Annotated in this window: 86 protein-coding genes and 1 pseudogene (1 of these 87 running past the window's edge); 42 read left to right on the forward strand and 45 right to left on the reverse strand. The window is 44.2% G+C overall.

Annotated features, from left to right (window positions below; all coding sequences use genetic code 11):
• The first annotated feature begins 30 nt into the window (after positions 1 to 30).
• From C825_RS02485 to C825_RS02500, 4 genes are all read left to right on the forward strand, one after another.
• Complete coding sequence (locus tag C825_RS02485) at positions 31 to 2,817, forward strand: glycoside hydrolase family 2 protein (RefSeq protein ID WP_010801282.1); 2,787 nt, start codon at positions 31 to 33, stop codon at positions 2,815 to 2,817.
• Positions 2,818 to 2,837: 20 nt separating this feature from the next.
• Positions 2,838 to 4,982 (forward strand): alpha-galactosidase, encoded by a 2,145-nt coding sequence (locus tag C825_RS02490; RefSeq protein ID WP_010801283.1) that lies wholly within the window; start codon positions 2,838 to 2,840, stop codon positions 4,980 to 4,982.
• Between the two features lie 15 nt (positions 4,983 to 4,997).
• Entirely contained in the window at positions 4,998 to 6,095 is a 1,098-nt protein-coding gene (locus tag C825_RS02495; RefSeq protein WP_228100162.1) for an aldose epimerase family protein, read from the forward strand.
• Between the two features lie 135 nt (positions 6,096 to 6,230).
• Complete coding sequence (locus C825_RS02500) at positions 6,231 to 7,586, forward strand: ATP-binding protein (RefSeq protein WP_010801285.1); 1,356 nt, start codon at positions 6,231 to 6,233, stop codon at positions 7,584 to 7,586.
• A gap of 28 nt (positions 7,587 to 7,614) precedes the next feature.
• Here the strand turns inward: C825_RS02500 and C825_RS02505 are convergent, their stop codons facing one another.
• Positions 7,615 to 8,784 (reverse strand): C1 family peptidase, encoded by a 1,170-nt coding sequence (locus C825_RS02505; protein ID WP_010801286.1) that lies wholly within the window; start codon positions 8,782 to 8,784, stop codon positions 7,615 to 7,617.
• Positions 8,785 to 8,815: 31 nt separating this feature from the next.
• The gene (locus C825_RS02510; protein WP_010801287.1) at positions 8,816 to 10,426 is read right to left on the reverse strand and encodes a dipeptidase; all 1,611 of its coding nucleotides are present in this window, start codon (positions 10,424 to 10,426) and stop codon (positions 8,816 to 8,818) included.
• A 106-nt stretch (positions 10,427 to 10,532) separates the two neighbouring features.
• Here C825_RS02510 and C825_RS02515 point away from each other — a divergent pair, with 106 nt between their 5' ends.
• Positions 10,533 to 12,107 (forward strand): beta-N-acetylhexosaminidase, encoded by a 1,575-nt coding sequence (locus C825_RS02515; protein WP_010801288.1) that lies wholly within the window; start codon positions 10,533 to 10,535, stop codon positions 12,105 to 12,107.
• Between the two features lie 68 nt (positions 12,108 to 12,175).
• Here C825_RS02515 and C825_RS02520 read toward each other — a convergent pair whose 3' ends face one another.
• The 5 genes from C825_RS02520 to C825_RS02540 form a co-directional block, all read right to left on the reverse strand.
• The gene (locus C825_RS02520; protein ID WP_044215015.1) at positions 12,176 to 13,957 is read right to left on the reverse strand and encodes a DEAD/DEAH box helicase; all 1,782 of its coding nucleotides are present in this window, start codon (positions 13,955 to 13,957) and stop codon (positions 12,176 to 12,178) included.
• Between the two features lie 123 nt (positions 13,958 to 14,080).
• A complete protein-coding gene (locus C825_RS02525; RefSeq protein ID WP_010801290.1) occupies positions 14,081 to 15,139 on the reverse strand; it encodes a tyrosine-protein phosphatase in 1,059 nt (352 codons plus the stop codon).
• A 76-nt stretch (positions 15,140 to 15,215) separates the two neighbouring features.
• A complete protein-coding gene (locus C825_RS02530; RefSeq protein WP_010801291.1) occupies positions 15,216 to 16,139 on the reverse strand; it encodes a carbohydrate kinase family protein in 924 nt (307 codons plus the stop codon).
• Positions 16,140 to 16,158: 19 nt separating this feature from the next.
• On the reverse strand, positions 16,159 to 16,770 hold the full coding sequence (locus C825_RS02535; RefSeq protein WP_009860606.1) for an SIS domain-containing protein: 612 nt from the start codon (positions 16,768 to 16,770) through the stop codon (positions 16,159 to 16,161).
• 58 nt (positions 16,771 to 16,828) lie between these two features.
• A complete protein-coding gene (locus C825_RS02540; RefSeq protein WP_010801292.1) occupies positions 16,829 to 17,623 on the reverse strand; it encodes a DnaJ domain-containing protein in 795 nt (264 codons plus the stop codon).
• A 523-nt stretch (positions 17,624 to 18,146) separates the two neighbouring features.
• On the opposite strand from C825_RS02540, the gene C825_RS02545 reads away from it, so the two are divergent.
• From C825_RS02545 to C825_RS02590, 10 genes are all read left to right on the forward strand, one after another.
• The gene (locus C825_RS02545; protein WP_010801293.1) at positions 18,147 to 19,835 is read left to right on the forward strand and encodes a hypothetical protein; all 1,689 of its coding nucleotides are present in this window, start codon (positions 18,147 to 18,149) and stop codon (positions 19,833 to 19,835) included.
• A gap of 200 nt (positions 19,836 to 20,035) precedes the next feature.
• Positions 20,036 to 20,410: a DUF3244 domain-containing protein gene (locus C825_RS02550; RefSeq protein WP_010801294.1), complete on the forward strand. Its 375-nt coding sequence runs from the start codon at positions 20,036 to 20,038 to the stop codon at positions 20,408 to 20,410.
• 11 nt (positions 20,411 to 20,421) lie between these two features.
• Positions 20,422 to 20,823 (forward strand): hypothetical protein, encoded by a 402-nt coding sequence (locus C825_RS02555; protein WP_010801295.1) that lies wholly within the window; start codon positions 20,422 to 20,424, stop codon positions 20,821 to 20,823.
• Between the two features lie 2 nt (positions 20,824 to 20,825).
• Positions 20,826 to 22,559 carry a BSAP5a family pore-forming toxin gene (locus tag C825_RS02560; RefSeq protein ID WP_010801296.1) on the forward strand — a complete coding sequence of 578 codons (1,734 nt, stop codon included), beginning with the start codon at positions 20,826 to 20,828 and terminating at the stop codon, positions 22,557 to 22,559.
• Positions 22,560 to 22,759: 200 nt separating this feature from the next.
• A complete protein-coding gene (locus C825_RS02565) occupies positions 22,760 to 23,347 on the forward strand; it encodes a DUF4412 domain-containing protein (protein ID WP_010801297.1) in 588 nt (195 codons plus the stop codon).
• A gap of 68 nt (positions 23,348 to 23,415) precedes the next feature.
• Positions 23,416 to 23,670, forward strand: coding sequence for a hypothetical protein (locus C825_RS02570; RefSeq protein WP_010801298.1), 255 nt, complete (start codon positions 23,416 to 23,418; stop codon positions 23,668 to 23,670).
• Complete coding sequence (locus C825_RS02575; RefSeq protein ID WP_010801299.1) at positions 23,639 to 24,097, forward strand: hypothetical protein; 459 nt, start codon at positions 23,639 to 23,641, stop codon at positions 24,095 to 24,097. Before C825_RS02570 ends, C825_RS02575 begins: the two co-directional genes overlap by 32 nt.
• Positions 24,098 to 24,346: 249 nt before the next feature.
• The gene (locus C825_RS02580) at positions 24,347 to 27,166 is read left to right on the forward strand and encodes a M16 family metallopeptidase (protein WP_044215108.1); all 2,820 of its coding nucleotides are present in this window, start codon (positions 24,347 to 24,349) and stop codon (positions 27,164 to 27,166) included.
• 137 nt (positions 27,167 to 27,303) lie between these two features.
• Positions 27,304 to 28,851, forward strand: coding sequence for a PD-(D/E)XK nuclease domain-containing ATP-binding protein (locus C825_RS02585; protein ID WP_010801301.1), 1,548 nt, complete (start codon positions 27,304 to 27,306; stop codon positions 28,849 to 28,851).
• 100 nt (positions 28,852 to 28,951) lie between these two features.
• Positions 28,952 to 30,172, forward strand: a complete 1,221-nt coding sequence (locus C825_RS02590) for a M16 family metallopeptidase (protein ID WP_010801302.1) — start codon at positions 28,952 to 28,954, stop codon at positions 30,170 to 30,172.
• An 89-nt stretch (positions 30,173 to 30,261) separates the two neighbouring features.
• Here the strand turns inward: C825_RS02590 and C825_RS02595 are convergent, their stop codons facing one another.
• The gene (locus tag C825_RS02595) at positions 30,262 to 31,662 is read right to left on the reverse strand and encodes an alanine/glycine:cation symporter family protein (RefSeq protein WP_010801303.1); all 1,401 of its coding nucleotides are present in this window, start codon (positions 31,660 to 31,662) and stop codon (positions 30,262 to 30,264) included.
• Positions 31,663 to 32,170: 508 nt separating this feature from the next.
• Between C825_RS02595 and C825_RS02600 the strand changes: the two genes are divergently transcribed.
• The gene (locus tag C825_RS02600; RefSeq protein WP_010801304.1) at positions 32,171 to 34,531 is read left to right on the forward strand and encodes an ABC transporter permease; all 2,361 of its coding nucleotides are present in this window, start codon (positions 32,171 to 32,173) and stop codon (positions 34,529 to 34,531) included.
• 144 nt (positions 34,532 to 34,675) lie between these two features.
• On the opposite strand, the gene C825_RS02605 is transcribed toward C825_RS02600, so the two are convergent.
• Positions 34,676 to 35,185: an RNA polymerase sigma factor gene (locus tag C825_RS02605; RefSeq protein WP_010801305.1), complete on the reverse strand. Its 510-nt coding sequence runs from the start codon at positions 35,183 to 35,185 to the stop codon at positions 34,676 to 34,678.
• A gap of 295 nt (positions 35,186 to 35,480) precedes the next feature.
• Between C825_RS02605 and C825_RS02610 the strand changes: the two are divergent.
• Both C825_RS02610 and C825_RS02615 read left to right on the forward strand, forming a co-directional pair.
• A pseudogene (locus C825_RS02610) lies at positions 35,481 to 37,807 on the forward strand (TonB-dependent receptor).
• A 40-nt stretch (positions 37,808 to 37,847) separates the two neighbouring features.
• On the forward strand, positions 37,848 to 38,354 hold the full coding sequence (locus C825_RS02615; RefSeq protein ID WP_009860620.1) for a flavin reductase family protein: 507 nt from the start codon (positions 37,848 to 37,850) through the stop codon (positions 38,352 to 38,354).
• Between the two features lie 2 nt (positions 38,355 to 38,356).
• Here C825_RS02615 and C825_RS02620 read toward each other — a convergent pair whose 3' ends face one another.
• The 7 genes from C825_RS02620 to C825_RS02650 form a co-directional block, all read right to left on the reverse strand.
• Positions 38,357 to 39,124 carry an AAA family ATPase gene (locus C825_RS02620; RefSeq protein WP_010801307.1) on the reverse strand — a complete coding sequence of 256 codons (768 nt, stop codon included), beginning with the start codon at positions 39,122 to 39,124 and terminating at the stop codon, positions 38,357 to 38,359.
• A gap of 37 nt (positions 39,125 to 39,161) precedes the next feature.
• The gene (locus C825_RS02625; RefSeq protein WP_010801308.1) at positions 39,162 to 39,887 is read right to left on the reverse strand and encodes a helix-hairpin-helix domain-containing protein; all 726 of its coding nucleotides are present in this window, start codon (positions 39,885 to 39,887) and stop codon (positions 39,162 to 39,164) included.
• Between the two features lie 5 nt (positions 39,888 to 39,892).
• Positions 39,893 to 40,228 (reverse strand): type II toxin-antitoxin system RelE/ParE family toxin, encoded by a 336-nt coding sequence (locus C825_RS02630; RefSeq protein WP_010801309.1) that lies wholly within the window; start codon positions 40,226 to 40,228, stop codon positions 39,893 to 39,895.
• Positions 40,201 to 40,500 (reverse strand): hypothetical protein, encoded by a 300-nt coding sequence (locus C825_RS02635; RefSeq protein ID WP_010801310.1) that lies wholly within the window; start codon positions 40,498 to 40,500, stop codon positions 40,201 to 40,203. Before C825_RS02635 ends, C825_RS02630 begins: the two co-directional genes overlap by 28 nt.
• A gap of 84 nt (positions 40,501 to 40,584) precedes the next feature.
• Positions 40,585 to 41,955 carry a sodium-dependent transporter gene (locus C825_RS02640; RefSeq protein WP_009860625.1) on the reverse strand — a complete coding sequence of 457 codons (1,371 nt, stop codon included), beginning with the start codon at positions 41,953 to 41,955 and terminating at the stop codon, positions 40,585 to 40,587.
• A 22-nt stretch (positions 41,956 to 41,977) separates the two neighbouring features.
• Positions 41,978 to 42,631, reverse strand: coding sequence for an ABC transporter ATP-binding protein (locus C825_RS02645; RefSeq protein ID WP_009860626.1), 654 nt, complete (start codon positions 42,629 to 42,631; stop codon positions 41,978 to 41,980).
• Positions 42,632 to 42,636: 5 nt separating this feature from the next.
• On the reverse strand, positions 42,637 to 43,350 hold the full coding sequence (locus C825_RS02650) for a tRNA threonylcarbamoyladenosine dehydratase (protein ID WP_009860627.1): 714 nt from the start codon (positions 43,348 to 43,350) through the stop codon (positions 42,637 to 42,639).
• Positions 43,351 to 43,488: 138 nt separating this feature from the next.
• On the opposite strand from C825_RS02650, the gene C825_RS02655 reads away from it, so the two are divergent.
• Together C825_RS02655 and C825_RS02660 are read left to right on the forward strand one after the other, a co-directional pair.
• A complete protein-coding gene (locus C825_RS02655; RefSeq protein ID WP_010801311.1) occupies positions 43,489 to 45,453 on the forward strand; it encodes a beta-N-acetylhexosaminidase in 1,965 nt (654 codons plus the stop codon).
• Between the two features lie 125 nt (positions 45,454 to 45,578).
• Positions 45,579 to 47,237, forward strand: a complete 1,659-nt coding sequence (locus tag C825_RS02660; protein WP_010800114.1) for an IS1182 family transposase — start codon at positions 45,579 to 45,581, stop codon at positions 47,235 to 47,237.
• An 86-nt stretch (positions 47,238 to 47,323) separates the two neighbouring features.
• Here the strand turns inward: C825_RS02660 and C825_RS02665 are convergent, their stop codons facing one another.
• The 8 genes from C825_RS02665 to C825_RS02700 form a co-directional block, all read right to left on the reverse strand.
• Positions 47,324 to 50,326 carry an FAD-dependent oxidoreductase gene (locus C825_RS02665; protein WP_010801313.1) on the reverse strand — a complete coding sequence of 1,001 codons (3,003 nt, stop codon included), beginning with the start codon at positions 50,324 to 50,326 and terminating at the stop codon, positions 47,324 to 47,326.
• 51 nt (positions 50,327 to 50,377) lie between these two features.
• A complete protein-coding gene (locus tag C825_RS02670; RefSeq protein WP_009860630.1) occupies positions 50,378 to 52,381 on the reverse strand; it encodes an FAD-dependent oxidoreductase in 2,004 nt (667 codons plus the stop codon).
• A 100-nt stretch (positions 52,382 to 52,481) separates the two neighbouring features.
• Complete coding sequence (locus C825_RS02675) at positions 52,482 to 54,320, reverse strand: RagB/SusD family nutrient uptake outer membrane protein (protein ID WP_009860631.1); 1,839 nt, start codon at positions 54,318 to 54,320, stop codon at positions 52,482 to 52,484.
• Between the two features lie 14 nt (positions 54,321 to 54,334).
• On the reverse strand, positions 54,335 to 57,694 hold the full coding sequence (locus C825_RS02680; RefSeq protein ID WP_009860632.1) for a TonB-dependent receptor: 3,360 nt from the start codon (positions 57,692 to 57,694) through the stop codon (positions 54,335 to 54,337).
• Positions 57,695 to 57,872: 178 nt separating this feature from the next.
• On the reverse strand, positions 57,873 to 58,988 hold the full coding sequence (locus C825_RS02685) for a FecR family protein (RefSeq protein ID WP_228100062.1): 1,116 nt from the start codon (positions 58,986 to 58,988) through the stop codon (positions 57,873 to 57,875).
• On the reverse strand, positions 58,943 to 59,395 hold the full coding sequence (locus tag C825_RS02690; RefSeq protein WP_250690556.1) for a porin: 453 nt from the start codon (positions 59,393 to 59,395) through the stop codon (positions 58,943 to 58,945). The genes C825_RS02685 and C825_RS02690 overlap by 46 nt, the downstream gene beginning before the upstream one ends.
• Positions 59,396 to 59,397: 2 nt before the next feature.
• Complete coding sequence (locus tag C825_RS02695; RefSeq protein WP_250690557.1) at positions 59,398 to 60,072, reverse strand: porin; 675 nt, start codon at positions 60,070 to 60,072, stop codon at positions 59,398 to 59,400.
• Between the two features lie 472 nt (positions 60,073 to 60,544).
• Positions 60,545 to 61,060, reverse strand: coding sequence for an RNA polymerase sigma-70 factor (locus C825_RS02700; protein WP_180334977.1), 516 nt, complete (start codon positions 61,058 to 61,060; stop codon positions 60,545 to 60,547).
• Positions 61,061 to 61,294: 234 nt separating this feature from the next.
• Here C825_RS02700 and C825_RS02705 point away from each other — a divergent pair, with 234 nt between their 5' ends.
• Entirely contained in the window at positions 61,295 to 63,550 is a 2,256-nt protein-coding gene (locus C825_RS02705) for an inorganic phosphate transporter (protein ID WP_010801318.1), read from the forward strand.
• 165 nt (positions 63,551 to 63,715) lie between these two features.
• Here C825_RS02705 and C825_RS02710 read toward each other — a convergent pair whose 3' ends face one another.
• Positions 63,716 to 64,594 (reverse strand): hypothetical protein, encoded by an 879-nt coding sequence (locus C825_RS02710; protein WP_044215106.1) that lies wholly within the window; start codon positions 64,592 to 64,594, stop codon positions 63,716 to 63,718.
• Positions 64,595 to 64,789: 195 nt separating this feature from the next.
• Between C825_RS02710 and C825_RS02715 the strand changes: the two genes are divergently transcribed.
• From C825_RS02715 to C825_RS02730, 4 genes are all read left to right on the forward strand, one after another.
• Positions 64,790 to 66,130: a DUF5690 family protein gene (locus C825_RS02715; protein WP_044215105.1), complete on the forward strand. Its 1,341-nt coding sequence runs from the start codon at positions 64,790 to 64,792 to the stop codon at positions 66,128 to 66,130.
• A gap of 30 nt (positions 66,131 to 66,160) precedes the next feature.
• On the forward strand, positions 66,161 to 66,943 hold the full coding sequence (gene phnX, locus C825_RS02720; RefSeq protein WP_010801320.1) for a phosphonoacetaldehyde hydrolase: 783 nt from the start codon (positions 66,161 to 66,163) through the stop codon (positions 66,941 to 66,943).
• Positions 66,944 to 66,971: 28 nt separating this feature from the next.
• Positions 66,972 to 68,063, forward strand: coding sequence for a 2-aminoethylphosphonate--pyruvate transaminase (gene phnW, locus C825_RS02725; RefSeq protein WP_010801321.1), 1,092 nt, complete (start codon positions 66,972 to 66,974; stop codon positions 68,061 to 68,063).
• Positions 68,064 to 68,312: 249 nt separating this feature from the next.
• The gene (locus C825_RS02730) at positions 68,313 to 68,588 is read left to right on the forward strand and encodes an HU family DNA-binding protein (protein ID WP_009860641.1); all 276 of its coding nucleotides are present in this window, start codon (positions 68,313 to 68,315) and stop codon (positions 68,586 to 68,588) included.
• Between the two features lie 3 nt (positions 68,589 to 68,591).
• On the opposite strand, the gene C825_RS02735 is transcribed toward C825_RS02730, so the two are convergent.
• Genes C825_RS02735 through dapB form a run of 4 tightly spaced genes read right to left on the reverse strand, consistent with a single transcriptional unit; the run spans position 68,592 to position 72,216 of the window.
• A complete protein-coding gene (locus C825_RS02735; protein ID WP_010801322.1) occupies positions 68,592 to 69,218 on the reverse strand; it encodes a WbqC family protein in 627 nt (208 codons plus the stop codon).
• Positions 69,219 to 69,220: 2 nt separating this feature from the next.
• Positions 69,221 to 70,078 (reverse strand): signal peptidase I, encoded by an 858-nt coding sequence (lepB, locus tag C825_RS02740; RefSeq protein WP_010801323.1) that lies wholly within the window; start codon positions 70,076 to 70,078, stop codon positions 69,221 to 69,223.
• A gap of 5 nt (positions 70,079 to 70,083) precedes the next feature.
• Positions 70,084 to 71,481, reverse strand: a complete 1,398-nt coding sequence (gene lepB, locus C825_RS02745) for a signal peptidase I (protein ID WP_009860644.1) — start codon at positions 71,479 to 71,481, stop codon at positions 70,084 to 70,086.
• An 18-nt stretch (positions 71,482 to 71,499) separates the two neighbouring features.
• Positions 71,500 to 72,216: a 4-hydroxy-tetrahydrodipicolinate reductase gene (gene dapB, locus C825_RS02750; protein ID WP_010801324.1), complete on the reverse strand. Its 717-nt coding sequence runs from the start codon at positions 72,214 to 72,216 to the stop codon at positions 71,500 to 71,502.
• Positions 72,217 to 72,326: 110 nt separating this feature from the next.
• On the opposite strand from dapB, the gene C825_RS02755 reads away from it, so the two are divergent.
• The 3 genes from C825_RS02755 (at position 72,327) to C825_RS02765 (ending at position 76,434) form a co-directional block, all read left to right on the forward strand.
• A complete protein-coding gene (locus tag C825_RS02755) occupies positions 72,327 to 73,604 on the forward strand; it encodes a DUF2851 family protein (RefSeq protein WP_010801325.1) in 1,278 nt (425 codons plus the stop codon).
• Positions 73,605 to 73,691: 87 nt separating this feature from the next.
• Positions 73,692 to 75,611, forward strand: a complete 1,920-nt coding sequence (locus C825_RS02760) for an Ig-like domain-containing protein (RefSeq protein ID WP_010801326.1) — start codon at positions 73,692 to 73,694, stop codon at positions 75,609 to 75,611.
• Positions 75,544 to 76,434, forward strand: a complete 891-nt coding sequence (locus tag C825_RS02765) for a DUF3108 domain-containing protein (protein WP_044215008.1) — start codon at positions 75,544 to 75,546, stop codon at positions 76,432 to 76,434. Before C825_RS02760 ends, C825_RS02765 begins: the two co-directional genes overlap by 68 nt.
• Here C825_RS02765 and C825_RS02770 read toward each other — a convergent pair.
• Together C825_RS02770 and C825_RS02775 are read right to left on the reverse strand one after the other, a co-directional pair.
• The gene (locus C825_RS02770; RefSeq protein ID WP_044215006.1) at positions 76,403 to 77,473 is read right to left on the reverse strand and encodes a sensor histidine kinase; all 1,071 of its coding nucleotides are present in this window, start codon (positions 77,471 to 77,473) and stop codon (positions 76,403 to 76,405) included. The two genes, C825_RS02765 and C825_RS02770, sit on opposite strands and share 32 nt — an antisense overlap.
• A gap of 5 nt (positions 77,474 to 77,478) precedes the next feature.
• Positions 77,479 to 78,828 carry a sigma-54-dependent transcriptional regulator gene (locus C825_RS02775; protein WP_010801328.1) on the reverse strand — a complete coding sequence of 450 codons (1,350 nt, stop codon included), beginning with the start codon at positions 78,826 to 78,828 and terminating at the stop codon, positions 77,479 to 77,481.
• Between the two features lie 352 nt (positions 78,829 to 79,180).
• On the opposite strand from C825_RS02775, the gene C825_RS02780 reads away from it, so the two are divergent.
• The 5 genes from C825_RS02780 (at position 79,181) to C825_RS02800 (ending at position 87,421) form a co-directional block, all read left to right on the forward strand.
• Positions 79,181 to 80,536, forward strand: a complete 1,356-nt coding sequence (locus C825_RS02780; RefSeq protein ID WP_228100061.1) for a TolC family protein — start codon at positions 79,181 to 79,183, stop codon at positions 80,534 to 80,536.
• 27 nt (positions 80,537 to 80,563) lie between these two features.
• A complete protein-coding gene (locus C825_RS02785; RefSeq protein ID WP_010801330.1) occupies positions 80,564 to 81,811 on the forward strand; it encodes an efflux RND transporter periplasmic adaptor subunit in 1,248 nt (415 codons plus the stop codon).
• A 14-nt stretch (positions 81,812 to 81,825) separates the two neighbouring features.
• Positions 81,826 to 84,231, forward strand: a complete 2,406-nt coding sequence (locus C825_RS02790; protein WP_010801331.1) for an ABC transporter permease — start codon at positions 81,826 to 81,828, stop codon at positions 84,229 to 84,231.
• A gap of 17 nt (positions 84,232 to 84,248) precedes the next feature.
• The gene (locus tag C825_RS02795; protein WP_009860654.1) at positions 84,249 to 84,923 is read left to right on the forward strand and encodes an ABC transporter ATP-binding protein; all 675 of its coding nucleotides are present in this window, start codon (positions 84,249 to 84,251) and stop codon (positions 84,921 to 84,923) included.
• Positions 84,924 to 85,012: 89 nt separating this feature from the next.
• Entirely contained in the window at positions 85,013 to 87,421 is a 2,409-nt protein-coding gene (locus C825_RS02800) for an ABC transporter permease (RefSeq protein WP_010801332.1), read from the forward strand.
• A 131-nt stretch (positions 87,422 to 87,552) separates the two neighbouring features.
• Here the strand turns inward: C825_RS02800 and C825_RS02805 are convergent, their stop codons facing one another.
• From C825_RS02805 to C825_RS02820, 4 genes are all read right to left on the reverse strand, one after another.
• Entirely contained in the window at positions 87,553 to 87,960 is a 408-nt protein-coding gene (locus tag C825_RS02805) for a PaaI family thioesterase (RefSeq protein ID WP_010801333.1), read from the reverse strand.
• An 86-nt stretch (positions 87,961 to 88,046) separates the two neighbouring features.
• Positions 88,047 to 89,522 carry a cysteine--tRNA ligase gene (gene cysS / locus C825_RS02810; protein WP_010801334.1) on the reverse strand — a complete coding sequence of 492 codons (1,476 nt, stop codon included), beginning with the start codon at positions 89,520 to 89,522 and terminating at the stop codon, positions 88,047 to 88,049.
• An 86-nt stretch (positions 89,523 to 89,608) separates the two neighbouring features.
• On the reverse strand, positions 89,609 to 90,019 hold the full coding sequence (locus tag C825_RS02815) for a Fur family transcriptional regulator (protein ID WP_010801335.1): 411 nt from the start codon (positions 90,017 to 90,019) through the stop codon (positions 89,609 to 89,611).
• A 1-nt stretch (position 90,020) separates the two neighbouring features.
• Entirely contained in the window at positions 90,021 to 91,991 is a 1,971-nt protein-coding gene (locus tag C825_RS02820) for a heavy metal translocating P-type ATPase (protein WP_010801336.1), read from the reverse strand.
• A 155-nt stretch (positions 91,992 to 92,146) separates the two neighbouring features.
• Between C825_RS02820 and C825_RS02825 the strand changes: the two genes are divergently transcribed.
• Positions 92,147 to 93,928, forward strand: coding sequence for a right-handed parallel beta-helix repeat-containing protein (locus C825_RS02825; RefSeq protein ID WP_044215104.1), 1,782 nt, complete (start codon positions 92,147 to 92,149; stop codon positions 93,926 to 93,928).
• A gap of 38 nt (positions 93,929 to 93,966) precedes the next feature.
• Here C825_RS02825 and C825_RS02830 read toward each other — a convergent pair whose 3' ends face one another.
• Both C825_RS02830 and C825_RS02835 read right to left on the reverse strand, forming a co-directional pair.
• Entirely contained in the window at positions 93,967 to 96,153 is a 2,187-nt protein-coding gene (locus C825_RS02830; RefSeq protein ID WP_010801338.1) for a PAS domain-containing sensor histidine kinase, read from the reverse strand.
• A 126-nt stretch (positions 96,154 to 96,279) separates the two neighbouring features.
• Positions 96,280 to 97,116 carry a copper resistance protein NlpE N-terminal domain-containing protein gene (locus C825_RS02835; protein WP_010801339.1) on the reverse strand — a complete coding sequence of 279 codons (837 nt, stop codon included), beginning with the start codon at positions 97,114 to 97,116 and terminating at the stop codon, positions 96,280 to 96,282.
• A gap of 113 nt (positions 97,117 to 97,229) precedes the next feature.
• Here C825_RS02835 and C825_RS02840 point away from each other — a divergent pair, with 113 nt between their 5' ends.
• Positions 97,230 to 97,991, forward strand: coding sequence for a phosphatase PAP2 family protein (locus C825_RS02840; protein ID WP_010801340.1), 762 nt, complete (start codon positions 97,230 to 97,232; stop codon positions 97,989 to 97,991).
• 3 nt (positions 97,992 to 97,994) lie between these two features.
• Here C825_RS02840 and C825_RS02845 read toward each other — a convergent pair whose 3' ends face one another.
• Positions 97,995 to 99,515: a GH3 auxin-responsive promoter family protein gene (locus C825_RS02845; protein ID WP_044215103.1), complete on the reverse strand. Its 1,521-nt coding sequence runs from the start codon at positions 99,513 to 99,515 to the stop codon at positions 97,995 to 97,997.
• 81 nt (positions 99,516 to 99,596) lie between these two features.
• Here C825_RS02845 and C825_RS02850 point away from each other — a divergent pair, with 81 nt between their 5' ends.
• Positions 99,597 to 100,610: an ATP-dependent 6-phosphofructokinase gene (locus C825_RS02850; RefSeq protein WP_010801341.1), complete on the forward strand. Its 1,014-nt coding sequence runs from the start codon at positions 99,597 to 99,599 to the stop codon at positions 100,608 to 100,610.
• A gap of 4 nt (positions 100,611 to 100,614) precedes the next feature.
• Here C825_RS02850 and rnc read toward each other — a convergent pair whose 3' ends face one another.
• From rnc to C825_RS02865, 3 genes are read right to left on the reverse strand one after another with little or no spacing between them, the layout of a single operon-like run.
• Positions 100,615 to 101,529: a ribonuclease III gene (rnc, locus tag C825_RS02855; RefSeq protein WP_009860666.1), complete on the reverse strand. Its 915-nt coding sequence runs from the start codon at positions 101,527 to 101,529 to the stop codon at positions 100,615 to 100,617.
• 1 nt (position 101,530) lies between these two features.
• Positions 101,531 to 102,796: a beta-ketoacyl-ACP synthase II gene (gene fabF, locus C825_RS02860; protein ID WP_009860667.1), complete on the reverse strand. Its 1,266-nt coding sequence runs from the start codon at positions 102,794 to 102,796 to the stop codon at positions 101,531 to 101,533.
• A gap of 21 nt (positions 102,797 to 102,817) precedes the next feature.
• A complete protein-coding gene (locus tag C825_RS02865; protein ID WP_009860668.1) occupies positions 102,818 to 103,054 on the reverse strand; it encodes an acyl carrier protein in 237 nt (78 codons plus the stop codon).
• Positions 103,055 to 103,208: 154 nt separating this feature from the next.
• Between C825_RS02865 and purN the strand changes: the two genes are divergently transcribed.
• Positions 103,209 to 103,772: a phosphoribosylglycinamide formyltransferase gene (gene purN / locus C825_RS02870; RefSeq protein ID WP_009860669.1), complete on the forward strand. Its 564-nt coding sequence runs from the start codon at positions 103,209 to 103,211 to the stop codon at positions 103,770 to 103,772.
• A 78-nt stretch (positions 103,773 to 103,850) separates the two neighbouring features.
• Here purN and C825_RS02875 read toward each other — a convergent pair whose 3' ends face one another.
• Positions 103,851 to 106,664: a TonB-dependent receptor gene (locus C825_RS02875; protein WP_010801342.1), complete on the reverse strand. Its 2,814-nt coding sequence runs from the start codon at positions 106,662 to 106,664 to the stop codon at positions 103,851 to 103,853.
• Between the two features lie 18 nt (positions 106,665 to 106,682).
• Entirely contained in the window at positions 106,683 to 107,861 is a 1,179-nt protein-coding gene (locus C825_RS02880) for a DUF4925 domain-containing protein (protein ID WP_010801343.1), read from the reverse strand.
• A gap of 413 nt (positions 107,862 to 108,274) precedes the next feature.
• Here C825_RS02880 and C825_RS02885 point away from each other — a divergent pair, with 413 nt between their 5' ends.
• Entirely contained in the window at positions 108,275 to 109,516 is a 1,242-nt protein-coding gene (locus C825_RS02885; RefSeq protein WP_009860673.1) for a glycosyltransferase, read from the forward strand.
• Between the two features lie 8 nt (positions 109,517 to 109,524).
• Here C825_RS02885 and C825_RS02890 read toward each other — a convergent pair whose 3' ends face one another.
• Positions 109,525 to 110,724 carry an MFS transporter gene (locus C825_RS02890; protein ID WP_010801344.1) on the reverse strand — a complete coding sequence of 400 codons (1,200 nt, stop codon included), beginning with the start codon at positions 110,722 to 110,724 and terminating at the stop codon, positions 109,525 to 109,527.
• A gap of 22 nt (positions 110,725 to 110,746) precedes the next feature.
• Positions 110,747 to 111,850: a 4-phosphoerythronate dehydrogenase PdxB gene (gene pdxB, locus C825_RS02895; RefSeq protein ID WP_010801345.1), complete on the reverse strand. Its 1,104-nt coding sequence runs from the start codon at positions 111,848 to 111,850 to the stop codon at positions 110,747 to 110,749.
• 149 nt (positions 111,851 to 111,999) lie between these two features.
• Between pdxB and C825_RS02900 the strand changes: the two genes are divergently transcribed.
• The 4 genes from C825_RS02900 to C825_RS02915 form a co-directional block, all read left to right on the forward strand.
• The gene (locus C825_RS02900) at positions 112,000 to 112,605 is read left to right on the forward strand and encodes a DUF4254 domain-containing protein (RefSeq protein ID WP_009860676.1); all 606 of its coding nucleotides are present in this window, start codon (positions 112,000 to 112,002) and stop codon (positions 112,603 to 112,605) included.
• 66 nt (positions 112,606 to 112,671) lie between these two features.
• On the forward strand, positions 112,672 to 113,145 hold the full coding sequence (locus C825_RS02905; RefSeq protein ID WP_009860677.1) for a hypothetical protein: 474 nt from the start codon (positions 112,672 to 112,674) through the stop codon (positions 113,143 to 113,145).
• Between the two features lie 798 nt (positions 113,146 to 113,943).
• Entirely contained in the window at positions 113,944 to 114,969 is a 1,026-nt protein-coding gene (locus C825_RS02910; protein ID WP_010801346.1) for a glycosyltransferase family 9 protein, read from the forward strand.
• Positions 114,966 to 115,343: the 5' portion of a lipopolysaccharide kinase InaA family protein gene (locus tag C825_RS02915; protein WP_081615922.1), read on the forward strand. 330 nt of this gene lie beyond the right edge of the window; 378 of the gene's 708 nt are visible here — the first part of the coding sequence; the start codon lies at positions 114,966 to 114,968; its stop codon lies off the right edge, out of view. Before C825_RS02910 ends, C825_RS02915 begins: the two co-directional genes overlap by 4 nt.

Raw genomic sequence — 115,343 nt, forward strand, 5'->3', positions numbered from 1 at the left:
AGATACTCATTTAAAGAAGAAATAATAAATATGTTGAAGTTTTTTTTATCTATATGTATAACACTGATGTTGCTGACTTCTTGCCAAAAGCCATCGTCAGAGATTTCTTTGGCAGGCAAGTGGCAGTTTGCCATGGACAGTACGGATGTCGGGATAACGGAGAAATGGTTTGAACGTTCGTTTGCTGATAAAATACAGCTGCCGGGAACGACCGATGAAGCGGGATACGGCATTCCGAATACGCTTCCCCCTTCAGTGGAGAAGCCGCAGATTCTTCATCTGACTCGTAAAAACAGTTATGTCGGTCCGGCCTGGTATTCGCGGGAAGTATCCATTCCATCGGATTGGGGAGGGAAGTCTATAGAACTAAAACTCGAACGTGTTATCTGGCAAACTTCTGTTTGGGTAGATGATAACCCTGTGCAGGGAAGTTGTGAAAGCCTGATAAGTCCGCATCGATTCGATCTGACCGGTTATCTGACGCCCGGTAAACACAAACTGACGATTCGTGTGGACAACAGGAAACAACATGATATTACTGTAAACGATATGGCACATGCTTATACCAACGAAACACAGATTATGTGGAACGGTATAATCGGCGATATTTCTCTGATAGCAAAAGAAGCCCTTTCCATCGAAGATTTGCAGGTTTATCCGGACGTATCAGGTAAACAAATCCGTATAAAGGGAAAAGTTTCCAATACGGGTGAAGCTACAGAAGGTTCGCTCTCGATAAAGGTGGAAAATCAAAAAAGTGGATTGGTCGTATCTGCCCTTAAACAAAAAGTGGATTTTCAATCAGGCGAAAACCTTGTAAATCTGACCTGTTCAATGGGGGACTCGATAGAAATGTGGAATGAGTTTAACCCTGTATTATATAAAGTGGATTTAGAGGTGAATGCAGGTTCGGTTAAAACGGAAAGGAGTACAAAGTTTGGCATGCGCGAATTCAGCCGGAATCAATCGGACCTGCTATTGAACGGGAATAAGGTCTTTCTGCGAGGAACACTCGAATGTTGTATCTTCCCGCTGACCGGACGTCCTCCGATGGAACCGGAAGGATGGAAGAAAGTGTTCCTTACGGCTCGCGAATGGGGGTTGAACCATCTGCGTTTCCATTCCTGGTGTCCGCCCGAAGCCGCTTTCCAGGTGGCAGATTCATTGGGATTCTATTTACAGGTAGAGCTTCCGCTATGGTCGGTAAAAGTGGGAGAAGATTCTCATACAAACGACTTCCTGTATGCTGAAGCTGACCGTATACTTGCAGAGTATGGCAATCATCCCTCTTTCTGTTTCTTCAGCCTGGGGAATGAACTGCAACCGGATTTTGAATTCTTATCCCGATTGTTGAAGCATACCAAAGAACAGGACCCGAGACATTTATATACAACCACTTCTTTTACATTTGAAAGAGGACATGGTGACTGGCCTGAACCGGATGACGATTTCTTTATTACGCAATGGACTAAGAAAGGCTGGGTGAGAGGCCAGGGGGTATTCGATTCCCAGTCTCCTTCGTTCGACAAGGACTATATCGCTTCTGTCGAAGGAATGAATGTCCCGCTTGTTACTCATGAGATCGGGCAATATTCTGTTTTTCCTAACCTGAAAGAGATAGGTAAATATACCGGAGTCCTGGATCCTTTAAACTTTAAAGGCGTAAAGCAGGAACTGGAGAAAAAAGGCTTATTGGATAAGGCTGACGATTACCTGAAAGCATCCGGTTATCTGGCGGCTATCTTATATAAAGAAGAGATTGAACGTGCGATGAAAACGGCAGGTTGCAGCGGTTTCCAGTTATTGGACCTGCATGACTTCCCGGGGCAGGGAACTGCTTTAGTCGGATTGCTGGATGCCTTTTGGGATAGCAAAGGTGTAACTGATGCAGAAACATTCCGTCAGGCCTGCTCGCCGGTAACACCTCTGGTTCGTTTCCCGAAAGCAGTTTATACGAGTGGGGAATCTTTTACAGCGTCTGTCGAAGTTGCTAATTTCACAGATAAAGAACTGAAAGATCAGTCTGTTTCCTGGATACTGAAAGATGAAAAAGGAAAAGAAATAGGAAAAGGCATGATGTCCTGCCCTTCGCTGTCAATCGGGTTGAATAGATTGCCGGAGGCTATTACCTGTTCGTTGGCGCAGCAGGAAGCAGCTCGGTTACTCCTGTCCGTTGCTTTGGATAATACTCCCTATAAGAATGAATGGAGTATTTGGGTATATCCATCCCAATTGAATCCGGTGAAGGATGATGTCGTTGTTACCCGTGATTTACGGGAAACTCAGAAGGCGCTTGCCGATGGAAAGAAGGTTTTATATAATCCGGACTATAAAAAGATAGAAGGGTTGGAAGGTAAATTTGTCCCTGTATTCTGGAGTCCGGTTCATTTTCCGAAGCAGGCAGGTTCGATGGGAATTCTTTGTGATGCGTCCCATCCGGCATTCGCCCATTTCCCGACAGGCAATTATACCGATTGGCAATGGTGGTCACTGCTGAAGCAATCAAAAACGATTGTTATGGATACTTTGCCGTCCGTGACCCCTTTGGTGGAAGTTGTCGATAACTTTGCTAATAACCGCCGTTTGTCAAACCTGTTTGAAGCAAAAGTAGGTGAAGGAAAATTGCTTTTCTGCTCAATGGATATATTGTCGGACTGGGAACAGCGTCCGGAAGCCCGGCAGTTGTATTTTAGTTTGCTTGAATATATGAAAAGTGATTCGTTTGATCCGTCAAGTGCGATGGAATCGGATGTTTTGGCTCAATTGTTAAAGTCCGGCCTCTCTTCGGGAGCAAGTAATCCGGAAGATATTTATTGATTAATGTAAAGATGTAACTTATGAAGAAGCTGTTTATCGTATTATTTGCTTTAATGGCAGGGATGACTTGGGCACAGCAATCTCCTGTTACTGCCGGTAGCGACGGAAAGTCGTGGACGTTGGCAACACGTTCTTTTATCTATCAGATCCGTGTTTCGGATCAGGGAAAGGTGAATATGTTCTATTTTGGCGATAAAAGTCAGAATCCGGACATGCTACGGAATCCGCTGGGAGAAGAAATAACTGTCCGTGGCGGTTATTCTGCTACGACACCGATGCTGGAAGCCGTTTTTAAAGACCGGGTAAGGGATATAGAACTTACTTACGAAGGGTCGGAAATACTGACGCAGGATGGGTATGCCACATTGGTTATCCGTCAGAAGGATAACTATTATCCGTTGGCTGTTACCGAATATATCCGTGTTCTGCCGGAATACGATTTGCTTGAGAAATGGGTAGAAATAAAGAATACCGGAAAGAAAGGGAATATTGAAATAGAAAATGCCCAGTCCGGAACGTTCTTTCTTCCGAAGAACGCTTATGAGCTGACGCATCTGTCCGGCAGATGGGGCTATGAATATCAAATGAATGTAACCAAACTGACACAGGGATTGAAGACGATTCAGACAAAAGACCTGCGTTCGTACGGTTCCTCTTTCTTTGCAATCAGACCCGAAGGCGAACAGGAGGAGACTTGCGGCGAAGTATGGTTCGGCTCGTTACAATATAGTGGCAACTGGCGGATGGACTTTGAGAAATATGCTCCCGGCGAAGTTCAGGTTACCGGAGGAATAAATTTCTGGGACCAGTTGTTGGTTCTACAGCCCGGAAAGAGTTTTACCACTCCTAAAATGATGATCGGATATACCAACCGGGGGATGGAAGGTGTTTCGCAGAACCTGGCTTCGTTTACCCGTGAGAAAGTTCTGTATCCTTCTCATCGCGATCAGGTTCGTCCGGTTTTATATAACAGCTGGTATGCTACCACTTTTGATGTGAATGAAGAACATCAGCTGGCTTTGGCAAAGATCGCAAAAGATTTGGGCGTTGAAGTCTTTGTTATTGACGACGGTTGGTTTAAAGGGCGTATCAACGATAAAGGCGGTCTGGGTGACTGGACGGTCGATAAGAATAAATTCCCTAACGGTTTGCAACCGATGATCGAGAAAATCAATGCTCTGGGACTGGATTTCGGTATCTGGATAGAGCCGGAAATGGTAAATCCGAACAGTGACCTGTACCGCCAGCATCCCGACTGGGTGTTCCATTATCCGAACCGCACCCGGCATGAAACCCGTAACCAGTTGATGCTGAACCTGGCACGTGAAGATGTCTATCAGTATTTATATAGCTGCTTCTCTACGTTGTTACGTGAAAACAATATCAAGTTTATCAAATGGGATATGAACAGAGGGGTGACGGAACCTGGATTCCTGTCGGCTCCGACCGATGAACAGCGGGCCGTTCGTATTAAATATATCGAGAACCTGTACCGTTTGTTTGAAACATTGCGTGCGGAATTCCCGGAAGTATGGTTTGAAAACTGTGCCGGAGGTGGCGGCAGGGTAGACTTGGGTATGATGGCCCGTACCGATTTCTGCTGGGCAAGCGACAATACCGACCCGGTGGAACGTACGTTTATCCAGTATTCTTTCCTGAATGCTTTCCCGTCTAATTCAATGATTAGCTGGGTGACGCAGGAAGATTGGCATAACCAGAGGCATCCGCTTGAATTTAAGTTCGATGTATCCCTGTGCGGTGTCCTGGGTGTTGGTTATGATATTACGAAATGGTCTGATAAGGAAAAAGAGGTTGCCCGTGAGAAGATTGCTCTTTATAAAGAAATCCGTGAAACAGTTCACAAAGGTGATCATTACCGTCTGATATCGCCTTACGAACATAACCGGAGCGTACTCCAGTTCGTCAATAAACCAAAATCGGAATCAGTTGTGTTTGTGTATAATCTGGCGGAATATCCGGATAATGCCATACCGGAAACCAAACGTTCTAAAAAGGTAAAGCTGCGTGGTCTGGAACCTGATGCCTCTTACCGGATTGAAGGTATGGATGGTCTTTATGCCGGTCGTCTGTTGATGAATATCGGAGTGGAATTTCCCTTGTACGGAGCATTCAAAAGCCGTATATTTAAGATTGTAAAACAATAATACATGGTTTGTCAGATGAATTTATTGTCTGCATCAGCATTCAGCGGAGAGGGCTCAACCTTTTCCGCTGAATTGGTTACACTAAAGAACCGTAATGGCCTTGTCGCCCAATTCACCAATTATGGTGCCCGTTGGGTGAGTATGTGGACACCCGACCGTGATGGCTGTATGGGGGATATTCTCCTTGGTTTCGATACGCTCGACGGCTATTTGACGGCAGGCGAGCAATATCATGGTGCGATAGTGGGCCGTGTCTGCGGACGAATTAATAATGCCCGTTTTACCTTAGAGGGACAAGAGTTTTTACTGGCTTCCAATGATGCCTATGGAAAACCTGTCCGCAATCATTTGCACGGTGGAATGGCCGCTTTTCACAATCGTTTCTGGAAATCCCGCCTGTTTGTCACTCCTTCCGGAGAGGAAGCTGTTGAATTTACAACCTGTTCCCCAAACGGGGAAGAAGGCTATCCGGGAAACCTCGAAGTAAAGGTGACTTACTTGCTGAAAGATAATAATACCCTGCGGATGGAGTGCGAAGCAACAACCGACCGCCTAACACCTGTCAATCTCACGAATCATGCTTTCTTTAACCTGCAATCATCTTCTGGTATTACGGATAAAAAGAATGTTTTATCTCACAATCTAACCCTGAATGCTTCCGCTATCATTGAATGTGATAATGAATTAATCCCTACGGGCCGGTTATTACCTGTAAACGGTACCTTGCTGGATTTCCGTTTGCCCCACACTATTGCTTCGTCTTTGACAGAAGAACATTCACAAATACAAAAAGGCAAAGGTTTTTCCCTGGCGTATGCTCTGGACGGAGAAAGTGGTGGAGAATTGAATTTTGCTGCTTGTTTATCAGATGAAATCAGCGGAAGAAAGATGGATATTTATACAAATCAACAATCTGTGCAGGTATATAACGGTTATTTTATGGACGGAACGGATATTGGAAAGGGGGGTACTCCTTATTATGCCAGTGCCGGTATCGCTATCGAAACCCAGGGATATCCGGATGCTCCGAACCAGCCGTCTTTCTCCTCTATCTTGATTGATAAAGTGGAAAAGTACCGGCATATCACTGAGTATTGTTTTCTTTCGGATTGAAATTTACCCTTACTTTGTTTCTTTATCAGAGCGAATTTACCCCTACTTTGTTCCATTTGAGCGCATAATTTACCCTTACTTTGTGCCTTTGCTGAATATAATTGTTATCTTTGTCATTGTATAACAGTATGATATATGGAATTTCGAAGAAACATAGAAGATAAGTTAAAGGCATGGAGCCAGTCACCTTTCCGGAAACCGTTGGTTTTGCGGGGAGCCCGACAGGTAGGAAAGACTACGGCTGTGAAGCAGTTCGCTGTCAATTACGAACAGTTTATTTACCTGAATCTGGAAACGGATGATGCAAAATCGTTTGAGGGAGAGCGTGATATACACAAAATAGTTGATCGGATCTTTTTCTTGAAAGATGGCGAAAAGGGGAAGGCTGATACATTAATCTTTATAGATGAAATTCAGGAAGTCCCGTCTGCTTTGAATATGCTGCGCTATTTTTATGAAGAATATCCGGAATATCATGTGATTGCTGCCGGTTCTTTGTTGGAATCGCTTTTCGATCGGGATGTCAGTTTTCCGGTAGGGCGTGTGGATTATCTTTATATGTATCCGTTTACGTTCGGTGAATTTTTGGAAGCTTTGGGCGAAAAGAATGCATTGAATGCCTATCGTCAAGTTCCGGTTCCTGATTATGCGGTTGATAAATTGATGCAGCTATTTCATACCTATACGCTGGTAGGAGGAATGCCTGAAGCGGTGTATCGTTATGTAGTCACAAAGGATTTATCGCAGGTCAAACCTGTATATGATTCGCTTCTTCTGTCTTACCTGGATGATGTGGAGAAGTATGCGAAAACAACGAATCAGATGCAGGTGATGCGCCATTGTATCCGTTCTTGTTTTGCGGAAGCGGGTGAGCGCATCAAGTTTGCCGGATTCGGGGAATCGGCTTATTCTTCGAAAGAAGTAGGAGAAGCGATGCGTACTTTGCGTAAGGCGTTAATTCTGCATCTTACTTATCCGACAACGCAGACGATGCTTCCTTTTACCCCTGATATTAAACGGTCACCTCGTTTACAGGTATTGGATACCGGCATGCTTAACTATTTCTCTAATATACAGAAAGAAGTGTTTACTTCTAAAGACTTGAATAATCTTTATAAAGGAAGGATTGCCGAGCATATCGTAGGGCAGGAACTGATTGCTCACTCTGATAATTATCTGCAACCTCTTCAGTTTTGGATAAGAGAGCAAAAAACTTCCAATGCAGAGGTTGATTTCTTATATCCTTCTGCTTATGGCCATATACCTGTGGAAGTGAAAGCGGGAGCTACCGGACATTTGAAATCATTGCTGATGTATATGGATTTATCCGGAGCATCTTTGGCGATTCGTTTGTATGCAGGACCTTATCACCAGGAAGAAATTAAGATTTCCGAAAGCAAGAGTTTTACTCTTATAAATATGCCGTATTGTCTAACAGGTATGTTGTCTGCTTATATTGAGTCGTATATGGCTATTAAGGAACGCGGATGACGCTAGCTTCCGCGTTCCTTAATTGTTTTTATAAGCCTAATTTTGTTTTGATAGCCTTCGGGATCGCGTCTTTATGAATCATTACATAAATGGTTTTGGCGCGGACGAAGCTTTCCGACATATTCAGGTAGCCACCGAACTTATTACGGTCTGTGCCCCATGAATTTTTGGTGATGTAGTACTTGGTGCCGTTCTGGTCCTTGGCGATACCGGTTAGATGCATCAGATGGTCATCGGTAGTCACGAATGCTTCGAAACCTTCCTGACGGACTTCTGGGGTTACTTTTACTTCCGGATACGGCTGTTCGAACTTGTATACTTCTTCCAGGCGCTCTTTCTCGTCCATCTTTTCGAAACGGGCACGGTCGGTATTCGAAAGGTCTTCCACCTTCTTTACTTCCGGGTTGATGGCTACGCCATTCTTAAAGGAGAAGCCTTTTTCGCTGACATCACCGTCCCAGCATACGGTGAAACCGTTGTTCAGGGCATAATCGACTGTCTCGATCATTTCGTCGAGTGGCAGGTTGTACATAAGCTGATGTTCCCAATTGTCCGGTACTTCGATGTCGAATTTTACGTAATACGGATGATGGGTGAAGCTCGTCAGTTCGATGTAATCGTCCATATTCAGTCCCAGGGATTTAGCAAATGTCTTGGGAGTATATTCTTTCCCTTTGTAAGTGAATGTAGCCGGAAGCTGTCCCAGGTAGGTATCGAACAGGTTTTGTATCAGTTTGTCGTATTCAGGGCTGCGTTTCTTATTTTTTACCGCAACATCAGCGATAGCTTTCATATATTGAGCCATTTCGCTGTGATTGTGGCGTTCGGAATTGTAGTTGATCCCTTTGTAAACCTCTTCGGGAACGATTCCTACCTGACGGTATGCATTTTTAAAAGTATGTGCCAGACTGCCTTGTCCGATATTTCCTTCGCCACGTCGCAGGTAATTATCCTGTAACTGGTTCATATATTTCTGGCGTACGATGAACATTTCAGAGAGGTCGTATTCTCCCTTTCCCATGCGTAATAACTCCGATTCCATAAATGAGGTGGTGGCGAAACACCAGCAAGTACCGGTGGCTGCCTGATTTTTTACCGGGGTAGCCGGAACTGTCACGACTTCGGTAAACTGATAGCCTTGGGCGAATGCGCTGAGTGCGGAAAGCAGCAAGGCGCAGGATATGAATAATGCTTTCATAAAATATGATTTAATAGTTTGTAATCGTTATTTAGAAACCTCGTGCAAACATTTTCCAGAACTCGTCAGCCATTTCGCGCCAGCGTTGCATGGCGGCGCCGGCAAAGTCGGAAGTATAGCCGGTCAGATAAGCATTTGCAGCTTCATCGCCTTTCGTTTGTTGGATTTGTTTGTATTGAGCTTCAACAAAAGGTAATTCTGTTTGTCCTTTTTCTTCGAAATGGGCGATGGCTGTTTGCATTTTCTCTTTTGTCAGTCCCCAGCGTACAGTTGCCAGTTTATTGGCTTCGCGGAACGACCAGATGGCGGCATCGGTACGATGGCGATGCTGTCCGCAGATACCGAAACTCGGAGGAAGTGCGGTGGAACCGGAGAAAATAGGAATACGCGGGCTCTGTCCCGGATTGTCGAAAGACAACCAGGCAACCCCTCCGACTGCATCAGGCAGCCAGTTTCGTAACTGGATAACATGGGAGTAAGAACATTGGGGAACGGCTACCAAACGGTTGCGGTCGACCGTCCTGGGTTTTACTTCATTCAACATATTGATCATATCGGTCGTCATCCAGGGATTGGCTGCCGGACTGGTGATAGAATCTTTATCCGAACTGTCTTTCTTTTTGGATGGGACTTTCAGATTTTTGGTTGTATCCCAGTCTGTCCCTTCATAGGTTGCACGCAAAAGCGCCATTACATCGGTTACGGCTACCTGCTTATCCGGTTTTACGCTCAATGGCAGTTCTTCCGAATCATACGATAGCTTCAGGGAAGGAGCAAGGCTGTTCAGGATAAAGAACTCACGCAGGCTAAACGATTTCGGTTCGCCGAAATAATTCCCTCCGCTGTAAGCCTTCCAGAAACGGAACGGTTCCTTCCCATCCCAGAATCCCATCTTTTTGGCAACATCGAAGACATTGGCGGATGCCATATAATTGTCTTTATCCTTTAAATCCAAAGTCGATATGCGGGAGATATTAGCCGATACACTGACATGGTCGTCCGGAATGCGGACAGCTGCCCAGACACCGCCGATTTTGTCCGGCCCTTCACCGAAGACTTCAAATATCCAGACTTCATCCGGGTCGGCAATTGTCAGACATTCGCCGGAATCGCCATAGCCGTGTTCTTTGACCAGTTCACCGATCAGGCGAATGGCATCACGGGCAGTCGTGCAGCGTTGAAGAGCGATCTTTTCCAACTCTTCGATCATGAACATGCCTTTCTTGTTAACCAGTTCTTTCCGTCCGGAAATGGTCGTTTCGCCGATGCCCAGTTGTTTTTCGTTGAGGCAAGGGTAGGAGGTATTCAAAAACTGATAGGTGGAACGGGCCTGCGGGATGGTTCCTTTTAACTCGACGTTGGTCTGGTCGTCCGGATATTCCGTATGCATCCGTCCGTTCCGGATGGCGACGGTCGTGTCGCGGTCATAGGTGGCGGCCGGAACAATATCCATCCAGGTACGGTAATTTCCGTCGCAAGTGTGGCTGGTCATTACCGAGCCGTCGGCAGAGGCTTTCTTGCCGACCATAATACTAGTGCAACTTTCCGGTGTGTTGACCGGTTGGGCATATTCAATCTCCTGCGCAGTTGTGATCAGACAGTGGCAGATAAGTGTAAGAGTAAAGAGAAACAATCTGTTCATGTGTTTGTCATTTGATTTAATGGCTAAAGATACAAACTGTATCGGAATAATTGCATATATTTGCCCAAATCTAAGGTGTGTACGATAACATAACAATTATAATCCCATGAGAAAACTATTATCTATTGTAGTATTGCTGGCTTTTCTTGCTTTGCCGGCATTTGCACAACTTGCTTTGTTCCCCACACCGGCGAAGGTTTCGGGAGGCAAAGGATCGTTTACAATCGGCACGGCTTCCCCGATCAGCGGGAATGGCGGATATGCCGATGAATTGGCTAAAAAACTACAGTCTGAACTAAAAGGACTGGGTTTATCAGGAACACCTTCCAAAGGCACGGTTCGACTGGTATTGGATGAAAAACTGAAAATGCCGGATGAGGCTTATTCATTAACAGTCAGTCAGGAATCCGTTTTACTGGAAGCCTCTTCGGAATCCGGCCTTTTCTATGCGAAAGAGGCCCTGAAACAACTGGCCCGTTTTGGAAAAGGAACAGTGAGAGCTTGTAAGATTACAGATCAGCCCCGTTATGGCTGGAGAGGTTTTATGCTGGATGAAAGCCGTCATTTCTTCGGTAAGGAGAAGGTGAAACAATATCTGGATATTATGGCTTCCCTCCGTATGAATATTTTCCACTGGCATTTGACCGACGAACCGGGCTGGCGTATCGAGATCAGGAAATATCCGAAGCTGACCTCTGTCGGTGCTATCGGTAACTGGCATGATCCGGAAGCCTCGGCTAAATTTTATACCCAGGAAGAGATAAAGGAGATCGTGGCTTATGCGGCAGAACGTCATATTATGGTAGTGCCGGAATTCGATATGCCCGGACATGCTACCGCTGTCAGCCGTTCTTATCCGGAACTGTCCGGTGGCGGCGAAGGCAAATGGGACGGTTTTACTTTCCACCCCTGCAAGGAGACGACTTACCAGTTTATCAGCGATGTTCTCGATGAAATCGTCTCTTTATTCCCTTCTCCATATATCCATATCGGTGGGGATGAGGTTCATTACGGTAACCAGAGCTGGTTTACCGATCCCGAAATCCAGCAGTTCATCAAAGATAAAGGATTGCAGAATGAAACCGGACTGGAGCACTATTTCGTGAAACGCGCAGCTGATATTGTAGCCTCTAAAGGTAAAACCATGATCGGTTGGGATGAAATCATCGATGCCGGTGTTTCTCCCGATAAAGCAATTGTGATGTGGTGGCGTCATGACCGTAAACACCAGCTGGTAAAAGCGCTGGAGAATGGTTACAATGTGATTATGACACCGCGCCGTCCGTTTTATGCAGACTTTGTCCAGTATGGCGAACATAAGGTGGGCCGTCTGTGGAACGGTTATAATGCGATCGAAGATGTCTACCGTTTCCCGGAACCTATTATTCACCTGACGAAAGATTATGAAGACCAGGTGATGGGCTTACAGTTCTCATTGTGGACGGAACGTGTGGCAGATGAGAAACGTCTGGACTTTATGACTTTCCCCCGCCTTGTCGCTGTTGCCGAAGATGGCTGGACACCTGCCAAGGCAAAAGAATGCAGTCTCTTTATGAAGAAGTTGCCTGTTTTCCTGCAATATCTGGATTCATTAGGTATCTATTACTTCAATCCGTTTGATCCGGCTTCGACTCCTGAGCCGAATGCTCCGGAAAAAGAAGATGTGTTGCAGAATGGTTGATCTGAAATAAAAAGAAGGGACGGAATCTATTACGATCCGCCCCTTCTTTTTGTTATCTATAATATAGATTAATATCTTTTCTTACGGGCATTGCGGTCTGACGTTTCACGTCTCCACGGTTTTTCGTTGTTGCGTCTGTCGGTTGTGCTGCCGCTGAAACCACCGTCGCGTTTGCCTTTATAGCCACCGCCACCCTTATAACCGCCTCTGGAGCCACTGCCACCGCGTGAGTTATTTCCTCCACGGCTGAATCCTCCACCCCGGCTGCTTCTGCCTTCGCCTTTGCCCTGCGCAGGCTCAACGGAGATGCGGCGTCCTTCGATCTCGAAACCGTTCATGCTGTCCATTACGCGCTGTGCTTCGCCTTCCTCTACTTCGAAGAATGAGAAGTTGTCGCGCAGGTCGATCTTGCCGATGCGAACCTTACCCGGTACGCATTTGTTGACAAGTTCGATCAGTTGGTTCGGATATAAGCCGTCTGATTTGCCGAAGTTCAGGAAGAAGCGTGAGAAACCTTCTTCTGCATTGTGGGCACGGCGTTCGCCGCGTTCTGCACGGTCGAGACGGGCCGAACGTTCGTCTACTTCCTGTATCTCGTCAGCATCTTTATAATAGTCGATCATACGGTTGAATTCCAGCGAAACAACACGTTTGATGATGTCTTCCTTGTCCAGCCATTCCAGTTTACGATAGATCTGCGGCATCAGTGTTGCGATCTCTTCTTCGTCCACCTTCACTTTTTCGATCTGGTCGACGAGGTTGAAAAGCTGCTTTTCACAGATGTCGTGTCCGGTCGGCATTTCACCTTTTTCGAATTTCTTCTTGATGATATTCTCGATCAGACGTATCTTACCTTTTTCCTTTACGTGGCAGATGGAAATAGAAATACCAGTCTTGCCGGCACGACCTGTACGGCCACGGCGGTGAGTATAAGATTCTACTTCATCAGGTAAACCGTAGTTAATTACGTGAGTCAGGTCATCCACGTCCAGTCCGCGGGCAGCGACATCGGTCGCAACCAACAACTGAATGTTTTTAACACGGAACTTCTGCATCACATAGTCGCGCTGCGCCTGGCTCAGTTCGCCATGCAGCGAATCGGCGTTGTAACCGTCCTGTATCAGTTTGTCGGCAATTTCCTGTGTTTCCTTACGGGTACGGCAAAAAACGATACCGTAGATGTTCGGATAGAAGTCGGCAATACGCTTCAATGCCAGGTATTTATCCTGTGCACGAACCATATAGTAGATATCCTTGATGTTCTTGTTACCTTCGTTTTTGTTCCCGATAACGATCTCTTTCGGATTCTTCATGTACTTCTTCATGATGCTGGCAATACCCTGCGGCATTGTAGCGGAGAAAAGTAACATGTTACGTGCGGGGGGAACCTCAGCCAGAATCGCATTGATACTGTCGGTGAATCCCATGTTCAGCATTTCGTCCGCTTCGTCCATAATAACGTTCCGGATCGTACCCAGATCGACTGTCTTACGGTTCATCAGGTCGAGCAGGCGTCCCGGTGTCGCTACCACTACATGTACGCCACGTTTTAACGTCTTGATCTGACTTTCAATGCTGGAACCTCCGTATACCGGCAACACCTTCAGGTTGTCGATATATTTGGAGTAATCATTCAGGTCGTCGGCAATTTGCAGACAAAGTTCCCTGGTGGGACAAAGTATGAGTGCTTGAGGCTGATATCTTGTCACATCGATCTTCTGCAGGATGGGCAGACCGAAAGCGGCTGTTTTTCCTGTTCCTGTTTGTGCCAATGCAATTACGTCGTTGTCTTCTCCCAGCAAGAAAGGAATCACTTCTTCCTGTACCGGCATGGGCGATTCGTAACCCATTTCTTGAATTGCCTTCAATATGGGGGCGGCAACTCCTAATTCTTCAAATGTTTTCAAAATGTGATATATGTGTATATAATAAATTCAGAGGGTACAAAGGTAGATAAATAATTCGGATTCACATTAATATAACATAATTTCTTTTAATGTATCCCGCTTCTTATCTGTCAGATGTAATCCTTTTGACAGATATTTGTCTACCGAGCCGTAATCTTTCCGGATCCGTTTCAGGACCAGGTCGATCAACCCTTCGTTGACAGTGACCAGCGTGGTGATCGTTTCCTGTGCGTTTGTACTCAGGTCGCGTGCCATATAGGCCAGATGTCCGATATTGATGTTCTCGTTGGAAGCCATGTAATCTTTAATGATTGTTTCTTCCGGTATTCCGAGAGCAAACAGCAGTATGGCGGTCAGGTAACCCGTACGGTCTTTTCCCATCGAGCAGTTAATCAGGATCGGATAATTATCCTTATCCAGAAAAACATCGAGCGCCTTAGCGTATTGTTCGCTGTAATCAGTAACGTACTGCAAATAAGTGTCCTGCATGAACAGGATTCCGTCTCCTTTACGCATCCGGTCTTCCTGTATGCGGGCAACTACGTGATCCATATTCTTTATGGGAATAGGGATGTGTACGATGTTTGCATTGGAATAACGTAGCGGACTGGCTGCTACTTCATCATTCCCGCGCAGGTCTATAACCGTTTTGATATGCAGATTGTTCAGACGGATCGAATCCCATTCGCTCAGGGAGCTGAGTTGTCCGGAACGGAATACCTGTCCCCAGCGGGTCGTTTTATGGTTGTGGGCAGTCCCGTAGCCACCGATTTCCCGTAGATTCTGGAGGCTGTCCATCGATACGGAGCGGGCACCGATCGTCTTGAAATATTTATCGTTGAAAGACAACAGGAAATATTTACGCGACATATTATCGTTGGTGATATAAGTCGTGACACCGTCTTTTATGTTGGCATATCCTGCGGGAAGAGATCTGTTGAACGATTCGGGATCGTCGGAAACATACATCTTAAGTATACCTTCCATTTGCGGTTCGGTTTCCCATTTCAGAATATAATTCCCTATATCATCGCGCAGGCAGAGCGTCCGTATTTCCGGACTGTTGGAGGAACAACCCGTTATCAACGTAACACAAGCAAACAGAGAAAAAATCTTTACTAACATCGTCTTTCTAGCATACATACATTACAAAGATAATAATTCCTGCCCTTTTTCGTACCGGAGTTAATGATATTTAAGACTACTGGCGGTATGAGGTTGCAAATTCTTTAGAAATGTAATTATCATAGCTTTGGCATACTTCAGACGCAAGGTCCATGCCGCAGCGGATAATCTTTTCCCAGGTTTCTTTGCTCATGGTCGAAAGATCATGATATCCGATATTATATTTCAATAATCCGTAGATGATACCGGCATTGAAATTATCTCCGGCACCGATAGTACTGACCGGATTGATCATGTCGGTATCGAAATGTTCGGACAATTTGCCTGTGTACAGATTCACCCCGTTTGCCCCGTGTGTGGAGATGAACCGTTCACAGTAAAATTTGATATGGTCGGCATAGACCCGTTCTACCTCTGTCTTTCTGAAAATATTGAAGAAGTCTTCGTCCGAACCACGTACGATATCTGCATATTCCAGATTTTCGAGGATGGTGGGAGTGAGGTATATCGCTTCATGGGCATGCGCTTTCCGGAAGTTCGGATCATAATAAATGATCGCTTTCCGTTCTTTCGCATATTCCAGAAATTCAACCATCCGTTCTCTCAGAGCCGGATTCAGGGAGTAATAAGAGCCGAAAATAAAGATATCGTCCTCATTGATGACCGGTAGCGGAACTTCCAGCCGTTGTTTGGGATAATCTTTATAAAAAGTGTAATTGGCATTGTTTTCATTGTCGAGGAAAGCCAGCGATATCGGACTCTTCCCGTCCGGGAAACGGTCTACAAATTCTGTCGAGATATGATTCTCTTCCATGAATCTACGGATGATCTCACCTACATGGTCGTTGCCGACTTCGCTGATGAAAGAAACCGGGACTCCCAGACGCCCCAGCGACACCAATCCGTTGAAGACTGATCCGCCCGGCACGGCTGTGTGCGGCTGGTCGTTCTTAAAGATAATGTCGAGAATCGTCTCTCCGATGCCAATAACTTTTCTCATATAATGGGCTGTTTATAGTCTATTCATTCTTGCTCTGTTCGCGGCTTTTCGATCCGAGGTAACCGCCGTGATGCCGTTTGGCATAGTCTTTATTGTTGAAATTGATCCTTTTCATCGTACCTACCACCAAAATATCCCCGATAACGGTCATCACCGTCGTTGAAGTGGTCGGAGTGAGTCCCAACGGACACACTTCTTTCGGAGCTCCCGTAAGCAGGCATACGTCGGCATCTTTTGCCAGCGAACTTTCCGAATTGCTGGTGATAACGATAAATTTCATGTCGGGCACCAGACCGCGTGTCAGTTCTACCAGTTCCAGCAATTCGCGTGTCTTTCCAGAATTGGAGATCAGTAACATGATATCATTGTCACGCACGATACCCAGGTCGCCATGTTGTGCTTCGCTGGGATGCAGGAAAAAGGCCGGCGTACCGGTCGAACTGAAGGTGGTAGCAATGTTCATGGCAATCTGGCCGGCTTTTCCCATTCCACTGGTAATCAGTTTCCCTCCCAGTTCGTGAACATATTTGACAATAAGAGTTACTGCTTCTTCATAGCCGGAGGTTACCGGGATATTCAGTACTGCTTCAGCCTCCTGTTGCAGGATGCAGGCGATTGCTTCGTGTGACATAGATACTTTATTAATTATACAATTATCCTAACAGTGTGCAAAAATACGATTAAAAAAATCAATTCATTCCCCGGGCTTTATAAATTTTTGCCTTAGCATCATTGATGCGCTGGAATTTTTCGTTGGCCGCTTTGTGGATATCTTCTCCTAAGACAGCCACTTTGTCCGGATGATGTTTCAGGGCAAGCCGGCGATAGGCGGCACGTACTTCTTCGTTGGTTGCTTCCGGTGTTATTTCAAGAACCTTGTAAGCCTCTTCCAGCGTATTTGTTTCCAGATTAAGCATCGACTCGACCTCTCTGTCCGATAATCCCATGGATAAGGCTACTTCTTTGAGAGCTTCTATCTCTTCCGCGCATACATGCCCGTCGCTTTTGGCGATCTGGGCCAGAAAAGCCAGGAGTTGCAGGCGTTCTTCGTAACTCAGGTTGTATGCGATCTGTGTTCCGCATTCCCGGATGGTATTTTTGAAAGCCATCGGATTTTCACGATCCATGCGTTTCTGCTGTTCGAAAAGGTTCAGTAAAATCTGTTCCCCCTGGGATACGGCCATTTCTCCGAAATTTCTTCTGAGGAACTGGCGCACAAACTCCATTTCACTGTGCATGATCCGCCCGTCGGCTTTGATGATGTACGATGCCATCACGAGCATGGAGAAAAGGAAGCTGTTCCGCTGGCCCGTATATCTGTCTTCCGGGGAGGGGGCACTTTCATAACTTCTTCCGCCGTATGCCTGTCCCGTCTGATTGATCCCTTCATCAAACAAAGAGCCGAATACGATTCCGGCCAGAGCGCCCAAAGGCCCTAAAGCCATAAATCCGATAATGCCGCCGATCCATTTTCCTATTCCCATACGATTTTTGTATACTTTTCCGGCAAAGATATGAATTATTTTATTGGGATGATATATGATATGTATAAGGAGGATGAGAAACCGTTTCTTTGTTCCCGAACAAATATAAAATAGATCCCGATGTTTTTGGATTTACTATACGTACTAAACAGAATTACTACGGCAGCTAATCAATGGTTGATAACCATCAACCGATTGGCCGACAATCATCAACCGTTTGGTTCATAATTATCAACCATACGGCTGATAATTATCGGCCGCTGAAATGTAACGGTTGTCTCAATGAAGAGAATGGAGTAACTGGTTGGTAATGAAGTAATAACTTTGACAAGCGAAGATAAGGATAAAACTGCTGTGTTGCAAGAAAATTTTGCTTTCTTCAAAACCATTACGGGTTTATTTTAACCGATGAAAGGGAAACCTTGAAATTCCGCGAAAGAAATTGATTCTATCCACATATTAATGTAATATAAAATCTTATATTTGCCACATAACGAAAATCGTTGATCTAAATGCTCTGAATATGAAACCGTTTAAGCAAGTTTACCTTATTATTATTGTGATTGGCCTTTTGTCTTGTCATTCAGGGCAACTCGATAAAGTATTACAGCAGGCAGATTCTCTGATGGAGAATGACCCGGATAGTGCTTTGGAACTTTTATCGTCTTTCCCTCATCCGGAAACATTGAACCAGGCAGACTTTGCCGCTTATCAGTTGATGTATACGAAGGCGAAGGATAAATGTTATATGGATTTATCCTGTGATACCACCCTTATTTTAAAATCATTGGTATACTATAAAGAACAAGGCAATGCTTCTCAAAAAGGCTGGTCGAATTATTATGCAGGCCGTGTCTATGAAGAGGCCGGAAAGCTATTTGAATCCGGATTGTATTTCCTGAAAGCGGCCGAATATGCGGGGGAGATACCTGACCATCTTTTGGGGATGATGGCTAATTATTATTTGGGTGAGTTGCATGATAGGCAATATGCTTTTGATAAATCGCTGGAGGCTTATAAAACATCGTATGCTATTTACGGTCAAACTTCCGGAGAGAAATATACAGGAACTTTACTGCATGCGATTGGTTCCGAGTTTGGAATAAACGGTAATCGGGATAGTGCTTATTTTTATTTGGAGAAGGCATTGGAACTTACTCGTGAGCGGAATGATTCTGTGGAAATAGCTGCTATATATAATGATATAGGACTTTATTTGAGAGAAGATAGCCAATATCCGAAAGCAAAATATTATTTCCAGCAATCATTGTCATTTGACAATGATAGTAGTAGGATGATAACTCGAAAGATTACTTTAGCTGAAATTCATGCATATTTGAATGAGCCGGATTCAGCGCTTTTTTTGTTGGACGATGTGAAATCTATAGTGGAAGCATCGGATGATATAGAAATGCAAGCTATTTATTATTCAGCCTTGGCTGAAATGGAAACAGCAAGTAAAAATTATAAAGCTGCATTTCTTAATCAGAAGCTATATATCAGCTGTGTTGATTCTGTTTATAGGCTTCAGCGTAAAAATTCATTGGCCGAAACGGAGCAAATCTATAATTATATAAAATATCAGGAAGAGAATGAAAAATTATATATGATACAACATAATGCTATTGTAATCAGCCTGGTTATTTTGGTGGTATTTATCATTAGCATGATTTTTATTGTTTTGAAAAAACGGAAGAAAAAACAGGATTTGTCGAATGCAGAGGAGACGGTAGATACTTTGCGAAAGATGGAAAAAGAAAATCTGGCATCATCTGGTTGCTCCGATGGAGAAAAGGATAAGATGGTAAAAAAGGCATTACTTATGCAACTGAACATAACGAAAGTCTTGTCTCAACTGAATGAGAAATCAGATAAGGACCAGGATTTTCTTGAAAAATTTAATCGTTTGTTTTATGGAGAGCAACGTGCGAACAATGTAAATTGGGAAGATTTTTACATGTTGATTAATTTATTATATGATGGTTTTGCTGAAAAATTGCAACTAACCTATGCCAATATTTTGAATGAGAAAGAGATTCAACTTTGTTGTTTGCTGAAGGCTAATATGGAGACTACCGAAATCGCTTGTATAATGGGGCAAAGTATCAATACGGTTCGTACCCGGAAAACCCAAATACGGAAAAATATAAAAGCTCCGGATGCCGCTGATATTGTAGCTTTCATTGAAGAGAAGTTGAGAAATAAGGGGTGAATTCGTTGGCATATCGACCTGCATTTGCCAAATATTAATCATTGGAGGGGAAATATTGATTTTTCTTAAAGTGCTTCCTTGTATCATGTTGATTATTAAATGTTTAGCAAATTAACATATCGGTTAAATATATGTTAATAGAGGGCTATATTCATGTGTATCTTATTAATTTTACGGTGTCACTTTAAATGATAATAGTTATGAAAACAAGAATGATTAGTGCAATGCTAACCCTTGCAATGATTTGTAGTACGACTTTTTTCGTGAAAGCAGATCAGGTAAAAATAAGAAAAGCAAAAAATACTACTGGTGGAGTTCGTTCTATCCTTTTAGATCCCTCTCATCTCATGGTTAATCAGGATAATAGTGTAATCCATGTTGATTTTCTCTTTTTACTGCGAGATGTCAATATCTCTGTTGTCAGTTCAGACGGCAGACAGATTTATCAACAAGTCGTTTCATCTCAGACTTCTTCGGTTGATATAGACTTGAGTGGAGAAGAGTCGGGAGTATACACGGTTTATTTTACTGATGCGACAGGGATTTGTTTGTTTGGTGAGTTTGTTATATTATAAATTTTTTATTTATGAAAAATATTTATTATCTTTTCTTTTTGTGTCTATCATTAGTCTCTTGTGTAGAAGATGATAAAGAGTCGTTCAACCTAATCTTGAATCAAACATCTTGGTCAGGAGAGTTAACACTAAGTAATCCAGAGGAGATAGTATATAATATAAACATAGTTTTTGAAACAGAAAATTCAGGAGAATATTATATAGATAAGTTTATTCCGGAGCTTCCATTTTCCTATAAAACAACATTAAAATATAAAATTGATTCTGAAATAATACTTATTGAAGGTGGATATAATAATATTTTAACAGGTTATTGGTGGGTTGTTAGTAATGATGGAAAAAAATTAATATTGAAAAGGAATATAAATAGTGAGCAGGATTGTGATACTTTGAATCTAATTAAATTGATATAGTTATGAAAAGAACAATTATTTTTTCCCTTTTAGGGGCTTTAGCTTTTTCTTGTACAATAGAGGATGAGATAGATAAAGGTTATTCTCTTAAATCAGAAAGTGTTACTACTTATGAAGAAGTAGTTTTGAAAGAAAGAGATCCTAAATTTCCTTTAGAATTTCCTTTGCGTAATAGAACAAAAGGTACTGTAATGCCATTTGCTACGTCCTCCAATGAGGACTTCTTAGGTTGTACATATAAGTTACAACATTTTCCATTGGGGACTGCTCAGAACGTAGGAATTCCTATTGTTAATATAAAAAAATTGAAAGAAGAGTATGATGATTTTTATGTTAAAGAAAGAAGCCTTGGAATTCAAACATCAGACGTTTTTTCTTATGCGAATTTTGATAGATATTCGCATAAATCAAAGGATTCTGAAAAAGTAACTCATGGTGTAAGCCTAAATTTGAAATTATTTTCTATTGGAAATAAAGGTACTATCGAAAATATATATGGAAAAGATGTTGCTAATGAAACAAATAGAGTATATGGTGAACTCAATGCAGAGGTTCTCGGAAAAAAGTATATTTTAGAAACAAGTTCTAATGCTTTGAATATGATAAAATTGGGGTATTTGAATCCTTCATTTAGAAATGAATTGTATTCAATAACTATGGCGGAATTTGTAAAAGAGTATGGTGCTTTAGTTTTAAAAGATTTTTATACAGGGGGACGAGTTTCGGCTATATATTCTGGGATATATAGCTCATCTGATTTGGTAGAAACTAAGGAGAAAAATATTGAGAATGATATAAATGCTTCATATGGACCTAAAAAAGATGTAAGTGGTAGTGCGAATTTAGGAATAGGCCTTCATTATTATGATGAGACTAAAATGTCTAATAAAATAACAAATATGACTTTATCGGTCAAAGCAATAGGAGGAAATTTATCTTTTCCAACTTTTTCTTCTCCTCAGGGTTTGACACAGGTTAATATCGATTTAAGTAGTTGGATGTCTTCTATGGCTTCAGCTGATTCATATAGAATGATAGATATAGAGTCTGAAGGTCTAATGCCATTATCTAAATTTGTATTGGAAAAAAATATAGAACAACATATTAGTGAATATCTTTATGGACGATCTATTGAACAGCCAATGGAAGTACAAGAGCCTTATATTGAAGTATTACGTCGGGATATACAAGGAATTACAATGTTAATAACTTCATTGGTGACAAAAAATGAGGACAGAGTATTGATTGATCTTAAAAATATAACTCCTGTTTCAGAATCAAAAAAGCAGGAATATATACGACAGATTGCAAATGAAAAAAGTAAGGTTTATGGTTTGAAAATTGTTAATAAATCTTTTGTAAATGATACAATTCCAATACCTCCTAATAATTGTTTTCAATTAGGATTTTACAAGGAAGAACTATTTTCTAAATTCATTGATAAGGAAAATAATGTAATCTATTTATTATATGATGGAACTAAAACAAAAGAATCTAATGAATTGATGATAAAAAGAGATTTTATCAAAGAAATGTTCTCTAATACAAGGCAGTTACCAGATACTGATGAAAATGGAGTTTCTATTTCTTTTCCTCAAGCAGTAAAATGTGGCCTATCTATATACAATTATGAAAGGTCTCTTAATTTGTATGGGCTAAAAGATTTTGTTAATAAATTGCCAACAGTAAATATAAATAAAGAAGATTTATTAGGTTATGAGATAATATCTTTATAATTGGCTATAAATTTATATCAAGAGGCAGATTATCTGCCTCTTGATTCGCTTCACCATGATAATGTATCTGAAAATACATTACTTTTGCTCCATAACCATATGCGAGGAACGGAAGAGAGTTTTTTTACTTATGAGGAGAGTTCTCAAGTTTGGTGGTGAGAGTCTGTGATTTGTTAATCTTAATAGATAAAGTTGTGAAAATGAAATTTTTATTTGCATTATTATTTTTGTCTGCGACAATCTTGTTAAACGCTCAGGAAGCGAAGTATGGGATTAAGTCAGCTATTATTAAAAAGGATGTGGTTGCCATGGGACAGAATGTTGAATGTACATGGTATATGGATGATTATGGGAAGAAAGAATCTACGGAACTCACTATGAAGACGGGTGGGGTAGCTGGTGTGGAAAAACATATACGAACCATTGCGGATGGGAGTTCAGCGATCAATATAGATCTGGATATGAAAACAGCCATGAAAATGAAATTACCTGAGAAACCGATCAATTATTTGCAGTTAACTCCTGAAATCGTAGAGAAATATAAGATCAAAGAAACAGGCGAAGAAGATATTGCCGGAAAACCTTGTAAAAAGTATGGTTTGGAAATCACGCAGATGGGGCAGACAGTTCAGATGTCTGTCTGGGTCTGGAAGGGGCTTGTGCTTAAATCCGAAACTTCTTCTAACGGAATGGTCGTTATGGTTGAAACAGCGAAAACGATAGACGAGACTTCCGCTGTGCCGACTGATAAATTTACTATACCGGATGGTATAAAACTGCCTGAATAGGTATTTTATCCGAATGTAGTGATTGGGGTAGTCAACCTGAACTAACAAAATAACATAATTTTTAAGCGATGATAAAGGTAGCCGACTTTTTAAAACATAAAGTAACAGCTGCAATGTATGTCTGGGGTGTTATAATGCTTTTGGAGCTTATATATATGGGGGTCGGTATCAGTAATTTGATTCTGGATCCATCATCAAAAGGGGATTGGCCTGCCGTAATATCTGCTGTTTGCGTATTGACTGCAGGCATTTTGTCAATACGAAGAGAATGGAAAACTAAAACGGAAGGTCATGAAATTGAAAATGATAAAAAGGAGTTATAGTCTTGAATGGAAAATAGCTCTTCTCATCAGTTTGGGATACTGTGGTTATTTTCTATATGGTTATTTTAAAAATCCGGAAATAATCCATGATAAGTCGATATTTATTGGGCTAGCTATTTTTGTATCGCTATTTGTCATGAGTTTATTAGGACTTTTGTTAGGATGGAAGAAAAGGGAGGCAATCAATCTGGAAGGATGGAAATATAAGTTGTATGGCAAAAATAAACGTTTGTTTCTGCTATATACAGGTTTGGTTGATGGTTTGCTGTTTACGGCACTACTTTTATTTATAGGATATTGTTCAGGCTGGATCGAAATGTCTTATTTTCAGGCTAAAGGCTATTTAGGGATAATATCGATTTATGTGGTTTTCATGATACTTTCTGCTTTCATGAATTATCGAAAATATCATTTTTTTGACCATTGACAAGGCAAAAGTCTCATATCTTCTGTGTTCCGATTTGAATCCGGAAGAAATTACGTTTGTCAATGTGAATTCTGGTCTAAATCCGACCATCGAAAGATATAATAAACGCTTCAAATTATATACGTTGGGTTTCTCGAATCTGGAGGTCTAATATTATTTTTTGAAAACGAATAAAATCAATCTCTTATGAATAATATCCGGATTTTTATTCGTACTTTTCGAACCAATATTAATATTAAATATAATCGCATGAAAAAACTCAATCTAACATTATGTTGGCTGTTTGTGGCAGTATTCGCTTTACAACAGCTTTGTGCACAACAGTTGCAACCTCTTCCCGTTGATCCGAAGGTAAAATATGGGAAGTTGGATAACGGGCTTACTTATTATATCCGGCAGAATAAATTGCCGGAAAACCGTGCCGATTTTTATATTGCGCAACAGGTAGGTTCCATACTGGAAGAAGATTCCCAAGCCGGATTAGCTCATTTTCTGGAGCATATGGCTTTTAACGGAACAAAAAATTTTCCCGGAAAAATGATGACTAACTATCTGGAAACAGTCGGTGTCCGTTTTGGCGAGAATCTGAATGCCTATACTAGCTTTGATAAAACTGTGTATATGATTATGAATGCGCCTGTTACGCGTCAGGGTATTATAGACTCCTGTCTGTTGGTGCTTCATGATTGGTCTAACGGTATTTCGTTGGATGGTGAGGAGATCGATAAGGAGCGTGGCGTAATACGTGAAGAATGGCGTACTAGCGGAAATGCCGGCATGCGCTTGATGAAACAACAGCTTCCGGCTATGTATCCGGGTAGCCAGTATGCCAATCGTTTGCCGATAGGAAGTATTGATGTGATCAATAACTTTAAACATGATGAGATACGCGCTTATTATAAAAAATGGTATCGTCCCGATTTGCAGGCTGTTATTGTGGTGGGTGATATTGATCCGGATAAGATTGAGGCTCAATTAAAGACGTTGTTTGCCGATGTGCCTAAGCCTGTAAATCCGGCAGAACGTATTCTGTATCCGGTTCCTGATAATGAGGAACCTTTGGTTTCGGTTGCACAGGACAAAGAGGCGACAATTCCTTATGTGTACCTATTCTTTAAACATGATCAAATGCCGGATGAGGTAAAAGCATCGGCAGTGGGAATAGTGATGAACTACATAAAAAATGTCTCCAGTGTCATGATGAACGAACGTTTCCGTGAAATCCTGCAAAAACCGGATGCTCCGTTCCTGGGAGCTTCGGGATATGATGGTAATTACTTTGTCGCTAAAACAAAAGATGCCTGGAATGTATTCTGTGCTGCAAAAGAAGGAAAGATTACTGATGCGCTTGCTGCCATTACGCGCGAAACAGAGCGGGTGAACAAATACGGGTTTACCGCTTCCGAATATGAACGTGCCCGGGTGAATGTGTTGAAGAATTATGAATCGAATTATAAAGAACGGGATAAACAGAAAAACGGAACTTACTCAAACAGATATGTGGGCCATTTTACAGACGGGGGTTCCATCTCTGGGATAGAAAATGAATATGTTATGATCAACCAAATAGCACCGTCGGTTACTCTTGAACAGGTCAATCAATATATTCAGGATATAATCGGTGAGAAAAATGTTGTTATATCTGTATCCGGCCCGGAAAAAGAAGGACTTGTATATCCCACGGAAGAAGAATTGCTGGATGTATTTAATAAAGCACGTCAGGAGGAATTGACGCCTTATGTTGAAACGGTGTCTGATGAACCTTTGATAGAGGAATTGCCTGCACCCGGCAAGATCGTATCATCTAAGGAAAATGAGTTGCTGGGTGTAACGGAACTGACTTTGTCCAACGGCATTAAGGTTTTACTGAAAAAGACAGATTTTAAAGATGACCAGGTATTAATGACAGCCACCAGTCCGGGAGGTACGACTATGTTCGGCAATGAAGATATTGCGAATCAGAAGTTGATAAATAGTGCAATCAATCTGGGTGGTGTTGGAAATTTCAGCAAAACGGATTTAGCTAAAAAACTTGCGGGAAAGAAAGTTAATGTTTATGTTTCTCTCGGTCCGGATTGTGAGAAAGTGGATGGGTCTTCCTCTCCGCAGGATATTGAAACAATGTTCCAGTTGATCTATCTCTATTTTAATAAGCCTCGTATGGATAATGATGCGTATGCTTCATTTGAAGAAAGAATGAAATCACAGTTGACAAACCTGGATCTCAATCCGATGGTTTCGTTCAGTGATACACTGAGCACTTATCTATATAATGGAAATCCCCGTGTAATGCGTGTACAGTTGTCTGATTTTGATCATATAAGCTATGCCCGGATGATGGATCTTTATAAAGAACGTTATGCGGATGCATCCGATTTTATTTTCACATTTGTCGGAAATGTAGATACGGATGCTATCAAGCCGTTGATAGAACAATATCTGGCAACTTTACCATCTCTTGGTCGCAAAGAACCGAAAGGTCGGGAAGATGTATATGCTCATATGCAAAAGGGAATTACGGAAAAGCGTTTTGCTCGTTCGATGGAGACTCCTAAAGCTTCTATTGTCGGCATTTATTCCGGACAACTGGATTTTACACCCGAAAATATGACATTGCTCACCGCCTTGAAACAAATACTTGATATTGTTTATGTGGAGAAGGTCAGGGAAGAAGCCGGTGGAACGTATGGCGTCAGCGTTTCTTCACAGTTGGGTTATTTCCCGAAAGGAGAGGTCGCTTTGCAAACATATTTCGATACGGACCCAGAGAAGGCTGATTTAATGAATAAAATTGTACGTGAGGAACTTCAGAGTATCGCGAAAGATGGTCCGCGTATTGAAGATTTTAATAAGACGAAAGAAAATATGCAGAAGAAATATGCGGAGAATCTGAAAGAAAACAGTTATTGGTTGCGTGTGGTCGATGATTACTATTTCCATAATCTGGATCGCCATACACCTAATAAAGCAGTACTTGACGGTATGACTTCAAAGCAGATACAGGAGATTGCTCAAAAGATACTTTCGCAGGGGAATATGCTGGAAGTATTTATGGAACCGGCTAAATAGGATTATATAAAAAACTGATATAGAGGATCTGGGAAGTGTTTAAAATACTTCCCGGTTCTTTAAATGAAAATAGGCATTATTAAACGAATTCTGGTCTAAATCCTTATCTTTGTCTGAATGTTTAATCCGGTTGAGTTATGGAAAGAAATTATCCGATAGGAGTACAGAGTTTTGAGAAGATACGGAAGGACAATTATGTATATATAGATAAAACCCGGTATGTTTACAGGTTGGCGAAAACCGGTTCATATTATTTTCTGAGCCGTCCGCGACGTTTTGGAAAAAGTCTATTGATTTCTACGTTTCAGGCCTATTTCGCCGGGAAAAAAGAACTTTTTGAGGGGTTAGATATCGAACAATTGGAGAAAGACTGGACGACTTATCCTGTGCTTCATCTCGATCTGAATGCACGAAATTACGAAGATGAAAATTCCCTGCTGGAAGAATTGAACAAACATTTGGAAATATGGGAGCGTGAATATGGAAGCCATTATGGCGATCGTGCTCCGGAAGAGCGTTTTTTTCATGTCATTCGTTTAGCATATGAGAAAACGGGGCAACGGGTAGTTATTTTGGTGGACGAATACGATAAACCGATGTTGCAGGCTATCGAAGATGACAGGTTACAACAGGTGTACCGAAACCAATTGAAGCCTTTCTACGGGGTGATGAAGAGCATGGATAGTTATATCAAATTTGCTTTCTTGACAGGGGTGACCAAATTTGGGAAAATAAGTGTTTTCAGTGATTTGAATAACTTGAACGACATTTCAATGAACCCTGATTTCGCAGCTATTTGTGGTATGACTGAAAAGGAGATACATCATTATTTTGATTTGGATATCCATACATTGGCAACCAAAGAGGATCTGACTTATGATGAAACTGTTGAATTGCTAAGGGATAATTATGACGGTTATCATTTTACCGAAAATTCGGAGGGTATCTATAATCCTTTCAGCTTACTGAATACGTTTTATGCCATGCGCCCCGATAGTTATTGGTTTGCAACGGGAACACCAAGTTTTCTGGTGTACCTTTTGCAAAGATCCCGTTATGATTTATGGGAATTGGAAGAGGTGGAAACAGACTCCGATGTGTTGGATAGTATTGATTCCTTTTCGAAAAATCCGATACCGGTAATTTATCAAAGTGGATATCTGACCATCAAAGGATATGATAAGCGCTTCAAATTATATACGTTGGGTTTCCCGAATTTGGAGGTCAAAGAAGGCTTTTTTAAATACCTGTTGCCTTATTATGCCGATGTAAAGGAAACGGATACGACTTTCAATATCCGTAAATTTGTAGGTGAAGTGGAAACTGGCGATTACGACTCTTTCTTTTCCAGGCTTCAAACCTTCTTCAGTAACATTCCTTACGACTTGGTCGGCGATTTGGAGAAACATTACCAAAATGTACTTTATATTATAAGTTGCTTGATGGGATTTTATGTTGATGCTGAATATCACACCAATCGTGGAAGGGCGGATTTAATCCTGAAAACTCCGGCTTACATTTATATAATGGAGTTCAAATTGAACGGAACATTAGAAGAAGCGATTCGCCAGATCGAAGAGAAAGGTTATGCCGAGCCGTTTGCTCACGATCCTCGTAAATTGGTCAAGCTAGCTGTAAATTTCAGTTCTAAAACAAGGAATATCGAAGGATGGAAGGTGGTCTGAGCATAACTTTAAAGATTGTCTACCACGGAAATTTATCAGGCATTCTTCCTTTCTCCTTTTATTATTGTACTTTTGCACGTCAATTAAGCGAAAGATAACAATGCATTACTTCTCACATATTTTACCTAATGGTCTTCGTATGGTACATTTGCCGATGGAATCGCCGGTTTCGTACTGTGGATTTGCTGTAAATGCCGGAACCCGGGATGAAGAATCGAACGAATTTGGTCTGGCTCATTTTGTGGAGCATATGATGTTTAAGGGTACCGAAAAGCGGAAAGCCTGGCATATCCTGAACCGGATGGAGAATGTAGGCGGAGAACTGAATGCTTATACGACCAAGGAAGAGACATTTGTGTATTCTATCTTTATGGAAGAACATTATCAGCGTGCTTTCGAATTACTGACGGATTTGATCTTCCATTCACAGTTTCCGCAACAGGAAATAGAGAAAGAAGTGGATGTGATCCTGGATGAGATTAATTCGTATGAGGACAGCCCTTCGGAACTGATCTTCGATGAATTCGAGAATTTGCTTTATGACGGGCATGCGCTGGGACATAATATATTGGGAGATGAGGCTTCTCTTCTGACCTTTAATTCTGAATCGGGCCGTTCGTTTATGCGTCGTTTTTATGCACCGGAAAATATGGTATTCTTTTCGATGGGGCGTGTGGATTTCAAGAAGATCGTTAAACTGGCGGAAAGTCTGCTGTCGGATATCGCTTTCCCGATTGCTTCCCGCAACCGGGTGGCACCTGCCGGAATCCTTCCGTGCGTGAAGAAGGTGCATAAGGATACGCATCAGGCGCATGTACTGATCGGTAGTCGTGCTTATAGTATGCATGATGAAAAACGGATACCGTTGTTCCTGCTCAATAATATGCTGGGCGGTCCGGGCATGAATAACCGTCTGAATGTTTCACTCCGTGAGAAGCATGGATTGGTTTATAATGTGGAATCGAATGTTACTTCTTATACCGATACCGGCCTGGCAAGTATCTACTTTGGTACGGATCCGAAGAATATGGAGAAAGCTTTGAAGCTGGTTCATAAAGAGTTAGGTAAGATACGTGACATCAAGTTGTCCGCCACGCAACTGGCTGCTGCCAAAAAGCAGGTTATCGGTCAGTTGGGTGTTTCGGGAGATAATAAAGAAGGACTTTTCCTCGGTCTGGGAAAGAGTTTCCTCCATTATAACCGGTATGATACCCTTCCGGAAGTTTTCAGTAAGGTCGAAAGCCTGACAGCCGAAGAAATACAGGAAGTGGCGAATGAGGTGTTCGCGCCGGAGCGGTTGTTTAGCCTGATCTATCAGTAAGAAGTTCAGAAAGTCAGTTCCAGCCTATGGAACAACTTTTCAGTTTATTTTATCATACATTTTATATCATACAAAATGTATGATGTTTTTTACCAACATTCTGCCTTGTCCTTCAGCTCAGGGATGCTGTTTTGGGTGAATACGGGACTTGCTATTCCTTTTCGTTTCTGGGTGATGTAATCGTTGAGTAGGAGGAATGCCTGACGACCGAGCAGGGAGATGGCAATCAGGTTGCAGATCGTCATCAGTCCCATTGTTATATCGGCCAGGCTCCAGGCCAGGTCGAGGCTTGCCAAAGCACCGAACATCACCATTCCACCGACTAACAGGCGGTAGGTGAACAACACGCTTTTCTTTTGAGTGACGAATCGTATATTGGCTTCTCCGTAATAATAGTTACCGATAATGCTGCTGAATGCGAACAGCAAAATGGCTACAGCGACGAAGATACTGCCGATACTTCCAACCTCATTGGTCAGTGCATGTTGCGTCAGTTGTACGCCGTTCACGCTTCCGTCGAGCGGGGCACCGCTGAAAAGAATGATGAAGGCCGTACAGGTGCAGATGATCAACGTGTCGGTGAAAACACCTAATGTCTGGATAAGACCTTGCTTTACGGGATGCGATACATCGGCTGTTGCCGCTACGTTCGGAGCCGAACCCATACCTGCCTCATTACTGAACAGGCCCCGTTTGATTCCCTGCATCAAAGCAGCTCCGACCGTTCCGCCGATGGCCTGTTCCCATCCGAAAGCATTGCCGATGATGAGTTCAAGCACGGCCGGAAGTTTTCCTATATTGAAAAGAACGATACCCAATGCCAGCGCAACATATCCGAGAGCCATTACGGGAACAATAACACTACTCACTTTTGCGATTCGCTGAATACCTCCAAAGATGATGAGGATGGTCAGGATGGTTAGTATGCCGCCAATAACCCTGTGGTCGAATCCGAAGGCCCCTTCCCAGGCTGCGCAGATCGTGTTACTTTGTACCGAATTGAAGGCAAAGCCGAAAGTGATAGAAATCAATACAGCAAAAAACACGCCCATCCATCGTAACCCGAGGCCGCGTTCCATGTAATAGGCCGGCCCTCCGATAAAGGAGTCTTTTCCTCTTCTTTTATATAATTGTGCTAATGTCGATTCGACGAAGGCGCTGGAGGCTCCCAATAAAGCAATGATCCACATCCAGAATACGGCTCCAGGACCGCCAACCGCAATTGCCGTAGCTACTCCCGCCAGATTGCCCGTTCCGACACGGCTGGCCAGCGATACGGCAAATGCCTGAAAAGAAGAGATATGTTTTTCACCGTTTTTAGATTTTCCGGTAGAATCTCCAAGCAATTTTATCATTTCTTTTATCATGCGGAACTGTACGAAACGGGTTTTCAGGGTAAACCAGACGGCACAACCCAATAGCATGATAATTAATATATATGACCATAATACATCATTGATGATGCTAATCCATGAGTTTACGATATCCATGTGTTTGGCTTGTTTTGTTTCAAAGATAAAGTTTTTTTGCGTACCACCTCTTCACTCCTTATAACAACAGCGAAAAAAATCGTGTTAAAATCGCATTAACATTTACCCTCGGAAAATGGCCCATTTGTTAAAGAATTACCTCCGTTTTACCCCCAATCGTAGGGAGTGGACCTTCAACGGACCTTTAACGGAGGTTCAACGGAGCTAATACGGAGGTTATATGGAGCATTTCGGTGTTAAAACCGACAAGAATCTTTATGCATATTTAACCGGTTTTGCGTGAACACAATTTTGGATTATTCGCTATCGGCATGTAACCAACATCAACCCGGTAGAGCATGAAGTTTGAATTATTTTTCATGATTTACTGTTTGAATGTCAAATTATTAGACACTGGTGTATAAAAATTAGACATTGGTATTTTTATATGGTGCATACAATTATGTGATAAACAATCAGATATGTTTTTGGCATATATTTTGGATAATAGGAGGAAATGATAAATCATATGAAAACGATATTAAGAAATTCTCTAAGTGTATTACGACGTTTTAAGATGGCGGCTTTTTTGAATGTAACAGGGTTGGCCGTTGCTTTTGCTGCGTTTATTGTTATTCTGATACAGGTAAATTATGAACGGAATTTTGATCATTGCCATTCGACTTCAGATCGGGTATATCGTTTGGATTTGACGTTTCCCGGTACTTTTGGTACGATTCTGCCTCGTGCTTTTGTGGAGGAAGTTATCCGGTCATCGCCCCATATCGAAGCCGGTAGTCTGATCTATCCGTATAATCCGGAAGTCTATTTTTCTGTGATGGAAGACGGACAAAAGATTGGTTATCGGGAGTTGATACAAACTTGCCATCCGGCTATTACCCGGGTATTTGATTTTCAGATTATTGAAGGAGAACGGGATTGTCTGAAAGATCCGGAAAAAGTAATCTTGCCGGAAAGTATGGCTCTCAAAATGTTTGGTGAACAGCCCGCTGTAGGAAAAGCCATTCATGCCGAAGAAGCAATTCAGTCGAAAGACAACCGTGAGTATACGGTTGGGGCGGTCTATAAAGATTTTCCGGGAAACTGCCAGATGCGTAACCTGATCTATACGGCAATCGGTGAAACCTATCAGCGGGACAATTTCGATGCCAGCAATTATATTTGTTACCTTTTGCTTGATACGCCGGAGTCGGCACAAGCTGTAACGGATAATTTTAATACCCATTTTGATTATGCCAAAGTAGGTTTGGAGGGAGATGGAGGTATCAAGTTGACCCCGTTGACAAGTATTTATTATATGAATGAAAGCCAAGACGGGACGATCTTTCGGAGTGGAAATAAGGAAGTTACCGGGTTGTTATTCTTTATTGCTTTGCTAATCATCATTGTGGCTGCCATCAATTTTACCAATTTCAGTACATCGCTGACGCCTATGCGCATTAGAAGCATCAACACTCAAAAGGTATTGGGTAGTTCGGATGCCGTATTGCGTTGTGCGTTATTAGTGGAGGCGGCAATTATCAGTATGATAGCTTGGGTACTGAGCCTGTTTATGATATGGATATTGGGACGTACGGAGGCTTTGCCTTTTGTGGAGGCAAATTTGGAGATAGTAAGTAACCTGTCTATTATATTATTGACCGGTGTTATAGCGCTGATTACCGGTATTGTCGCCGGATTGTATCCCTCCTGGTATGTGACTTCTTTTCCTCCGGCATTGGTTTTGAAAGGGAGTTTCGGACTTTCACCTTCCGGGCGAAAGTTGCGTACGGTTTTGATCGGTGTTCAGTTTGTCGTTTCTATTCTGTTGATTATCGGAGCTGTTTTTGTACGTCTTCAAAACAATTATATGCGTGGTTATTCTTTGGGATTCGGCAAGGAGCAGATTGCCGTTGTCCGTTTGAACGGAGAAATCTATAACAAATCGCGCGAAACGTATGTAAATCGACTGAAAGAATATTCGGGTATCGAAGATGTTGCTTTTGCTATGGAGAAAGTAGGTTCGAAAGATGGTTACAGTACCAGCTCCGGTTTTGTAAAGGAAAAAGAAATACAATTTTTTCAGATATATGCCTCATCCAATTTTCTTCGTGTTATGGGAATTCAGGTAGAAGAAGGGCGTGATTTTTTACAAGCAGATGAGTTGTCGGAAGAAGCCGTATATATCTTTAACCATACAGCGCAAATGAGTGCGGATATGGAAGTTGGCGACCGGGTTACGTCGTGGTTGGCTGGTCGTATTGTAGGTCTTACCGGTGATGTGAAATTTACTTCGCTTCGCAATGGAGAGAATAATATTGCTTTTGTGACAGGTAATATGCCTATCCCTTTGACAGTTTCTTATATTCGCTTGAAGGCCGGAACAGACATACTTGGAGCTGTTTCTCATATCCGTGAAACAATGGCCGACATGGACCCGTCTTATCCTTATGATATTGAGTTTTATGATGAGATATTTAATCAATTGTATCATAAGGAAGAGAACTTGCGTAGTCTGATTATGGTTTTCAGTATATTGGCGATTATCATATCACTTGTGGGGGTATTCGGTTTGGTCGTATTTGATACACAGTATCGTAGAAAAGAAATCGGTGTACGCAAGGTACATGGGGCGACTAACGGGGAAATATTAGAAATGCTCAACCGCTCTTATATGTATATCGTACTGGTTTGTTTTGCCTTAGCAGCGCCGGTAGGCTACTATGGTATTAAGAAATGGTTAGAAGGTTTCGCATATAAAACACCGATGTATTGGTGGGTATTTCCAGTTGCTTTATTGGTGGTGTTGAGCATTACGATCGGAACAGTGACATTCCAGAGTTGGCGGGCGGCAAATGCCAATCCGGTAGATAGTTTGAAATCGGAATAAACGGATTCGGTTAGACAGGTTTGCACATATGTTTTCCGGTAACAAATGTTGCTTGATACCTGGATATCGAAGCCTTCGATACCCAGGTGCGAGCATCATTATATTGCGTTCCTGTTTTTTTGAGGTAAGTGTTTTAGGGTTGTATCATGCATATTGAAAGCCATCCAGTTTACTCTGTAATTCTTTACGAGCGAAAAAGATACGACTTTTCACTGTGCCTAGGGGAAGATTCAGTTTATCTGCTATTTCTTGATATTTGTAGCCGTTTACGAATAAAGAAAACGGGATTTTGTAATCCTCATTTAAAGCGGCAATCGCTTTTGTGATCTCTTTGATCTGATAAATCTTGTCGGGAGAACCGGAAATGGAGTCGCAGGTAATATTCAGGTTGTACAAATCGACATTTTGATCTACTGAAGTTTGTGCACGTACCATCTTATGATAATTATTGATAAAAAGATTACGCATGATGACCATAACCCAACCTGCAAAATTAACATTGTCTGTAAATTTTTCCTGACTGTTTAACACTTTCAGCGTTGTGTCTTGTAAAAGATCCAGAGCATCCTCTCTGTTTGCTGTTAGTTTGAGAGCAAAATTCATCAGGCGATCTTGTATTCCTATTAGTTTTTGTTGAAATTGTAAGCTGTCCATAATACTAGTTTTTTATTGTTGTTGATTTGATTTTGTTGCAAATCTATTTTTTATGTTGCTTTTGTGATGTTCAATGTGGTACGCATTGTTTCAGGTATTGTTTGATAAAGAGTCTGGAAATTATATATCGGTAAATTTCGAACATTTGCCGAACGATTTCGGTATACGATTATGTGGGGCGATGAGATTTTTTTTCGTTTTTCGTGTAACTTTTTTTGAAGTAGCTTCGTCTTACTTGCAGAAATAAACGACAGGCAGGCATGGCCACCCTGCCGGAAAAATAAATTATAAACGTATGAAACGGATTCTATTTGCCATCATGCTGCTCGGCTGCATGATACAGGGAGTTTTTGCCCAAAATTTGGAAATAAAAGGTATGGTGAGGAATGGTCGGGATAAAGTTCCTCTTGAATTTGCCAACGTTGTGTTGCAGACGGCAGATTCTGTCTTTATAACCGGTACGACTACGGATGGAAAAGGGCGTTTTATGTTGGATAAGGTGAAAGCAGGCGATTATTTACTGGCTGTATCCAGCCTTGGATATGAAACACAATATATTGCTTTGGATGGATTTAATAAAAGTATCGACCTGAAAGAGATCTTGATGGAAGATGCGGCCGTCTCGTTGGATGGCGTCACGGTCAGTGCGTCTAATACAAGCAGTCGCTCCGATCGCAAACTGATATTCCCTTCCGATCGGCAGGTAAAAGCATCTACTAACGGAATGGATTTGCTACAACAGTTGATGTTGCCGAAGATAACAGTTAACCCGATGTCGAATGAGATTAAAGTGCCGGGAAACGGTGAAGTGCAGCTTCGTATCAATGGCGTAAAAGTGGAGTTGGATGAAATCAAAGCTTTATTGCCGACTGATATTATTCGTATTGAGTTTCATGATAATCCGGGTTTGCGTTATAGGAATGCGGAAGTCGTGCTCGACTATATTGTTCGCCGGCCTGAAACGGGAGGAAATTTCAGTGTGGATATGAGCCAGGGGGTGAATGCTTTATGGGGCGAACACCGTGTTTCGGGAAAGATCAATCATAAGAAATCGGAGTTCGGTGCTTCTTACCGGATCGGGCCACGCGATTTCTATGGCATGTCGAGAGATAATGAAGAGATTTTTCATTTGGCGGATGGAACAGTGCTGCATCGAAAAGAGACTGGCGATCCGAGTCATGCCAGTATGTTCATGCATAACCTGAACCTGAATTACAGTGTGCAGGATCCTGAAAAGTATCTGTTCAACGCTACGTTCCGTTATTGGAACAATCATCAGCCGCACTGGGATTACCGGGGAATTCTCTCCAACCTGGACAATCCGGATGATTATGTAGACATGGTTGACTTGAATAGTAGCGATAATCAGGTTCCGGCTTTGGACTTGTATTATCAGCGTAATCTGAAGAACGACCAGACATTGGTGTTCAATGTGGTGGGAACTTATAACCGCACTTCTTCCCATCGTTTCTACCAGGAAAGCCGGGGGAGGAATTACTGACGGATATCAATAACCGTGTTTCCGGAAAGAAATATTCCCTGATCGGTGAGGCGATCTATGAAAAGAAATTGGCTAACGGGAATAGTCTGAGTGGCGGTGTTTGGCATACGCAATCTTTTTCCGATAATGAGTATCGAAACGGACATGATTATGAGACACATATGGATCAGTCTGCTAGTTCTATTTATGGTGAGTTCAAAGGCAAAGTCCGAAAATTGGATTATATGTTGGGAGTAGAATTGGCACGTTTGTACTACAAACAGGAGGGGACGGATGATTCGGATCAGTTTTATACATTTAATCCCCGTTTTACTTTGCAATATGCTTTACCCGGACAGTCGTTTATACGCCTGAAGGGGTATGTCGGCAATCTGTCTCCTTCTTTAGGCAACCTGAATGCCGTCGAGCAGGTGATCGATTCCCTTCAGCTGCAACGCGGTAATCCGAGACTGGAGTCTTATATGAGCTACCTGTTGGATCTTAATTACGAATATCAGAAAGGTATTTTTTATGCGCTCGTCAACGGTACGTATGAATATGTACCTAATGCTATTATGGATGAAAAATACCAGGAGGGCAATAAGATTATCCAAACTTGGAACAATCAGAAAAACTGGCAGCGTGTGGTGGGCTTTGCCATGTTTCGGGTAGGGCCGATCAAGGATATTTTGCAATTTTCTTTTACCGGTGGTGTGAATCATTATATCAGCAATGGCAATACGTATTCTCACCGCTATACGAACTGGTATTGTAATATGCAGGCGTCGTTTACGTGGAAGAAGTTCATGTTGATGTATCAGATGAATACGAACTGGAACAGGTTCTGGGGTGAAACGTTGGAAGGGGGCGAGAATATTCAGATGTTCATGGCGAAATATAATTTCAAGAACCTTTCTTTAGGTATTGGGGCATTTAATCCTTTCTCCGATAACTGGAAAGTACAATCCGAGAATTGGAATCAATATGCTTCCAGCAAAAAAACTTCTTACATCAAGGAAAGTTCCCGTCTTTTTGTTGTTTCGGTATCGTATAATTTCTCTTTCGGACGTACATATAAGGCCGGACAGAAACGTTTGAACAACAGTGACAGTGATTCGGGCGTAATGAGTACAGGTAAATAATATTCTTTGTATCTTTGAAGGAAATTAAAGAGTATAAAGTATGAAAGCAATTGAACCCAATCTGATAAAGGATAACTTTATTGAAATTATCGGGAAGGAGTGGATGCTGGTAAGTGCCGGTGATAAGGATAAGTTTAATATGATGACAGCCAGTTGGGGCGGCGTAGGTTTCCTTTGGAACAAACCGGTGGTGTTTGTCTTCATCCGTCCGGAGCGTTATACCCGTGAATTTGTCGATGAAAAGGGGTGTTTTACGCTCTCTTTCCTGGGAGAAGAACACAAAGATGCTCATAAAGTTTGTGGTTCCAAGTCAGGTCGTGATATGGATAAAGTGGCGGCTACAGGCCTGACTCCTTATTTCACGGAGCTCGGAAATCCCTGTTTTGAAGAGTCACGCCTGACGTTGGAGTGCAAAACGCTTTATGTGACAAAGATGGATAAAAATAGTTTCATCGATCCGGCTTTGTATGAAAAATGGTACAGCGCATTGGCGGGTAATCTGCATAATGTATATGTGGCAGAAATCGTGAATGCCTGGGAAAAGTAATTTTACTTTATTCCCAATTCCCTGAGCATTTGTTCCGTATGAGTCAGAAAATACTTCGTTAACTGGTAATGTTGTGTTTCCTCATACGGAGTAATATGTGCTCCATCCTCATCTATGGAATAGATATCTGCTCCCGGATAAGCCATGATGATGGGAGAATGCGTAGAAATAATCAGTTGGCAGCCTTGTGCCACCAGTTCTTGTATCCGGACCAGTAAAGCCAGCTGGCGTTGAGGCGATAGGGCTGCTTCCGGCTCATCGAGGATGAAAAGGGTATTTCTTCCCGCATAATTCAGAAAAGTGCTAAGAAAACTTTCACCATGCGACTGTTCGAGGAGGCGGCGTCCTCCGTAAGCTGCCATAGAATAATCGCGGCCATAGTTTAGTATGTCTTTCATCGATTTGGCATCTATTTCGGCTGCATGTTCAAAGAAAGATTCTGCCCGAAAGAAAAAATGGTCGAACGGTTTCCGTTCTTCGATGAGGCGGATGCATTGGGGCAATACGTTTGAATAGGATTTCCAGGCTTCTTTTCCGTCATATAGCATGCCCTGGCTGTCTTCATCCCGTTCTTCGTATTTGAACATGATGCCTTCGAGCAGGGTTGATTTACCGGCACCGTTTTCACCGACCAGGAAAGTGACCGGTTTTCGGAAAACAATCGATTCGATGTATCGTACTGCTGCGGCTCTGAACGGATATTTGAGCTCTTCTACCGGGCCTTCCACTTCGGCAGGGTTGAGTAATTGTGCTTGTTTGAGATAAATCATAGCTTTCTTTTTTACAAATGTATATAAACTTCCTGTTTTATTCAAATGATAAATAAGGAGTCAGTCTTTCTTTATCTGTTTCAGTAAATTCTTCCAGTAATTGAAGATTTTCCCAGCCGGATAACTTCCCTTTCTGTTTCCGTAGCTGCTCGATGATGCGGGCTTGCTGATAATTTATATACGGATGTTTGCATAGTTCTTTAAAGGAGATTTTATGGATCTCTAACGGACAGATTAGGGACATATCTGCCGAAAACCACGATTTCATCGCATTATATCGTTCTTCATCAAGACCGTACACTTCACGAAGTTGTTCAACTGTAAAGAAACCTCCCAGCAGTTCTCTGTATTTAATGATTCGGCGGGCAAAAGTGCTTCCGATCCCGGGAACTTTTTTCAGGATTGTGGTGTCGGCAGTATTTAGTTCGACAACAGTTCCGACAGGGTATTTTTCTGTTTTAGGAAAAGTCCTTCTTTCGGATGTATTTTTGGTTTCTCCCGAATGAAATTTATTTTTCTCTCGGGAGGAATTGTTTTTTCTCCCGGATGCAGGAGTTTTTACCTTTTCCGGATCAGGACTATTTACAGGGATATTTTGAGCCGTTTTTACTGGTTCAGATAGTCTGTTATTGTTGACAGGTGTGTAATCGGTTTTTTCATCCGTCAGCAGTAAAATGATCCAGGAAGCAACAATCAGACAAAGTAGGAGAGTCAACGCTCTGCGTTCTCCTTTGGAGAAATAAAGTAAATCACGCCAGTTCATAGTTGTTACGGTTTAATGTTTCTGTTTTTTTTAGCTTGAGTAATACTTACAGCTTGATGTAAGATGTTCAGAACTTCTATCCGATCTTTTGTTATTCGATAAAGAATAAAATGAGCGGGAAGTATGGCCCTTCTGTATCGCTTATCTTTTGTGGGAAGATAAGGATATTCTGCATTTAACAAATAACCGGAAGTTAATTGTCGAACAGTTTCATAAATAAGGTTTTCGTATTCGATAGCTTTTTTTTCTCCAAAGTTTATTTTTCCATATTCAAAGATTTGGTCAACAGAAGAAAAAAAGAGAAGCGAAACGACTACCGGTTTCTTCTTTGTTCCCTCCATTGTCTTATCATTTCTTGTCCTTCTTCCAAAGTATAAAAAGGTCCTTTTTCTGCAACTTTTACCATTGATTTAAATTCGTCAATAGTTAATTCCCCTCCCTCAATGGCTGGATTGAATTTCAGTCCCTTCCATTCCTGCATTTTTTGTTTGATTTCTTCCAATGTATAAAATGGTCCTTCTTCGGCTTTACGAACGCGGGCAATAAACTCTTCCTGAGTCATGTCTAATCCAGGAAGTAACTTTCTTTTCTTTGAGACGGTTTTGATTTCCATATTTATAATTATTAAATGATGAATACTCTTTTGCAAAGATATAAGTTACCTGTTGATAAGCAAACAATTTATACCTTTTTATTTTCAAAACAAGGAGGTTATCTTTTTGATCAGTCCCAATTCGTTCAGGAAGATCAGGCCGATTGCTACGGGAGCGATGTATTTTATAAAAAACGCATACGTATTGAAGAAGTAAAAGGTGATTGTTCCTTTATTCGTCAATTCTTCTTTCAATACTTTTCTTTCGATGCGTAAACCGACAAATACGCAGATCATCATTCCGCCGATAGGCATCATAATTTTTGCCGTAAGATAGTCCAGTGCATCAAAAATGATCAGTCCGCCGATGGTATATTCTTTCAATAGACCGAAAGAGAGAGAAGCAAGGGCTCCGATGACGGCAACACCGGCAGAAACGATCCAGGCCGCTTTCTTTCTGGTCATATGATATTCTTCATGTACATAGGCCGTTGCCACTTCATGTAGGGAAATGGTAGAGGTCAAAGCTGCCAAAGCTAGTAGAATGAAGAATATGAAAGACCATATATTTCCGAAAGGTAGCTGTTCGAAGATATTCGGAAGGGTGATGAACACCAGTTCCGGGCCTGCAGTTGGCTCAATACCAAAGCTGAATACAGCCGGGAATACCATGATGCCGGCCAGTAATGCGACAAAAGTGTTCAGAACAGTCACCTGTATCGCTGTTAATTGCAGATTCGTATCTTTCCCGAAATAAGAAGAATAGGTGATCAGACACCCCATTCCGATACTCAGAGAAAAGAATGTTTGTCCCATAGCACTTAAAATAACGGAGGAGGTGATCTTCTCGAAGTCCGGTTTGAACAGGAAAGATAATCCTTCGTTTACCCCCGGTAGGGTTATGGACCGTATACATAATACCAGCAGTATAAGGAATAAGGCCGGCATCATGATCTTGGATGCCCTTTCAATTCCTTTTTCAACCCCTGAGACGATGATGAAATGTGTGATTGCGATGAATACGATTGTCCAGCCGATCGGTCTGAGTGCGCTGGAGGAAAAGGCTTCGAACTCGGTGGTAAATTCGGCAGTAGTTTTTCCCGACAAAGAGCCGGTCATTGCCTGCCAGATATATTCCAGCGTCCATCCGGAAACGACGGAATAGAAACCTAATATAAGAAATGCAGCCAAGACTCCGTTATAGCCGATCAGCGACCATTGTGTTCCCGGCGCTAGCTCCTTAAAAGCTCCGGCAGCGTTTCTGCGTGAGTGGCGGCCGATAAAAAATTCGGTGATCATGATAGGAAGTCCCAGTAAAACAGTGCATATCATAAAGACCAGCAGGAAAGCGCCTCCACCGTTCGATCCTACCATATAAGGAAAACGCCAGATACTACCCAAACCTACAGCACACCCTACAGTTGCTAATATTACTCCGATTTTACTTCCAAAAGTTACTCTATCTTTATTTGCCATAGATTATTTGTCCTCTTTCTATTTATAATAAAACAACCCCGTCCTTGATATGGATTACGCGGTCGGTGTTGGCAGCCAGTTGTTCATCGTGCGTTACGATCACAAATGTCTGGTGCATCTGGTCACGCAATTCGAAGAAAAGGCTGTGTAATTCTTCTTTGTTTTTGGTATCCAGGCTGCCCGAAGGTTCGTCAGCCAGGATGACGGCGGGGTTATTGATTAATGCACGGGCCACGGCAACGCGTTGTTTCTCGCCACCGGATAATTCAGCCGGTTTATGAGTCATTCGGTCCGATAGTTTCATGAAATCAAGTATTTCCTTCGCTCTTTTTTCTGCATCGGACGCCTTTTCCCTGGCAATCAGTGCCGGGATCATTACGTTTTCCAACGCTGTAAATTCCGGTAGCAGCTGGTGGAACTGAAATACAAAGCCGATATTCTTATTACGGAAGGCAGCCAGTTCTTTTTCGGAAAGTTTGCCTGTTTCTGTTTCGTTAATAAATAACTTACCGTTGTCCGGCGTATCCAATGTCCCGATAATCTGGAGCAACGTCGTTTTTCCGGCACCGCTGGGGCCAACGATAGCTACAACTTCACCTTTATTGATCGTCAGGTCGATGCCCTTCAATACCTGTAAATTCCCGAAACTTTTAGTAATACCCTGCGTTTGTATCATGTTGATTAAATATTTCTTATTACATAGGAAGCCAGATAACAGCCGAAAATAGCCGGCATATACGAAACTGTCCCGGTAGTCGTCCGCTTACATTGTTCGTTTTCCACTTCCACTACGGCTTCCGGATTGGCGATTTCTGTTGAGAAAACGACCGGAATACCTTTGTTTAGTCCCATTCCCCGAAGCCGTTTGCGCACCGCTTTTGCCAGTGCACAGTTGCAAGTCTTGGAAATGTCAGCTATTTTCACCTGCGACGGATCGATCTTTGCTCCGGCACCCATGGATGAAACAATGGGAATTTCACGGCGGTAAGCATGATATAGCAGGTATGCTTTCGGACTGAGTGAATCGATGGCATCCACGATGAAATCGTACTTTTGGGCAGAAAGAACCTCTTCTGTCCGTTCGTCACGCAGGAACTCATTGAGTATTGTCAGCTTCAATCGCGGGTTGATATCCAGTAAACGTTGTCCCACAACTTCTGCTTTCTGCATCCCCAAGGTAGAATGTAAAGCCGGCAGTTGGCGATTGATATTGCTGTCGTTCACCGTATCCGCATCAACAATGGTCATATGTCCTATCCCGGCACGGCATATCTGCTCGGCTGCATAAGCTCCGACGCCTCCGAGTCCTACGACCAACACATGGCAATGTGACAAGTACTCCATCCGTTCGGCCCCCAGTAAGAGTTCCGTCCGTGTGTTCCATTTGTAACTCATTTATATGTTTTTGAGCACAAAAGTAATAAATCAATCAGAAACCGCCTTTTTATTAGTCATCTTTTAACTATTCCTTCATTTCCGGTTTGTGCAGATGAGTAAAAAGCAGTAATATTGTACGCTTAAATTTAAAATACAATGAAGATAAAACGCTATTTAATGCTGGTTGCAGCGTGTACTCTCTTTTTAGGGAAAAGTTTTGCTGCCAATAACGAGAAACCGTTCGTGATACCTGAATTACAGGAATGGAGAGGTGCTCAGGGAATGTTTACTCCTTCTGCTACTTCCCGTATTGTTTATGCGAGTAAAGATCCTGCCATTGCCCGTGTAGCCAATCAGTTTGCCGAAGATTATGAAACAATGTTCGGGCGTAAGCTGGCTGTCGTGCAGGGAAGAGCCTCTGCCGGTGACTTTGTTTTCTCCATATCCGGAGACAAACAACTGGGTGAAGAAGGATATGCCGTGAAAATTGCTGACCGTGTAACCGTATCGGCTCCTAAAGCCAAAGGTTTATACTGGGCAACCCGTACGCTTCTTCAGATGACGGAGCAAAACAGTGACCTGGCTTTGTCAAAAGGTTCAATGCGCGATTATCCGGATTATGCGATCCGCGGTTTTATGATGGACTGCGGCCGTAAATTTATCCCGATGAACTTCTTGCGCGATTACGTTAAGATGATGGCCTATTATAAGATGAATACGTTACAGGTTCACCTGAATGATAACGCTTTCAAACAGTATTTTGAACATGACTGGAACAAAACATATGCAGCATTCCGTCTGGAAAGCGAGTTCTTTCCGGGGTTGACGTCACGTGACGGCTATTATACAAAGAAAGAATTTATTGATTTCCAGTTGATGGCCGATAGTCTGGGCGTAGAAATCATTCCGGAAATAGATGTCCCCGCTCATTCTCTGGCATTGACACATTATCGCCCGGAAATCGGTAGTGAGGAATATGGCATGGATCATCTGGATTTGTTCAAGCCGGAGACTTATCAGTTTGTCGACAGTCTGTTCCGGGAATATCTGGAAGGCAGGAATCCTGTATTTGTTGGTAAACGGGTACATATCGGAACAGACGAATATTCAAATAAAAAGAAAGATGTAGTGGAGAAATTCCGCGAATTCACCGATCATTATATTCGTTTCGTGGAAGGTTTCGGTAAGCAGGCCTGTGTGTGGGGTGCTTTGACACATGCCAAAGGCGATACTCCTGTGAAATCGGAAAATGTGCTGATGAGTGCTTGGTACAATGGTTATGCTGATCCGAAAGAAATGATCAAACAGGGATACGATCTGGTTAGTGTGCCCGATGGTTATCTGTATATTGTTCCGGCTGCGGGTTATTATTACGATTATCTGAATACGGAGATGTTATATAAGGAATGGACTCCGGCGCACATCGGAAAAGAGGTTTTCCCCGAAAAGCATAAACAGATTAAAGGAGGAATGTTTGCTGTATGGAATGACCATGCCGGTAACGGAATCAGTACGAAGGATATTCACTACCGCGTATTCCCGGCTTTGCAGACATTGGCTGTGAAGATGTGGACTGGAAAAGACTGTAAAGTACCTTATGAAACATTCAATGCGGCTCGCCTTTCCTTGAGTGAAGGTCCGGGAGTCAATGTAGCCGGTCGTATCGGTAAAACGCCGCGTGCCGTATATAATCAGGAAACATTGAAGCCGGGAACCGAGACCGGGCTGAAGGAAATAGGTTATCAGTATACTGTTTCTTTTAATATCACATCAGTTCCCGAAGAGCGGGGAACAGAGTTGTTCCGTTCGCCGGATGCCGTCTTCTATCTGTCCGATCCTGTTTCTGGCAAACTGGGATTTGCTCGTGACGGTTATCTGAATACGTTTAACTATCAGTTCTACCCCGATGAAATGGCTTCAATTGCTATCAGCGGAGATGAGAAATCGACTCGTTTATATGTAAACGGGCAGTTGAAGGAAGATTTGAATATCCAGAAACGTTTCTTCAACGGAGGAAAAGATTCCATGAGCTATGTTCGTACATTGGTTTTCCCGCTGGAAAAGGCCGGAAATTTCAAGAGTACAATTACTAATTTGGAAGTGCTGAATTATTGTAAGTGACAAATAATGAGGTTGTGTCAAAACGCTGGCACAACCTTTTTTTATGCACAAAGCCCAGACTTTCACAAGCCCAGGCTTTGTTATTACCCAAAGTTTTTGTATCTTTAGGCATAAAGTTTTTCATTATGGCAAAGTTACATTTTCGTCCTTACATTCCCAACCAAACAGTTCTTTTTCCCGGAAGAATTGATGAAAACATAGCAGCGAATGATCCGGTTCGCATAGTTAATACAGTTGTTGATAATCTCAATCTTGACAATTTCAAGAAGCTTTATAAAGCAACCGGTCGTTGTCCTTATCATCCTAAAATGATGCTTAAGGTGATTATCTACGCCTACATGAACAATATCTATTCGTGCCGCAAAATAGAGAAGCTTCTCCTACGTGACATTCATTATATCTGGCTTTCCGGTAATGAACATCCGGATTTTATTACCATCAACCGTTTCCGTAATCGTGTAAAAGAAGAGATAAATAATGTATTCACGCAGTTGGTTCTTGTCCTTGTCGACAAAGGTTTCATCAGCCTTGACGTAGAGTATATCGACGGTACCAAGATTGAGTCCAGAGCCAACAAATATACTTTTGTCTGGCGCAAGACAGTCGAAAAGAACCGTACAAAGCTGATGGATAAGATCCGCATTCTCCTGGAGCAGGTGGATGAAGCCATAGCCCAAGAGAACTCCACCAAAGACACACCCGTAGAGTTCACTCCCGCCATGCTCTCAGATATAGTGAATGAACTTAAAGAGGTGCTGGAACACCAGCCTGTAACAAAGGACAAGGAACAAAAGAAAGTCATCCGGGAAAAGAAGAAACAAGTCCGGGAACTTGAGGAACACCGTGACAAGTTGATGGAATACGACAACCATCTTGACACTCTTGGAGAACGCAACTCCTATTCCAAGACCGATCCTGATGCCACCTTCATGCGCATGAAAGAAGACGCCATGAGAAACGGGCAGACCAAGCCCGGATATAATCTGCAAATAGGTACCCAGAACCAATTCCTCATAGACTTCCGACTGTTTCCCAATCCAACCGATACACTGACCCTCATACCTTTCTTCCACTCCTTTGAGCAACGCTATAACCGCTTACCGACTGTCGGTGTGGCAGATTCCGGTTACGGCTCGGAAGAAAATTACCGATTCATGCAAGATAATGGGATAGAAGCCTTTGTCAAGTACAACTACTTCCATAAAGAACAGCGTCCCCGTTATACCCCCAATCCATTCCATGCGGAGAGTCTCCATTACAATGCGGAAGAGGATTATTACGTTTGTCCTATGGGGCAGCACATGAACCGTATAGGAACCAGGAGTGACAAAACAGCTAGCGGATACATCACCGAAAGTGCCCGGTATAAAGCACAAAGATGTGAAGGGTGTCCTTTACGTGGTAGTTGCTTTAAAGCCCGGGGGAACCGTATTATAGAAGTCAACCACCGATTAAACCAATACAAACGGCTGGCACGGGAAAGGTTACTCTCGAAAGAAGGCTTCAGGCATAGGGGAAGGCGATGTATAGAACCGGAAGCAGTTTTTGGACAAATGAAACACAACATGGCATACAAAAGGTTCCGGCATGTGGGAGAAGACAAGGTTACAATGGACTTTGCCTTCTTTGCTATAGCTTTTAATATCAAAAAGATGTGTACAAAACTATTAAAAGCAGGAAAGAGAAGGAGTACACACATTATATTTATCTTTATCAGACCACGTGTGGCTCAACATACGAGGAATATTAAGCCTTACCTAATTACTGAAGAAATAGTCGCATAGACAAAAAAAGAGGAACGACTATTTTTAAGATAAAAAAGGAGATGTGCCTTAGTTTTGACACACCCCCATTTTAGTATAGTGTATTATTACTTATTTAATATTTCATTAGCGTAACGTGCATAATGCCCCTGTAAACCGTTTGCGTACCTGCGAAGCACTGCTTCCCCCATACCGTTATGGTCACCACATAGATACAGAGCCCTGGCAAGATGTAGCTCTTTCAGAGCCAGATTTCTGGTGGAAGTATCATTTTGTCCGGGAACGGTTCTGGCTCTTGCTTCTGTATACGACAGGATTGCGTGATTACGAACACCTGGTTTAGACAACATCATAGCAAGAATAGGTATTGCCTCTTTGCTGCCGATTGATTCTGTTGCCATAGCAATAGCCCGGAAATGAGAGAAATAATCTTCCGGCTCCAGTTGTTTTGCTTTTTCCAAAATAGTTGGAAGAGCAGAAGAATCTTTCGAGTTGCCTAAGGCTGTAACCAGTGCATCCAATGGACTCAGGCACATTCCGAACTGTCCCATACCAGTATAATGCCACCCTTCATCCCATGTAGTATGTTGATGGACGGTATCAGTCAGAATTGAGCTTCCTTTGTTATTTCCAAGAATACCAAGAATACTGGCAAGGATCATTTTTTCTTTAGGTATGGTTGCCTGACTGAGTTGTTTGCTTACCACTTCAAGACAACGATCAGGATCAGTCAGTAAAATTTCAAGTCCTTTGTAATTCTCGGTTACATTGATAGCTGCTTTTTTCATTGCCGAATTACTGAAACCTTTAAATTCTTTATCCGTTAATACCCGTTCCGGGAGATTTCCTATTTTAACCAGATGTTTTTGGACTTTTTTGATGTCGACTTTACGGAGCGGTTTTTTTTCTTTTGCACACAAAGCAGCTAAATAACCTACTGCATATCCCTGATTCTGCAAGCAAGGTTGCATGCGAATAACGGGCATGGCATCACGGTGGGCACTGGCTCCGAGACCGGTTGTCAATATGCCCTCCAATCCTTTGGGCAATAAGCTGCGTAGAGGAACATCAGCATCATATATTTTATGTCGTTTTTCCGGTGGATTCAGAATAAAATAAGGATCTATGATCATTCCATGAGTATCGAAAGAACTTTTATGGAAAGATATGGTGTCTGAATAACGGCGTTGATTTATCACATCGTAGACGGAAATGATATGCTCTCCGATAATCCTGCGACGTTCGCGTGTCTGGGGCATTTTTACGATATCAAAAAATCCTTTCATTTTATTTTTTGCCTGTATGAATGTACGTGATACATCAAGAATATCGGTATCATCGACAAAAAGCCAGTCATTGTTATTATAAAAATCACCCGGATCGCGTTTTCCAGCTCCGGCTCCTTGTACAGCGAGCGTATTTTTTCCGGTATAATCGAAAGGTGATCCGGCAGCAATAGCTATATCTGCACTCCCTGTACTGTCGATCAATACTTCTGAAAGGAAAACCCCACGTCCGAAAGGAGTTGCGACAACAAGTCCTTTTACTTTATTGTTTTCTACTAGTGCTCCACATCCCAATACGCCAAACCACAGTTCACCATTTGCTTTGAGTAATTCTCTGCGATACCATTCCATTTTCCAGTCGGATACCGATTGTTCTTTCCAGTTTTTTAGTTGTCTTGGGTGGTCTGCGGGGGCCATATTATGGACACCATTATCAATAGTTGCTGTAAAACCTTCCCGGAAACCATCCCAATAACAGCCGATCAGTCCTATTGTTCCTAATCCACCCAGTCCGTGTAGATATTCCAGTACAAGAGTTTTTGCTCCTTGTCTGGCTGCCGATATCCCTGCGGAAGCTCCGGCTGTACCTCCACCTAAAACGATCACATCATAATTCCCCAATACTGGCAGAGCCCCGGCGGGAGAGTCGGCAAAGCCTTTCTGCATGGAGGGGCGGAGAGGTTTCAGGATTTCCCCGATTTGTCCGTAATTTGTTGCATTTACTTTCGGTTGACGGACGGCAATTTTCTCAGGCATCGGTGAATTTTTAATTTGTTCGGCAATTTGTTCTCCAAGTAATTCTCCTAAAAACATGGCATTGACCGGGCGCATCACATATGCAGCCGTTTCCCTGGGGATATCAGCGCAAGGTCCAAGAACCCAGAGGTTTTCTATATTCTGGGATTTGAATGCTTTTTCCGGAAGTTTACGGATAGACAATGAGCTTTCCCGGTAACTTTCTTTTCCTATGATTGTATGCTTTGGGATATACCAAAGTAAATCCGAGCTATCTACCTGCTCCGGATCCCATGTAACCGAACGGGCTATTTGTTCGATTTTCATCAGGGAGCCATAAGAGTTATTGTCGAGGGACATTCGGAACGTGTAACGTGTAATTGGATAACTTTTGTTGTTCACTTTAAAAGGCAGAGGGAGAACTTCCGCATTGCTGATCTCGGAAGCTTCTTTTTTTGCGTTGCCGACAACTGTGTATTGAAACTCTAATGTTTCTGGTTTAAAAGGTGTTTGTTCAGCTCCGAGTAAGTTGGCGACAGTTGCATGGTGGGTTGTGTCGATGATCGCTTTGCAAAGTATGGCTTGCCTTCCCGAACGGTTGGCTATAACGACTCCGCCAGGTAATCCTGCCGGATCTGTCAATACATTGGTCACATAACTACTGTAAAGAAACCGGACATTGTTATCTATCAGTTCATTTTCCAGTACAGTCTTTACGCTGAGCGGAGTCGGATATTCTTTTCCGGGGAAAATTTTCCGGGAAAGATCTGTTTGAAGTTTCTCATCTTTGTTGTGTTCAAAAAGAAAACTGCCGCATATATCATCTCCCAAATAAGGCATATATCCGATTAAGAATACATCGCAACCTGTTTTTGCCGCAGCAACGGCTGTAGCAATTGCGCGTGAACTACCTCCAACTACTATAATGGACGTTTTTGCTATTATGGGTATTTTACGTTGACCTTCATAACAAAACTCTGTGTCAGGTACAACTTGATAGATAGTTGCTTTTGCCTCTTCGAGGTTGTTTAGTGAAGCTAGTGCTCCTCCGGCAACTGTTATTTTCAAAAAATCTCGTCGTGTAATCATAATGTATCTTTTTAATATTGGTCTGTGTAAGCAGTATATAAAAGTAAATATTTATTTCTTTGGTACTAATAGAATTGCATCACTAAATAATGCGCCTTTTGATTGGCTTCCGTCAATAGTGATTGCAACAGCTTCCCCTTTTTCGAATGTAAAGGTTCCCAAGCTAACCCACGAACCTTTTTTCTCTTTAGGTGTAATACTTATTTTTTCAGTTCCTCCTTTATATGATACTTCAAATGCCATTAGATCCGGCATGCTGGAGTCGGGAAGGTGTGTACAGTAGAAAAATATTTCGTAGGTGTCATTTTTTTTAATAACAGGCATAAATGAAAAAGAGCTGTTGTTATTTTCATTTGAACTCAGCAAGTAACTGTTTTTGTAATGAGCTCCAAAACCTTTATTCCAGCGTCCTCTCCGGCTGATCTTATCAATATCACTGTCATCAACCAGAATCTCCGGTGTAGAACCATCCAAATAAGGATCTTCTTTCAGGATGCGACGAAGTTCGGAAATATTAATATTCTGTACACTTGTGTTGCTGTCAATAGCAAGTGCGGATGCAATTGCTGCAGATTGTCCCAATACCATGAAAACAGGTTCCATGCGTATTGAACCGAAAGCGATATGAGTGGAAGATACGCAAACCGGAACCAACAAATTTGTGCACTCACTTTGCTTGGGAGTAATGCTTTTATAGGAAATAGGGTAGGGTGGGAAACCATGATATTGGACATCTCCTTCATTTTTTACCATACCGTTTGTAACAATTCGCTGACAGTTGTGTGAATCCATTCCATAGGCTGCCATCCCAATGGCATCGCTGACAGTTTCTTCACCCTGGCAATTCTTTTGTGTCATAATATATTCGCCATTCAGGCGGCGAGCTTCGCGCACATATAATTGTGTCGGAAAGTTGTCATTATCTACAAATTCGTCTTTTGCCCATCCAAATCTGGAAACCTGGTCGCGTAGTTCGGAGGGAACTCTATCGTCGTGTGTAAGAAAATAGAGCAGTCCTTTTGTATAGTCCACATGTTCCTGCCAGATTCTTTCCCGGGTTGCATAGTCACCGTCCGGATATTCGTAATTCATTCCGATCATGTCGGTCGATAACGGTCCACGGTTATTTACATCATATTTATTATCCGGCATAATGCCCCAATTGAATAACAGATAATTGTCTATGTGTAAATCCATTTTGCGGATAGCACGTGCCAATAATTCGTATTTATCCGGATCATAATTTTCAGGTTTCTCAAATGGGCGTTGATTTTCTTTATTATCGGTGAGGCATAAACGGAAATTGTATGCCTGGACAAGTTTATCTCCACTTCCTCTTTCTTTTAATGTATTTGGTTGGATTCCCCAACATAAGCCACTGGTTGGATCTCCTTCCTTCAAATAAGGGTCGATTCCATCCGGGAATTGGTGGTAAACAGACATTTGAACCCCATTAAGCGTTTCATCCTGATTCTCATTCCCTTCACGCCCGACAAAATAGGAAACTCCGGCCTTTGCCATCAAATCTCCTTCATACGAGCAATCGATGAATTGTTTGGCCTTAACTTGTATCAGAGTTTTTTTGTCAGGCTGTTTGGAATCTTCCAGGGTGATGTTTTTTATTCTTTTATTTTGAACTTGTGCGTCTGTTATACGGCGATAATACAGTACATCTAACTCTGCATCCTCTATGAAGCGATTCATAGTTGCAGTCGCAAGACTTGGCGGAAAAGTCCATTGTTCGAATTTATTGTAATGCTCTCCTATACGGCGATAGAAAAGACGGGCTAACCCGGTAACGGCATATTTATTCCCGATATCAGTCATTCCGAGACCCCCGGTTGTCATGCCTCCCAGATATTTGCCGGGTTCTATCAGGAGAACGGATTTCCCCATCTTTTTGGCAGAGTAAGCAGCAACTACGCCAGCTGAGGTACCGCCATACACACAGACATCCACTTCTTTTACAAATTCACTTCCTACATGATCTCCCGACTGGCAGGAGAAGAGACTTATGCAGAAGGCCAATATTATAACAATATACTTTAGATTCATTGTATTACATTTAAAAATGAAAGAAAAATACCCCGGCTGTAATCTGAAAATCCTTTAGGAAAACATGTGTTACAACCGGGGTGCATATTGGTCTGAAGAATTAATAACCGTCGTTTTGTGTCAAATTACTGTTGACTAAAATGTCGTTGGCCGGGATGGGCCACAAATAATTTTTCCGCGCATCGAAAGACATTTTATAGAATGTAGTGATATATCCGGCTGTTTCCATCGGAGAGAGGTTGGGCAGACCGTTTTCGTCAATCGTCGGTATACCACCGATAGGATAGTTGCCTTCATCCCAGTTCTTCAGTAAAATTTTGAAGTCTGAAGACAATTCCAGATTGGATTCACTACCGGTCAGACCGTTCCAGCTCGCAGAACCGGACCAGGCGCGTGGCAGGTAATACATCGGCTTGTTATGTGATTTATCGGCAATACGCCAGCGTATTAAGTCACGGTAACGAAGTCCTTCAAACGCAAATTCTGAACGTCGTTCCATACGGATGATTTTCCGTAATGCGGCTTGGGATGTAACTTCTACATGTGGATAAGCTCCGGTAGCTCCGCGATAGGCTCGTTCACGCACCAGATTGATGCTTTTGTCCAAATCCTCCTGTGTACATTGTCCCATCTCGTTCTTCGCTTCTATGTAAGTCATCAGTATCTCGGCGTAGCGCAGGTAGGGATAACAGTTGTCTGAAACACCACCGTAACTGTTGTAATCTTTCCAGTTATCTTTCACGAATTTGCGGAGCATCAGCCCGTTGTAGGCGGAGTGCTGGTTAGAGGCTTTGGCATCATTGTTGAGCACCATTTGGCCGGTTGAGACTTCATACACTTTGTTTGCATAAGGACTGGGGTTATATTCATAACCAAGTGTAATGTAGTCCGGATACTTTTCGGGAAAAGTCCCGTCTACTTTCGACAGCTCATATTCGGCATAATCAGCAGAGTATTTTGTCTTGAATGGCTGGATTGTCATCGCAAGACGTGGATCACGGTTGGCAAAGGGATCCTTCGGATTATAGAGTGGCGACTTGTCGATGGGAAGGCCATCGATACAAGTATAAGAACAAAGCAACTCCAGCGAAGGACCTTGATTGGCGAAACCGCCTAACTTACGAATAACGTAGTCTTTGACACTTCCAAAAAGACCATACCCTTTCTTTAGTGTCAAATCACCTTTGAAGTAAAACATTAACTCTGATGAACTGTTGGCTTTGAATAGTTCGGCGTAATTGTCATGCAGTTTATAAATGCCTAAATTCATACATTTTTCTGCTGCCGAGGCTGCGGTCTGCCAATCGCCGTGGAAGAGCGCGAAACGAGCTTTGAAACCGAGAGCTGCCCCTTTGGTCGGTCTTTGTTGAGTTGCGTAGGAATCGGGCAGATATTCTATGGCCTTGTCTAAACATTCATAGGCATAAGCTAGTACTTCGCTTTTAGGGGAACGAACAGCTACATAGGCTTCGTCCAGGGTCATACCTTTGTTCAGGACACAATCTCCCCAATAGGTTGCCAATTCGCAATAGGCGAATCCGAGCATGAAGTATGCCTCTCCTTTATATTGGTTGACTTTGTTATCACTTAGGCCGCTTGCCGTTCCGTTGTCCAGGGATTGGATTACTTTCGTGGCACGTGCAATGGACTTGTAGAGTGAGGTCCAGCGGGTTGAAGCAGTACCCCACTGAGCAGTCACTGTCCCTAGAGTGATATCGTTGGATCCATTGCGGTTCAAAAGGTCATCGTCCCAGTCAAGGTTATCGATGGGGAAGAAGTCCGGACGCCACAGATCGTTGAGCGACATCTCAATTTCGGTTTCATCATGATACCAATTCTCACTTGCACCTTCTGATAGTGGATTCAGGTCGAGGTCGGCACAAGCAGCCATGCTTAGTGCCATTATTCCGGTAAATAGATATTTACTTATTTTATTCATACTGGATTCTCTAATTAAAATGAAACATTCAGACCAAAAATATAGGAAGACATAATGAGGTCGCTGCTGCGATCCCATTCCGGATCGTATCCGTCGGGATACTTTGAAAAAGCAGGCAAATCGTTTGCACTGAAATAGACTCTCAGTTTATTGACGAAGAACTTTTTCGTGATTTCTGACGGAATGGTGTAGCCTAAAGTGATATTTTTTATACGCATATAGGCTCCGTTAAAGAGATAGAAGTCGCTGTTGGCATAAATATTGGTATTGTTGGTCGTCAACTTGGGATATTTCGCCTTTGCGTTCTCGGCATCTGTAGCTGTCGGACTCCAATGGTTTTCGATCAGATTCAATGGACAGGCATAGGCTTGATAGTTGAACGGTGTACCGGGCCATGACCAGTAAACAAGCTGGTGACCGATACCCTGGAATGATAGGTTGAAATCGAAGTTTTTCCATTCAGCCCAGAGTGAACCTCCGTATTGCAGTTCCGGTAACGAGTTACCTAAACGTACGCGGTCGTTGGATGCTGTGATTTTACCATCCTTGTCAATATCCAGATAACGGATGTTTCCTGCCTTATCGTTGTTGGTCAGGACAGCTATCGGGTTACCGTCCTCGTCATACATAGCTGCATCATTCAGTATGATCCCCAGGTTTTTGTAGCCATACCATTCATTATAATATGAACCCTCTTCGGTAATCTTGGTTCCATCGATTTTTTGGCGGTTGGCCATATAACCCATTTTTGAGCGGTAGTCTGAGATATTAAAGCTGGCACCGTAGCGGAAGTCGTTGATCTGGTCGCTCCAGGAGAGTTCAAGATCCCAACCTTTCGTGTTCATATCGGCAGCATTGTTCTGTGGTGCGTTGTAGCCGAAATAAGAAGGGAATCCTACTTCCATCAACATATCGGTCGTCTTTTTATAATAGTAGTCGGCCGAAGCGCGCAGCCTGTTGTTTAATAGGGTGATGTCTGCACCGATACCGTAGGTCGTAGTTGTTTCCCAAGTGATGGTGTTGAATGCATAGTCTGTCTGATAGGCGGTTTGCACTACGTCTGACGATCCGGTGGAGGCGTTGGGAATGAAGCCGGTTCCGAAAGTCAGTTTGGCCTGGTAGGGGAATTCTGAACCGATACGTTCGTTACCCAGTTGTCCGATTGAGCCGCGAAGTTTCAGATAGTTAATAACACTTTTGTTGAACCAGGGTTCCTCTGAAATGACCCAACCAGCACTGACAGAGGGAAATGTACCCCAGCGGTGGCCATCGGCAAAACGTGACGAACCGTCAGAACGGATATTTGCCTGCAGCATATAACGGTCGGCCCATGAGTACATGATACGTCCGAAGAAAGAACGGTAGGCATTGTGTCCGGCATTTCCACTATTGTATTGATAATCCTCCGGACCTAAGTTCAGGTAGGGAAAGTTCACTAAGCTATAATTTGTGCGTGATGCACCTTCATTTTCCCAGTTATAGGAGTAGTCTTCGTAACCGGCCATGAGTCCGATGGAGTGGCGTTTCAATTGTAACTTGTAGTTGGCATAGAATTGCATAGTCAGACTATGTGTGTCGTTGCGTGTTTCGTTCAGGCTGGTTGTTGCATAGCCTGATCCGGGAATGGCATCTCCACTGATCCGGAACACGTCATATTTCTTTTTATGGTCTTTCCCTTTGTAGAAAGTATATTGGGGTGCCGCGATTGCTGTCAGGGTCAGTCCTTCTATCGGTGTGAGATCCAACTGAATCTTACCGTTAATACGATAGTTCTGACCTTTGACAGTTCCCCCCAGATCATGTAGCGCAAAAGGGTTGTCGCCATCCTTACCATCGGCATAGCTACCGTCGACCCAATAAGAGTTGTAGAGTGGAGAACGGGCCATGAAGTCTTTGATAATACTGCCTTCTGCACTGTGTGGTGTAACTGTGCTGGAGTAAAGTAGGTTCACGTCCACATTCGCATGGATCCAATTGTTGATATTGTAGTCGTTGTTTGAACGTACATTAAAACGCTCATAGTTCTTTTTGTCGTAAAGGGCATCGGCATTGTAGTAATTGAGGCTGAAATTCGTTTTCAGTTTTTCGGTACCTCCGCTGAGGGAGAAGGAGTGGCGCTGATGATGCGTAGAACTTTTAATACCCATTCCCATAAAATCTGTATCTGGATAACGGTCAGGATCTTCAGCCCGCAGTTGTGCATAGTTGTTGATCAAATCTTCCGAATAGGCCGAGTGGAGGGAAGAAGCACCATCGTTATAGGCGAGTTCGTTGTATCCTTGCATCCATTGTACAGCATTGGCAAACCTAGGCTTGGCTGTTGGTGCATCAATGCCGTATTCCACGCTGTAGGAAAGATGGAAGTTCTTATCCTTGGCGCGTTTTGTTGTGATCAGGATGACACCGGCAGCCGCACGTGAACCGTATATGGCTGCTGAAGCTGCGTCTTTCAACACCTGGATATCTTTTACGTCTTCGGGCGCAATGTCGTTAATATCACCCGGGATACCGTCCACGATTACCAGCGGGTCATTGGTTGATAGTGTTGTGACACCACGTACACGAATGGTAGCTCCGGAAGTAGGATCACCGCTTGAGCGTGTGATCTGTACACCGGCCATCTGTCCCTGCAGCTGATTAGAAAGTTGCGGGGTGTTTTTCATCTGAAGTTTGTCACCACCCAGAGAGGAAGTTGAACCGGTCAGGTCAATTTTGCGGGCCGTACCGTAACCGATCACTACTACTTCATCTAGATTCTGCAGGTCTTCCGTCAGTTTAATTATGAATTGGTTCTTGCCATCTATAACTATCTCTTGCGTATTATATCCGATATAAGAAACTTTTAGTGTTGCGTTTTGTGCAACATGAAGGGAGAAGTATCCTTCGAGATCTGTAATGCTACCGTTGGAGGTACCTTTTTCAACCACATTTGCACCAATGACCGGTTCACCATCTGCATCAATGACTTTACCTGTAATATGCTTGGTCTGTTGTTGCCGGACAGCATAGGCTTTGCGGATAATGTTAATGTTCCGATCGTTGATTGTATAAGTCAGGTTTGTTCCAATTAAAGCCTGTCTCAGAACATCATCGATCTGCAGGTTAGTTGCTTTTACATTGACATCGATGTTTTTCACTTCTTCATCGACATAGAAGAATAGAAACTCGCTCTGTTTCTCTATCAGGGAAAACAGTTCAGTGAGGGATATTCGCTCTGCTTTGATTGAAACGGTTACAGATTGAGAATAGGATGATTCTATTGCTACTGCCTGAAACAGAGCGACGAAAAGTAAGATGACCGTGATTTTCATAATTGAGAAAAGTTTTTTTAAGTCTTTGGCTAAGAAAGACCTGTAATACGAAACATTTTCCATATTTTTGTACTGATTTAAAGATTGATAATTCGCTTCATCCACAATGTTTGGCCACGGAGGGGAGGAAGCGGAGAATTAAAATTGAAGATTTGAAAACCGGTTGTACTTTCAGGTATGACCGGTTTTTAGGTTAATGTTGGTACTATTTCATAGGCATTCTGTTTTTATTAATAAAAGTTTATCTGATATAGTATGTATTATTCTTATTTTCCCATTTCATAGGTAGACTTCGTGAAATTACTTTCAGAATTTCATCCAAGGTTTGTTCTTCGCTGAAACCACCGGATACCGTCATTGATGGTTTCGTTAATTTCTTATTTCCAATAATGATCTGTACATTGTATCTTTTTTCAAGTTCTTTTGCCAAATCTGTGAACATGATCATTTTATATTTTATCAGACCTTCTTTCCAAGAGATTTCTTTTTCTATATCAACTTCGTGTACATCAATGTTACCGGTTGTATAATCGAATGTAGCTTGTTGATTGGGATATAATTTTATTTTTTGCCCGGATCCCTCGAAAGATACACATCCTTCTATCAGTGTGGTAATGATTTTATCAGATCCTTTGTCAATCTTTGCATTAAACACTGTTCCCAGCACTTTAATGGTTCCCCTGTTTTTATTTTCCACTTCAAGGGAAACTTCGAACGGGCTATCAGGATTTTTAGTTACTTCAAAAAAAGCTTCCCCCTCCAGTTTTACTGACCGGTTGTTTTTTCCGAAAGCATCTGAATAGGTAAGTGTGCTATTTTTATTTAGTGTAACTTTTGTTCCATCACGGAGTGTGAATTCTGATTTGTTGTTATTGGTGAGATAAGTGTAATACTCTTTGCTTTTCCCGTTTGTACTGGTTATACTGAAAAAAGATGAGATCGTGATAATCAGAACAATTGAAGCGACAACTGACAGGAGGATCGGAATCAGATACTGTTTCCCGGGAGTTTGATGTCTGTTTATTTTATCCTGTAGTTTTTCTAATGAAACAGATGGGTTTACGTATTGATTAGATGCAATATCTGCACTCCAGTAACTTTTTAGCAGACTGAATGTTTTATGATTTTCTTCTTTTTCATTCATCCAGTTGCTGATGAACAGAATATCTTCAGCCGACGCTTCTCCGGCTAAAACTCGTGCTATAATATGATCTATTTTATTTTCCATCTTTGTTACTTCTAGTATTATAGTCGTAACGTATATGGAAAAACCCTTAGTTGTAAATTGAAAAAATAGTATTAATTTTATAATTAAAACCGTACCTGCAATCGAACCTGCATCATATTGATTTCGCATTTACCCAATGCAGAATACTTGTCCATCCAAAGATGTGCGTAGTTCAGGCGGGAAGAAATGTATTTGTTGAAATAATAATTGATGCCGATGGATACGTCGTGCTGGCTTCCTCCTGTGATATGGCTGCTGAAATCATTCAGGTTCGTATAGTTGTAACGGCAGGCAAGCAGAATAGAATGTGGGTCTTCAGGCATTACCGGTATTGCATCGAGTGCATCGTAAGCATATTTGCTCCCTTTTAGGAGGAATCCGCCCAATATATATCCTCCGTGGGCGGAATAGGAGGGTTGGGAAGAATTTTGTTTGATTTTCGTGTAAAGAAACTCTGTTTGTAACAGCCATTTTTTTTGAAACAACAGGCATTCTACGTTCGACTGAACCTGATTTTTGGCATGTTTGAATGTCAAATCTAACGTTCGGGGGATGGAATATAAGTAACGCCTTTTGTCTTTAACCGGATTTGTTGTTCACCGGTTTCCGTATTTTCATCAGGGACTTTGAATAAAGCTCCTGTGCCTATATGGAATAATTGTCCCGGAGAATTTATTGGGCGCCAGACGACACGTCCGGAAAAGTTATAACCGGGTTTGGTTGTCTCGGAGAAGCTGAGTCCGTCACCGCAAAAAGCACCGGCTGATAAATAATAAGAAGGAAGGGAACGTGTGTAGGATATGCCTATTCTGCGATCCGGATAGAAAGTTTCCGCCACATTGGAAGCTGTGTTGAAAATTAAATCATTTGTGCTGGTCGATTGGTCGATACTGTAATAACCGAGCATATAACCGGCACGGAAATAATTTCCGTCTTTGCCATATTCGGTGAATGCATCTTTCAGTGTTATCTTATTGTTTGCAAAGCCTACATCTATTTTGGTATACCAGTTCGAATAGATACGGACTTTAGCTGCCAGCCGGACATCTGCGATATGCGCTCCGGCATGTAACTCTTTGGGAGAATAAATATAAACACCGCCATCCAGGAATAAACGGCCTGATAATTTCCAGTCGATAGGTGAAGAATCCGGCGTTGCAAAAACTGAAAAAGCAAATAGAATAAGTAGAAATAAGGGTGTTATCCGTCTCATGAAAAATGTTCCTTTACAGTATTGAAACTGTAAAGGAACGAAAAAAATGGAAAAAATCGAAGTGATATTGTAAAGATATTGGTTATAGACCGAGTTATATCGTTTATTACTAAGACAGGAATTTTGAAAATACCCCTACTGGTATGGAAAGAAATATTGTAGTTTGGAAGATACAAAAAAACGAAAGGGAAAGTCCGGATTTGACTCCGGGCGTTTCCCTCTCTAACTTAACCGACCCCCTTATTTCCCAATAAGTTTTATATTACAAATGTATGTGATTTGTGACAATGATTTGTTTCGTAATTCAAGCAATTGGTATTAAAGGTCAGACAAATTTCATTTTGTTTTCTGCCACTTTATCTTTTGGCCGATAAAAGGAAGATTTCTATATATTGTTGTTTTGAAAAGAACAACAGGCTGTTGATGTTTGTTTCGGTTCGGGAGTATTGAGGGATAGCGGTGACTTTTTTATTTATTCTTCTTTTCTAAGAAATTCGCGTAGTTTTTTGATAGCAGTAGCAAGGTGGGCTTCAAGTGTTTTTACGGAAATTTCCAATATAGCTGCTACCTCTTTATATTTGAGCTTATCTTCACGGACTAACTTGAATGCCGTTTTACATTTTGCCGGCAATGCTTCAATGGCATTATTTAGTTGGTTGATTTTTTCTTTGGAAATGAGGTCGTCTTCCGGAGTTGTTTCTGTATGGATGAAAAGGTCTATTGAAAGTTCGTTCAATTCTATTTGTTCCATGTGTATGGAACGGTAATAGCTGATAGCTTTATGTCTGGCGATAGAATAAATGTAAGAATCGAAATTCGTTACTTTCAGTAGAGATTTTCTATTATTCCATACTGCCAGGAAAGTATCGGAAACAATTTCTTCTGCTTCCACTGTGGAGGAAACATAGAGTCTCGTAAATCGTATTAACCTTTGGAAGTAAGTCAGGTATAACGATTTAAAAGCAGCTTGGGAATCGGTCAATGCCATTTCACAGAGCCATTGCAGTATGTCATCTTTATGGTCGGTCAATGATTGAAAGTTAATAACTATGATATTGTAGTCGCATTTTAGAAGAAAAACCCTTAGTGTGATAACTTTCTTTTTTCTCCCTTGTTTTAATAATAAGGGCGTTTTAACAATTGTAACATGTTTGTAATATCTGTGTAACACATGTGAAATATTTGTTTCAGACCTTTGTTGTCGAATATGTAACACTCATTTATGGAAACATTCTATCTGTTCCTCGTAATTTTTCTTTTCGTGCTGGCGGTATTTGACCTGTCGGTCGGAGTCAGTAATGACGCAGTAAACTTTTTGAATTCTGCAATCGGTTCGAGGGCCGCATCGTTTAAAACTATTATGGTCATCGCCGCAATCGGTATTTTTGTCGGTGCTTCTTTGTCTAACGGTATGATGGATATTGCCCGGCATGGGATTTATCAGCCGCAACACTTCTTTTTCTCTGAGATTATGTGTATCCTGCTGGCTGTTATGCTGACCGATGTCGTACTGCTCGATATCTTTAATTCATTGGGGATGCCGACATCGACGACCGTTTCGCTTGTGTTTGAATTGCTGGGAGGCACGGTGGCCCTGTCACTGGTCAAGATAGCCAATTCCAACGGTGCTTTGCAGTTGGGGGATTTGCTGAATACCGATAAGGCTTTTACCGTGATTCTCGCCATCTTCCTTTCTGTGGCGATTGCTTTCTTCTTCGGAAGCGTGGTGCAGTATATTTCGCGTCTCATCTTTACATTTAATTATAAGAAACATACAAAATACTTTATAGCGCTGTTTGGCGGCCTGGCGGCTACTTCCATCCTTTATTTTATGCTGATAAAAGGGTTGAAGGAAAGTTCTTTTATGACCGGCAATCTGAAAGAGCTTATTTACGGCAATACCAGCATGGTGGTGTGGGGTGCTTTTATTTTCTTTACTATCCTGATGCAAATCCTTCACTGGCTGAAGGTGAATGTATTCAAGATTATTGTGATGCTGGGTACTTTTGCCTTGGCATTGGCTTTTGCCGGAAATGACCTGGTGAACTTTATCGGTGTTCCTCTGGTTGGCTATTCTTCCTATATGGATTTGATGGCGCAGGGGGGAACGACGACGACGGATACATTCCTGATGGGTTCGCTGCTTGCTCCGGCTCAGACACCCTGGTATTTCCTGGTCGGTTCCGGTCTGGTGATGGTGATTGCATTGGCTACTTCCAAGAAGGCGCATAATGTGGTGAAGACTTCGTTGGATTTATCCCGCCAGTCGGAAGGAAACGAGAGTTTCGGAACATCACCGGTGGCACGTATGCTGGTCCGCACTTGCAATAATGCTTCCAGTACGATTCTGAGTGTGGTTCCGCCGAAAGTAAAGGACTGGATTGACAGCCGTTTTAATAATGATGAAATTATTCTGGAAGACAAAGCCAGCTTTGACCTGGTCCGTGCTTCGGTTAATGTGGTACTTTCGGGATTGCTGATTGCGTTGGGTACTTCTCTGAAGCTGCCGCTTTCGACGACTTACGTGGCATTTATGGTGGCAATGGGCAGTTCGTTGGCCGACCGTGCCTGGGGACGGGAAAGTGCGGTTTACCGTATTACCGGTGTGCTGTCGGTTATCGGCGGATGGTTTATTACGGCGGGAGCTGCTTTTACGATTTGCTTCCTGGTTGCTATCGTTATTCATTTTGGAGGCATTGCAGCGATGGCGGCGATGGTCGGCCTGGCAGTTTATATGTTGATACGTAGCCAGATTGCTTATAAGAAAAAGATGAAGAAAGAAGCCCTGAAGGAAGAAGTGAACACGACAGTTGCCAAACTGCGTGATACGACAGACAGCCGCGAAGCCCTTTCTTTGTTCCGTGAACATAGCCGCGAAGAATTACAGTCGGTATTGCTGTTTACTGCGGATGCACTCGACCGCTCCGTCCATGGTTTCATGAATGAGAATCTCCGGGAGCTGCGTAAAGTCCTGAATGAAATAGAAGAGAAAAAGATACATCTGAAGCAAGTAAAACGTGTCGGTACGCTGGGCGTAACGCATCTGGAACACGATATTGCCGTCGAAAAGGGATTGTATTATTATCAGGGGAATGATTTCGCCAGCGAGATTATCTTCAGTGTCCGCCGTCTGACAGAACCCAGTAAGGAGCATGTGGATAATAACTTCAGTCCGCTCAACGATATTCAGAAAGAAGATTTCAGCAAAATGACGGAGAGCATCATTACTTATCTGAAACGTTGCGCAGCCATGATTGAAACGAACGATTATCATCGTCTGGACGATGTCATAGTCGAATCCGTCTCCTTGACCAACCAGCTCACCGCCCTGAAGAAAGGTGAATTGAAACGTATACAGGGACAGAGCGGAAGTACGAAGGTAAGCATGGTCTATCTGAATATGGTACAGGAAGCGCAGAACGTTGTATCGTTTACTGCAAACCTGGTGAAAGTAAGCCGTAAATTCCAAAAGGAATAAGGATGAAAAACGGCACCGGGGCAAAATGCTTTATAGTGTTATCCGCTAGTCGATTACAGTTTCCTCGTAGTTTCTGTTTCAGGAAACTGTAGTTTCCTAATAAGGAAATTGTAAGGAAACTATAAGAAGTTTATAAAGGAACTGTCAGGAAAGAAGATGCCGGCTTTATAATGCCAGCATCTTCTTTTCTTTTATCAGGTCGCTTTCGTCCATGCGGAGAGAAGGGACGGTGCACATTTTGATGTAATCGCCGGTCTGGCAGGTGTAGTCGTAGTAGGATTGTTGTTCGGGCGTGAAGTCTTCTTTGGCTATCAGGCCGTTTTTCATTGCCAGAAACTCTTCGATGTCCGTACTTTCCGATTCCTTTATGAGGACGATACGGCGGGCGACCGGATTGCGGTTGTAATCCAGTCCCAGATATAAACCGCGCAGCTGGCGGGGATTCTTGAACATGGGAATTTGCAGATAGACAGTAACCAGCGTTAACGGGGGAACCGGATTTTCACTGAACATGCAATAGAAGTTTTGAGGGTCCCCGTTTACCCCGATGCCCCATTGCACTTCATCGTATGCATTGAGCCGGCCGATACGGATATGGTCCTTATTGTCGGACAATGTGATTATATAAGGTTCGCATTTCAGGCAATCGCTGGAGGAAGAGAGACTATAGCTGGTATATAACCCGCAGATGTTGGTCGTCTTCCGGGCGGAAAGAGATAATTCCTCGTTGAGCGACTCGATGAAAGGAATCCCTTTCTGTGTGTGCAATGCCGCCGGTTCCAGTTCGTCGAGCCGGTTCAGCGTGTTTTCCAGTCCTGAAAGCAGTTTTCTTTTGGATACGTTATTAACCAGCGATAGCGCCTGGTCGAGCGCCTCTTCCTGCGGCATTGTTTTGGCCGATTCAAAATAAGCGGGCAAGACGGTCGTATAGAGCGATGACAATACGCTCGGAGCCATTCCCACCCAATCGGCTATTTCTTTCATCTTCGTACCGTTGTTCCTTAAATATTCAATCCTTTTGTAGAGTTCTGAGAAGTCATTCATCATGTAACATTTTCTTTAATACAATACAAAATAACGCCCCGTTTGTTGCATTTCCGTTACATGAATGTTACATAAATATTTCTTTATAATTTATTGATATTTAGTTATATATTAATAATACATATTCATGTGTTCAGTAATATTCCTGTAACATCTCCGGGATACTTTTGCCGTCGAAAACAAAACGACAGCATGATGAATAATTTGTTACATATCAACGAAACAACCCGGAAACGTCTTTCCGATTTTCTTTTTATCCTTTGGGCTGGAGGAGCCGCCTTGTTATCCTATTCATTAGTATATGCACTACGCAAACCTTTTACGGCTGCCTCCTTTGAAAATGCGGAATTCTTCGATTTGGATTATAAAGTGGTGGTGACAATCTCACAGATACTGGGATATGTCATTTCCAAATTCATAGGGATTAAGCTGATTTCCGAGTTGAAGCCGGAAGAACGGTTTAAGTTTATCCTCACTTCTGTGCTGCTGGCGGAGTCTTCGCTTATTTTATTCGGATTGCTTTCCACGCCGTTCAATGTGGCTGCCATGTTTCTGAACGGGTTGTCGCTGGGATGTATGTGGGGAGTCATTTTCAGTTTTATCGAAGGACGCCGGGTGACGGATATTCTGGCAAGCCTGCTGGGAGTCAGTATGGTGATTAGTTCGGGTACGGCCAAGTCTGTCGGGTTGTATGTCATGAACCATCTCCATGTAAGCGAGTTCTGGATGCCGGCCCTGATTGGTGGCGTTGCGCTTCCCCTCTTGTTGTTGCTCGGTTGTGCGCTGAACAAACTTCCGGAGCCTAACAAAGAAGACATCGCTATGAAGTCCGAACGCGAAACATTGAACGGACAGCAACGCTGGGAGTTGTTTAAGAGCTTTATGCCTTTCCTCAGTATGCTTTTCGTGGCAAACATAGCCATTGTAGTCCTGCGGGATATAAAAGAAGATTTCCTGGTGAATATCATAGATGTCACTGCTTATTCCCCCTGGCTTTTTGCCCAGATTGACAGTGTGGTGACGTTGATTATCCTGGGGATATTCGGTTTGATGGTCTTTGTGAAAGACAATCTGAAGGCATTGTCCGTCCTGTTCGGTCTTATCATCATGGGGATGATTGCGATGTCGGTCGTTTCTTTCGGGCAGGACCGGTTCCGTCTGTCGCCTGTGACATGGCTGTTTATCCAGAGCCTGTGCCTGTATATTGCCTATCTGACTTTCCAGACTATCTTTTTCGACCGGTTCATCGCCTGTTTCAAGATACGTGGAAATGTAGGGTTCTTTATCGTGACGACAGACTTCCTGGGATACACCGGAACCGTATTGGTTCTTATCCTGAAAGAGTTTTGTAACCCCCATATTAATTGGGCGGTATTTTATAATCAACTAGCCGGTTATGTTGGCATCTTTTGTTGTATCACTTTCATCTGTTCTTTCGTATATTTGCATCAACGTTTCCGTAAAGAAACGGGTATGACAGCCGCCAGGGAAGAGACACTTGAAGCCACTCCGCAGAATGCCATCACCGTAGCCTGAGAGAAATAATAAAAACTAGTATATAAAGTTATGAAGAAGATTTCGTGTGTAATTATGGACTGGGCCGGAACGTCCGTCGATTTTGGTTGTTTCGCTCCTTTGAACGCCTTCCTGAAAGTCTTTTCGGAAGAAAAAGGAATAGACATTACTTACCGTCAGGCACGTGAGCCGATGGGACTTCTTAAGATAGACCATATCAAGGCTATTCTGAATATGCCGGAGGTGAATGATAAATTCCGTGCACGTTATGGCCGCGACTGGAATATGGACGACGTGAACGAGATGTATCAGAGTTTCGAAAAGCATCTGTTCGCTTCCCTGAAAAACTTTACGACTCCGATACCCGGTGTACTGGATACTATCCGACTGTTACGTGAAGACGGACTGAAGATTGGTTCGACAACCGGCTATACGCAAGCTATGATGGACGTGGTTCGTCCGGGTGCTGCTGCGAAAGGTTATGTGGTGGACAACCTGGTGACTCCCGATGATGTCCCCGCAGGCCGTCCGGCTCCTTATATGATTTATAAGAATATGATTGACCTGGCTATCCCGTCGGTGGATAATGTGGTGAAAGTGGGTGATACGATTGCCGATATTAAAGAGGGAGTGAATGCGAAAGTATGGACTGTCGGTCTTATAACGGGAAGCAACGAGATGGGGCTTTCGGAAGAAGAATACAACCGCCGCTCTGCCGACGAACTGGCCGGACTGAAACACGAAGTACGTGAACGCATGTTGGCTGCCGGTGCCCATTTCGCATTGGACAACATCACGGAACTTCCTGCTTGCATTGAGAAAATTAACAGATAAAATAAGGACATAATAGCTATCATTGAATATGAGAAATTATCTTTTACTGACACCCGGCCCATTAAGTACGTCACAGACCGTGCGCGAAGCCATGCTCCAGGATTGGTGTACCTGGGATAAAGATTATAATGGAGGAATCGTAACCCCAATCCGTAAAGGTCTGCTGGCTATCGCCGGACTGGATGAAAACGAATATACTGATGTGCTCCTGCAAGGCAGCGGAACCTACTGTGTGGAAGCAACCATCGGAGCCGCCGTGAAACCGACCGACAAATTGCTTATCCTTGCCAATGGTGCTTACGGGAAACGTATGGCGCAGATTGCCGGATATTACCATATCGACCATGTCCTGGTCTCTTTGCACGAAACAGAACTGATAACAGGCGAAGTTGCCCGCCGTGCCCTTGAAGAGAATCCGGGCATTACTCATCTTTCGATGGTACACAGCGAAACGACGACCGGCCTGCTGAACCCGATTGAAGAGGTGGCGGAAGTCATTCGCGGCAAGGGTATCACTTTTATTGTCGATGCCATGAGCAGCTTTGGCGGTGTACCTATCGACATGAAGAAGCTGGATATCGACTTCCTGGTGAGTAGTGCCAATAAATGTATCCAGGGAGTTCCCGGTTTCGGTTTTATCATTGCAAAGAGGGAAAAGCTGATGGCTTGCAAGGGTGTGGCCCGTTCATTGTCACTGGATATCTATGACCAGTGGGAAACGATGGAGAAGGGTGGAGGTAAATGGCGTTTCACGTCTCCCACACATGTAGTCCGTGCCTTTTACCAGGCTATGAAAGAGCTGAACGAAGAAGGAGGTATTGTCGCCCGTTACGAACGTTATAAAAAGAACCACCGTACATTGGTTGACGGAATGCGTGCACAAGGTTTCAAGACCTTGCTTCCCGATGCTTCCCAGGGTCCGATTATCACTTCTTTCCTTTATCCGCATGCAGGGTTTGATTTTAACGCATTCTATGCAGCTCTGAAGCAGAAAGGATTTGTGATTTATCCGGGTAAAATATCCGATGCGGATACTTTCCGTATCGGTAATATCGGCGATGTGTTTCCGGAAGATATGGAGAAGCTGCTGGAGGCAATCCGGAATACTGATTACAAATAGAATATAACTCTGAAAACAGTTGATATACTATATTATAACCGGATGTCGCCGCTCACTTCCGGTTATAATTAGCCCAATCTGAAAAAAATGCAAGAATAATGAGCCGATAATTGCTTTTATATTGTATATGATAATAATTTTGAGTACGTTTGCTCCCATTAAAAATCAAGTTATTCAGGAGATTGTTCGAAATTGATTCATCAGTGCCTATTTAGTTGATGGATGGTAGTAATTTAATAATAAAAGCAAATGAAACGGTCAGATTTAATTGCAGCTATAGCTGCTGAAAGTGGTTGTAGTAAGAAAGATGTAGATGCAATGCTTGAAGCATTTTGTTCTGTTGCGACTAATGCACTTCGCCAGAGGGACCCAATAGTGCTGAAAGGCTTTGGTACTCTTTCTCCAAGAGAGCAGAACAGTCGTCCGGCCCGCAATCCCAAGACAGGTGAGGTTGTTATTATCCCGAAACGTCTGAGTGTGAAGTTCAGCGTTGGTAAGTTCCTTTTTGAAGACCTGAACAAGTAACTGCTATCGGTGGGCGATGGAATCCCGCAGGACGAGTATTCCTTCCGGTCCCATATTGAATAGTAAGTCTACGATACTTAAGTTGGGGAGGAATCCGAATTTATCTCGAAATACCTGATAATAGGGTTGCGGGAGAAAGGCGGAATCTTCCCCTTCGTGTTTCGGGCGGATGATTTCCCGGAAATCGTTCGGTACTTCCGGCATGTAAACTTCCGTATAGACAACGTTCGGTTGCAGGTCCAGCAACCGGCAGACCAGCATGCGCAGCTCCTCGTTGAAATCAAACAGGAACTTATATTTCTTCTCGTAGAACGGTGCGAAATCTTCCTCATAATATTCAAAGAACGGACTCATATTATAAGCCGAGACTAGTGCATTCCAATGCAGGTGGCGCCAGTTCCCGTGGTCGGATATGCGGATATCCTTCGTCGGGCATTTCAGCGTGTCGGGCTTGACGATGGGGACGGAGAGTGACAGCGGACCGTTGGCAGCCGCGATTGTACAGCGGTTGCGGTAGGTTTGCTTCAGATAGTTTTCGGCTGTTTCTATCCGTACCTCTTCAAATTGGTAGAGTTTGCAGTATTGTTGTACCGGGCCCAGGTAGGCTGAAGAAATATATACAGGTTGCATGATTAGTTTACGGGTTTAAAAATTCGTTGCCGGTCTTTGCTGTACCAGCAGAGCCAGGCGTTTCCAATGATATGGTTGCGTGGGATGAATCCGAGGTGACGCGAATCCACCGCTTCGTTGGCATTGTCGGAAAGCATCCAGTAATAATCCTGATTGAAGAAGAAGAAATCTGTTTCCCGACCGTCCAGGAATAACTTCCCGTCACGGAACACGGCCTTGTCGCCGGCTTCGGCCCGGATGGCTTCACGGCAGGCGGTGAGTGCAGCTGCATTGAGGCGGTAGGCTCTGCCTTTTTGGGGAACAACCAGTTCGTACGTATCCATCGGGTTTTTAAGGAAACGGATGTTGGCATCTTCCGATAATTCTTCTCGTATCTGATATTCCTCAAAGGAAGTCAGGTTGAAGGAGATGCCGAACGGTTCTTCTTTCATCTCCCTGAGCGGGATATTCAGTTTCTTCTGTGCCGCCAGTACTTCCTCCTGTGCCGCCTGTGTCACGATATAAGTATTGAGTGACCGGGGAGAATGAGGAATCAGCCTTCCGTTTACCCGGTATCCGTCATTACTAATCCGGATTGTGTCGCCCGGCATACCGATACAACGGCTCAGAAATAACGGGCTCGATGTCGTATCTTTCAGCAGCGGACTGGTAAATAGAACTACCCGGTTGCGCCCCGGGTTGTCTTTCTGCGGGAGCTTATTTACCAGCATATAATCGCCTTTATGCAGGGCAACTTCCATGGAGTCGGTCGACACGCGATACGACTCCATACAGAAATAACGGATTACCATAACGCCCCCCACCAGCAACACGATTGTCACCAGCCATTTTACTGCGGATATGAAGGAGCGCTTTGTCATTATTCTTAATTCGGATGCACCATGCGGAACAGACGGTTCCAGCGGATACCACCGTCGAACAGGCTGCGGTCTTTATCCAGTGACAACCAGATAAGGATAGGCTTTCCTACGATATGGTCTTCTGGAACAAATCCCCAGGAGCGGCTGTCGGCACTGTTGTGACGGTTGTCGCCCATCATCCAGTAATAATCATATTTAAATGTATAGTCTGTTTCCGGCTTCCCGTTGATATAATATGTACCGTCTTTTTCTTCCAGTGTATTGTTTTCGTAGTTTTTGATGCAACGGCCGTATAGAGCGATGTTACGTTCGTTCAGTGGTATTGTCGCCCCTTTCTTCGGAATCCACAGAGGACCGTAGTTGTCGCGTGTCCAACCTGTTTCATACCATGCCGGATAAGTCAACCCCGAAAATGCATCCGGTTCGATTACAATCTTTTTCACAATAGGCAGTTTCTCGGCTATCGCCAGTGCCTTCTTGGTCAGCGGCATGCGATAGACCGGATTGTACTGTCCGGGGGCAATCGATTCGAAACCGAGGAAAGACATTAAATCCTGGTAATATCCGTTGTTGGAAACCAGTATCCGGTCTTCTTTGCTTACGTTCATCAGGCGGAACTGTTCTTCCGTGATAGGGGAACCATCCGTTTCGACATAGTAACAGAACTGCATATTCTCCGGATTCTCTGCTGCTTTACCATCGATATATACCTGGTTGTCGCGTATTTCTATGGTGTCGCCCGGCATACCGATGCAACGTTTCACATAGTTTTCACGTTTGTCTACAGGACGGTAGACTACATCCCCGAAAGTGTTTTTATCCATCCAGATACGTTCGCGTCCGTGCTGCATAACCAGTTCGTCATAGCTCGGATTCTGCTGTTTCAGGGCGACTGTGTCGCCGGCAGGAAAGTTGAACACTACGATATCATTGCGTTTTACATGACCGAAACCTTTCACCCGTTTGTAACCCCATTCCGGCCAGTCCAGATATGATTTACAGTTGAAGAACGGCAGCGTGTTCTGTACCAGCGGGAACGACAGCGGCGTGTTCGGAACACGCGGACCGTAACTCAGCTTGCTTACAAACAGATAATCGCCTACCAATAAAGATTTCTCCAACGAAGAACTCGGAATCTGATAATTCTGGAAGATGAACAGATTAATGAAATAGACGGCAATCAGTGCAAACAGGATATCGTCCACCCATTCCAACGCATTTCGTACTGCTGGGTTCTTTGACCGTTTCCAGGCTCCCCAGGGAATATATTTGGTCAGGAAAATATCTACGAGTACAATCAACCCGAGCAACAACCAGAGGTTCTGCATCCAGATTGAAAAGAGTATATACAGCACGGCAGAGATGCCGAACTTAATCCATTGTTTCTTGGAAATTTGTTTCATTTGCTGACTAATGTGGAATTAAAATTTAAGCATATCGTCCATACCCAGAAAGCCTTTCTTCCCGGCGGTAAATTCAGCGGCAACGACAGCGCCGAGTGCGAAACCTGCGCGGCTCTTGGCGTCATGTTTGATACTGATATAGTCGACATCCGACTCATAGGTCACCTCGTGGATACCCGGCACTTCGCCTTCGCGGATGGCGTGGATTGGCAGGTCGGTTGGCTGTTCGGCTGTTTCCAGTGTCCAACGGTCTTTTCGGTCTACGTTTTCAATGATTCCTTCTGCCAGTGTGATAGCGGTACCGCTCGGAGCATCCAGTTTGTGGATATGGTGCGTTTCCGTCATGCTGATATTGTAGGAAGGAAAATTATTCATGATTTTCGCCAGGTACTTGTTGAGGGCGAAAAAGATATTTACTCCGATGCTGAAATTGGAAGCGTAGAAGAATGTCTTGCCTTCCTTTTCACATTTCTCTTTTATTTCGCCGATACGGTCCAGCCAGCCGGTTGTGCCGGAAACAACGGGAACGCCGGCAGCGAAACTCTTCATATAATTGTCGAATGCCGTGGCCGGAGTCGTGAACTCGATGGCTACATCTGCGCTCTTGAAATTAGCTGACTGAAATTCTTCCGGGTTGTTTATATCTACGATAGAGACGATTTGGTGTCCTCTGTTCAATGCAATCTGCTCGATGGTTTTACCCATCTTTCCGTAACCGATAAGTGCAATCTTCATAATCTTTTCAGAATAAAATGAATAAATAAGCTAATAATTTAGCCTTCAGGGGTGCAAATATAAAGAAAATGAATTAGATTTGTGGCATAAATCTTAACTCTGAAAAGAATATGGAACGTTTATTACATTATGTTTGGAAATACAGACTGTATCCAACGACTTCGCTTCTTACTACTGACGGACGTACAGTATCGGTCATTGACCCCGGAACACCCAATACCGACGCGGGCCCGGACTTCTTCAATGCAAAGATGAAAATAGACGGTACTTTGTGGGCTGGGTGTGTTGAAATCCATGACAAAGCCTCCGACTGGCTGCTTCATCGCCATGATAAGGACAAGGCTTATGATGCCGTTGTTCTCCATATTGTGGAGGTGTCGGACTGTATCGTTTACCGGATGAACGGAGAGGTTATTCCGCAAATGGAACTGACAGTGCCGGAGTCGGTTGTGCGGAATATCGACTGGTTGCTTCATCATGACAACTCTCTTCCCTGTGCCGGATATATCCCTCAAATGGAGCCCGTTCACATTACATCGTGGCTGGGGGCTCTGCTCGGCGAACGGCTGGAACGGAAAACGGCCGATATATTCCGTTTGCTGGACCAGTATGCCGGTGACTGGAACGAAGTCTTTTATATTACTTTAACCCGCAATTTCGGTTTCGGTGTGAATAACGACATCTTCGAGCGTCTTGCCAAGAGCTTACCGCTCAGGTATATTCAGAAGCAACGCGGCAGCAGTTCGCAGGTCGAAGCGATGCTGTTCGGACAGGCCGGGATGCTGAATGAAGCGATCGATTGCCCTTATTATCGTTTGCTGCAACGCGAGTATCAGTTTCTTCGCTATAAATTCGGATTGACTCCGCTGGACTGTTCTCAATTCAGGAACCTTCGTACCCGGCCCATCAATTTCCCCTGTCTGAAGTTGGCGCAACTGGCGGCTGTCTGGATGCAATACGATACCTTGTTTTCTGTTATCCTGACGGCAGGCAGTATCGGTGAGATTAAGCAATGTCTGCGTGTCACACCTTCCGCTTATTGGGAGACGCATTATCATTTCCGGAGCGCTTCCGCTATAAAAGAGAAAACAGTCGGGGAGAATTCTTTGTGTATATTGTTGATAAATACGGTAGTTCCCATTCTTTTCGCTTACGGAGTCAGGAATAAGCAACCCGAATACTGCGAGCGTGCAATCCGTATCCTTGAAAATCTTCCTTCGGAGAAGAATACGATTGTTTCGGGTTTTAGCCGGGCAGGGATAAAAGTCTGCCATGCAGGCGACAGTCAGGCGCTGATTCAATTGAAACGGGAGTATTGCGAGAAGAAGAAATGTTTGTATTGCCGGATCGGGTACAGGTATCTGAAACGGGGTATTCCCTCTTTATAGAATGCAAAGATTTCTTATTTAGCGTATATATCACTATTAGTCACCGGATTTTTCCCTATTTTTGCCATCTGATTAAAAAGCGATTGAATGGGTAACAGATATATAAAAGATTTATTGCTGGTACTGTGCGGAGTGTTTCTGTTGGTAACCATGTATTCGTGTGCCAATATGGCTTCTCCGAACGGGGGACCTTACGACGAGACCCCCCCTAAATTCATAAGCAGTCTGCCTGCCCCTAATCAGACGAATTATAAGGGGAAGAAGGTGGAGATTCTGTTTGATGAACTGGTTCAGCTGGACAAGCCGTCGGAGAATGTAATCATCACGCCGCCGCAGATGCAATTACCTGTGATCCGTGCCGCGGGAAAGAAGGTCGTGGTCGAACTGAAAGATACACTGAAAGAAAATACGACTTATACGATCGACTTCACCAACTCGATCTCCGATAATAACGAGAAGAATGTATTCGAGAATTTCTCCTTTGCCTTCTCTACCGGTGATGTGATCGATACGCTGGAGGTATCGGGTATCTTGCTGAATGCCGAAAACCTGGAACCTATGCCCGGTATCACGATCGGTCTGCATAAGAACCTGGAGGATTCGGCATTTGTGAAACTGCCTTTCGACCGTACTTCGCGCACGAACGATAAAGGACAGTTCACCATCCGCAATATCTCTCCAGGCAGTTACCGTATTTTCGGTCTGAACGATGTCAACCGCGACTATAAATTCGACCAGCCGGGCGAGGAGATTGCGTTTAACGACTCCATTATTATCCCTTCGCTGGAGTTGACCACCCGGCAGGATACGCTCTGGAAAGACAGCCTGACTATCGATACGATCCGTACGGTTGCCTATACGCGTTATTTCCCGGATGATATCGAATTGCGTCTGTTCAAGGAAAACTTCGTGCGCCAGTATCTGCTGAAACCGGAGCGCCAGCAGGAAAACTTGCTGACCATACGGTTCAACGCTCCGCTGGATACCGTACCGCTTCCGAAGCCGCTCAACTTTACGCCGGAGAATCCTGACTGGTTCTTTACACAGGAAACGGAGGCGGGAAAAGGCGTTAATTTTTGGCTGACCGATTCGCTGGTATGGAAACAAGATACGTTGCAGGTGGAACTGTCGTATCCGAAGAGCGACTCGCTGAACGTTCTCCGACCGCAAACCGATACGCTTCAGTTTGTGATGCGCCGCCGTCCCGAAAAGAAGAAAAAGAAGAAAGATGACGAGCCGGAACCGATCGTCTTCCTGGGTATGCAGATCGACGCGCCCGGTTCGATGGACTTGTTCGATACCGTATCCGTTACGTTCAATGAACCGATCCTCGAACTGCCGAAGGAAGTCTTCTATCTGGACCAGAAGGTCGATACGGTGTGGACTCCGGTTGATTTCGAGCTTTTCCCGGACTCTACCAATAGTCTGAATTACTTCATTCGCCGTCCGTGGAAATATGCCGAGGAGTATCGCCTGTCAGTGGATTCGGCAACGATCTTCAGTCTTTATGGCAAGTGGAACGAACCGTATTCGGCTGAGTTCAAGATCAAGAAAGAGGATGAATACGGACACTTATATATTAATGTAGAAGGAATTGATACGACCGCTTATGTGGAATTGCTGAACGGCAGTGATGCCCCGGTGCGGAAGGCGAAGGTGAAGAACGGCGGTGTCCTTTTCATGGACCTGAAACCGGACAAGTATTACGCACGCCTGGTGGTCGACCTGAATGACAACGGCAAATGGGATACCGGCAATTATGCCGATAAACGCCAGCCGGAAGAAGTCTTTTATTCGCCAGTTCAGTACAACGTATTGCAGAACTGGCAGGTAGAAGAGACTTGGAATGTCAAGGCAACCCCATGGGCAAAACAGAAACCTATCGAGATTACAAAGAATAAGCCGAAAGAGGCAACCAAGAAGAAAAGAAATTACAAAGATGAAGGACAACAGAAGTCTTCTTCGCGCAATAGCGGTATGGGCGGCAGCATGGGCATGCCGTTCTAAAGGAACCGGTTTATGTCTGCCGGTCCTGTTGTTGCTCCTTTCCGGAGTGGCCGGTGCGCAGACTATTCCGGTGAAAGAGCGGTTCAATGCCGGTGAGGAGGTGCAATATGAATTGTACTTCAAATGGGGTATTCTGATGCCGCGCGCCGGACAGGCAACCTTATCCATTAAAGATACCCGCTATGAGGATAATCCGGCTTATCATTATAACCTGTTATTCCGAACTTCCGGCATGTTTGAGAAGATATTCTCCATGCGCGATACGATCGACTGCTATTTCACGCCTGAGATGCTGTTACTCCGTAGCGAGAAACGGGTGAATGAGAATGACTACTATCTGATCGACGACCTGAAGTTCTCTTATAGTACAGGGAAGACTTCGGCCCATTCCCATCGCTATACGCCTTCACGGACGAAGATCGACACGATGATCGTTTCCGAACAATATATGTTCGATATGCTGGGTGCCACCATGTATCTCCGCTCGCTGGACTGGGATAACATGAAACAGGGCGATGAATTTCCGTTTCATGTGGTGATCGGACGGGACCGGATCAACATCAGTTTCCGCTATACCGGGCAGCAGATCGTGGAACGCAACGAGACACTGAAATACCGTACCCGACATTTCTATATCGATATTTTTGACGACGCTTTCACCCAAAGCAAGGCGGCTGCCGAAATATGGATCGGGGACGATGAGAACCATATCCCGGTCAAGATTCGTGCTAAGCTGAAGATAGGAGCGGCCGAGGTCTATTACAAATCATCCAAAGGATTGCGTTACCCGCTTACTTCGCGGGTGGAAATTCCCCGGCGTTAGGCAGTGAGAGAGTGAAACGTGTTTCGGAGTAAGGCTGTGAACTGACCAGGAGTTCGCCGCCATGCATCCGTACGATCTGGCGTGAAAGGCTCAGGCCGATACCCGTACCCTTGTTCTTGGTTGTGAAGAAAGGAATGAAAATATCTTCCAGCATATCGTGGGGGATGCCCGGCCCGTTATCCGTTACTTCGATCAGGGTCGTGGTGCCGGGTTGTTTTACCGTGAGTGAGATTTCACCGTTATCCTGTCCTTCCAATGCTTCCATCGCATTTTTCAACAAGTTGATCAAGACCTGTGAGAGCAGTTCTTCATCGGCATTGACTGTTATTTCGTCTTGGCAGAGGTAAACAGTCAGACCGATCTGTAAACGTTGCAGGTCCGACTGGAACAGCAGTTCGATGTTGCGTACCTGGCGGGAGAGGGAGAACGGATTGGGATTGGGAGCCTGCAACCGTGCCAGTTGGCGGTATGAATTGGTGAAGTTCATAAGGCTCTGTCCCTGGCTCTTGATCGTATCCAGTCCGCGGACCGTCTTCCGGATGGTGGCGTCGTTGATCTCGTCGCAGCTTTTCGTCGTGTCGTTGCTCCGGTAATAGGAGAGGAGCGTGCCTGAGAGGGAGACGATCGGAGCGATCGAGTTCATGATCTCGTGGGTCAGGACGTGCATCAACTTGTCGTATGCCTCGTATTCTTTCCGTAACAGTTCGCGTTCGAACTCTTTCTGCTTGCTCTCCGTCATCAGGCGGTGGATGCGGTTGAATGCCGTATGCAGGCGGCGTTGTTCTTCCGGTCCGCTGTTTTCGGGGAAGTAAAGCATCGACTCATTGTCTTCGATGGCATCGAGGAACAGTTGGATACGGCGGTTCGATGTATTGAGGAAATAGACGAGGATCCCGACCAGCCATAAGGCGATCAGTAGGGTGACGCATCCCAGTATGATGGCTTTACCGGTGATAATACCCGTTAGTCCCACGCCGGTAACAAGGAGGATGAGCGCGACCTGGAAGACTATCTTCAGATAGATGCGTGTGCTGAACATTCGTTTCACAGGTTGAACCGTTTTAGTTTGTTATATAAGGTCTGCCGGCTTACCCCCAGTTGCTCGGCGGCAGCGGTCAGGTTGCCGTCGTTCTGGGTAATAGCCGCCTCGATCGTCTTGCGTTCCACTTCTCCCAGGTTGGGGGCATCGGAGAACGAGACGGATTTTCCGGGACGGATAAAGAGGTCGGCGGCACGGATTACATTTTTCTCGGCCAGGATCACTGCTTTCTCGATGGTATGTTGCAGTTCGCGTATGTTGCCCGGCCAGTCGTAACGTTCCAGTTTGGCGGCTGCCTGTGGATGGATAGTCAGGCCAGGCTGGTTGTACAGGGCCGTATACTTTTTCAGGAAGTAGTCGATGAAAAGGGGAATATCTTCCCGGCGGTTCCTGAGAGGCGGTATCTCTATTTGTATGGTGTTGATGCGATAGTAGAGATCCTCCCGGAAAAGAGATTGCTTCACCAGTTCCGGCAGGTCGCGGTTGGTGGCGGCGATCAGACGTATGTCGATCGGGATTTTACGGTTGCTTCCCAATCGGGTGACTTCGCGGTTCTGCAGGGCGGCGAGCAGTTTGGCTTGCAGGCCGACCGGGAGGTTGCCTATTTCATCCAGAAACAGGGTGCTTCCGCTGGCAGCCTCGAATTTACCCGGCCGGCTTTCGCGGGCATCGGTAAAGGCACCTTTTTCATGTCCGAACAGTTCGCTTTCGAAAAGGGATTCACTGACGGCTCCCATGTCCACGTTGATCATTTCCCGGCGGCTGCGGAGCGACAGGCGGTGTATTTCGCGGGCGAGCATTTCTTTACCTGTACCGTTCTCGCCGGTGATAAGGATGTTCGCATCCGTTTTGGCAACCTTGGTCACGACCTTGATCAGTTTCATCATAACGGCGGAGTGGCCGATGATCATGGCTGGCTCCACAGGGCGGTCGGGTCGGTTACGATCGGTCTTCTGTTTGACCTTTTCCCGTTCTACGGCTTGTAAGGCGGCGTGTATCTTTTCGAGCAGGACTTCGTTGTCCCAGGGTTTGAGTATAAAATCAACGGCTCCGCTTTTCAAGGCTTTGACAGCTAGTTCCACATCTCCGTAGGCGGTAAGCATGATGACCGGCAGTTCGGGGGCTATTTCCTGGATACGGCGTAGCCAGAACAGGCCTTCGTTTCCGGTGTTTACGCCTGCGGAGAAATTCATATCTAGAATGACAAGGTCGACCGGCATCGTATCCAGCACGGATAAGATGCTGTTCGGGTTGGAGGCGGTCTCTACCCGTTCGAATTCATCTTCCAATAATAATTCGAGCGAAGTCAGTACACTTTTATTATCATCTACAATGAGAACTGTTCCGGTTTGCATACGATTAATTTTTCCGTAAAGGTATCGGCTTCCGGGGTACTTTGCAAATGAGCGTCAAAATATTTGACACTAATAACAGGATAATATAACACTATAGTCCTAATCCGATTAGCACTCGTATGCTAAGGCAGTCAGCACAGTAGTGCTGGTGAGGGTAACACTACTGTGCTGGCCCCGTATCCGGCACAGAAGCAGGGCCTGTTTTTTTATGATTGACACATCAGCGTCCATATTTTTGACAATCGGGCGTCCATATATTTTACACTTTGCGAGGCTGTTTCTTTTGTGGAATATGATAATCAGTCAGTATGAAATGTGGCACGCCTTTTGCTTTTACATGTACATGATGAAAATGCAAATAACAATTAAATATGGATGGAGGTTAGCCTGCCTGTTGCTGTTTGGTTCGGTAGTGGGAGCAGGTGCACAGGAATCCTGGAGTGTCGACTCTTGCATGCGCTATGCGCTGGAGAGGAACCTGGCACTGAAAAACAGCCGGTTGGATACCCGTATCGCTCGCGAAGACTTTACGGCGGCGATAGGAGATTTCCTGCCTTCGGTCAGTACCAGCGGGGCTTTCGGGAAACGGATGGGACGTTCGGTCGACCCGAAAACGAATTTGTATACCACCTCTTCCTTCGTGGAAAGTACGCTGGGAGTCGATATATCATTGCCTGTTTTCGACGGGTTCAAACGTATCAACCGGGCACAGTTCACCCGGCTGAACAGGCAACTGAGCAGCGTTGCCGGAAAAGCGGAGGAGAACCGGGTGGCTTTCGAGGTGATGGATGCTTATTATGTATATATCTTTGACAGAAAGATGAGTGCCCTGGCTACCGAACAACGTAAGCTAAGCGAGCGTTACCATGAGCAGATGCTTGAATATGTGGACCTCGGTCTTCGTTCACCCTCTGACCTTCAGGAGGTGAAAGCCCGTTTGCAGAGCGATATTTATCAGGAGACGGTGAAGAAGAAGACGGAGCGTCTTTCTTTTCTTGCACTAAAAGAGTTGTTGCAGATGCGCGATTCGGACTCTTTATCCGTTAGTGACAGAGAGGGGGATGACGGCGAGTTGCCGCTTCTTGCCGGTTATTCGGCTCCGGAAGTGTATGCAGAGTCGGAGACTACGCTTCCCGAGTTCCGGATGATGGATTTGCGGGAACAGGCGTCGCGAAAGTCGCTTGCCATCGCGTCGGGAGCTTTCTCGCCTTCCATCCGGGCGGATTTCAGTCTTTATTCGAGTTACTATGACACGGAACGCGATGCGGACGGACATATCTCCTCGTTCGGGCAGCAGATGAAAAACAATTGGAACAAATATATAGGTCTGCGGGTATCTTTCCCTATATTCAGCGGTTTGTCCCGCTTTACGGCAGTCAGGAAAGAGCGTTTCCGCCTGCAACAGATAAGGAATAACAACGACCAGCAACGAATATCCTTATATAAGGAGATAGAAGACGCCTGCCTTTCTTTACAGGCTTCGGCAGAGGAACATCACCAGGCGAAACTGCAATTGCAGGCGGCTGCAACCACCCTCAAAGAGAACGAGGAGAAGTGGGAGGAAGGGATGGTTTCCGTCTTCGAACTGATGGAGAAGCGTAACCTGTATATCCAGGCCAAAGCAGAACTGGCCCGTACCCGGCTGCAATATGACCTGAAACACCGGATGGTCGAGTTTTACCGTACCGGTTCATTTTTAGTAAAATAACAACAAAGAACAGATATGAATAACAACATGGACACCCCTATCGAACGGAAATCCCGTTTGAAGAAGAAACATCTGTATGCGATGGCAGGAGGCGCTTTCCTCCTGGTCTGCCTGCTTTACTTTATTTTCCGCGATACCTCTTCCTCCATGAAAGTGGACAAGGAACGGCTGACCATCTCCACCATCGTCCAGGGTGAGTTTAATGATTATATCCGTGTGATAGGGCAGGTGCTCCCGGACCGTATCATCTACCTCGATGCCATCGAGGGCGGTCGGGTGGAAGAACGCCTGATAGAAGAAGGGGCACAGGTCAAGGCCGGTGATGTTATCCTCCGCCTGAGTAACCCGCTGCTGAATATCGGTATCCTGCAAAGCGAGGCAGACCTTGCTTATCAGGAGAACGAACTCCGTAACACCCGCATCAGCATGGAACAGGAACATCTGCGCCTGCAACAGGACCGTATCAGCCTCAACAAAGAACTGGTACAGAAGGACCGCCGTTACCGCCAATACGAACGCCTGTACAACAAACAACTCCTGGCGCGTGAAGATTTCCTGCAGGCAAAGGAAGACTATGAAAGTGCCCGCGACCAGCTTGTCGTGTTGGACCAGCGTATCCGCCAGGACGACCTTTTCCGCAGCAGCCAGCTGGAGAGCCTGGATGAGAATATCCGGAACATGAAACGGAGCCTCTCCCTCGTCCGCGAACGGTTGGAGAACCTGAAGGTGAAAGCGCCCGTCAGCGGCCAGCTGGGTAATCTCGAAGCACAGATAGGGCAGTCTATCGCCCAGGGGGAACGTATCGGGCAGGTCATCACCCCCGAACTGAAGGTGGAGGCCAAGATTGACGAACATTATGTGGAGCGGGTGATGCCCGGCCTCCCCGCCAGCTTCGAGCGTGAAGGAAAGACCTACGACATGGAAGTGACGAAAGTCTACCCCGAAGTGCGCGACGGCCAGTTCCGTACCGACCTTCATTTTACCGGAGGACGTCCGGAGAATATCCGTGCCGGGCAGACCTATCACCTGAACCTGCAACTGGGTGATCCCGTACAGGCCATCCTGATTCCCCGTGGCAGCTTCTACCAGGCAAGCGGCGGCCTGTATGTATATGTCGTGGATGAGGACGAGACTGTCGCCCGTCGCCGTCCGGTGAAGATAGGCCGCCAGAATCCGCAGTATTATGAAGTGACCGAAGGAGTGAAACCGGGAGAGAAAGTGATTATCTCCGGCTATGAACTGTTTGGTGAAAACGAACGATTGATTATCAGATAACAGAAAGGATAAAGATGGATTATCTCTCTCAAGTCATAAAAAGCCAGCGCGCCCGCAAGTCACTTTCGGTCATTAATATCTTCGGCCTGTCGGTGTGTATCTCTGCCGCCCTGCTGATTTTGCTCTATGTCCGTTTCGAACTGAGCTACGACTCTTTCCATGACGGCGACCGCGTGTACCGTGTCGAAAGCCGTTTGTATGAGGGAGCAACGCTGACGGATAATTGGGCGACGACCGCATTCGGCCACGGTCCGGTGATGAGCCGGGAGATACCGGGCATCGAAAAGTTCGTCCGGCTGACCGCCCAGGACCGGGAACAGGTGGTTACCTACCAGGATAAGCAGTTCGCCGAAAGCCGCTATTGTTTTGCCGAACCTACCTTCTTCGAGCTTTTCCGTTTCCCCATTCTGAAAGGGGAGAGAGACGGCCAGCTGACCCGCCCCAATACCGCCGTGCTGACGGAAAGTGCCGCCCACCGTTATTTCGGCGAGGCGGAGCCGTTGGGCAAAATCCTGACCTTCCGCACGTCGACTGCCGAACAACATTTCGAAGTGACAGGCATTATTGCCGATATGCCGGCCAATTCGCATCTGCATTATGATTTCCTGCTGTCTTATTCCACGATACCGAAGGAACGGCAGGATATTTGGTATATTCACGGCGTCTATACGTATGTCCGCCTGGAACCGGGGAAAAAACCGGAAGATATAGAAAACGCCTTTGCCGCTATTTCAGATAAATACAAAACCGCAGCTTTGAAGCATAAGGACTGGAAGGTGGAGTTAATCCCATTGAAAGATATTCACCTGACTCCGCAGAAGTCGTATGAGAAGGAGACGAAAGGCAGCCGTACCGCCGTGTATATCCTTTCGGTGATGGCGATTGCCCTGTTGCTGACAGGCTGGGTCAATGCGTTGAACCTGATGGTGGCGCGTTTCCTGGAACGGGGAAAAGAGTTCGGAGTGCGTAAAGCCTTCGGTGCTTCCCGCCGGCAGATGCTGTTGCAGGGACTGACGGAGGCCGGCATCGTCAACCTGCTGGCAACCTTGATTGCGCTCGGTTGGCTGGAGGTATTGCTGCCGCTTGTCTATACCTGGGCGGGACATGATTTTGGTGCCGATATATTAGTACAATCGCAGTTCTGGCTGGCCGTAGCGGTTATTGCCGGGCTGGGGACGCTCTTCACCGGCTTATATCCTTCCTATCTGCTGACACGCATCCGTCCGTCGGATATCATACGCGGGAAGTTATTACATAGCCGGAAAGGCAATAAGATGCGGAAAACATTGATTGTCGTGCAGTTTGTCGCCTCCTTTATCTTGATAACAGGTACGTTTGTCGTTATCTCCCAGGTTCGCTACATGCAGAAGGAGGCCGCTTCTCCCGGGACAGACCGGATCATCGTATTGAAATATCCCTCTTTTACAGATGAACTGTCCGTCAGGATGGAAAGCTTCAAGAAAGAACTGAAGCGGAAGACGTATGTCCGCCAGGTGACTGTTTCCGGTGCCGTGCCGGGGGTGGAGGTCGCCAATTATTTTGCCAACCGTCCGTTCGGCAGCGACCCGTCCGAGGTGAAACTGATTCAGATGTTCGCTGTCGATTACGATTACCTGGCCACCTATTCGCCGGAGATGGTCTGCGGCAGGGGATTCTCGGAAGAGTATGGAGATGAACTGAATAAGGTCGTGCTGAACGAAGAGGCCGTCCGCCTCCTGGGTTTCCCTTCTGCGGAAGCGGCTTTAGGCAAACAACTGACGATGGAAGTGCTGCAAGACCCTCTCCAGGTGATAGGGGTGGCGAGGAACTATTACCAGCAGTCGCTGGCCGTCCCTTATAAGCCAATCATCTTCTTCCTGAAAGACCGCGTTCCGATTATCGGGACACCTTATATTTCCATCCGCATGGACGGTGTGGCCGGTCCGGTCCGTCTGGCGGAGATAGAACAAATCTATCGCGATTTCTTCCCGACTTCGTTGTTCTCCTATTTCTTCCTCGACGATTTCAACAGGAACCAGTATAAGGAAGACCGGAATTTCGGATGGATATTTGCCGCATCGTCTTTGCTGGCCGTCTTTGTCGCCTGCCTGGGATTGTGGGTAATCACGCTTTTCTCGACCCTCTCGCGGGTGAAGGAAGTGGGAATACGTAAGGTGCTGGGAGCGGGTAAAAGGAATCTTTTTGTAGTTTTGACGCGTGAATTATTGCTCCTTACGGTACTTGCGTCCGTGATAGGTATTCCCGTGTCCGCTTTCCTCATGAATAGCTGGCTTGAAAGCTATGCGTTTCATATCCCGTTGCCCTGGTGGAGTTATGCGGTGGCGTTCGTGCTACTGATGTGTATCGCTTTCGGGACGATTGCCCGGCAGGTATGGCGCATCATCCGCCTGAAACCGATGTATATTTTAAGGAGTGAATAATTTATAAATAGGAACATATGATTAAAACAGAGAATCTGTCTATGCTCTTCACCACGGAAGACGTACAGACCAAAGCATTGAATGAAGTAAGCCTGGAGATAAAGAAAGGCGAATTTGTGGCTATCATGGGGCCTTCGGGTTGTGGCAAGTCCACCTTGCTGAATATCCTGGGAACGCTTGATTCGTCAACTTCGGGCAAATACTTCTTCGATGGAAAGGAGATCGATAAGATGAGCGAGAGCCAACTGACTTCTTTCCGTAAGGGGAATATCGGCTTTGTATTCCAGAACTTCAACCTGATTGACGAACTGACGGTCTATGAAAACGTAGAACTGCCCCTTGTCTATCTGAACAGCAAGAAGTCCGAACGCAAAAAGAAGGTGATGGAGGTGCTTGAACGTATGAATATCGCCCATCGTGCCGGCCATTTCCCGCAGCAATTATCCGGTGGCCAGCAGCAACGTGTGGCTATTGCCCGTGCAGTGGTAACCGACTGTCCCCTGATTCTGGCGGATGAGCCGACGGGTAACCTGGATTCGACAAACGGCCTCGAAGTAATGGAACTGCTCAGCGAACTGAACCGGCAGGGAACGACGGTCGTTATCGTCACCCACTCCCAGCGGGACGCGAAGTTTGCCCACCGGGTCATTCATTTGCTGGACGGGCGGATTGTATCGGAGGAGAAACGTTGACAGTAATCATCAACGGAGGTTGACGATGACCGTCATCACAGACAGGATAAAGTGAAGTACTAATATTTTATTGACAGATTCAGAATACTATGATTATTTCAAACTATCGCAGCCTGACGAAAAAGAAAGGCTTCAGTGCAATCAATATAATCGGCCTGGCAATCGGTATGGCGGCCGCCCTGCTGATTCTGACCTACGTGGCTTTCGAATATAGCTACGACGATATGCACAGCCGTGCCGACCGCATCTTCCGCGTGGAAGCACGTTTCTACGAAAACGGCGAACTGACGGATGACTGGGCGAGCAGTTCGGCCGGCTACGCCACCGCTATGAAACGTAACCTGGCGGGCGTGGAGGATTATACCCGCGTCGGCAGCCAGTACTATCCGGAGCAGGTCGTGAAATACAACGAACTGCTCTACCGTGAGACTGGCATCGGGTATGCCGAGAAGAATTATTTCAACTTCTTCGATTATGAATTACTGAAAGGGGATAAGAATACCTGCCTCGACGGGCCGAACAAGGTGGTGATAACCGAGCGCATCGCCAATAAATACTTCAAAGGGGCCGACCCGATTGGGAAGATACTGATTTTCCGCAGCAATATCGGCGAAGAGGCGTGCGAAGTGACCGGCATCATGAAAGATATGCCCGTCAACTCGCATGTGCGTTACAGCATGATGATCTCTTACGAAACTCTTCCGAAATGGATGGATGAATACTGGTATCGCCACGAAGTGTACTCATACGTCCTTCTGAAGTCGCCTGCCCTGAAGAAACAGGTGGAAGAAGCCTTCCCTGCGATGGCGGAGAAATACAAGACGGAAGAGGCGCTGAAGAATAAGACCTGGGCAATCGAATTGACCAACCTGCGCGATATCCACCTGAATCCGCAGAAGGCGTATGAGCCGGAGACGAAGGGGAACAGTTCTTCCATGCTGGTGCTGATATGTACGGCGTTGGCTATCCTGTGCATTGCCTGGATCAATTATATCAATATGACGGTTGCCCGCTCGATGGAACGGGCCAAAGAGATCGGCATTCGAAGGGCTTCGGGGGCGAGCCGCCGGCAAATCGTGGCGCAGTTCCTGTTCGAATCGTTGATAACGAACGGGATTGCCTTTATCCTGGCTATCGGGTTGATGGAGGCGTTGATGCCTGCTTTTAACAGCCTGACCGGGCGTGACCTGGGATTCTCTGTGTGGGTGACGACCTCGTTGGGGTGGATGCTGTTGTTGATTTTCGCCTTGGGCGTGTTCCTGTCCGGTTTCTATCCGGCGACGATTTTGTCGGGTATTAAGCCAATCCGGATGCTGAAAGGGAAATTCACACATACGAAGAATGCGGCGACGACTCGTAAGGTGCTGGTCGTTTTGCAATATACGGCGTCGATGGCTTTGCTCTGCGGGACGCTGATCGTGTATGCACAGTTGCAGTTTATGCGTCAGGCCTCGCTGGGTGTCCGTGTGGACCAGACGTTGGTGTTGAAATTTCCGGCGCATTGCGAGGAACTGTCTACGAAGCTGACAGCGATGAAAAGGGAGTTAAAGGCGTTGCCTTCCGTAAAGAATGTGACGGTTTCCGGTGCCGTTCCCGGGACGGAGGTGGCTGATTTCCTGTCTATTGTCCGTTTGAGTGATGCCACAAAGCAAACCCGCCTGCTGGAAATGCTCAGTTGCGATTACTATTATCTGGATGCCTACGACCTGAAGTTTGTTGCCGGCCGTGGTTTCGGGGAGGATTTCGGTGGTGATGTATATAATATCGTCCTGAATGAAGCAGCCGTCCGTACATTGGGCTTTGCCTCGGCCGATGCCGCGATTGGCGAACGTCTTTCCGTGGAGACGGTAGACCAGCCGATGAAGATTATCGGTGTGGTGAAAGATTATCATCAGCAGTCCCTGAATAAAGGCTATACACCTATCCTGTTCGCCCTTCACGACAAACTGAGCTGGATGAAGCAGCGTTATATCTCCGTGGTGATGGAGAATGCCAATCCCCGTGAGTTGGTGAAGCAGGCGGAGACGGTCTGGAACCGTTATTTCCCGGATTCCAGCTATGATTATTTCTTCCTCGACCAGTTCTTCGACCAGCAATACCGGCAGGATGAGGTGTTCGGGTTGATTGTAGCTCTCTTTGCGATACTGGCGATTTTCATCTCCTGTATGGGACTTTGGGTGCTGGTGATGTTCTCCTGTTCGACCCGTGTTCGTGAAATGGGTATACGTAAAGTCTTGGGTGCTTCCAAAATACAGCTGTTCTATGAACTGGGACGTGAGTTCTTTGTCCTGATCGGCATTGCGATAGTGATAGCTCTTCCTCTCTCCTGGTGGGTCATGGACGGCTGGCTGAGCAATTATTCGTTCCGCACCGGCTGGAAAGCCTGGTTCTTCCTGGTTCCGGTGATTTTGTTGTGTGTGATTTCCCTGTTGACCATAGGCTGGCAGACTGCTAAAACAATCCTTAGCAAACCTGCCCGGTCGTTGCGGTACGAGTAAAATAATGTGCCAATGAGGTAATGTGCCAATATGCCAATGGAAATAGCATTCCTCATATTGGCACATTGTTTCACGTCTACTATTCAGGTAGATAATGTATTTTATACCTGTTTGTCGATTGACATTTCGTTTTATTCTATCGGTGCAAACGGAAGTTCCGTGTCTTTCCTGTATCCGGAGCCGCTGAACGTTGCAATCAGTTCTCCGGCTTCATTCGTGATATTTACTTCGCAGTTGGCAAGCCGTTTATGGCTGAATACTTCCCGTGCTTCGGCATAAAGGAATCCTTTGCTTTCGGCTTTGAAGAAGTTGATATTGGAAGTGATGGACAATGTCAGCCGGGCATGACTGTTGGTAGCTGCCGCAAACGCCAGGTCGGCCAGCGTAAAGATGGCACCTCCCTGGCAGACACCGCCACCGTTCAGGTGCATCGGTTTTATCTCCATACGGGCTTTGGCATAACCATTGCCCGTTTCCAGTAATTTTACCCCGGCAAATAAGGCAAATTTGTCGCCTTGAAGAAATTCGTTTATTGTCATTACGATAATAGCTAATTTGAAAATATGCCAATGTGCCAATAAAGTATATTCCGATTGGCATATTGGCACATTGACCGATTGATTGATTATTTACTTAGCTTCCATTCTGCTCCGTCTTTGGTATCCTTAATCTCGAATCCCATAGCAATCAGTTCGTTACGAATCTTGTCGGAAGTAGCCCAATCCTTATTGGCTTTTGCCTGTTGGCGGATAGTCAGCAAGAGGTCTACAGCTTTACCGAATGTCTCATAATTGTCACCTCCGGCAGATGCTTCGTCTTTCATTCCCAGGATATCGAATACGAAAGTGTGGAATACTTCTTTCAACTCTTTCAGGTCTTCAGCCGAGATAGTCGCTTTGCCATCCTTTACGGAATTGATGGCGCGGGAGGCATCGAACAGATGAGAGATGACAATCGGAGAGTTCAGGTCGTCATTTAAAGCGTCATAACATTTCTTGCGAAGGTCTTTCACATCTACTGTCGAGGCATCCGAAGCTGTCAGCTTTTGCAGGTGGTTGTAAGCATCCATCAGACGGCTCAATCCTTTTTCTGCGGCTTGCAGGGCTTCATTGCTGAAATCTACCGTACTGCGGTAATGCGCCTGGAGGATAAAGAAGCGGATTGTCATGGCCGAATAAGCCTGGCTCAGCATTTTGTGGTCGCCGGTGAAGAACTCATCCAGCGTGATAAAGTTACCGAGCGATTTACCCATCTTCTGTCCGTTGATGGTAATCATATTGTTATGCATCCAGTAGTGAACCATATCATCCCCTTGTGAAGCGACAGCCTGTGCAATTTCGCATTCATGGTGCGGGAAGATCAGGTCCATGCCACCCCCGTGGATATCGAAATGCTGTCCCAGGTATTTCTTGCCCATCGCCGTACATTCGCAGTGCCATCCGGGGAAACCGTCGCTCCACGGAGAAGGCCAGCGCATGATATGTTCGGGTTGTGCACATTTCCAGAGAGCGAAGTCGATCGGGTTATGCTTCTCGTCCTGGCCGTCCAACGCACGGGTCGTATTCAGCATATCTTCGATATTACGGCCCGAAAGGATACCGTAATTATGGTCTTTGTTGTATTTCTCTACGTCAAAATAAACGGAACCTTTGCTTTCATAAGCATATCCGTTGTCAAGAATCTTCTTTACCAGTTCGATTTGCTCGATGATATGGCCCGAAGCATGCGGTTCGATGCTGGGAGGAAGCACGTTGAGGGCCTCCATCGCCTTGTGGTAACGGTTCAGGTAGAACTGCACCACTTCCATCGGCTCCAACTGTTCCAGACGGGCTTTCTTGGCAATTTTGTCTTCGCCTTCATCGGCATCGTGTTCCAGATGGCCTACGTCGGTAATGTTGCGTACATAACGTACTTTGTATCCTATATGTGTAAGATAACGGAACAACAGGTCGAATGTGATAGCCGGGCGGGCGTGTCCCAGATGCGCATCGCCATAGACCGTCGGACCACAGACATACATGCCTACGTGGGGTTCATGCAACGGGATAAATTGTTCCTTCTTTCTTGTGAGCGTGTTGTAAATACTTAATGGATGTTCCATATCTGTTCATACTTTAAAAGTTGCTTTGTCTTTGCCTGTATCATCGTAATACAGAGGAAGACAGAATGCAAAGATAATGCCTTTGTCTATTTTGAGCAATCTTCGCAGCAACCTTTTAATACATAGTTGATACTTTCCAGCGTAAAATTACGGGGTAATTCGACCATCGGCACCGGAATATTCCGCAGGCAGAATGTCCTGTGGCACTTCAAACAATAAAAATGCGCATGAAGTTCACTGACGGAACAATTGCAACCGTTGCCGCAAACCGAATATTTCAAAGAACCTGAACCGTCGTCGATACAATGGATAAGGTGATGATCCAGGAAAAGGTTGATAGTCCTCGATACGGTCGATTTGTCTACCGTGTCCAACTCATTCTCCAAATCGAGCAGGCTGAAAGCTCTTTCAAATCGCATCATCGCTTTCAGGATAAGCAGGCGGATGGCTGTCGGTCTGATTTCTCTTTGTTTCAATATATCTAAATAAGCATCCATATCAATCTGTTTTAGTCGTCTTTAATATTCGTACGGCATTGAGGATTGCCAGCAAAGCAACACCGACATCGGCAAAAACCGCTTCCCACATGGTAGCAATTCCTCCGGCTCCCAGCATCAGAACAATCAGTTTGACACCGAAGGCCAATGCTATGTTTTGCCACACGATAGTACGTGTAAACTTTCCGATGCAGATCGCCGTTGCCACTTTGCTGGGCTGGTCGGTCTGTATTACGACGTCGGCCGTTTCGATGGCGGCATCGCTTCCGAGGCCTCCCATGGCAATGCCTATGTCGCTTAATGCAAGGACTGGCGCATCGTTTATCCCGTCGCCGACGAAAGCGATTTTGTTTGTTTTGTTCTGCTTCAATGCTTCCAGGTGGGCGACCTTTCCTTCCGGCAGCAGGTCGCCGTAGGCCCGGGGAATCCCCAATTGTGTAGCTAATTTAGAAACAATAATTTGTTTATCACCTGATAATATTTCCAGGTTATTAATATTTAAGTCTTTTAATTGTTTGATAGCTTCCACTGCATCTTCTTTGGGCGTATCGGCAAGCAGGATATAACCGGCGTATTGCCGGTCGATCGCACAGACAACCACGGTATCCGAATTCTGTTTCCTCCTAATGAAACAGTTGTTTCTATATGGTGAAACAGTTGTTTCATTAGGAGGAAACAAAACTCCTTCCGAGTCCAACAGACGGGGGTTACCTACTAATACTTCCTTCCCGTCGACTATTGCTTTTAATCCGTAACCTGGCAGTTCGGTCGTATCGATGGTTATGTCGATTGTTACCTGCTGCTCTTGGGCGTATGCCAGGATCGCTTTGGCAATAGGGTGGTTACTCCGGCTTTCGACGGAAGCAATGACTCGGAGCAGTTCTTTTTCAGGAATGTTATTTTCCGTAGAGAGGCTCCGTACTTCAAAGATTCCTTTGGTGAGCGTACCTGTCTTGTCGAATACGACCGTATTTATCTTGGTGACGGCGTCGAGATAGTTACCTCCTTTAAACAAGATTCCCTGCCGCGAAGCTGCTCCGATCCCTCCGAAATATCCCAGTGGAATGCTGATAACCAATGCACAGGGGCAAGAGATAACAAGAAATACCAGCGCACGGTATAACCATTCGTTAAAGATGAACAGGAAGTCCGGCTGTACCAGTGAATAAAGATAAGGTATAAGGACAATCAGAAAAGCCAGTCCGGTTACGATTGGTGTATAAATGCGGGCAAATTTCCGGATAAACAGTTCGGCCGGTGCTTTCCGTTCGGATGCATTCTGCACCAGTTCAAGAATACGTGCCAGGGCGCTTTGGTTATATGGTTTGGTTACTTCCAGCCGGATTACCTTATCGGTCACAATCATTCCGGCCAAGACATTTTCATTCGGACTAATCGTACGCGGAACGCTTTCTCCCGTAAGTGCTGCGGTGTTGAAGGAAGCGGCTCCGCTGAGTAATTTACCATCGAGAGGAACTCTTTCTCCGGCTTTCACCTCTATGATTTCTCCCGGAATTACATCGGCCGGAGCTAACGGGACACGTTCGTTATCACGAATAACAACTGCTGTTTCGGGCCGGACGTCGAGCAGCGCACTGATATTTTTACGGGCCTTCGACAATGCATTTTCCTGAAACTGTTCGCCGACGGAATAGAATAACATAACAGCCACACCTTCCGGATATTCCCCGATATAGAATGCGCCGAGTGTAGCGATACACATAAGCGTGAATTCACTGAATATTTCTTTTTCGCGAATACTTTCAATCGCCTCTTTCATCACCGGAAGTCCAACCAGCAGATAAGCGAGTGCATACCATATAAATTGAGCGGTCTGGTCGAAGAATCCGGCCTCCGCTACCTGCATCGCAATTCCTCCCAGTAGCATCCCGAAGGAAATTGCCGGAAGAGGATAAGGCGAAATTTTTCTTTTACGTTCCGTATGGCAATGATTACAACTGCAATGTCCCATATCTGTCATGTTTTATTTATTTTCCTGATACAAAGGTAGGTGTTATGAGGTGCAACAAAGTTGCAAAGAATCCGTATATTTGTCGGGTTAATGTTTAGAAAATGAATAATATGAAAAACTCTCGGACTTTTATTGGTATTTTTTGCTGTCTGGCCATGCTCTGTTCCTGCTCCCAGACAAAGAATCAGTATGACTTGTCGAACTTTGGCCTGACTCCCGACAAGAAAGATAATGCTTCCCCTTTGATGGCGAAGGCTTTGGAACAGATAGCCGCTTCCCATACAGGCGATGATACGATAACAATCGTACTCCCTAAAGGTCGCTATGATTTCTATCCCGAAGGTGCAGCGCAAAAGGAGTATTTTATCTCCAACCACGACCAGGATAATCCGAAGCTGGTGGGATTGCCTTTTGAGAACATGAAGAATATCATTTTCGATGCACAAGGTTCGGAATTGATTTTTCATGGCCGTATGTTACCTGTTTCATTGATTAATTCGGAAAACTGTACCTTGAAGAATTTTAGTATCGACTTTGAGAATCCGCATATCAGCCAGGTAAAGATATTGGAGAACGATACGGTTGCCGGTGCCATTACCTATGAGGTGGCTCCCTGGGTGGAATATGAAATTCGTGACAGTGTATTTTATGCCAAAGGTGAAGGTTGGGAGCATGCTCCGGCCTGGGGCATCGCTTTTGAAGGAGATACCAAACGCCTCGTTTATACAACCAGCGATATTGCTGTAGGTTCTAAAGGCGTATCGGAAGTTTCTCCCCGCGTGCTTAAATCAACCAAATGGAATAACAAGAAACTGATTCCGGGGACAGTTGTTGCCATGCGCGGCTGGGGACGTCCGACACCGGGTATCTTTGTTTCTTATGATACGAATACAACACTTGAAAATATCCGGGTTCATTATGCAGAAGGTATGGGATTACTGGCGCAGATGAGTGAGAATATCACACTGGATAAATTCTCCGTATGTCTTCGTGGTGATAACGATCCCCGTTACTTCACGACGCAGGCAGATGCCACTCATTTCTCCGGTTGTAAAGGAAAAATCGTTTCTGTAGGCGGCTTGTACGAAGGTATGATGGACGACGCCATCAATGTACACGGAACTTATCTGAAAATCCAGAAACGTGTAGATGATAAAACGCTGGTAGGTGAATATATGCATCCGCAAAGCTATGGCTTTGAATGGGGATTCTCAGGGAATGCCGTACAGTTTATCGACTCAAAAACAATGGAGATAATCGGCGACCCGAATAAGGTTTCCGCCATCAAAGCGTTGGATAAGCCAAGTGCCCACGGAGCTAAAGTGTTTGAGATTGTTTTTGAGAAACCGATTGATCCGGCTATCAGTGAGAAAGGAACATTCGGTGTCGAGAATTTGGAGTGGACTCCTGAAGTTTATTTTGCAGACAACGTAATCCGTAATAACCGTGCCCGTGGTTCCCTGTTCAGCACGCCGAAGAAAACGATTGTTGAAAAGAATGTGTTCGACCATACATCCGGTACGGCCATTCTGCTCTGTGGTGACTGTAATGGTTGGTTTGAGACCGGTGCCTGCCATGATGTGGAGATTCGTAACAATAAATTCATCAATTCATTGACGAATATGTTCCAGTTCACGAATGCCGTTATTTCCATCTATCCGGAAATACCCGACCTGAAAGACCAGAAAAAGTATTTCCATAGTAATATAGTCATTGAGAATAACGAGTTTGAAACATTCGATGCCCCGATCCTGTATGCTAAATCGGTAGACGGTCTGATTTTTCGTAACAACACAATCAAACAGAATAATCAATATCCGGCTTTCCACTGGAACAAACACCGTTTCTTCCTCCAGCGTGTGATTCACTCAGAGATCAAGGATAATCAGTTTGACGGCGGCTTCGACGAGAAGCGCGATGTGAAGGTAGAGAATTAATCTGCCTTTTGAATAGCATTGTCAGACCTTTTCAAAATCTATTTTTTGAGAAGGTCTGATGATTTTATATCACATGCTATTGTAAACCGGAACGTACTTCCTTTCCCTAATTCCGATTCAACAGACATTTCTCCGCCCAGCTTGTTGACAATCATTTGGCAGATAGATAAGCCGAGCCCGGTTCCGGGGACGAACTTGTCGAATTTGGCAAACCGTTCAAATACATGGTTTAAATTCTCTTTGTCTATCCCTTTTCCTGTATCGGAAACATAGAAAGATAATCCGTTTGGAATGACTTCATAACCGATTGTAATCGAGCCTTCCGAGGTGAATTTGGCTGCATTGTTCAGTAAGTTGGTGATTACCTGTATCAGCCTGTTCTTTTCGGAATGGATAATGTACCTTTTATAAGGCAGGTTACAGATAAGTTTTACCTGTGATGGTAAGTGCGAATCATAGACCTGCTTCAAATCAGCAATGACTTCTGTAATATCAAAATCACTGTAGTTAAAGGTCATTTTCCCCGCATCGATTTTGGATATGTCGAGTATGTCGTTGATAATCTGTAGTAACAAATCGTTGTTTTCTTCGATAATCCGGATAAATTCATCTTTATCCTCATGATCATCTGTCTGGGCGAGAAGCTGGGAGAAGCCGACAATGGCATTCAACGGTGTCCGTATTTCATGGCTCATATTAGCAAGGAAAGCCATTTTCATCCGGTTGCCTTCTTCTACTTTTTCAATATGTGTGATATCGATCAGAAGACCTGTTACGCTTTTAATACTTCCGTCAGGATAATATTCAAGCGGAACGGAGAAGGTATTTGTCCAGCGGTAATCCGTGTCTCCGTCCAGCATGATCCGTAAATGCAGGTTGCTGTATCCTTTACATTCGCGGATACGTTTATCCTGTTCCTGTTGTAAAATAAGACGGTCGTCCGGGTGAACCGTGAAATTGAATGATCCCCGGATGAAGTTTCCGGGAGCGACCGGATCAGGATACAGCCGGGTATATTCCTGTGTCTTGATATCCAGATCCCATTGGATAATATTAGCGGCCTGGATTGCCAGTTCGCTACGTTGTATATAGTTGCGCAGCTTTTGTTCCCGCTCTATCTCTTCCGTTATATCTTCGCGTGTCCCGATCAGTTTATGAACATTTCCATTCTTATCATATTTGGATACTTTGGCGATCAGCCTGACCCATCGGTATGAACTGTTAAGATCTTTTATGCAGAATTGAATATTCAAAAATTCGGAACGTTTATTCAGAATGTCGTCGAATGCTTTTAAATAGGTTTCCTGATGTTCGGGGGCAATTGCTTTATAAATATCTCTTGTTGTCGTATCCTGATTGAAAAATACGGATTCTCCGGCAGAAGAAAATATGCCGGTCTGATTATCATATTCCCAGATAATCATATTTGTGATTTGCAGGAGTAAATCACGCTGCTGACGATTCTCTATCAGTTCCTGCACCTTATTTTTCTGGTCTGTGATATCTTTTTGGGTACCGATTAGACGGTCTATCTTCCCGTTCTCTCCACGTATGCCCATTGAATAAATCTCATACCAGCGTATTTCTCCTTCCGGTGTTAACAGGCGGAATTGTTCGATGCTTTGTTCGTGTTTCTCTTCAACAATGTCAGTGACCAGTTTGACATGACGTTCTCTGTCCTCGGGAACCAGTTGTTTGGTGACATCCCATAGTTTCATTCCCGGCTGTGGCACCGTATTTTCATCAGATAAATCGAAGGAGTCGCTTTCGGGGAGATAAGACCATACCGACAGGTTTCCGGCTTTTAAGGCCATTGTCAGTTTGTTCTTTTCATTGATAGTCTCTAGCTGGGCTTCTACCCGTTTGGTCATGTTTCGGAATATGCCGAAAGTATAATCTTCGAAAGGAATTATATATCCTTCGGCATAACCAATATGACCTTCATTTTCAACTTCGTAATGAATTATATTCGATTTACGCGTTTCCATCGTATCCAGAAATGCATTCAGGAGTTCGTTTCCGGAATCACCTCTTAAATTCTTGTAGCAGAACAGCTCCCGGATAGTTTGCCCTTTTTGCTGTTGAGGCGTAAGGAACAAAGATATTTCGGGCTGATAATTAAGCAGGTCTTCAATAAAACCTTCTTTATTAACTATTAAAACTGTATCAGGAAGGAGTTCCAGGAACTGCTTCATGCCTGTCAGAGAGTTTTCATCATTCGCCATAGCCTATAAATTTCGGAGGTTGACCGGTCGGCAAAGTTACTGAATATATTTCTCTCTGATTAAAAAAATAGAATAGAATATATTAAAACCCGATGAAATTCACAACTTTTAGTGCGTACGGGAGAATTACTTCTTTATTCGTTTTAAACTATAGTTCAGTCCGGATTCTGCTTTTTTGAAATCATCTCCAATCAAAGTGATTGTAGAATCATTCTCGCAAAGGAAATTCATCCTTTCATCGCCATTATCGGAAATTAACTGCCAGACGGTGGCATTGTCGTCTCCGGGTATTCCACGTAATGTAAGCCGTTTGCCGGTAGTGACGAATGTTGCATCTTTACCGTCTTCGGCTTCCAGGTAAGTCTGTGAAAGAGAGAACGTACCATCACCGCTATGTTCACGACTACGGATTGTCAGGTCGTAACGGATGCCCGGGCAGTCGGCGCAAGGCAACTCACCTTCATAAGTGAGCGTTTGCATTTTACCCAGGGAGTCATCGCTTTCCGCCTTGTCTTGCCGGTATATTTCTTTTTGGCGCTGGCTAATTGTCCATATACCATCTTCGAAACGTATATTCTTAGTGTCATCGTCTTCTATATTCCAGGCATAACCTCCGGCGGGAAGCGAGCGGCGGTTGAGTATTTCATTCGGTGTACCGTTTGAGAAAAATAACTCAGCTTTTAATGAGTCCGGACTGAAAACGATATAAGCGGATGATTTACCATCGGTGGCTTCCAGTCGTATTCCCGATTCAAAAAGGCGGATGCAATTTTGTTGCACTTCCGACCAGGTATAACCGGCAGAAGCAATGCAACCGTGTTCATCTTTATCATTTCCAACCATTTCGGCAGATTCGTTTTCAGCCTGGGATTCTTGTTTCGCTTTCTGTTGTCCACAGGAAAAAAGAAGGCCTGTGCAAAGGATAAGGGCGGATAGGATAGGCCCGTTGTTTGTTCTTTTCATCAGAATGAATGTTTTTAATTTGTTTATAAACGGATATCATTACACTATAAGAAACAAAGATAAGTTATTTTTTGTTCCTTTGTGGCTTGAATAAAAGATAAAGCCTGCAAGGAATGAGAACAGCTCTTTTTACTGTAATTTTTCTGATAATAGCATATCTGTCGCCTCTCTGTGCGCAGAATGAAACAGTGTTGTCTGACAGTTTAAAACAGAAGATGCCTGTTATCGAGTACAAATTCAATGCGAAACATCTGATACTTCCGGCTTCGCTGATTACAGTCGGGGCAGTGGGTACGGCTATTGACGGTATGAATGATTTTCATCTTTTCTCACGGAAAAGCGATGTTAAGAAAATTCATCTCGATGATTATATGGAGTGGGGGATGCTGGGTTGGGTATTTGTCTGCGACCTGATGGGGAAAGAAAAGCATAACTGGGTGGATCAGCTTTTCCTTGTCACTCTGGCGGAAGGGATGAATGCCGTTATGACACGCACCTTAAAATATACGGTAAAAGAAATACGTCCGGACGGAGGCCCGTATTCTTTTCCTTCCGGACATACGGCGAATGCTTTTTTAGGGGCGCATATGGCCTATAAGGAGTTTAAGGATAGCAGTCCTGTATTGGCTTATTCAGGATATGCCCTGGCCCTTTTTGTTGCGGGTTCCAGATTATATAATAACCGGCATTGGGTAGCCGATGTCGTCGCTGGGGCCGGATTCGGTATTTTGTCTGTCGAACTGGCTTATCTCACCTATTTCCCTATTCGTAACGCCATTGCCCATAAGATAAACCGCAAAGCAGCTCAAAATATGGTGATTGCTCCGACCTTTAATGAGCAGGGAGGAGGTGTTTATTTCTCTTATTCGTTTTGATAATCAGGATAACTGCTTATTGATAGCCAGTAATTGTTCGATATGTGTCCGATCGTTGCTGAGGCGTGGAATTTTGTGCTGGCCGCCTAATTTACCTTTTTCTTTGAGCCATTCGTAGAAGGCACCTTCATGGGCGATTGTGATTTCCAGCGGTTGAAGAGATATTTCCTTGTAACGTTTGGCCTCATAGTCCGAGTTTAATTCCTGTAATGTTTTATCCAGTAATGAAGCGAACTCTTCCATGGAAGGAGGCATCTTTTCAAATTCGATAAACCATTGATGACGGCCTTTCGCCTTGTCGAGCATAAAAAGAGGGGCTGCTGTATATTCTTTGACGATAGCTCCGGTCTGCCGGCTGACCTTACTGATCGCTTTGTCGGCATTATCTACCATCAATTCCTCTCCGAAAGCATTGATATAATGCTTGGTTCTTCCTGAAATAACGAATTTATGTGGGAAAAGAGAGGTAAAACGCACCGTATCTCCAATCTGATAACGCCATAGTCCGCCGGAGGTCGTGATGACCATCGCGTAGTTTTTTCCTGTTTCCACTGCTTCCAGCGGCAGAATGGTCGGATTGGGCATACCGACTTCCGACATAGGGATAAACTCGTAGAATACACCGTAATCTTGCATCAACAGCAAACTCTGATCCGCCGGATCATCCTGTATGCCGAAAAATCCTTCTGAAGCATTGTACGTTTCCATATAATGCATCTTGTCCGAAGGAATGAGGGCTTTATATTGTTCCCGGTAAGGTTCGAAGCTGATACCTCCATGGAAAAATACTTCCATATTGGGCCAGACTTCGGTCAGATAGTCCCGTCCGGTCTTTTTCAGAACAGACTTGATTAATACCAGCATCCATGAAGGAACACCGGAAAGACTGTTTACATCCTTATTCCACGTACTGTCTACGATCGCTTTTATTTTGCTTTCCCATTCATCCATCAGAATAATCCGTTTAGCCGGAACACGCATCAGGTTGACCAGCGGATTCAGGTTCTGTAGCAGAACTGCGGACAGGTCGCCGCAATGGGATTTTTGATTTAGAGGAGAAGGACTGTGGCTACCGCCCAGAATCAATCCTTTTTTGGAGAAAAAATGACTTTCCGGATTATTTCTCAGATAGAGGGCAACCGTGTCGAAACCACCTTTGTAGTGACAGCCCTGCAATATTTCCGGAGTGACGGGAAGGAATTTACTCTTGTCGTTCGTGGTGCCACTGCTTTTGGCGTACCACTTGACTACCGAAGGCCAGAGTATGTTCCTTTCTCCATTAATCATCCGTGTGACGTAAGGTTTTATGTCGTCATATATCTGCAACGGGACACGCTGGCAGAAATCTTCATATCTTTTGATACTTTTATAATCATATTTCAACCCCCATTCCGTGTTGCGGGCTGCCGATAATAACGACCGTAGCTGCTTGCGTTGCAGCCGGTCGGTCTCCTGCCCATATTTTTCTATCTCCTTTTGACGGGGGCGGAAGAGTAGTGATATTGTATTTGTTAAAATATCCATGCTCTTTTTATTTGTATCGGTTGCAAATGTAGGCATTCTCTTTTTATTTATATCTTTGTCGTATACATAATTAACAAAACAATGAAAATAGGTATCCTTTCTTCGGGAGGTGATTGTCCCGGTATAAACGCAACGATTCGTGGTGTCGGTAAAACTGCCATAATGCATTATGGTATGGAAGTGGTCGGAATTCATAGTGGTTTTGTTGGCTTGTTGAACAAAGATATTCAATCGTTCGACGAACGTAGTCTTTCCGGTATCCTGAACCTGGGCGGAACGATCCTGGGTACTTCCCGCGAGAAACCATTCCGTAAATTACTTGCCTCCGGTGAAAGTGAAAAACCTCAGGTTATTATACAGAATTATGAAGAATTAGGATTAGACTGTCTGGTCTGTATCGGTGGAAACGGTACACAGAAGACAGCCGGAATGCTTTCTGCCCTTGGTCTGAATATTATTGGCGTTCCTAAAACAATCGATAATGATGTATGGGGAACGGATATAACGTTCGGTTTCGATACGGCTGTCAATATTGCGACGGATGCGATCGATCGTTTGCATTCTACTGCCAGTTCGCATAAACGGGTTATGGTAGTGGAAGTTATGGGGCATCATGCCGGATGGATTGCTCTTTATGCCGGAATGGCGGGAGGAGCGGATGTGATACTGCTTCCCGAACTGGGATATGATATGGACAAAGTAAACCAGACGATTCTCGACCGTGCCCATCGTGGCAAACCCTATTCGATTGTTGTTGTTGCCGAAGGAGTGGAAACGCCCGATAAGAAGCGTCCTTCCGATTATATCACCCGTGCAATTGAGGCGGCAACCGGAATAGAATCTCGTGATACGGTGCTGGGATATATCCAGCGTGGCGGTAATCCTTCCCCTTTCGACCGTAACCTGGCTACCCGCCTGGGAGGACATGCGACGGAATTGATTGCCAACCGTCAATTCGGGCGTATGGTCTGCATGAAAGGAAATAATGTGGAATCGATAGCCTTGTCGGAAGTGGCTGGTAAATTAAAACTGGTCACTCCGGAGCACGACCTGATCGTTCAGGGAGAAAGAATGGGGATTTCGTTCGGTAAGTAATTAATTACCGGACTTCTTCATTGATTGTGGCATCGATACACTGCGGGTTGTTATTGGTCACTTGCTTGACCGGAGCCTGTTCCTGCTCCGTTGCCGAATCTTCCTCCGGAAGATCTTCAAACTCATGTTCGGCAGTTGTTTCGCCGGTCTGTTTCTTTTTCAGTTCGGAAATGAATTGCTGGAATACTTTATCCGTACGCAATTTCTTGATTGCCATCTTAGCAGCGTTCTGCTGTGACTCTTTTTTGGAATAACCGATACCGACGCCTATTTGTGTGTCGGCCAGTGTGACGCCCGTTTGGAAGACCGGATTACCGTCATTGTCGGTGAACGATTCTATCAATTCGAATGTAATTTCCAGTTTGTTTTTCTGGCTCCATTCTATCAGACTGGATTTGAAGTTTACTTCTTTACGGGCGATATTATCCAGGTCGATGTATTTATTGATGATTACATCTTCTACAAAATGATAACACATACGGTATCCCTGATCCAGATAGATTGCTCCGATCAGTGCTTCCAATGCATTGCCATACATATGATTATTGTGAGAACTCAGTTTGGCTGAGTAGACAACCATCTTGTCGAGTCCCAGTTCAACGGCTACGCGGTTGAGTGTTTCGCGTTGAACGATTTTGGAACGGGTGTTGGTCAGGAAACCTTCCCGTTTATTTTGAAAATGTTTGTATACAATGTCTGCCACGACGGCATCCAATACGGCATCACCCAAGAACTCCAGTCGTTCGTTGTTCAGCCATTTTCCATCGCTGGCTTCCACAGAGGAAGATTTGTGCAGGAAAGCCTGTTCGTAAACGTGGATGTTATCGGGGTAAAATCCCAGTATTTTATATAAAGAAGAATAAGGCTCCTTATTCTTATGTTTGAGGAGCCTTATCTTTTTGTATAATTGTGTAAACACTTTACTTCACAAATTTTTTTACAATCATGCTGGCATTGTGACCACCGAACCCGAAGGTATTGGACAGTGCTGCGTTAACCGTTCTTTTTTGTGCTTTATTGAACGTGAAGTTCAGATTGTAATCGATTTCAGGATCATTGTCTCCTTCTTCATGATTGATGGTCGGAGGAACAATATCTTCATTAACAGCCATAATACAAGCAATTGCTTCCAATGCTCCGGCTGCACCCAGTAAGTGTCCAGTCATAGACTTCGTTGAACTGATGTTCAGCTTATAGGCATGTTCGCCGAATACATCCAGAATAGCTTTCGCTTCCGAGATGTCTCCTACCGGGGTAGAAGTGCCGTGAACATTGATATAGTCTATCTCTTCCGGTTTCATCTCTGCGTCTTCAAGAGCATTCTTCATCACCAGTTTTGCACCCAGACCTTCCGGATGAGAAGCTGTCAGGTGGTAAGCGTCTGCCGACATACCTGCACCAACAATTTCACCATAGATCTTAGCGCCTCTGGCCAATGCATGTTCCATCTCTTCAAGAATCAGACAGGCTGCACCTTCACCCATTACAAATCCGTCACGACTTGCGCTGAATGGGCGCGAAGCTGTTTCCGGTGATTCGTTTCGGGTTGAAAGGGCGTTCATCGCATTAAAACCGCCAAGACCGGGAGCCGCAATAGCAGCTTCTGCACCACCTGTAACAATTGCATTTGCTTTTCCTAAGCGAATGTAATTGAAAGCATCGGCAATAGCATTGGTTGAAGATGCACATGCTGAAACAGTCGCAAAGTTCGGACCACGGAAACCGTACATCATTGAAATATGTCCTGCTGCAATATCTGCAATCATTTTAGGAATGAAGAACGGGTTGAATTTCGGACCGATGGTGTCTTTTGTTTTTTCATAACCGGCAACTTCTTCTTCAAAAGTCCTGATACCACCGATTCCGGCAGCGAAAATAACACCGATACGATCTTTATTCTCATTCTCCAAGTCCATAGCTGCATCTGCAACAGCCTGTTTGGCTGCGCTGATAGCCAATAAACTATAGCGGTCGCATTTGCGAGCTTCCTTACGGTCCATCACCTCTAAGGGATCAAAACCTTTAACTTCGCAGGCAAAGTGCGTTTTAAATTTTGATGCATCAAAATGAGTAATAGGTCCCGCTCCACTCTTCCCGTTGATAAGGCCCTCCCAGGTTTCTGCGAGGGTATTACCAAGAGGAGTAATGGCTCCAAGACCTGTTACTACAACTCTTTTTAATTCCATACCTTTAATTAAAAGGATTGATTACTTCGCGTTAGCTTCGATATAAGCGACTGCATCGCCTACTGTTGTAATCTTTTCTGCCTGATCATCAGGAATTGAGATACCGAATTCTTTTTCGAATTCCATAATCAATTCTACAGTGTCAAGAGAGTCTGCTCCTAAATCATTAGTAAAGCTCGCTTCGTTTGTAACTTCTGTTTCTTCAACACTTAATTTGTCAACGATGATAGCCTTTACTCTAGATGCAACTTCAGACATAACTTTTTCAATTTAGATTAATAAATACGAATATACTTTTTAAATTTGCAGTGCAAAGAAAAGAATTTTTTATGTTACAAAACAAATTTAATGCACTAAAAATGCGGAAAACTGCACATTTTTTCTTTTCGTGTGCACTAAAACATAGGAAAATATGAAAAACGTAGCAATTTTTGCCTCCGGTTCGGGTACAAACGCGGAAAATATCGCCCGGTACTTCTCTAAAAGTGAAACCGTTAAAGTCGCGGTTGTTTTGTCCAATAATAAGAATGTGGGCGTTCATGCACGCGTCAATAATCTGGGAATTCCGTCTTTTGTGTTTTCCCGCGACGAATTTGTGGAAGGAACCCCCATTTTGGCGAAACTGGCGGAATATCAGATCGATTTGATTGTTCTGGCTGGTTTTATGAATAAGATTTCAGATGCGTTACTGACAGCTTATCCGGGTAAAATCATCAATATTCATCCGGCTCTGTTACCTAAACATGGCGGAAAGGGAATGTATGGGATGCATGTGCATGAGGCTGTCGTTGCTGCCGGCGAGAAAGAGTCAGGCATAACGATACATTATATAAATGAGAATTACGATGAAGGTGATATCATTTTCCAGGCTAAATGTGAGGTGTTGCCTGCCGATACCCCTGAAGAAGTGGCTACTAAAGTGCATGCATTGGAATATGCTCATTATCCGCATGTGATTGATGACTTATTGAAATAGTAAGAAAAAGGTATAAAAAATTAAGCCCTACCGGTAATTTCTTGATCCGGCAGGGCTTTTCATCTATTAGTGGTTTAATCAGAATGTCATGTTCAATTGCATCACATAAGTACGTGGTGCCAATACCAGCATCGGGCGTGTGCAATATTCTTTATTAAAAAGATTGTTGATCATAAACTGGAATGATACGTCTTTCGTTATCTTTACGCCGGCACGCAGGTCGACTACACAATAGTCCGTATTCTTTTCTTTCCAGTATGTATTAAGCGTTTCTCCGCCGATATTTCCATACAGCAGCTGACGGATATACTCCATGGCATCCGGCTGTTCTTTTTCGCGTTCGTCTACCATCAGATAATCGACTGCCAGCATCTTACTTTTCCAAGTCACATTCATACCCAGGTTCAGGCGTTTCCACTGGAGATCAAGCACACCTTTCACCGTGTGTTTCTGACGATATTTCAGATATTTGGAGTCGTTGGATTTTTCCTTGGCACGGAGAGGGTCGTTATATTGTGCTTCGATTTCATTCTTTTCCTTGTAATCGATATCCTCGGGTTCGATGAAAACATATCCCAGGTTATAAGATAACTTGGTGTCGGGATTGAAGTTGTAGAAACCGTTTGTACTTATCTCTGCCCCATAGATGCGTGCTTTGGATACATTGTAGAATTGTGCACCGATACCCGGCATCTGACCTTTGGCAATGATACCCAGGATTTCCTGCGTGCTGTTGGCATAGGCATAAGAGTTGGGGTCGAAGAAGCCGAAACGGAATTCGATCATGTCCGTATATTGCGTATAGAAACCGGCCACATCGAAGAATCCCATCAGATTACCGAATTTATATCCTTGTTTGACCCCCAGTTCTGCATTTACCCCTTTTTCTGCCTTTACTTCATTGTTCGGGAATACACCGACTCCACCGATATCCTTGCGGGCATATTTCTCGGTCAGAGAAGGATAACGATAGCCTTGTCCGAAACTGGCCCGGATAAAGCTGTAATCAGCCAGTTGGTAATTCAAACCTGCACGGAAGATAGGTTTGACAGGTACTTTAGCTCCGAATATCTTTGTGTCGGCTTCACGAAGAAAATCATCCACACGATAATATTCGGCGCGCATACCGGCAGATACGCTCAGGCGGTCGAAAAAGCGTTGGTCATACTGGAAGAACAGGGCTGCATTGTCGCTATCGTGATTGCCTGTCGTTACAGAGGTGCTTCGCATATGTTCGTAAGTGGCTCCGGCTGTGATCTGTGTACCGTTGTCCCATTTTTTGTTGAACTGGTAATCCAGATAATACGTATAATTCTTGTCGATGGTTACCGGGTCAGCTTTCGGGTTGATCGCATTGGACAACCAAGGGATCAGGTCGGAGGTACTGCTAGGAATACCACGTTTCATCACCCATGAAAGCAGGTCGCAGTAATCGGCTGTAGTCGCTGTCGGGAAAATACTTCCCAGCAGATTGGTTGTTCCGTTTACCAGTCCGTTAAGGTCGCCTTGCAAAGCCGGCTGGATGATTGGATAGAGCATGCTGTAATCGCCGTTTTGTACGTTTTGCACAATACCGGTAATGGCATTGACATCAGTACCCATATTTCCCAAAATGTCCGTGATCGACTTCCCGCTGTTCGAGCCGTCTGCAATATTGTCACCGCGGTAATAGAAGCGGGCCTTTACCTTGTGGGAGGTATTATTATTCGGGTTTGTAAAATTAAAGAACGGGTCGATGTAGAAAGTATTTGCTTCGCGTCCCATATTGGCAATGGGAGACGGTTCATAAACATCTTTCGGCGAACGCCAGAGGAAGAAATCGGCATATTTGTCACTCATGAAGTTTACGTTGAAACCATAGTTCAGCAAATTGCCGTCTTTCATCGGCTGATGGTAAGTCAGGTTACCGCCGGCACGAAACCGTTTGTTGTAACCTTGTTTTTTATATCCTTCGTCGGTAAACATATTCAGTCCGGCCGATACGTCGAAGTTTCCGATGCGGCGGGCATGTGAGAAGTCTATCCCTTCATAAATCGGGTTGCGGATACCGGAGAATACGTTTTTACGCAGGAATGGCTCTACCTCATATTTACCTTCTTTCCAAAAAGATTTGTCGCTCCACCGGTATTCCTCGTTGTCGGGATCGCCGTAAATACCTAAATAAGCACGCAAGGTCGTTACCGGTGTCAGGCTTGGCCGTTTGGTCCGGATGTTGATTACACCGTTCAGGGCAGACGAACCGTACAGTACGGAAGAGGCCCCTTTCATAACTTCTACCTGTTCGATATTTTCCAGCGGAACGATATTCCAGTTAATGATTCCTGTACCCGAAGTAAGCGCACTCATTCCGTCGATCAGCACAAGGCTTCGTGAACCGACGCCGTAGGTCCAGCCGTTACCGCCACGGATAGAAGGCTGTTTGTCGTTGATATCGACTCCCGGCATTGTATTCAGTGTGGCACTCAGGTCGGTTGGCGCTTGCTTGGTAATATCTTCGGCCTTCAGTAAATCCATGGAGACGGTGACATTGCTTAGTTTTTGTTCAAAACGTCCGGCACTGACTACCACATCTCCCAACAGGTTGGCTTTTACCTGCATGAATATATTTCTTGTCTTCGTTTCATTCCGGTTGATTACTACCGGGACCTGTTCGTTCTCATAACCGATGTAACTGAACAGCAGGTCGACACCCCCTTCCGGAAGGTTGATCTGATAAGAACCGTCTGCTTCGGAAATTGTACCGTTTGTTTCTCCCGTGATCCTTTTATAGGTAATATTGACTCCTGCCAATGGCTCATTGGTCTCCTTGTCATATACGAATCCTTTCATGATCTGTCCGAAAGCAGGACCGGTCAGGAAGGCAAGTAAAAATAGTATTGTATATTTTTTCATGTCTGTACTCTTTATTTATTATTGTATCTCCTTTTGTTTGCTTAGCATCATGCCTAGTTCCAGTGTTTTTGTTTGTTGCAGGCTACTGGCAAGCATTTCAAGCAAAGATGTTATCATCGGTCCCATTGGTCCGCCAATTATTTCTTCCGGCAGAAGATCTTTTATTAAGGGTAACAGCGGAAGGAAAGCTGCAATTTCATCTTTATCCAGATATAGGAATATATCTCCCTTATAAGCGATTTGTCCGCCCATGCTGCTGTAAGGGGCTTCCGAATTTTTGCGGATATTCATCCGGATACCGGTAGTACTCCATTTATTAAGCTGCTGGTAAATGGCTGCGATAACGGAAGCGTCGAGGCCGCCGTCTGCCTTAGTCTTATTCTGTTGAATCTGGTAAAGAATCATATCGATGTTGGGGACTATATAAAGTTCCGAGTCGTCTTTTACATAATAAGAAGCCAGGTTGATCGGCGAAGTGAGCCATTCGCTCTCTTTTCTGTTCGGGGGAGTATTTATCAAGTCTCCGATAGCTTTGCCTTCCGGCATGGTGGCGTAGCGGGCTGTGATATTGCCATCCGGATTGAAAGAGACTTCATTGATAAACCAGCAGATCAGGTTTCCTGCAATAGGCTCCAGTATGGGAACTACCTGTCCCAGAAGAGCATTGTCAGTTACCATATGAAAGGCATGGCGCATCAAAGTATATTCTCCCAAAACAGGGTCTGTTTCAATAGATTCCCCACCTTGCACCGGATACCATGTCCCATTTGAAGTCAGTTGGTTCGATGCGATTTTTACATCGGTCAGATCGAATGTCATCTTGCCTTTTTCAACATTCCCTCTGTAAGCGAAAGTAGTGCCGTTGTTTCCGGTTCCGTTTCCTGAAAAAGAGTAACTGTTGCTTCCGGAAGTAACTGCTACGTTCTCCAGCAATGTTGCGGCTTCCCCGGGGAGGACGTAATGCAGTGTAATGGTTGCCGCATTGTTACCGGTTAGTTTGAAAGAGACGTCCTTACCGATGAACTCACGTCCACTGTAAGTCAGGTTCAGTGTATTGCCACCTTCCGGTGTACTCAACTTATTGGAATAGATTCCGTTTAATTCGGAACCGCCCTCATCATCATTGTCATCGCAGGCAAACAGGAAGGGGACCATGCAGATAACATAAAGAAAGTTGCGCAATAAATACTTGTTCATTTACTTTTCTTTTTATTGTTTAATTTTGATGATACAAAGTACTGATATAACTTTGTACCAAACAATAGCTATCTTTCAGAATCAATATTCCATTATTAAGAATCGACATTTCGGAGGTGTAATAACTATCTGTATATTAGTGTATGGTAAAATGACATTATTAATAATAGAATATCGAATGTGAAAAATAGACATTGACGGATATGTTTATATCTCCTTTCTTTGCTCTCATTATGTTAATGAGTATATTGTTAGGATTTTTAGCCTTTTTGGTCCGGATGCTTTTTAAAAGGAAGGTAGCAGGTAAAAAGGTAAGTGAGGCTTGTGAGGTAAAAGAACAATGTCTCCCGGATAGCAAAGAAGGCAAAGAAGTCTGATTTGTGATGAAAAAACTACGTGTAAAATATTGAAGAATGAAAATACTGCTTGTAACAAGAGGATCGCAAGGTGATGTACTGCCTTATCTGGCTGTAGCCCGCGAGTTGGTTAAACGGGGTCATGAGGTAACGGTAAATATTCCCCATGTTTTTGAGGAAATGGCAAAGAAATATCCTGTAAAAGTCGTTTTGCAGGATTTTGATAATATTGGCGGGATGATGGCCGACGCAGCCGAGAATAAACAGAGTTTTAAAAGGATTGTCGAGTGGACGCGCGAGGCGATAGACAAACAGTTTGTGCAGGTAATTCCGCTTTTGGAACAGAACGATGTTCTTGTAGCTGCTAATACTGAATTTGCCGCTACGGGGATTGCCGCGTATTGCAAGAAGCCGTTCGTCCGCACTTCTTTTGCACCTTTTCTTCCGGGCGAGAAAATGCCGCCTCCTGCTTTTCCTTATCCGAAACCCAATCCGATCATTACACCTAAATTGCTTTGGCTGATGATGAACCGGGTATCCAACTATATGGTGAAGGATACGATAAACAAGAACCGTCGGAAATACGGATTGGCTCCAATCAGTAACTTTGGGGAGGATGCCGCAAAGAATAGTGATAACTTCTTATTGTACAGTCGATATCTGGGACATACCGATCCCGTCTGGGACAAACGTTTTCGCTGGAATATAGGCGGGTATTGTTTCAATGATACCTTTGAATATGATGAAGAGGCTTATCAGGAATTGATGGCTTTTATCAAAAAGGAACAGACACCGGTTCTCTTTTTTACGTTAGGTAGCTGTACATCGAACGACCGGGAGCGCTTTTGCGGTATGCTGGCCCGTATCTGCAAACGGAAGCAATACCGGCTGGTGGTCGGTTCAGGTTGGGCAAAGACCGGAGAGACGTTGCAGGGGAATGAACAATTGTTCCTGATGCAAAAGCCGATTCCGCATCATCTGATTTTCCCTCATTGCGACGCCGTGATTCATCATGGTGGAAGCGGAACGACGCATAGTGTGGCACGTGCCGGGAAACCTCAGCTGATCACTCCTTTACTTCTGGATCAGCCTTATTGGGGGTATCGGGTCCAGGTGCTCGGAGTCGGCCCGGAAAGAGTGAAGATCGCAAAGGTATCGGAAAGTGAACTGGAGCAAAAAATGGGTGACTTGATCAGCAATCCCGAATATAAAAAGAATGCAGCGATGCTCAGTGAGCAAATTGAAAGTGAAAAAGGAATCGAAAACATCTGTAATTATATAGAATCTTTGGCACGATAACCCGTTTTTTACCGCAGTTTGTTCTTGTTGAAATGTGGTCCAGCCTTGAAGATAAAAAAGAAAGTGGATAAAACTGTCAGGCAGGCTCCAAACAGATAAGCGTGGTTGAATCCACCGAATTCCTGTGCGATACTTCCGCCGATCATTAATCCGATTCCGATACCGACATCCCAGCTAGTGAGGTAGGTGGAAGTTGCCGTTCCGCGCTGGCTGTTGGGTGCCAGATTGACAAACAGGGTGTTGAATGCCGGGAACATGGTTCCGAAAGCAACACCTTGTGATAAAGCGATGGCTATATATAAATAGGAAGTGAACGTCGGATTCCATTTCATCAATGCATCGAGGGAAGCGAGCGCAAAGAAACTGGCACATGCCAGATACATCCCCAATGTAATAACCAGTGTGATACGCCCTTTATCTACTTGCCGGCCGGAAAACAGCCTGGAAGTCGCGAGTCCGATCGCCATAAAGGTGAAATAAAGTCCTGAATTGACAGATATACCGATCTCGTCGGCATACATTGCCACATAGGTGGTTGTCATCCCGTAAGGAATGGAAAGCATTAGTAGTGATATTCCTGCCCAAAGGCCTTTTACCAGGAAGAAGCGGTCGAGCGAAATCGGTTCTTTCTTTACCGGTTGCTTGTAAGGCGTTTTAACCAGATAAGCCATGATAAATCCCAAGAAGCAGGAAACCAGCGAGCAACTGAAAATCACTTCATAACTGAAACTGTTATGCATGAACAATCCGATCATCGGACCGAAACTCATTGCCAGATTATTCGCCATCCCGTAATATCCAATTCCTTCGCCACGACGTGAAGAAGGAAGAATGTCGATCACGATCGTATTACCCGATACCGTGACCATCCCGAATGCGAATCCGTGAAGAATACGCAGCACAATGAAAATACTCAACACGCTGGCAATCATATATCCGGCGAAGATAACCATGAATATGGCATACGCTAACAGATATAACGGGCGACGGGCAAAGGTATCCAGCAGATATCCGGAAAACGGACGGATACAAAGACAGGCTATCGTATAACAGGACAGAATAAACCCGATCATCGACTTATCCGTCATAAACCGTTCCTGTAAATAGAAGGGCAGGATTGGCAGTATCAGGTAAAATGCAAAAAACAGCAGAAAATTAGCCGTTAATATGTAGCAAAAACCGGGTGATAATAACTTGTCTTTCGTCATAGCAGTGAATAGTAGAATGGTATTATTTGAAACCTAACTTATCAAAAAGTTCCCTCTCTTCTGTTGTCGCATTCTTTACCGTATAAGCGGCAAACTCCCGGGGATGATGATAATTTGCCCGGAACCATTCGAACTTTTCCGGCGTTTCCCTCAATGCTCTGTCTACACCAAGCGGACTAAAACTTTTAAGTATTGCGTGTTCGATACGATGTTCCGTCACTCCGGCGAGATCGATAACAGGGTCGGTAGGCTCTGACGGCATAACTTCTCTTAATTTCTCTATTTTCACACCGAAGAAACGTTCGATGTTTTCCAGGCAGGTACGAGTCCCGTTGGCTTTGCCATCAGCGGAGAATCCGGCAATATGGGGGGTGGCAACGGCTGTAAGACTTAACAGTTCCCGGTCGATCGCCGGTTCGTTTTCCCAGCAATCTATCACTGCTTCGCTGATTTTTCCTGATTTCAGAGCTTTTATCAATGCCGTCGTATCGTGTACAGCTCCTCTTGAAGCATTTACAAACCAGGGCTTTTTACGTGTTTTGTTGAAAAAAACTTCGTTGGCAAGGTGACGGGTTGCAAAAGGTCCTTCTTTTGTCAATGGTGTATGGAAGGTGATGATATCAGCTTCTTCTGCGATCGTATCCAGCGAAACGAATCCTGCCGCTCCCTCTTCTTCTGCTCGTGGCGGGTCATTACGCAAGATATGTAAACCGTAAGCCGTACACAGTTTTTCCAGTTCTTTCCCGACATGCCCTACACCGACTATCCCGATCGTTTTTCCTTGAAGCGTTTCTCCTCTGCGAAGGGCTATCGTGATAAGTGAAGCCAATACGTATTGTGCAACCGAGACAGCATTGCAGCCAGGTGCATTTTTCCAGGTGATACCTGCTTCATCACAATATTTTATGTCGATATGATCGAAGCCGATAGTCGCTGTAGTGATCAGTTTGACACGGCTACCTTGGAGCAATTCGCGCGTACATTTGTCGATGCTTCGTACAATGAGAGCATCTGCGTCGTGGATGGTTGAAGGAGTAAACTCGTTTGAGTTGAGGTATTTTATTTCTGCGATTGGTTCGGCTACGCCTTTTAGGTATGGGACCGTGTTGTCAGCTACTATTTTCATTTTATATGCTTTTTGCAGGGCAAAGATAGAGATTATTTGCGGAATAGACTGGTAGGTGATGGCTTGAAATCAGCATATCCATTGATAGATTATCGAAAAAGATTTTCTACCTTTGTCAACAGTATTTACAGAAAGCAAAACGATTATTTATGAATTTCAGCGAACAGTGTTACCGGATATTTGAACAGGCTACGAAAGCGTATCATGTTTCTGATGATGTGGATGCAACCATGCATAATCCGTATGAGGTAAAAAGTATAGAGTTTTATCTTTATTTGAAAAACTGGATTGATGCGGTACAGTGGCATCTGGAAGATATCATCCGTAATCCGGCAATCGATCCGGTGGAGGCAGTGGCTATCAAACGCCGTATAGACAAGTCTAATCAGGATCGTACCGACTTGGTGGAATTGATCGACAGTTTCTTTCTGGATAAATACAAAGAAGTGAAAGTATTGCCGGATGCGACGATCAATACGGAAAGTCCGGCATGGGCGGTCGACCGGTTGTCTATCCTGACATTGAAGATTTATCATATGGCCGAAGAGGTTAGCCGTCCCGATGCAACTCCCGAGCATAAAACGAAATGTGAAGAAAAGCTGAACGTGTTGCTGGAACAGAAGGTTGACCTGTCAACGGCTTTGGACCAGCTACTGGCTGATATTAAAGCCGGACGTAAGTACATGAAGGTGTATAAACAAATGAAAATGTACAATGACCCGGCATTAAACCCTGTGTTGTACGGGAAAAAATAAAACGGAATGAAAGTATATCATGGCAGCAGCACTGGAGTCGTTAATATATGAAAGGAGTTACGAGTTATGAAAAATGTATTCTTTCCGGATGAAGTAATAACGAAAGAGGATGTTTTCTATGTCTGTAGCCTGATTGAACGTATTGCACGTCGTTTGAAACAGCCGAACCGGTATGTCGTGAATTGTATGGGGAAACAGGCGCTGGCCGAGAAATTATCCCTGGCAAATGTTATGCACAGCGAAAACCAGCAGGCTGTCGTTGAACGTTTGATTGATGAATTCCGGTTGCAGGAAGGTAATTATGATGTGACAAATGTCAATCCGGCATTGGTCGATCATATTCCGACCGAGCAGGATATGGGAAAAGTTTATATGCGCCTCGTGTTGTCAACTCTCTATTCCTGGGAGGATTATGCAGATGCTATTTTACGTGTATATAATGATAAAATATGCCGTACGATAGATAATTATAATGGAAGTGCTTATTATGAACCTTCCTATTATTTAACCCGATGTTATTATAGCGGAACATTTAATTAACTCATTGCAAAAATACTTGTTATGCGACTCTCTGCATGGGTATTTTGCCTGGTTTCGATAATTTTCTCTGTCGCAAAAGCGAATTATACTGAATGATCTTGATGGCAAATTGATGTTGTTTTTAGGAATAACATATCTTATTGTCTTGTTTTGAGCGGTTGCTGTGACTGTAATGTCTGTCAGAATAATGGAAATAGAATAGCTGGATATACAATATTTAACACTAAGCCTGTTTATATGAATTTCCAATCACCGTTTTAAATGAATTGTCATCTCGTTTAAAACGAATTTTTTTTCATTTTAAATGAGATGAGAGTTTATTTAAGACGAAATATTTGTTAAATTCAGTCGGTGAAACTTTTTTGATGAGCCTTTTTTCCTTTAAAAACTATGCTGTACAGCAGATTTAGATTCCAGATGTAACGAAAAGTTGTATTGGGTTTAAATATCTAATTCATATATTTATTTAATCTTTTATATCATCATTTATGGGTATAGACTATTGATGGATCAAAAAGCTGTATTTGTATAGTGAAAGCCTGAATAAGGATATTTGCTATCTTCTCCTGGGCGAGATAAAAAGCGCTGTGTCTGGTCAGGACTACATATAGCTTATTGGCGATAGGGGTAATTTGACATTTTGATAAATACGACGATATCCTGTCGTAACAATGATTGCCGTGACAATATGACAACGGCATGTAATGAATTCAGATAACTTATTCCGGAAATAATTTATATCTTTGTGAACAGTATTGATAGAAGTTACGAATCATGAAAATGTATTAAATTCATTACATGGCAAAAATACTTGTTATAAGACTTTCTGCTATTGGCGATGTTGCTATGACGGTTCCAGTGATCTACTCTGCCGCCAAAGCAAACCCCCAACATACGTTTACTGTACTTACGCAGGCTTTCCTGATACCTGTTTTTATGAACCGTCCGGCAAATGTGGACGTGATCGGTATCAATACGAAGGCGGCAGAAAAGACATTGGGCGGATTGCTCCGGTTTGCCTCTGCGTTGGTCAAGTATGAGTATGATGTCGTATTGGATTTGCATAATGTGATCCGTACCATGATTATCCGAGGTATGTTCCGGATAAAAGGGAAAAAGGTTTATGTTGTGGATAAGGCAAGGAAGGAACGGAAACGGCTGACCGAGCGTAATCATAAGGAACTGAAACCCTTGCGTCCGGTGATAGAACGCTATGCCGATGTGTTCCGTGCTGCCGGTCTGAACTATACGGAAACTTTCACATCCCTTTATGAGTCGAAGCCGGCCGATTTGTCGGCTATGGAAGCCGTGGCCGGAACAAAGACCGGTAAATGGATCGGAATTGCCCCGTTTGCCAAGCATCGCGGAAAAATCTATCCGGTGGACGATATGGAACAGGTTGTCGCCCGCTTGTCGGAAAATGAAGATTATACGATCTTTCTGTTGGGAGGTCGTGGTTATGAAGAAGCTGTTTTGGAGCAATGGGCATTCCAGTATCCGCGTGTAAAAAGTGTTGTCGGTCGTTATTCGCTGGATAACGAACTTGCCTTGATCAGCCGGTTGGACGTATTGCTTTGTATGGACTCAGCCAATATGCATTTCGCTTCTCTGGTCGATACAAAAGTGATTTCGGTCTGGGGAGCAACGCATCCCTATGCCGGATTTTACGGTTATCATCAGGACCCGAAAAATGCCGTTCAACTCGATCTTCCTTGTCGTCCCTGTTCTGTTTTCGGCCAGAAGCCTTGTTTCCGGGGGGATTGGGCGTGCATGACACAGATTACGCCGGAGATGATTGTGGAGATAATTAAGAGTGTTATATGATGAAATTAGAAATAAATCCTAAGTATAATATGCTTGCTTCATTTGTTCGAACTATCCCTGAACAATTTGATGATTTAGGATTAGTGATTTATGAAGGACGTAATATTCTTCGTAAATGTGTGGTTGGTGATTTGCATTTAGTTATAAAATCGTTTGCGCCTCCTCATATAGTTAATCGTTTTGTATATGGGAATCTACGAAGGTCGAAAGCTTTTCGTTCTTTTCATTATGCTCTTTTATTGGGAGAAAAAGGTGTAAATACACCTGAGCCAGTTGCTTATATTGAACAATATAGAATGGGGTTGGTTCATTCTTATTATATATCTTTGGAATCTCAGTTTACTCGTAATTTGAGAGAATTTTGGTTTATTCCA

The sequence above is a fragment of the Parabacteroides sp. ASF519 genome (genome assembly GCF_000364265.2).
Lineage (GTDB): Bacteria > Bacteroidota > Bacteroidia > Bacteroidales > Tannerellaceae > Parabacteroides > Parabacteroides goldsteinii.

Coding starts and splice junctions, on each gene's coding strand:
- C825_RS02485 (WP_010801282.1), top strand. CDS start 31: ATGTTGAAGTTTTTTTTATCTATATGTATAACACTGATGTTGCTGACT.
- C825_RS02490 (WP_010801283.1), top strand. CDS start 2,838: ATGAAGAAGCTGTTTATCGTATTATTTGCTTTAATGGCAGGGATGACT.
- C825_RS02495 (WP_228100162.1), top strand. CDS start 4,998: ATGAATTTATTGTCTGCATCAGCATTCAGCGGAGAGGGCTCAACCTTT.
- C825_RS02500 (WP_010801285.1), top strand. CDS start 6,231: ATGGAATTTCGAAGAAACATAGAAGATAAGTTAAAGGCATGGAGCCAG.
- C825_RS02505 (WP_010801286.1), bottom strand. CDS start 8,784: ATGAAAGCATTATTCATATCCTGCGCCTTGCTGCTTTCCGCACTCAGC.
- C825_RS02510 (WP_010801287.1), bottom strand. CDS start 10,426: ATGAACAGATTGTTTCTCTTTACTCTTACACTTATCTGCCACTGTCTG.
- C825_RS02515 (WP_010801288.1), top strand. CDS start 10,533: ATGAGAAAACTATTATCTATTGTAGTATTGCTGGCTTTTCTTGCTTTG.
- C825_RS02520 (WP_044215015.1), bottom strand. CDS start 13,957: ATGGGTTACGAATCGCCCATGCCGGTACAGGAAGAAGTGATTCCTTTC.
- C825_RS02525 (WP_010801290.1), bottom strand. CDS start 15,139: ATGTTAGTAAAGATTTTTTCTCTGTTTGCTTGTGTTACGTTGATAACG.
- C825_RS02530 (WP_010801291.1), bottom strand. CDS start 16,139: ATGAGAAAAGTTATTGGCATCGGAGAGACGATTCTCGACATTATCTTT.
- C825_RS02535 (WP_009860606.1), bottom strand. CDS start 16,770: ATGTCACACGAAGCAATCGCCTGCATCCTGCAACAGGAGGCTGAAGCA.
- C825_RS02540 (WP_010801292.1), bottom strand. CDS start 17,623: ATGGGAATAGGAAAATGGATCGGCGGCATTATCGGATTTATGGCTTTA.
- C825_RS02545 (WP_010801293.1), top strand. CDS start 18,147: ATGAAACCGTTTAAGCAAGTTTACCTTATTATTATTGTGATTGGCCTT.
- C825_RS02550 (WP_010801294.1), top strand. CDS start 20,036: ATGAAAACAAGAATGATTAGTGCAATGCTAACCCTTGCAATGATTTGT.
- C825_RS02555 (WP_010801295.1), top strand. CDS start 20,422: ATGAAAAATATTTATTATCTTTTCTTTTTGTGTCTATCATTAGTCTCT.
- C825_RS02560 (WP_010801296.1), top strand. CDS start 20,826: ATGAAAAGAACAATTATTTTTTCCCTTTTAGGGGCTTTAGCTTTTTCT.
- C825_RS02565 (WP_010801297.1), top strand. CDS start 22,760: ATGAAATTTTTATTTGCATTATTATTTTTGTCTGCGACAATCTTGTTA.
- C825_RS02570 (WP_010801298.1), top strand. CDS start 23,416: ATGATAAAGGTAGCCGACTTTTTAAAACATAAAGTAACAGCTGCAATG.
- C825_RS02575 (WP_010801299.1), top strand. CDS start 23,639: ATGAAATTGAAAATGATAAAAAGGAGTTATAGTCTTGAATGGAAAATA.
- C825_RS02580 (WP_044215108.1), top strand. CDS start 24,347: ATGAAAAAACTCAATCTAACATTATGTTGGCTGTTTGTGGCAGTATTC.
- C825_RS02585 (WP_010801301.1), top strand. CDS start 27,304: ATGGAAAGAAATTATCCGATAGGAGTACAGAGTTTTGAGAAGATACGG.
- C825_RS02590 (WP_010801302.1), top strand. CDS start 28,952: ATGCATTACTTCTCACATATTTTACCTAATGGTCTTCGTATGGTACAT.
- C825_RS02595 (WP_010801303.1), bottom strand. CDS start 31,662: ATGGATATCGTAAACTCATGGATTAGCATCATCAATGATGTATTATGG.
- C825_RS02600 (WP_010801304.1), top strand. CDS start 32,171: ATGAAAACGATATTAAGAAATTCTCTAAGTGTATTACGACGTTTTAAG.
- C825_RS02605 (WP_010801305.1), bottom strand. CDS start 35,185: ATGGACAGCTTACAATTTCAACAAAAACTAATAGGAATACAAGATCGC.
- C825_RS02615 (WP_009860620.1), top strand. CDS start 37,848: ATGAAAGCAATTGAACCCAATCTGATAAAGGATAACTTTATTGAAATT.
- C825_RS02620 (WP_010801307.1), bottom strand. CDS start 39,124: ATGATTTATCTCAAACAAGCACAATTACTCAACCCTGCCGAAGTGGAA.
- C825_RS02625 (WP_010801308.1), bottom strand. CDS start 39,887: ATGAACTGGCGTGATTTACTTTATTTCTCCAAAGGAGAACGCAGAGCG.
- C825_RS02630 (WP_010801309.1), bottom strand. CDS start 40,228: ATGGAGGGAACAAAGAAGAAACCGGTAGTCGTTTCGCTTCTCTTTTTT.
- C825_RS02635 (WP_010801310.1), bottom strand. CDS start 40,500: ATGGAAATCAAAACCGTCTCAAAGAAAAGAAAGTTACTTCCTGGATTA.
- C825_RS02640 (WP_009860625.1), bottom strand. CDS start 41,955: ATGGCAAATAAAGATAGAGTAACTTTTGGAAGTAAAATCGGAGTAATA.
- C825_RS02645 (WP_009860626.1), bottom strand. CDS start 42,631: ATGATACAAACGCAGGGTATTACTAAAAGTTTCGGGAATTTACAGGTA.
- C825_RS02650 (WP_009860627.1), bottom strand. CDS start 43,350: ATGAGTTACAAATGGAACACACGGACGGAACTCTTACTGGGGGCCGAA.
- C825_RS02655 (WP_010801311.1), top strand. CDS start 43,489: ATGAAGATAAAACGCTATTTAATGCTGGTTGCAGCGTGTACTCTCTTT.
- C825_RS02660 (WP_010800114.1), top strand. CDS start 45,579: ATGGCAAAGTTACATTTTCGTCCTTACATTCCCAACCAAACAGTTCTT.
- C825_RS02665 (WP_010801313.1), bottom strand. CDS start 50,326: ATGATTACACGACGAGATTTTTTGAAAATAACAGTTGCCGGAGGAGCA.
- C825_RS02670 (WP_009860630.1), bottom strand. CDS start 52,381: ATGAATCTAAAGTATATTGTTATAATATTGGCCTTCTGCATAAGTCTC.
- C825_RS02675 (WP_009860631.1), bottom strand. CDS start 54,320: ATGAATAAAATAAGTAAATATCTATTTACCGGAATAATGGCACTAAGC.
- C825_RS02680 (WP_009860632.1), bottom strand. CDS start 57,694: ATGGAAAATGTTTCGTATTACAGGTCTTTCTTAGCCAAAGACTTAAAA.
- C825_RS02685 (WP_228100062.1), bottom strand. CDS start 58,988: ATGCGAAATCAATATGATGCAGGTTCGATTGCAGGTACGGTTTTAATT.
- C825_RS02695 (WP_250690557.1), bottom strand. CDS start 60,072: ATGAGACGGATAACACCCTTATTTCTACTTATTCTATTTGCTTTTTCA.
- C825_RS02700 (WP_180334977.1), bottom strand. CDS start 61,060: ATGGCATTGACCGATTCCCAAGCTGCTTTTAAATCGTTATACCTGACT.
- C825_RS02705 (WP_010801318.1), top strand. CDS start 61,295: ATGGAAACATTCTATCTGTTCCTCGTAATTTTTCTTTTCGTGCTGGCG.
- C825_RS02710 (WP_044215106.1), bottom strand. CDS start 64,594: ATGAATGACTTCTCAGAACTCTACAAAAGGATTGAATATTTAAGGAAC.
- C825_RS02715 (WP_044215105.1), top strand. CDS start 64,790: ATGAATAATTTGTTACATATCAACGAAACAACCCGGAAACGTCTTTCC.
- phnX (WP_010801320.1), top strand. CDS start 66,161: ATGAAGAAGATTTCGTGTGTAATTATGGACTGGGCCGGAACGTCCGTC.
- phnW (WP_010801321.1), top strand. CDS start 66,972: ATGAGAAATTATCTTTTACTGACACCCGGCCCATTAAGTACGTCACAG.
- C825_RS02730 (WP_009860641.1), top strand. CDS start 68,313: ATGAAACGGTCAGATTTAATTGCAGCTATAGCTGCTGAAAGTGGTTGT.
- C825_RS02735 (WP_010801322.1), bottom strand. CDS start 69,218: ATGCAACCTGTATATATTTCTTCAGCCTACCTGGGCCCGGTACAACAA.
- lepB (WP_010801323.1), bottom strand. CDS start 70,078: ATGACAAAGCGCTCCTTCATATCCGCAGTAAAATGGCTGGTGACAATC.
- lepB (WP_009860644.1), bottom strand. CDS start 71,481: ATGAAACAAATTTCCAAGAAACAATGGATTAAGTTCGGCATCTCTGCC.
- dapB (WP_010801324.1), bottom strand. CDS start 72,216: ATGAAGATTGCACTTATCGGTTACGGAAAGATGGGTAAAACCATCGAG.
- C825_RS02755 (WP_010801325.1), top strand. CDS start 72,327: ATGGAACGTTTATTACATTATGTTTGGAAATACAGACTGTATCCAACG.
- C825_RS02760 (WP_010801326.1), top strand. CDS start 73,692: ATGGGTAACAGATATATAAAAGATTTATTGCTGGTACTGTGCGGAGTG.
- C825_RS02765 (WP_044215008.1), top strand. CDS start 75,544: ATGAAGGACAACAGAAGTCTTCTTCGCGCAATAGCGGTATGGGCGGCA.
- C825_RS02770 (WP_044215006.1), bottom strand. CDS start 77,473: ATGTTCAGCACACGCATCTATCTGAAGATAGTCTTCCAGGTCGCGCTC.
- C825_RS02775 (WP_010801328.1), bottom strand. CDS start 78,828: ATGCAAACCGGAACAGTTCTCATTGTAGATGATAATAAAAGTGTACTG.
- C825_RS02780 (WP_228100061.1), top strand. CDS start 79,181: ATGCAAATAACAATTAAATATGGATGGAGGTTAGCCTGCCTGTTGCTG.
- C825_RS02785 (WP_010801330.1), top strand. CDS start 80,564: ATGGACACCCCTATCGAACGGAAATCCCGTTTGAAGAAGAAACATCTG.
- C825_RS02790 (WP_010801331.1), top strand. CDS start 81,826: ATGGATTATCTCTCTCAAGTCATAAAAAGCCAGCGCGCCCGCAAGTCA.
- C825_RS02795 (WP_009860654.1), top strand. CDS start 84,249: ATGATTAAAACAGAGAATCTGTCTATGCTCTTCACCACGGAAGACGTA.
- C825_RS02800 (WP_010801332.1), top strand. CDS start 85,013: ATGATTATTTCAAACTATCGCAGCCTGACGAAAAAGAAAGGCTTCAGT.
- C825_RS02805 (WP_010801333.1), bottom strand. CDS start 87,960: ATGACAATAAACGAATTTCTTCAAGGCGACAAATTTGCCTTATTTGCC.
- cysS (WP_010801334.1), bottom strand. CDS start 89,522: ATGGAACATCCATTAAGTATTTACAACACGCTCACAAGAAAGAAGGAA.
- C825_RS02815 (WP_010801335.1), bottom strand. CDS start 90,019: ATGGATGCTTATTTAGATATATTGAAACAAAGAGAAATCAGACCGACA.
- C825_RS02820 (WP_010801336.1), bottom strand. CDS start 91,991: ATGGGACATTGCAGTTGTAATCATTGCCATACGGAACGTAAAAGAAAA.
- C825_RS02825 (WP_044215104.1), top strand. CDS start 92,147: ATGCTCTGTTCCTGCTCCCAGACAAAGAATCAGTATGACTTGTCGAAC.
- C825_RS02830 (WP_010801338.1), bottom strand. CDS start 96,153: ATGGCGAATGATGAAAACTCTCTGACAGGCATGAAGCAGTTCCTGGAA.
- C825_RS02835 (WP_010801339.1), bottom strand. CDS start 97,116: ATGAAAAGAACAAACAACGGGCCTATCCTATCCGCCCTTATCCTTTGC.
- C825_RS02840 (WP_010801340.1), top strand. CDS start 97,230: ATGAGAACAGCTCTTTTTACTGTAATTTTTCTGATAATAGCATATCTG.
- C825_RS02845 (WP_044215103.1), bottom strand. CDS start 99,515: ATGGATATTTTAACAAATACAATATCACTACTCTTCCGCCCCCGTCAA.
- C825_RS02850 (WP_010801341.1), top strand. CDS start 99,597: ATGAAAATAGGTATCCTTTCTTCGGGAGGTGATTGTCCCGGTATAAAC.
- fabF (WP_009860667.1), bottom strand. CDS start 102,796: ATGGAATTAAAAAGAGTTGTAGTAACAGGTCTTGGAGCCATTACTCCT.
- C825_RS02865 (WP_009860668.1), bottom strand. CDS start 103,054: ATGTCTGAAGTTGCATCTAGAGTAAAGGCTATCATCGTTGACAAATTA.
- purN (WP_009860669.1), top strand. CDS start 103,209: ATGAAAAACGTAGCAATTTTTGCCTCCGGTTCGGGTACAAACGCGGAA.
- C825_RS02875 (WP_010801342.1), bottom strand. CDS start 106,664: ATGAAAAAATATACAATACTATTTTTACTTGCCTTCCTGACCGGTCCT.
- C825_RS02880 (WP_010801343.1), bottom strand. CDS start 107,861: ATGAACAAGTATTTATTGCGCAACTTTCTTTATGTTATCTGCATGGTC.
- C825_RS02885 (WP_009860673.1), top strand. CDS start 108,275: ATGAAAATACTGCTTGTAACAAGAGGATCGCAAGGTGATGTACTGCCT.
- C825_RS02890 (WP_010801344.1), bottom strand. CDS start 110,724: ATGACGAAAGACAAGTTATTATCACCCGGTTTTTGCTACATATTAACG.
- pdxB (WP_010801345.1), bottom strand. CDS start 111,850: ATGAAAATAGTAGCTGACAACACGGTCCCATACCTAAAAGGCGTAGCC.
- C825_RS02900 (WP_009860676.1), top strand. CDS start 112,000: ATGAATTTCAGCGAACAGTGTTACCGGATATTTGAACAGGCTACGAAA.
- C825_RS02905 (WP_009860677.1), top strand. CDS start 112,672: ATGAAAAATGTATTCTTTCCGGATGAAGTAATAACGAAAGAGGATGTT.
- C825_RS02910 (WP_010801346.1), top strand. CDS start 113,944: ATGGCAAAAATACTTGTTATAAGACTTTCTGCTATTGGCGATGTTGCT.